This window comes from Pseudarthrobacter sp. TE9888, assembly GCF_056279345.1.
The window spans coordinates 2,476,818-2,592,160 of record NZ_JBWBRD010000002.1 but is presented as its reverse complement, the minus strand read 5'-3'; the positions used below and the strand labels follow the sequence as shown (position 1 = coordinate 2,592,160).

Annotated in this window: 91 protein-coding genes and 1 pseudogene (2 of these 92 cut by a window edge); 47 read left to right on the top strand and 45 right to left on the bottom strand. The window is 63.3% G+C overall.

Annotation, left to right across the window (positions count from 1 at the left end):
* Positions 1 to 1,461: the 5' portion of an NAD(P)-binding domain-containing protein gene (locus ACZ9J7_RS12620; RefSeq protein WP_476209822.1), read on the bottom strand. It extends 330 nt beyond the left edge of the window; only the first 1,461 of its 1,791 coding nucleotides appear in the window; it begins with the start codon at positions 1,459 to 1,461; its stop codon lies off the left edge, out of view.
* 143 nt (positions 1,462 to 1,604) lie between these two features.
* Between ACZ9J7_RS12620 and ACZ9J7_RS12615 the strand changes: the two genes are divergently transcribed.
* Entirely contained in the window at positions 1,605 to 2,909 is a 1,305-nt protein-coding gene (locus ACZ9J7_RS12615; protein WP_476209820.1) for a GAF domain-containing protein, read from the top strand.
* Positions 2,910 to 3,239: 330 nt separating this feature from the next.
* Positions 3,240 to 5,240, top strand: a complete 2,001-nt coding sequence (locus ACZ9J7_RS12610) for an FG-GAP-like repeat-containing protein (protein WP_476209819.1) — start codon at positions 3,240 to 3,242, stop codon at positions 5,238 to 5,240.
* Between the two features lie 16 nt (positions 5,241 to 5,256).
* Here the strand turns inward: ACZ9J7_RS12610 and ACZ9J7_RS12605 are convergent, their stop codons facing one another.
* Positions 5,257 to 6,039 carry an SDR family oxidoreductase gene (locus ACZ9J7_RS12605; protein ID WP_476209817.1) on the bottom strand — a complete coding sequence of 261 codons (783 nt, stop codon included), beginning with the start codon at positions 6,037 to 6,039 and terminating at the stop codon, positions 5,257 to 5,259.
* Between the two features lie 191 nt (positions 6,040 to 6,230).
* Between ACZ9J7_RS12605 and ACZ9J7_RS12600 the strand changes: the two genes are divergently transcribed.
* The gene (locus ACZ9J7_RS12600) at positions 6,231 to 7,820 is read left to right on the top strand and encodes an alkaline phosphatase D family protein (RefSeq protein WP_476209816.1); all 1,590 of its coding nucleotides are present in this window, start codon (positions 6,231 to 6,233) and stop codon (positions 7,818 to 7,820) included.
* Between the two features lie 91 nt (positions 7,821 to 7,911).
* Here ACZ9J7_RS12600 and ACZ9J7_RS12595 read toward each other — a convergent pair whose 3' ends face one another.
* From ACZ9J7_RS12595 to ACZ9J7_RS12585, 3 genes are all read right to left on the bottom strand, one after another.
* On the bottom strand, positions 7,912 to 8,745 hold the full coding sequence (locus ACZ9J7_RS12595) for a glycoside hydrolase family 25 domain-containing protein (RefSeq protein ID WP_476209814.1): 834 nt from the start codon (positions 8,743 to 8,745) through the stop codon (positions 7,912 to 7,914).
* 149 nt (positions 8,746 to 8,894) lie between these two features.
* Positions 8,895 to 9,899, bottom strand: a complete 1,005-nt coding sequence (locus ACZ9J7_RS12590; protein WP_476209813.1) for a metallophosphoesterase family protein — start codon at positions 9,897 to 9,899, stop codon at positions 8,895 to 8,897.
* Between the two features lie 70 nt (positions 9,900 to 9,969).
* Positions 9,970 to 11,238 carry a S8 family serine peptidase gene (locus tag ACZ9J7_RS12585; RefSeq protein ID WP_476209812.1) on the bottom strand — a complete coding sequence of 423 codons (1,269 nt, stop codon included), beginning with the start codon at positions 11,236 to 11,238 and terminating at the stop codon, positions 9,970 to 9,972.
* A gap of 217 nt (positions 11,239 to 11,455) precedes the next feature.
* Here ACZ9J7_RS12585 and ACZ9J7_RS12580 point away from each other — a divergent pair, with 217 nt between their 5' ends.
* Positions 11,456 to 12,673: an MFS transporter gene (locus tag ACZ9J7_RS12580; RefSeq protein WP_476209811.1), complete on the top strand. Its 1,218-nt coding sequence runs from the start codon at positions 11,456 to 11,458 to the stop codon at positions 12,671 to 12,673.
* 88 nt (positions 12,674 to 12,761) lie between these two features.
* On the opposite strand, the gene ACZ9J7_RS12575 is transcribed toward ACZ9J7_RS12580, so the two are convergent.
* Complete coding sequence (locus tag ACZ9J7_RS12575) at positions 12,762 to 13,604, bottom strand: esterase/lipase family protein (RefSeq protein ID WP_476209810.1); 843 nt, start codon at positions 13,602 to 13,604, stop codon at positions 12,762 to 12,764.
* 382 nt (positions 13,605 to 13,986) lie between these two features.
* Complete coding sequence (locus tag ACZ9J7_RS12570; RefSeq protein WP_476209809.1) at positions 13,987 to 15,204, bottom strand: low temperature requirement protein A; 1,218 nt, start codon at positions 15,202 to 15,204, stop codon at positions 13,987 to 13,989.
* 218 nt (positions 15,205 to 15,422) lie between these two features.
* Here ACZ9J7_RS12570 and ACZ9J7_RS12565 point away from each other — a divergent pair, with 218 nt between their 5' ends.
* Positions 15,423 to 15,725, top strand: coding sequence for a YciI-like protein (locus tag ACZ9J7_RS12565; RefSeq protein ID WP_476209807.1), 303 nt, complete (start codon positions 15,423 to 15,425; stop codon positions 15,723 to 15,725).
* 3 nt (positions 15,726 to 15,728) lie between these two features.
* Here ACZ9J7_RS12565 and ACZ9J7_RS12560 read toward each other — a convergent pair whose 3' ends face one another.
* From ACZ9J7_RS12560 to ACZ9J7_RS12545, 4 genes are all read right to left on the bottom strand, one after another.
* A complete protein-coding gene (locus ACZ9J7_RS12560; RefSeq protein WP_476209805.1) occupies positions 15,729 to 16,208 on the bottom strand; it encodes a nucleoside deaminase in 480 nt (159 codons plus the stop codon).
* A gap of 80 nt (positions 16,209 to 16,288) precedes the next feature.
* Positions 16,289 to 16,786, bottom strand: a complete 498-nt coding sequence (locus tag ACZ9J7_RS12555) for an SRPBCC family protein (RefSeq protein WP_476209804.1) — start codon at positions 16,784 to 16,786, stop codon at positions 16,289 to 16,291.
* A gap of 20 nt (positions 16,787 to 16,806) precedes the next feature.
* Positions 16,807 to 17,544 carry a mycothiol-dependent nitroreductase Rv2466c family protein gene (locus ACZ9J7_RS12550; protein ID WP_476209802.1) on the bottom strand — a complete coding sequence of 246 codons (738 nt, stop codon included), beginning with the start codon at positions 17,542 to 17,544 and terminating at the stop codon, positions 16,807 to 16,809.
* Positions 17,545 to 17,648: 104 nt separating this feature from the next.
* The gene (locus tag ACZ9J7_RS12545) at positions 17,649 to 18,497 is read right to left on the bottom strand and encodes an SAM-dependent methyltransferase (protein ID WP_476209800.1); all 849 of its coding nucleotides are present in this window, start codon (positions 18,495 to 18,497) and stop codon (positions 17,649 to 17,651) included.
* A gap of 113 nt (positions 18,498 to 18,610) precedes the next feature.
* Here ACZ9J7_RS12545 and ACZ9J7_RS12540 point away from each other — a divergent pair, with 113 nt between their 5' ends.
* From ACZ9J7_RS12540 to ACZ9J7_RS12525, 4 genes are read left to right on the top strand one after another with little or no spacing between them, the layout of a single operon-like run.
* The gene (locus ACZ9J7_RS12540) at positions 18,611 to 20,053 is read left to right on the top strand and encodes a DUF3375 domain-containing protein (protein ID WP_476209799.1); all 1,443 of its coding nucleotides are present in this window, start codon (positions 18,611 to 18,613) and stop codon (positions 20,051 to 20,053) included.
* Complete coding sequence (locus ACZ9J7_RS12535; RefSeq protein WP_476209798.1) at positions 20,050 to 20,709, top strand: DUF4194 domain-containing protein; 660 nt, start codon at positions 20,050 to 20,052, stop codon at positions 20,707 to 20,709. Before ACZ9J7_RS12540 ends, ACZ9J7_RS12535 begins: the two co-directional genes overlap by 4 nt.
* Positions 20,706 to 24,101 (top strand): ATP-binding protein, encoded by a 3,396-nt coding sequence (locus ACZ9J7_RS12530; protein WP_476209797.1) that lies wholly within the window; start codon positions 20,706 to 20,708, stop codon positions 24,099 to 24,101. The genes ACZ9J7_RS12535 and ACZ9J7_RS12530 overlap by 4 nt, the downstream gene beginning before the upstream one ends.
* Positions 24,091 to 25,329 (top strand): Wadjet anti-phage system protein JetD domain-containing protein, encoded by a 1,239-nt coding sequence (locus ACZ9J7_RS12525; protein ID WP_476209796.1) that lies wholly within the window; start codon positions 24,091 to 24,093, stop codon positions 25,327 to 25,329. Before ACZ9J7_RS12530 ends, ACZ9J7_RS12525 begins: the two co-directional genes overlap by 11 nt.
* 13 nt (positions 25,330 to 25,342) lie before the next feature.
* Here the strand turns inward: ACZ9J7_RS12525 and ACZ9J7_RS12520 are convergent, their stop codons facing one another.
* From ACZ9J7_RS12520 to ACZ9J7_RS12510, 3 genes and pseudogenes are all read right to left on the bottom strand, one after another.
* On the bottom strand, positions 25,343 to 25,669 hold the full coding sequence (locus ACZ9J7_RS12520) for a type II toxin-antitoxin system PemK/MazF family toxin (RefSeq protein WP_476209795.1): 327 nt from the start codon (positions 25,667 to 25,669) through the stop codon (positions 25,343 to 25,345).
* A complete protein-coding gene (locus tag ACZ9J7_RS12515) occupies positions 25,666 to 25,869 on the bottom strand; it encodes an antitoxin MazE-like protein (RefSeq protein WP_476209794.1) in 204 nt (67 codons plus the stop codon). The genes ACZ9J7_RS12520 and ACZ9J7_RS12515 overlap by 4 nt, the downstream gene beginning before the upstream one ends.
* Positions 25,870 to 25,981: 112 nt before the next feature.
* Positions 25,982 to 26,839, bottom strand: a pseudogene (locus ACZ9J7_RS12510) (2,3-butanediol dehydrogenase).
* A gap of 233 nt (positions 26,840 to 27,072) precedes the next feature.
* Between ACZ9J7_RS12510 and ACZ9J7_RS12505 the strand changes: the two are divergent.
* On the top strand, positions 27,073 to 27,990 hold the full coding sequence (locus tag ACZ9J7_RS12505) for a GIY-YIG nuclease family protein (RefSeq protein ID WP_476209793.1): 918 nt from the start codon (positions 27,073 to 27,075) through the stop codon (positions 27,988 to 27,990).
* 529 nt (positions 27,991 to 28,519) lie between these two features.
* Here the strand turns inward: ACZ9J7_RS12505 and ACZ9J7_RS12500 are convergent.
* Positions 28,520 to 29,404, bottom strand: a complete 885-nt coding sequence (locus ACZ9J7_RS12500; protein WP_476209791.1) for an SHOCT domain-containing protein — start codon at positions 29,402 to 29,404, stop codon at positions 28,520 to 28,522.
* A gap of 509 nt (positions 29,405 to 29,913) precedes the next feature.
* Here ACZ9J7_RS12500 and ACZ9J7_RS12495 point away from each other — a divergent pair.
* The 5 genes from ACZ9J7_RS12495 (at position 29,914) to drmB (ending at position 42,888) form a co-directional block, all read left to right on the top strand.
* The gene (locus ACZ9J7_RS12495; RefSeq protein ID WP_476209790.1) at positions 29,914 to 31,023 is read left to right on the top strand and encodes a DNA cytosine methyltransferase; all 1,110 of its coding nucleotides are present in this window, start codon (positions 29,914 to 29,916) and stop codon (positions 31,021 to 31,023) included.
* A 142-nt stretch (positions 31,024 to 31,165) separates the two neighbouring features.
* Complete coding sequence (locus ACZ9J7_RS12490) at positions 31,166 to 35,800, top strand: DEAD/DEAH box helicase (protein ID WP_476209789.1); 4,635 nt, start codon at positions 31,166 to 31,168, stop codon at positions 35,798 to 35,800.
* On the top strand, positions 35,790 to 37,595 hold the full coding sequence (locus tag ACZ9J7_RS12485) for a UvrD-helicase domain-containing protein (RefSeq protein ID WP_476211851.1): 1,806 nt from the start codon (positions 35,790 to 35,792) through the stop codon (positions 37,593 to 37,595). Before ACZ9J7_RS12490 ends, ACZ9J7_RS12485 begins: the two co-directional genes overlap by 11 nt.
* A gap of 9 nt (positions 37,596 to 37,604) precedes the next feature.
* Entirely contained in the window at positions 37,605 to 40,805 is a 3,201-nt protein-coding gene (locus ACZ9J7_RS12480; RefSeq protein ID WP_476209788.1) for a helicase-related protein, read from the top strand.
* A complete protein-coding gene (gene drmB / locus ACZ9J7_RS12475) occupies positions 40,798 to 42,888 on the top strand; it encodes a DrmB family protein (RefSeq protein ID WP_476209787.1) in 2,091 nt (696 codons plus the stop codon). Before ACZ9J7_RS12480 ends, drmB begins: the two co-directional genes overlap by 8 nt.
* Positions 42,889 to 42,944: 56 nt before the next feature.
* Here the strand turns inward: drmB and ACZ9J7_RS12470 are convergent, their stop codons facing one another.
* The 9 genes from ACZ9J7_RS12470 to hisC all read right to left on the bottom strand — a co-directional run bounded on the left by ACZ9J7_RS12470 (position 42,945) and on the right by hisC (position 67,042).
* On the bottom strand, positions 42,945 to 43,874 hold the full coding sequence (locus ACZ9J7_RS12470) for a protein NO VEIN domain-containing protein (protein ID WP_476209785.1): 930 nt from the start codon (positions 43,872 to 43,874) through the stop codon (positions 42,945 to 42,947).
* A 97-nt stretch (positions 43,875 to 43,971) separates the two neighbouring features.
* Positions 43,972 to 46,233: a 3'-5' exonuclease gene (locus ACZ9J7_RS12465; RefSeq protein WP_476209784.1), complete on the bottom strand. Its 2,262-nt coding sequence runs from the start codon at positions 46,231 to 46,233 to the stop codon at positions 43,972 to 43,974.
* Between the two features lies 1 nt (position 46,234).
* Positions 46,235 to 52,600, bottom strand: coding sequence for a DEAD/DEAH box helicase (locus ACZ9J7_RS12460; protein ID WP_476209783.1), 6,366 nt, complete (start codon positions 52,598 to 52,600; stop codon positions 46,235 to 46,237).
* Complete coding sequence (locus tag ACZ9J7_RS12455; protein WP_476209781.1) at positions 52,600 to 57,222, bottom strand: Eco57I restriction-modification methylase domain-containing protein; 4,623 nt, start codon at positions 57,220 to 57,222, stop codon at positions 52,600 to 52,602. Before ACZ9J7_RS12455 ends, ACZ9J7_RS12460 begins: the two co-directional genes overlap by 1 nt.
* Entirely contained in the window at positions 57,222 to 60,083 is a 2,862-nt protein-coding gene (locus ACZ9J7_RS12450) for a helicase-related protein (protein WP_476209779.1), read from the bottom strand. The genes ACZ9J7_RS12455 and ACZ9J7_RS12450 overlap by 1 nt, the downstream gene beginning before the upstream one ends.
* A gap of 446 nt (positions 60,084 to 60,529) precedes the next feature.
* Positions 60,530 to 61,945, bottom strand: a complete 1,416-nt coding sequence (locus tag ACZ9J7_RS12445; RefSeq protein WP_476209778.1) for a GTP pyrophosphokinase — start codon at positions 61,943 to 61,945, stop codon at positions 60,530 to 60,532.
* 121 nt (positions 61,946 to 62,066) lie between these two features.
* Positions 62,067 to 63,731, bottom strand: a complete 1,665-nt coding sequence (locus ACZ9J7_RS12440; protein ID WP_476209777.1) for an AIPR family protein — start codon at positions 63,729 to 63,731, stop codon at positions 62,067 to 62,069.
* Between the two features lie 751 nt (positions 63,732 to 64,482).
* Positions 64,483 to 65,895, bottom strand: coding sequence for an amino acid permease (locus ACZ9J7_RS12435; RefSeq protein ID WP_476209776.1), 1,413 nt, complete (start codon positions 65,893 to 65,895; stop codon positions 64,483 to 64,485).
* Between the two features lie 43 nt (positions 65,896 to 65,938).
* Positions 65,939 to 67,042 (bottom strand): histidinol-phosphate transaminase, encoded by a 1,104-nt coding sequence (hisC, locus tag ACZ9J7_RS12430; protein ID WP_476209774.1) that lies wholly within the window; start codon positions 67,040 to 67,042, stop codon positions 65,939 to 65,941.
* Between the two features lie 93 nt (positions 67,043 to 67,135).
* Here hisC and ACZ9J7_RS12425 point away from each other — a divergent pair, with 93 nt between their 5' ends.
* The 5 genes from ACZ9J7_RS12425 (at position 67,136) to ACZ9J7_RS12405 (ending at position 72,907) form a co-directional block, all read left to right on the top strand.
* Positions 67,136 to 67,639 (top strand): Lrp/AsnC family transcriptional regulator, encoded by a 504-nt coding sequence (locus ACZ9J7_RS12425; protein ID WP_476209772.1) that lies wholly within the window; start codon positions 67,136 to 67,138, stop codon positions 67,637 to 67,639.
* Positions 67,640 to 67,727: 88 nt separating this feature from the next.
* A complete protein-coding gene (locus ACZ9J7_RS12420) occupies positions 67,728 to 68,831 on the top strand; it encodes an HNH endonuclease (RefSeq protein WP_476209770.1) in 1,104 nt (367 codons plus the stop codon).
* Positions 68,832 to 68,932: 101 nt separating this feature from the next.
* A complete protein-coding gene (locus ACZ9J7_RS12415) occupies positions 68,933 to 69,403 on the top strand; it encodes an Lrp/AsnC family transcriptional regulator (protein ID WP_476211850.1) in 471 nt (156 codons plus the stop codon).
* 118 nt (positions 69,404 to 69,521) lie between these two features.
* The gene (locus ACZ9J7_RS12410) at positions 69,522 to 71,180 is read left to right on the top strand and encodes a thiamine pyrophosphate-binding protein (RefSeq protein WP_476209768.1); all 1,659 of its coding nucleotides are present in this window, start codon (positions 69,522 to 69,524) and stop codon (positions 71,178 to 71,180) included.
* Positions 71,181 to 71,347: 167 nt separating this feature from the next.
* Complete coding sequence (locus tag ACZ9J7_RS12405) at positions 71,348 to 72,907, top strand: IS1182 family transposase (RefSeq protein ID WP_476207720.1); 1,560 nt, start codon at positions 71,348 to 71,350, stop codon at positions 72,905 to 72,907.
* A gap of 187 nt (positions 72,908 to 73,094) precedes the next feature.
* On the opposite strand, the gene ACZ9J7_RS12400 is transcribed toward ACZ9J7_RS12405, so the two are convergent.
* Entirely contained in the window at positions 73,095 to 74,405 is a 1,311-nt protein-coding gene (locus ACZ9J7_RS12400; RefSeq protein WP_476209766.1) for a hypothetical protein, read from the bottom strand.
* 577 nt (positions 74,406 to 74,982) lie between these two features.
* Here ACZ9J7_RS12400 and ACZ9J7_RS12395 point away from each other — a divergent pair.
* Entirely contained in the window at positions 74,983 to 76,059 is a 1,077-nt protein-coding gene (locus ACZ9J7_RS12395) for an endonuclease NucS domain-containing protein (RefSeq protein WP_476209765.1), read from the top strand.
* A 58-nt stretch (positions 76,060 to 76,117) separates the two neighbouring features.
* Entirely contained in the window at positions 76,118 to 76,555 is a 438-nt protein-coding gene (locus ACZ9J7_RS12390; protein WP_476209763.1) for a GIY-YIG nuclease family protein, read from the top strand.
* A 36-nt stretch (positions 76,556 to 76,591) separates the two neighbouring features.
* Here the strand turns inward: ACZ9J7_RS12390 and ACZ9J7_RS12385 are convergent, their stop codons facing one another.
* The 3 genes from ACZ9J7_RS12385 to ACZ9J7_RS12375 all read right to left on the bottom strand — a co-directional run bounded on the left by ACZ9J7_RS12385 (position 76,592) and on the right by ACZ9J7_RS12375 (position 78,947).
* On the bottom strand, positions 76,592 to 77,335 hold the full coding sequence (locus ACZ9J7_RS12385) for a hypothetical protein (protein ID WP_476209761.1): 744 nt from the start codon (positions 77,333 to 77,335) through the stop codon (positions 76,592 to 76,594).
* 74 nt (positions 77,336 to 77,409) lie between these two features.
* Positions 77,410 to 78,168, bottom strand: a complete 759-nt coding sequence (locus tag ACZ9J7_RS12380) for a DUF6994 family protein (protein ID WP_476209760.1) — start codon at positions 78,166 to 78,168, stop codon at positions 77,410 to 77,412.
* Positions 78,169 to 78,179: 11 nt separating this feature from the next.
* Positions 78,180 to 78,947, bottom strand: coding sequence for a VWA domain-containing protein (locus ACZ9J7_RS12375; protein WP_476209758.1), 768 nt, complete (start codon positions 78,945 to 78,947; stop codon positions 78,180 to 78,182).
* A gap of 416 nt (positions 78,948 to 79,363) precedes the next feature.
* Between ACZ9J7_RS12375 and ACZ9J7_RS12370 the strand changes: the two genes are divergently transcribed.
* From ACZ9J7_RS12370 to ACZ9J7_RS12340, 7 genes are all read left to right on the top strand, one after another.
* Positions 79,364 to 80,461: a DUF475 domain-containing protein gene (locus ACZ9J7_RS12370; RefSeq protein ID WP_476209756.1), complete on the top strand. Its 1,098-nt coding sequence runs from the start codon at positions 79,364 to 79,366 to the stop codon at positions 80,459 to 80,461.
* 23 nt (positions 80,462 to 80,484) lie between these two features.
* A complete protein-coding gene (locus tag ACZ9J7_RS12365) occupies positions 80,485 to 81,075 on the top strand; it encodes a TerD family protein (RefSeq protein ID WP_476209754.1) in 591 nt (196 codons plus the stop codon).
* A 27-nt stretch (positions 81,076 to 81,102) separates the two neighbouring features.
* A complete protein-coding gene (locus ACZ9J7_RS12360; RefSeq protein WP_255174704.1) occupies positions 81,103 to 81,684 on the top strand; it encodes a TerD family protein in 582 nt (193 codons plus the stop codon).
* Between the two features lie 102 nt (positions 81,685 to 81,786).
* The gene (locus tag ACZ9J7_RS12355; protein ID WP_476209751.1) at positions 81,787 to 82,980 is read left to right on the top strand and encodes a toxic anion resistance protein; all 1,194 of its coding nucleotides are present in this window, start codon (positions 81,787 to 81,789) and stop codon (positions 82,978 to 82,980) included.
* 96 nt (positions 82,981 to 83,076) lie between these two features.
* Positions 83,077 to 83,520, top strand: coding sequence for a hypothetical protein (locus ACZ9J7_RS12350; RefSeq protein ID WP_476209749.1), 444 nt, complete (start codon positions 83,077 to 83,079; stop codon positions 83,518 to 83,520).
* Positions 83,521 to 84,072: a TerD family protein gene (locus ACZ9J7_RS12345; protein WP_476209747.1), complete on the top strand. Its 552-nt coding sequence runs from the start codon at positions 83,521 to 83,523 to the stop codon at positions 84,070 to 84,072.
* Positions 84,073 to 84,973: 901 nt separating this feature from the next.
* The gene (locus ACZ9J7_RS12340; RefSeq protein WP_476209745.1) at positions 84,974 to 85,723 is read left to right on the top strand and encodes an SDR family oxidoreductase; all 750 of its coding nucleotides are present in this window, start codon (positions 84,974 to 84,976) and stop codon (positions 85,721 to 85,723) included.
* 19 nt (positions 85,724 to 85,742) lie between these two features.
* On the opposite strand, the gene ACZ9J7_RS12335 is transcribed toward ACZ9J7_RS12340, so the two are convergent.
* The 7 genes from ACZ9J7_RS12335 to ACZ9J7_RS12305 are packed head-to-tail and all read right to left on the bottom strand — an operon-like array spanning position 85,743 to position 92,091.
* The gene (locus ACZ9J7_RS12335; protein WP_159632689.1) at positions 85,743 to 86,843 is read right to left on the bottom strand and encodes an oxidoreductase; all 1,101 of its coding nucleotides are present in this window, start codon (positions 86,841 to 86,843) and stop codon (positions 85,743 to 85,745) included.
* Entirely contained in the window at positions 86,836 to 87,174 is a 339-nt protein-coding gene (locus tag ACZ9J7_RS12330) for a hypothetical protein (protein WP_476209743.1), read from the bottom strand. The genes ACZ9J7_RS12335 and ACZ9J7_RS12330 overlap by 8 nt, the downstream gene beginning before the upstream one ends.
* 41 nt (positions 87,175 to 87,215) lie before the next feature.
* On the bottom strand, positions 87,216 to 87,956 hold the full coding sequence (locus ACZ9J7_RS12325) for an SDR family NAD(P)-dependent oxidoreductase (RefSeq protein WP_476209741.1): 741 nt from the start codon (positions 87,954 to 87,956) through the stop codon (positions 87,216 to 87,218).
* A gap of 38 nt (positions 87,957 to 87,994) precedes the next feature.
* The gene (locus ACZ9J7_RS12320; protein ID WP_476209739.1) at positions 87,995 to 88,762 is read right to left on the bottom strand and encodes an SDR family NAD(P)-dependent oxidoreductase; all 768 of its coding nucleotides are present in this window, start codon (positions 88,760 to 88,762) and stop codon (positions 87,995 to 87,997) included.
* Complete coding sequence (locus ACZ9J7_RS12315; protein ID WP_476209737.1) at positions 88,749 to 90,140, bottom strand: MFS transporter; 1,392 nt, start codon at positions 90,138 to 90,140, stop codon at positions 88,749 to 88,751. Before ACZ9J7_RS12315 ends, ACZ9J7_RS12320 begins: the two co-directional genes overlap by 14 nt.
* Positions 90,137 to 91,027 (bottom strand): polysaccharide deacetylase family protein, encoded by an 891-nt coding sequence (locus ACZ9J7_RS12310; RefSeq protein ID WP_224025290.1) that lies wholly within the window; start codon positions 91,025 to 91,027, stop codon positions 90,137 to 90,139. The genes ACZ9J7_RS12315 and ACZ9J7_RS12310 overlap by 4 nt, the downstream gene beginning before the upstream one ends.
* A gap of 44 nt (positions 91,028 to 91,071) precedes the next feature.
* On the bottom strand, positions 91,072 to 92,091 hold the full coding sequence (locus ACZ9J7_RS12305) for an asparaginase (RefSeq protein WP_476209735.1): 1,020 nt from the start codon (positions 92,089 to 92,091) through the stop codon (positions 91,072 to 91,074).
* A 267-nt stretch (positions 92,092 to 92,358) separates the two neighbouring features.
* Between ACZ9J7_RS12305 and ACZ9J7_RS12300 the strand changes: the two genes are divergently transcribed.
* Entirely contained in the window at positions 92,359 to 93,414 is a 1,056-nt protein-coding gene (locus tag ACZ9J7_RS12300; protein ID WP_476209734.1) for a LacI family DNA-binding transcriptional regulator, read from the top strand.
* On the opposite strand, the gene ACZ9J7_RS12295 is transcribed toward ACZ9J7_RS12300, so the two are convergent.
* Positions 93,411 to 94,856, bottom strand: coding sequence for a PucR family transcriptional regulator (locus ACZ9J7_RS12295; RefSeq protein WP_476209732.1), 1,446 nt, complete (start codon positions 94,854 to 94,856; stop codon positions 93,411 to 93,413). The two genes, ACZ9J7_RS12300 and ACZ9J7_RS12295, sit on opposite strands and share 4 nt — an antisense overlap.
* Positions 94,857 to 94,956: 100 nt before the next feature.
* On the opposite strand from ACZ9J7_RS12295, the gene pxpA reads away from it, so the two are divergent.
* The 5 genes from pxpA to ACZ9J7_RS12270 are packed head-to-tail and all read left to right on the top strand — an operon-like array spanning position 94,957 to position 99,211.
* On the top strand, positions 94,957 to 95,721 hold the full coding sequence (gene pxpA / locus ACZ9J7_RS12290; protein ID WP_476209730.1) for a 5-oxoprolinase subunit PxpA: 765 nt from the start codon (positions 94,957 to 94,959) through the stop codon (positions 95,719 to 95,721).
* Positions 95,722 to 95,734: 13 nt separating this feature from the next.
* A complete protein-coding gene (locus ACZ9J7_RS12285) occupies positions 95,735 to 95,974 on the top strand; it encodes an acetyl-CoA carboxylase (RefSeq protein WP_018770516.1) in 240 nt (79 codons plus the stop codon).
* 9 nt (positions 95,975 to 95,983) lie between these two features.
* Entirely contained in the window at positions 95,984 to 97,333 is a 1,350-nt protein-coding gene (locus ACZ9J7_RS12280) for an acetyl-CoA carboxylase biotin carboxylase subunit (RefSeq protein WP_476209727.1), read from the top strand.
* Entirely contained in the window at positions 97,330 to 98,235 is a 906-nt protein-coding gene (locus ACZ9J7_RS12275; protein WP_476209725.1) for a 5-oxoprolinase subunit B family protein, read from the top strand. Before ACZ9J7_RS12280 ends, ACZ9J7_RS12275 begins: the two co-directional genes overlap by 4 nt.
* Positions 98,225 to 99,211 (top strand): 5-oxoprolinase subunit C family protein, encoded by a 987-nt coding sequence (locus ACZ9J7_RS12270; RefSeq protein WP_476209722.1) that lies wholly within the window; start codon positions 98,225 to 98,227, stop codon positions 99,209 to 99,211. Before ACZ9J7_RS12275 ends, ACZ9J7_RS12270 begins: the two co-directional genes overlap by 11 nt.
* A 94-nt stretch (positions 99,212 to 99,305) precedes the next feature.
* On the opposite strand, the gene ACZ9J7_RS12265 is transcribed toward ACZ9J7_RS12270, so the two are convergent.
* Entirely contained in the window at positions 99,306 to 99,713 is a 408-nt protein-coding gene (locus tag ACZ9J7_RS12265; protein ID WP_476209720.1) for a nuclear transport factor 2 family protein, read from the bottom strand.
* Between the two features lie 319 nt (positions 99,714 to 100,032).
* Between ACZ9J7_RS12265 and ACZ9J7_RS12260 the strand changes: the two genes are divergently transcribed.
* Together ACZ9J7_RS12260 and ACZ9J7_RS12255 are read left to right on the top strand one after the other, a co-directional pair.
* Positions 100,033 to 101,319: a hypothetical protein gene (locus tag ACZ9J7_RS12260; RefSeq protein WP_476209719.1), complete on the top strand. Its 1,287-nt coding sequence runs from the start codon at positions 100,033 to 100,035 to the stop codon at positions 101,317 to 101,319.
* A 397-nt stretch (positions 101,320 to 101,716) separates the two neighbouring features.
* Positions 101,717 to 102,217, top strand: a complete 501-nt coding sequence (locus ACZ9J7_RS12255; protein WP_476209718.1) for a hypothetical protein — start codon at positions 101,717 to 101,719, stop codon at positions 102,215 to 102,217.
* 423 nt (positions 102,218 to 102,640) lie between these two features.
* Here ACZ9J7_RS12255 and ACZ9J7_RS12250 read toward each other — a convergent pair whose 3' ends face one another.
* Both ACZ9J7_RS12250 and ACZ9J7_RS12245 read right to left on the bottom strand, forming a co-directional pair.
* Complete coding sequence (locus ACZ9J7_RS12250) at positions 102,641 to 103,054, bottom strand: hypothetical protein (RefSeq protein ID WP_476209716.1); 414 nt, start codon at positions 103,052 to 103,054, stop codon at positions 102,641 to 102,643.
* A gap of 88 nt (positions 103,055 to 103,142) precedes the next feature.
* Positions 103,143 to 103,910, bottom strand: a complete 768-nt coding sequence (locus tag ACZ9J7_RS12245; protein WP_476209714.1) for a DUF6994 family protein — start codon at positions 103,908 to 103,910, stop codon at positions 103,143 to 103,145.
* Between the two features lie 91 nt (positions 103,911 to 104,001).
* Between ACZ9J7_RS12245 and ACZ9J7_RS12240 the strand changes: the two genes are divergently transcribed.
* Positions 104,002 to 104,268 (top strand): zinc-binding dehydrogenase, encoded by a 267-nt coding sequence (locus ACZ9J7_RS12240; RefSeq protein ID WP_476211849.1) that lies wholly within the window; start codon positions 104,002 to 104,004, stop codon positions 104,266 to 104,268.
* Between the two features lie 117 nt (positions 104,269 to 104,385).
* Entirely contained in the window at positions 104,386 to 104,541 is a 156-nt protein-coding gene (locus ACZ9J7_RS12235; RefSeq protein ID WP_476209712.1) for a hypothetical protein, read from the top strand.
* 56 nt (positions 104,542 to 104,597) lie between these two features.
* On the opposite strand, the gene ACZ9J7_RS12230 is transcribed toward ACZ9J7_RS12235, so the two are convergent.
* Complete coding sequence (locus ACZ9J7_RS12230) at positions 104,598 to 105,239, bottom strand: DNA alkylation repair protein (protein ID WP_476211848.1); 642 nt, start codon at positions 105,237 to 105,239, stop codon at positions 104,598 to 104,600.
* Between the two features lie 267 nt (positions 105,240 to 105,506).
* On the opposite strand from ACZ9J7_RS12230, the gene ACZ9J7_RS12225 reads away from it, so the two are divergent.
* Positions 105,507 to 105,824: a hypothetical protein gene (locus tag ACZ9J7_RS12225; RefSeq protein ID WP_476209711.1), complete on the top strand. Its 318-nt coding sequence runs from the start codon at positions 105,507 to 105,509 to the stop codon at positions 105,822 to 105,824.
* A 123-nt stretch (positions 105,825 to 105,947) separates the two neighbouring features.
* Positions 105,948 to 106,157 (top strand): hypothetical protein, encoded by a 210-nt coding sequence (locus ACZ9J7_RS12220; RefSeq protein ID WP_476209709.1) that lies wholly within the window; start codon positions 105,948 to 105,950, stop codon positions 106,155 to 106,157.
* A gap of 68 nt (positions 106,158 to 106,225) precedes the next feature.
* Here the strand turns inward: ACZ9J7_RS12220 and ACZ9J7_RS12215 are convergent, their stop codons facing one another.
* Positions 106,226 to 106,546, bottom strand: coding sequence for a GYD domain-containing protein (locus tag ACZ9J7_RS12215; protein WP_476209708.1), 321 nt, complete (start codon positions 106,544 to 106,546; stop codon positions 106,226 to 106,228).
* 292 nt (positions 106,547 to 106,838) lie between these two features.
* Here ACZ9J7_RS12215 and ACZ9J7_RS12210 point away from each other — a divergent pair, with 292 nt between their 5' ends.
* Together ACZ9J7_RS12210 and ACZ9J7_RS12205 are read left to right on the top strand one after the other, a co-directional pair.
* Entirely contained in the window at positions 106,839 to 107,525 is a 687-nt protein-coding gene (locus ACZ9J7_RS12210) for a DUF998 domain-containing protein (protein ID WP_476209706.1), read from the top strand.
* The gene (locus ACZ9J7_RS12205; RefSeq protein ID WP_476209704.1) at positions 107,522 to 110,155 is read left to right on the top strand and encodes a PEP/pyruvate-binding domain-containing protein; all 2,634 of its coding nucleotides are present in this window, start codon (positions 107,522 to 107,524) and stop codon (positions 110,153 to 110,155) included. The genes ACZ9J7_RS12210 and ACZ9J7_RS12205 overlap by 4 nt, the downstream gene beginning before the upstream one ends.
* 56 nt (positions 110,156 to 110,211) lie before the next feature.
* On the opposite strand, the gene sigK is transcribed toward ACZ9J7_RS12205, so the two are convergent.
* Entirely contained in the window at positions 110,212 to 110,979 is a 768-nt protein-coding gene (gene sigK, locus ACZ9J7_RS12200; RefSeq protein WP_476209703.1) for an ECF RNA polymerase sigma factor SigK, read from the bottom strand.
* 174 nt (positions 110,980 to 111,153) lie between these two features.
* On the opposite strand from sigK, the gene ACZ9J7_RS12195 reads away from it, so the two are divergent.
* Together ACZ9J7_RS12195 and ACZ9J7_RS12190 are read left to right on the top strand one after the other, a co-directional pair.
* Positions 111,154 to 111,660: a DUF3995 domain-containing protein gene (locus ACZ9J7_RS12195; protein ID WP_476209701.1), complete on the top strand. Its 507-nt coding sequence runs from the start codon at positions 111,154 to 111,156 to the stop codon at positions 111,658 to 111,660.
* Between the two features lie 76 nt (positions 111,661 to 111,736).
* Entirely contained in the window at positions 111,737 to 112,336 is a 600-nt protein-coding gene (locus ACZ9J7_RS12190) for a TMEM175 family protein (protein ID WP_476209699.1), read from the top strand.
* A gap of 106 nt (positions 112,337 to 112,442) precedes the next feature.
* On the opposite strand, the gene ACZ9J7_RS12185 is transcribed toward ACZ9J7_RS12190, so the two are convergent.
* A complete protein-coding gene (locus ACZ9J7_RS12185; protein WP_476209698.1) occupies positions 112,443 to 112,709 on the bottom strand; it encodes a hypothetical protein in 267 nt (88 codons plus the stop codon).
* Between the two features lie 101 nt (positions 112,710 to 112,810).
* Entirely contained in the window at positions 112,811 to 113,308 is a 498-nt protein-coding gene (locus tag ACZ9J7_RS12180; protein WP_476209696.1) for a hypothetical protein, read from the bottom strand.
* Between the two features lie 178 nt (positions 113,309 to 113,486).
* Between ACZ9J7_RS12180 and ACZ9J7_RS12175 the strand changes: the two genes are divergently transcribed.
* Positions 113,487 to 113,951, top strand: a complete 465-nt coding sequence (locus ACZ9J7_RS12175) for a hypothetical protein (protein ID WP_476209694.1) — start codon at positions 113,487 to 113,489, stop codon at positions 113,949 to 113,951.
* Here ACZ9J7_RS12175 and ACZ9J7_RS12170 read toward each other — a convergent pair.
* Complete coding sequence (locus ACZ9J7_RS12170) at positions 113,948 to 114,928, bottom strand: squalene cyclase (protein ID WP_476209692.1); 981 nt, start codon at positions 114,926 to 114,928, stop codon at positions 113,948 to 113,950. The two genes, ACZ9J7_RS12175 and ACZ9J7_RS12170, sit on opposite strands and share 4 nt — an antisense overlap.
* A 234-nt stretch (positions 114,929 to 115,162) precedes the next feature.
* Here ACZ9J7_RS12170 and ACZ9J7_RS12165 point away from each other — a divergent pair, with 234 nt between their 5' ends.
* Positions 115,163 to 115,343: the beginning of a hypothetical protein gene (locus ACZ9J7_RS12165; protein WP_476209690.1), read on the top strand. Its footprint extends 491 nt past the window's final position; only the first 181 of its 672 coding nucleotides appear in the window; the start codon lies at positions 115,163 to 115,165; its stop codon lies off the right edge, out of view.

Below are 115,343 nucleotides of genomic sequence, written 5' to 3'. Positions count from 1 at the left end.
GTCATCCATCACGACGGCGTTGCCGGTGATCTTGGTGACCTGCCCGTTCTTCAGCTTCACCCTGCCGTCGATGATCAGCTGGGAGGCGCCGACGTCGATGTAGTAGCCGGAGCCGCGCCGCAGGTACTTCACGAACAGGCCTGAGCCGTCCACGCCGAAGTCCAGGTCGAACCCGGCGGCCTCCAGCTGGGAGTAGAACTCCGCGTCCCGGGATGCCATCTCCTGGTACACCGGCACCTGGGCCCCGGGCAGGACGCGCATGGGCAGGGAGGCGAACAGCAGATCGGCCTTTTCGGTGGTCACGCCGGCGGCGAGCGCCCGCTCCGAGTACAGCTCACCCAGCGCCAGGTCCATCAGGGACTCGCTGCGCGCGATGTGGGTGGAGGAGCGCTGGACCATGGTGACGTCGGCCCCATGCTCCCAGAGATCGGCGCAGATATCGTGCGCCGAGTTGTTGGAGCCGATCACCACGGCCTTCTTGCCCGTCCAGTCCCCGCCGCCCGGGTGCTGGGAGGAGTGCCGCTGCTCGCCCAGGAAGGACTCGGCGCCGTCGAAGACCGGGATGTTCGGGTAGCCGGAGACTCCCAGGGCGAAGATGAGCTGCCTCGGCCGGAGCGTCACCGGTTCGCCGTTGCGAAGGACGTTGACCTCCCATTCCTGCGTGCCGTCGTCGTACGCCGCCCCCACGCACTCGGTGCCGGACCAGTAGTTCAGCTCCATGATGCGGGTGTAGTGCTCCAGCCAGTCACCGATCTTGTCCTTGGCGGCGAAAACGGGCCAGTCGTCCGGGAACTTCAGGTAGGGCAGGTGGTCGTACCAGACGGGATCGTGCAGGTGCAGGGACTTGTAGCGGTTGCGCCAGGAGTCGCCGGGGTTCTGGTTCTTCTCGACGATGATGGTGGGCACGCCAAGCCGCTTCAGCCGGGCGGCGAGGCCGATCCCGCCCTGGCCGCCGCCGATGATCACGCAGTACGGCTGCTCCTCGTAGCCGAGCCGCGCCTCCTGCTCTTCCTTGAGTTCCTTCCAGGACCGGCGGCCGCGGACAATTTCGTGGGCCACGCCCTGCTCCCGCCGCGGACCCTTCTTCTCCTCGAAGCCCTTGAGTTCCTGCATGGTGGTCAGCAGCGTCCAGCATTTGCCGTTCCGCAGCCGGAGGTGGCCGTAGCCGCGGGCGGCACCGGTCTCGAACGTGATCCAGGCTTCCACATTCTCTGCGTCCCCGGTGCCAGCCTCCGAGAGTGCCCAGTTGGCCGGCTGCACGTGGTCCAGGGTGGCCGCCAGCATGCGGCGGATGTCCCCCTTTCCTTCCAGCGTCTTGAGGTTCCAGGTGAATGCCACGAAGTCCCGCCAGTAGCAGTCGTCCTCGAAGAGTTCCAGCGCGGCGTCCAGATCGCGCCGCTGCAGCGCGTCATCCAGCCCGGCAAGCCAGGCCTGGGCGGCAGCCGTGGGTGTTTGGGTCATCTCCACTCCTTTGTGCTGTTTCATGGGCTCCACCCGCCCGATATGCTGGGGCGGGCGTGAGCTGAATCACCAGTTGAACGCGGCGGGGGTAACAGCGGCGTTACACGGATCCGGCAAGGGAGCCGGGCTGCGAGGAGGAAACGGTGGACTACGGCCAGAGGTTTTCGGACCCGGCGCGGTACGCACGGACGCTGCGGCGCGCTCACGAGCTGGTCATCGCCGGTGTCACACGGCCCGAGATCCCCGCCCGCCTGGTCGATTCGTGGCACCGGTCCATGGCCCTGGGCATCAGCCCGGACCAGCACAGCCCGCGGCACCTGCACGAGGTGTCCGAGGTCCTGGAACTGCGGCGGGAACACCGGCTGCAGCAGGTCATGCCCGCGCTTCACGATCTGTTGGCGGATGATTCCCGGTCCGGCCGCCACCTGCTGGTGCTCACCGATGCCAGCGGCGAGATCCTGTGGCGGGTGGGCAGCCCGGATGTGCTCCGGCGTGCCGACACGCTGGAGTTCTCCGAAGGCGCGGACTGGTCCGAGGCGGGCATCGGCACCAACGCCATCAGCGAGGCCCTGGTTACCGGCGGCGCCGTGCAGCTGTTCTCCGCCGAGCACCTGGTACGCACGCACCACGAGTGGGCCTGCACGGCGGCGCCCATTACGGACCCGGCCACGGGACGGGTGCTGGGCGTGCTGGATGTCTCGGGGCCGCTGGACACCATCAGCGCGGACACCCTGAGGATGGTGCGGTGCGCCGTCCGCGTGGCGGAGGCCTTGCTGGGAACGTCCGACGGCGGCACCTCCCCGGGTGCCCCCTCTTCCGTGGCTGCCTCTTCCGTGCGTGCGTCGCGGCGGCCCGCGCCCATCGCCGCCAGGTCCGTGGCGGTGGAGTCGCTGGAACTGCTCGACGACAAGCCCGCGGCAGTGTTCGCTGACGGGAGCCGCGTGCCGCTGACCCTGCGCCGGGCGGAAATCCTGGCGCTGCTGGATTCGCGCTCGCAAGGATGGTCCGCCGAGGAACTGGCGTATGAGCTGCACGGGGACGCGGGGACGCCGCAGGCCATCCGGACGGAGATGTTCCGGGTGCGGTCCATGCTGGGCAGCGCCGTGGAGTCCAACCCCTACCGCCTGGCCGCTGGCCTTGCCGGACATTCCGATTCCGGGAGGGTCCTGCGGTTGCTGCGCGATGGTCTTGTGGCGGAAGCGCTGGAAGCATACCGGGCACCCCTGCTCCGCCGGTCGGTTGCCCTTGCGGTGCAGCTGCTGCGGGACCAGCTGGACCTGGCTGTGGGATCAGCCGTGCGGGCCGGCGGGGACGCATCGCTGCTGGTTCAGTGGCTTTCCACCGACATGGGAGCTGTTGACCCGCTGGCTGTCGAGGCACTGGGCCGGCTGGTGGGCCGCGGCGATCCGCGCTACCTGGCCTTCCGGGCGGCCTGCCCCGCTGGTTGAGCGCGACAAGGGTGTGGCCGCCGCTTCCGTAACCGGGGAGTTGTAAAATGGCCGGGGCCACACCGTCCGGCGCTACGCCTGCGCTGGAGAACAGACCCCGGGCTCAGCCGGGGCTCCTGGACAGGACGGGCAGTGTGGACCAGGGAATGGTTTCCGCTTCCGCCTAAAGCTGGGGAGCACAAGGGATGTCTGGGGCTACCGAATCTACTGCCGGCCGCTGTATCCGCTGCCGGCCGGCAACACCTGCCTCCTTTGCCGTGCCCGGAACGGCCTGCGGAACCGCTCGAGGTCTATTAACCGCAGGATGGATCGGTCACTAGGAGGCCACCCATGTCATTATCCAAGCGATTCCGGGGCTCCGCCGGTGCGGCGCTGGCCGCTGCTGCCGCTGCCGTGATGCTGGCGGCGCCGCCGGCCACGGCGCTCACCCCTGCGGTGGCCCTCGCTCCACCGCCGTCGCCCGCGGTCAGCGGTGACGCGCAGTCGGCCAGCCCCCAGGCCGGTGACGAGGGCCGCTACCTGGTCCGCTTCACCAAGGGCTCGGACGTGGCCACGGAAGCCCAGTCACTGCAGGGCCAGGGCGTGCGCATCGGCCGGACCTTCTCCGCAGCAGTCAGGGGAGCGGCCATCACCGCCACCAAGGCACAAGCGGCTGCCCTGGCCCGTTCGCCACGTGTTGCCCTGATTGAGCCGGACTCCCCCGTGACGGTTGCCGACACCCAGCAGTCACCGTCCTGGGGCCTGGACAGGATCGACCAGCGAGCGCTCCCGCTCTCAGGCACGTTCACGCCCACCGCCAGCGGCGCCGGCGTCAGCACGTACGTCATCGACACCGGGGTCCTGGCGGAAAACACCGACTTTGGCGGCCGAGTGGCGCCGGGCTGGACCGCCATTGCCGACGGCAAGGGCAGCAGCGACTGCAACGGCCATGGCACGCATGTTGCCGGCATCATCGCCGGGAAGACCTTCGGGGTAGCCAAATCAGCCAGCGTGGTCCCGGTGCGGGTGCTCGGCTGCGACGGCTCCGGGTATGACTCCGACGTCATCGCGGGCCTGGACTGGATCGCCTCACAGCATGCCGCCGGCACGCCCGCGGTGGCCAACCTCAGCATTGGCGGTCCCACCAGCACCACGCTGGATGACGCCATCAGGGGAATCATCAACGACGGCGTCACGGCCGTGGTGGCTGCCGGAAACGCCGCGGTGGATGCCTGCACCACGTCCCCGGCACGGGTGGCCGAGGCCTTGACCGTGGCGGCCAGCGATTCCTCGGACCGGCAGGCAGGGTTCTCGAATTACGGGAGCTGCGTTGACCTGTATGCCCCGGGGGTGAACATCCAGTCCGACTGGGACACCTCCACCACCTCGGTAGCGACGCTGAGCGGCACGTCCATGGCGTCTCCGCACGTTGCCGGCGCTGCGGCGCTGTCCCTGTCGCGGAACCCGCAGCAGACGCCGGCTGCGGTGGCAGCGGACCTGACGGCTGCGGCCACCCAGGGCACTGTCACCAACGTGTCAGCGGGAACCCCCAACCGCCTCCTCTTCACCGGCCCGGCTCCGGTACCGGCCCCGGCCCCGGTGGCGAGGGACTTCACCAGTGACGGCAAGGCCGATGTCCTGGCCCGGGACAGCGGCGGCAGCCTGTGGACGTACCCCGGCCAGGGCAACGGGCTGCTCGGCGCGCGCGTCAACGTCGGCGGCGGCTGGAACATCATGACCGCCATCAGCGCAGCAGGGGACCTCACCGGCGACGGCAAACCCGACCTTGTCGCCCGCGACACCGACGGCAGCCTCTGGACCTACCCCGGCCAAGGCAACGGAACCTTCGGCACACGCATCAACATCGGCGGCGGCTGGAACATCATGACCGCCATCAGCGCAGCAGGGGACCTCACCGGCGACGGCAAACCCGACCTCGTCGCCCGCGACACCGACGGCAGCCTCTGGACCTACCCCGGCCAAGGCAACGGAACCTTCGGCACACGCATCAACATCGGCGGCGGCTGGAACATCATGACCGCCATCAGCGCAGCAGGGGACCTCACCGGCGACGGCAAACCCGACCTCGTCGCCCGCGACACCGACGGCAGCCTCTGGACCTACCCCGGCCAAGGCAACGGAACCTTCGGCACACGCATCAACATCGGCGGCGGCTGGAACATCATGACCGCCATCAGCGCAGCAGGGGACCTCACCGGCGACGGCAAACCCGACCTCGTCGCCCGCGACACCGACGGCAGCCTCTGGACCTACCCCGGCCAAGGCAACGGAACCTTCGGCACACGCATCAACATCGGCGGCGGCTGGAACATCATGACCGCCATCAGCTAGGAACGGAGGTGGCCCGTCACCAGACGGAGTCGCCGCGCAGCACAGCGTCGCTGCCGCCGTCCACGTAGACGATCTGCCCGCAGAGGTGGGTGTTTTCGGCGCTGTTGAGCCAGGCCAGGAGGCGGGCGACGACGATGGGTTCGGCGATGCCGTTCAGCGGCATGGGGACCACTTTCAGCAGCGATTCCCGCTCCTGTTCAGTGTCGATCAGGTCGGCGGTCATGGGCGTGGCGATCACGCCGGGCGCCACGGCGTTCAGCGGGATCCCGGCTCCTGCCCACTCGGCATTTGCAGCTTTCCGGCGGACCCACCGGGACAGCGCCAGCTTGGTGGAGGCGTAGATCAGTTGTCCGGTGGTGGCCGGTTCCTTGGCCAAAACCTGGGCCCGGTCCATGGCGGCCGGTTCGTCCCCGTCAGTCAGCACCGCCACGAGCTCATCGTCGCTGGCCATGAGGGCGGCCATGGAGGAAACCACCACGGCGCGCGGTGCCTCCGATCCGGCCAGCAACGGCCGGAGCCCTTCGATCGAGGCGACGGTACCGAAAAAGTTCACGGCCACCGTGGCCGGAGCCGGGATCGCGAGACCGGCCACTGCGTAGATGGCGTCAATCCTGCCGCCGCTGACTTTCCGCACCGCATCCACCAGGGCGCCGCGGCCTTCCGCGGTGGAGAGGTCGGCCACCACTTCGGCGTCGTGGAGATCAACGCCAATCACGCGTTCGCCCCGCTGTTCGAGCAGTTCCTTGGTTGCCTTTCCGATCCCTGAGGCGGCACCGGTGATGACGGAAGTGCGGGGCATGGTGTCTTCTTTCGCTGGCTGGGCGGGGTATGTGCCAACGATGCCCGGCGGCGCCCGCTGGAACCAGAGTCCAAAGGCCCGTGCGGCGGTGAAGACAGGAACAAGGGATCTAACAAGCCTTGTCACGCCGTTAACCGCGCATTCACATCCTCCTCTAAACCTGTACAGAACCTGGAAATACGTTGGGAGCCATGGACAACATCTCCCGCAGAACCCTCATTTCCGCCGGCCTCGGGGCCGGCCTGGTGGCCGCTTTGCCGAGTGCCGCCGTCGCGGTTTCCACCGCTGACGACGCCGGCCTCCGCACCAATCCCTTCATGCTCGGCATCGCCTCCGGCGAGCCGTGGCCGGACGGCTTCGTGCTCTGGACGCGCCTGGCGCTCAACCCCGTGGCAGAGGACGGGCTGGGCGGCATGCCGTCCCGCCCGGTGGCCGTGCAGTGGGAAGTGGCGGAGGACCAGGGCATGCGCAGCGTGGTGGCCCGCGGCGTCGAGCAGGCCCGGATCGAAACCGCGCACTCGGTGCACGTGGAACTGCGGGGCCTGAAGGCGGGCCGCGAGTACTTCTACCGGTTCCGCGCCGGCAAGCACCTGAGCCCGGTGGGGCGGACCCTGACCAGCCCGGCGCTGCATGAGACGCCGGCCGCGCTGGCCATGGCGTTCGCCAGCTGCGCCCAGTACGAGCACGGCTACTTCACCGCCTACCGCCGCCTGGCCGAGGACCACCCGGACCTGGTGCTGCACCTGGGTGATTACCTTTACGAATACAAGAAGGGCAGCTACGTGATCGGCGGCGGGAACCCGCGCGACCACGAGGGCCCGGAGACGGTCACCCTGGAGACCTACCGGCAGCGGCACGCGCAGTACAAGGCCGACGCCGACCTGCAGGCAGCGCACGCCGTCGCACCGTGGGCAGTGGTCTGGGATGACCACGAGGTGGACAACAACTGGGCGGACGACGTGCCGGAGAACAGCGACGCCGGCCAGCTGAACGACAGCGTGGAGCACTTCCGGCAACGCCGTGCCGCAGCATTCCAGGCGTACTACGAGAACATGCCGCTGCGGCCGTCGTCGCTTCCGGCGGGTCCGGACATGAAGATCTACCGGAGGCTCCAGTGGGGCCAGCTGGCCAACTTCCACATGATGGATACCCGGCAGTACCGCGACGACCAGCTTGCCGGCGACGGCTGGAAGAAGAACGTCGCCGGGCGGCTGGCGGAGGACCGGACCATCACCGGCGCCGAGCAGGAGAGGTGGCTGCTGGACGGGTTCCGGCATTCCACGCAGCGCTGGGACATCCTGGGCCAGCAGGTCTTCTTCGCCGAGCGGGACCGGAACAAGGCGCCGGAGATCGACGACGTGTCCATGGACGGGTGGGATGGGTATGTTTCCTCCCGCCGCCGCATCACCCAGGGCTGGGTGGACGCGAACGTCCGGAACGCCGTCGTGCTCACCGGCGACGTGCACCGCAACTGGGCCAACGACGTCAAGGTGGACTACAAGGACCCGGCTTCCCCCGTGGTGGGTTCCGAGCTGGTGTGCACCTCCATCACCTCAACGGGCGACGGCAACGGCTCCACCGCCGACCCCGTCATGGCCTGGAACCCGCACCTAAAGTTCTACAACGACAACCGCGGCTACGTGAACACGCGCATCACCAGCGAGTCCATGACCGCGGACTTCAGGACGCTGGACCACGTCACGACGCCGGGTGCACCGGTGGCCACCAAGGCTTCCTTCGAGATCCGCGACGGCGTGCCGGGGCTCCAGGCGCGGGACTGACCTGCCGCGGGGCTGAACGCGGCCAGGCCTACTTCACGGCGTTGGCCGCGTTCACCCGCCCGTGCGCCGGGGTATCGAGACAGCGGAGCTCCTATTTACAGGAGTAGTCGTAATCGAGTCCGGCGGATACGTATTGGGTGACTGTCACCTTGCCGCCTGGGGTCAACGGAGAGAGGGAACAATTCGACTGCGCGCCCCGCAGGGTCTTTGCCCCCGCAAGCCAACTTGGCAGCCCGGCCAGTGAACTGCTGGACGGTACGGTACCGGCAATGCTTCGCCACTGACTTCCTGTTGAGTAGATTCCGACACCGGGGCCGTTCTTTCCGTCAGTGTTGCTCCGGAAGTAGTCGGCCATCCCTTCGAGTGTGGCCCGGTTCAGGGCCGTGGAGTTCGTTGCCCCCGTTTGCCAGCTATTGCCTGTCTCCACATCCAGCCACCACAAATACGTACCGGGACTCGCCACGCCCCGCTTGTTCGCATCGTCGTAGGCCTTCGCGTAGCCGTACATGTATGAGCAGGCGACGTCGACCGGACCTGCGGCTTCACCATTGGGATTGCATTTTCCGTAGGGGCCGCTGGTGATCTCGATGCCAGAGCCCTCGGGGTAGATGTTGGACGAGGGCCACCAAGAACCCGTGCGCCCCGGGTTCGCCGTGTTTACGTACAAAGCAACCAAGGGCTGAGTGGTTCCCCCTGTGGAGGACTTGGCCCAATCGAGTTGCTTAATGAGGCACGGGTTCGTGTTGTTGGCCAGTCCTCCGTTGACACCCACGATCGCGAACGCCTGCCCGGCCGGAAGCGCCTTGTCGCATTGGGGCCAGGAAATGTCGTTGCCCACCAGGTCCGTGTTTCCGGATGGTGCTGCTGACACCAGGGCAATGCCTGTGAACAGCAGCCCAAGACAGACCAGCAATGTGCCTGCCATCTTCATCCCATAACGAGCCATGCCCGGTGCTCCCGCAACGTCGTTGGTACTTCGAGGTGGGTAAGACTATACGCGCCGACGAAGATGGGCCGGTAGGCGGTGAGTCCCCTATTTTCGGTAGTGATGTATGGGAGTCATGGACCTCGCGATTACGGTGCCGCGCGGCTCCCCGAGTCCGTGCCGGACCCGGTGGTTGCCGTGAAGTTCCAGTCGAAGGATCCGTCGGAGTGCAGCGTGAGCTGGAGGAAGCCACGGCTGTCGCTGAAGCGTTTTGCGATGTAGGCCGGGCGGCGGCCGGTGAAGGGGCGCGTATCGATGCCGCCCGTGGAAACCTGGAAGGCCGTCATTCCATCGTCGACGCATTTGTCGGCATTGTTCACCGGGCATGACCGCTCGTAGTTGTGCTGCGAGGCCGAGAGGGTGAGGCGGACGCGGTATTTCCACATCACGTCGATCCACGGCTTGTTCTCTTCGGTCCGGCCGTGTTCGCTGGTGTCCGACGTGAAGTACGGCTCGTGGTAGACCACTGCCAGGTGCTGGCCGGCGGCCTGCGCGGCCGAGAGATCCTGGTCCAGCCAGTCCGTCGCGGCCTTGGCATCCGGGGTGTCGTACCGCCACAACGCTGAGGACAGGAAGGCGAAATGCCACTTCCCAAAGTCCTTCGAATAGGGCTGGCCGTTCGGGACGAACCCGCGCTCCTGGTTGATCGCGGCCTTGTCCGTGGAGCCCGGGCACTGGCCGTTCATGAAGTTGTCCAGGTCTTCGTTGCGGCCTGGTTCCCAGTCGTGGTTGGGGGCGGACACCCAGTACAGCTTGGGCAGCGTGCCGCCCCAGAGCGGTTTCCAGTAGTTCACGTAGTCCGCGCAGCGCGCGGTGCTGTACTGGAAGTCGCCCAGGCCCAGGAACGCGTCGATTTCGTTGTTCGCCGCCAGCCGGGCAATCGCTGCGCCGTTACGGCCGGACGGGCTGTCCGGGTCGGTATTTCCCTCGGGGTTCATGTCACCGACGGCGGCGATGTGCACGTCGGGCAGGGGTGATGGCGGGTCCGGCGGTTTCGGGCCGCCGGTGCACCCTGCGGCGGCGAGCGCCAGGAAAGCCGCGGCCGTTGCCGCTACACGCCGGAAGCGTCTGGAACGAGGGAGCGCTGGCTGCATCCCATGACCTCCTTCGGGGAGCAGGACCGGACGGTGGGAGGACGACGGCGGACCGGCCCGCCTGCCGCGCTCAGCATACCGGGACGCCCACTGCCTTGCAGGCGTTCACCCGGCCGTGCGCCCAGTACGACCCGGTGCCGGAGATCGGATCGGCCGTGGATTCAACCTTGGCGCGGACGGCAGAGTTGGAGGTGCCGGACGGGGTGCTCCAGACCAGTGCGGCTGTGGCGGCGGCGATGGGGGACGCCATCGATGTGCCGCTGAGGATGTCGTAGCCCGGGGACAGGGAGTTCTGCGTGCCCAGGACCGTGGCGTAGTCCGGGAGGGTTGAGTAGACCCCGACGCCCGGGGCGGCAACGTCCACCCACTTCCCAAACGTTGAAAATGATGCCTTCGCGTCCTTGTTGTCCGTGGCGGCCACGGCGATGACGTTCGGGTAGGCGCCCGGGTAGACCTGGGCCTGCGTACCTGCGTTGCCGGCTGCGGCGACGATCACCACCCCCTGGTTCCAGGCGTTGTTGACGGCGGCCTCGAGGGTCCGTGATGAGACCCGCTGTCCGAGGCTCATGTTGATGACCTTGGCGCCCTTTCCCACGGCCCAGTCGATGCCGTTGGCGATGCCGGAGGAGGACCCGGACCCGTTGCTGTTGAGGACCTTCGCGTCCAGGATGGAGCAGCCCGGGCACACACCGGCAACCCCCAGGGAGTTGTCCGCCGTGGCAGCCACGAGGCCGGCCACGTGGGTGCCGTGGCCGTACTTGTCGTAATCCTCCGGCGCCAGGATCTGGGTGTCGCTGAAGTTTGCCCGGTCAACCACCTTGGAAGAGATGTCGGCGTGGTTGATGGCAACACCGGAATCGACGATCGCCACCCTGACACCGGTTCCCCTGGTGACGTTCCACGCCTCGACGGCATCCACATCGGCATCCTTGGTGCCTTCCGGGACCGTGACCGTTCCGGCGGTGTTGGTGAAGGACTGCCCCACGTTCTGGAGGGCGTACTGGCGGTCAAAGTACGGGTCGGCGGTAGCGGCAGTCACCAGCTGGTCCGGTTCGGCGTACTCAACTGCGGGGCTCCGGCCCAGGGCGGCCACAAGCTGCAGTTCCCTGCCTGCCGGCACCTTGATGAGGTGGGCGCCGGTACTGCCCACTGCCGGGCCGTCGCTGAGTCCGTGCATGCCGAGGACGGCGGTGGCAGTGCTGCCGTCCCGGAATTTGACCAGGATTTGCCCCGGCACCGGTGGGGACGGCGGCGCGGCGGCAAGGCCCGGGGTGGCTGCTGTTATGGCACCCAGGACCAGGACCGTCGCAGACAGGCCGGCGGTAAGCATCTTTTTCATGGCTTATCTTGCGCCCCACAGGCCACACCTGAACAGGGCTTGCCATGCGCAACTTTGGATAAAGGACGCGCCAGCCTGGTGTTCGTTAGTCGAACATTTGTACGTTTGATGAACTACTTGGTAGCCTCCCATCAGTAGGCATGCCGTGGATCACTCCCCCTGGTGACAGGGCTCTCAGCCCGCATGCACCCCCGCTTCCCTGATCAATGAGGATTTCATGACCACTTCCCCCTCCACCCGCGCGTCCCGGTGGCCGGTCTGGCTTTGCTGGCTGGCCATGGTCCTGGACGGCTTTGACCTGGTGGTGCTTGGCACCGTCATCCCCACGCTCATCAAGACCGGCGAGCTAGGCTTCGACGCGGTCGGTGCCACCCTGGCCGCAACCATCTCCCTGGTGGGCGTGGGTCTCGGCGCCCTCTTCATCGCCCCGTTGTCGGACCGGTTCGGGCACCGCAAGCTGCTGGTTGCCTGCGTCCTGTGGTTCTCCATCTTCACCATCGCGGTGATTTGGGCGCCCAACGTGGCAGTGTTCAGCACTTTCCGGCTGCTGGCCGGCCTGGGGCTTGGCGCCTGCCTTCCGGTAGCCCTGGCCTACATGAACGATTACGCACCCGCCGGTTCCGCGGGCAAGTCGACCACCCGGACCATGACCGGCTACCACGCAGGCGCGGTGGCCACGGCCTTCCTGGCGCTGATGGTCATCCCGGACTGGCGCACCATGTTCGTGGTGGGCGGCATCGCGGGCCTGGCCCTGGTGCCCCTCCTCTGGTTCAAGCTCCCCGAAACCCTGCCGGCGGAACGGGAGGCCAAGAAGCAGGAGCAGGGCAGTGTCCGCGACCTCGCGCAGAAGCCATACCCCCTGGTGGCCCTCGCCATTGCTGCGGCCTCGTTCATGGGGCTCCTGCTGGTGTACGGCCTGAACACCTGGCTGCCGCAGCTTATGGCGTCCGCCGGCTATCCCGTCAGCGCAGGCATTTCGCTGCTCCTGGTGCTGAACCTTGGCGCCGTTGCCGGCCTGATCATCGCCGGCATCCTGGCGGACAAGCACGGAACGAAGCGGATCGTGCTGCTCTGGTTTGGCCTGTCCGCCGTCTGCCTGGCCCTCCTCAGCGTCAAGGTTGACAACGCCATCCTGCTCAACGCCCTGGTCTTCGTCACGGGAGTGTTCGTCTTCAGCTCCCAGGTCCTCGTGTACGCCTGGGTCAGCCAGCTGTTCCCGGCGCGGCTGCGCGCCACCGCCCTCGGTTTCGCCGCGGGCGTGGGCCGCGTAGGTGCCATCGCAGGGCCCGCCGTGACCGGCGGACTGGTGGCCGCCGGCATCGCGTACCCGTGGGGCTTCTACGCTTTCGCCGCCGCCGGCGCCCTGGCCGTCGTGGCGCTCGTGACGGTACCGCACACCATTGCCGCCACGCAGCCGGTGAACCACGCCGGCTAACCAAAAGCAGCCGGGCGCTTCAGACACCAACGACGGCGGGAGGCCGGCTCTGGAAGCCGGCCTCCCGCCGTCGTACTGCTTTGACGTCCTAAATGCAGGCGGGCTGGTAGGCGGAATCCGCCGGACCCGACGCCTGGGCCAGGGCGTTGGCCACCAGCTGGTGCACCACGGGATCGTTGGGCGTCTGGTCGTGTTCAATGACGTCGGCCGGGCACTTGTCCTGGATGGTGATGTTGGTGACCTGGCGGGCGCTGCCGCTCAGGAACTGGCTGTTGTACGGGATCACCACCTCATCATGGGTGGTGGAAATGACCGTGTAGGCGGGGCCGGCGACGGTATCGCCGATCGAGTTCAGCTCCTGCATGAACGGCGAACCGGCCTGCTGGTCTGCGCACGCGGCGCATCCGGCGGCGGTGTAGTCGGGCGTGGGCACCAGGTCCGGCGGCGGAAGGATCACGCCTTCGGTGCCGTGATTGGACGGTGCAATGCCGACAAGCTGGTGGACGTACTTGGCGCCACCCAGGAAGCCCATGTAGTAGCGGGGCATCATGCCGCCCTGGCTGTGGCCCACCAGGTCCACCTGCTTGGCGCCGGTAGCGGAACGGACAGCGTCCACGAACGGTGCGAGTTCATTCGCCGAATCCTTCACCGGGGCCGTGGCGTAAACGCCGTTGGTGGCACCGTAGTTGAGGGCGAAGACGCAGTAGCCCTGGCTCTTGAGGTCCGGCGAGAGCGTGGACCAGTTCTTCTCCATGCTCTCGAACGTTCCGGGAACCAACACCACCGGATACGGGTGCTCGGCTGAAGGTTTGCAGGACCAGTCGTTGGCCCCGGGCGGGGAGATGTCGACGGCCTGGGCGGGAGCGGCCATCAATGAGGAGGCGAGGATCGCGGCGGCGGCAACGGACAGGGCTCGGCTAAGCAATGACATGGAAACCTCTTTGTTTGTCTGTCTTGGGAGGGGGCCGGAGCTGATGGTCTTGGGGGGGTGCCCATCAGTTCCGGCCGTGGTTTTCCATGCTGGCAGCGCTCTGGTTCATCCGCAGCGGAAGTGCACGGATGTGCGGCCAAAATCCGGGTTCAGCGGCACTCCCCCTCGGGTTGACTGTGACCGGCGACACATGCATTGTTACTGGTGAGTAGCACTTTTGGTGCGGCTAGACAGTGGACCGCCCGCCCAGCGACGCTTGCACGAATGTGCAGTTTCGGTCCCTGGCGCCGAAGACGCCGGAACGGTTCGGGCTCGCCGGAACGTTCCGGCGTCCCGGCACCGATCCGGCGATCTCGGGGCGCGGGGTCGACGTCCTGGGCCATCACGGCGAGTCTGGGACTGCGGAAGCATGGGACAGGCGGATCCGCCGCTGGATCTCGCTGTAGGCGGTGACCAGGAACACAAGGACGACGGCGAGGAGCAGGCTGACGGCGGCCGGGACCACGGCGCTTAGCGGTATCAGCCCCAGTGCGGCCACCACGGCTGGCGCGGCCCAGGGGAGGACGGTGCCAGGGCGCCGGCCATAGCGGAGCGAAACGATGGCATCGCAGCCATAGAAGAGGGCGAGACCGGCGCCGAGTGAAATTCCTGCGCCTGGCGGCAGCGGTTCGAAAGCCGCGGGAATGGCGGTGGCGATCCCCGCCGCGATCGCCGTCATGCCCGCCACCAAAAGGAACGGATAGAACAGGGTGGTCAGCAGGATTCCGGTGAAATCGGACCTGTCCTGCAGCCATTCGAGGCCTTCATTGATGGCGCCGGTGCCGTACTGGAAGAAGGCCCACCCCAGGAAAGCGACCACGAGGAAGCCCAACAGGCCGGCCACACCCGCTTCCGGGCTCCATTCACCGGACACTTCAGTGACGATCGCGGACACGGACTCCCCCAAGACAATGACGACGAAAAGCCCCAGGCGCTCGGAGGCATGCTCAATGTCGATGCCGCCCACGCCACGGTCGGCCCACAGCCGCCCGCTCAGTGCCACCATGCCAATCTCGATGACGATCGACGTTGCCCACAGAACCACAGCGAGGTGGAGGGGCAGGAACGCCGCGACGAACCAGAGGACCGCCGTGCCGCCGTTGTAGATCCAGATCCGCCAGGGCGATTCGCTCGACCCCCTTTGGTAGTGGTGGTACAGCCACAGCGCCAGAAGGACTACGCGCATTGCCCCGTTGGACAGGGAAAAAGCCCAGGCCCGTTCTCCGAAGGCGCCGGGTGCCGCAATGGCCATTAGGCCCGCCGCGGCCATGGCCGCGAGCATTGCCACGCCCAAGGCTCGCGACGACAACCTGGGCAGCAGGTTGATCACGGAAACAATGTTGACCCACGCCCACCAGGCTGGAAAGAACAGCAGCACGAATGTACCGAACTCGGCCCACCCCGGGTTCCCGTGGATTCCGTGGGCAAGCTGTTGCACAAACGCGACGAACACAAGATCGAAAAACAGTTCCATCCAGTGCACGCGCCGGGGAGCCTGGGAAGCCCTTCCGGTCCGGTCACGGGAAGCCACCGAGTCCGGTCCGACGGGCCTGCGTTTCATGACGACTCCTTTGCGCGCCTTACCTGAGGTTAGGCGACCCAAACGGGGCAGTCCATGGCGGGATGCGGGCGGTCGAAGTAGACGTTCAGGAAACGTGATGGGGCGTTACGTGGACCATGCAGGACCGGGAGGCGCCGGGTAATTTCGCGAGCTTCCGGCTCCACCGGCGGGTACGCTACTTTTGCAAGCGGATCCCTACAAGGAACGGACGGTCACGCATGCACGCCGTACTCGAATACACCTACGCGGACGACTACCTGGAAAGCCGCGGGCAGTATCGCGCAGACCACCTCAGGGCGGGGTGGGAAGCAGTCGAACGCGGCGAGCTCCTGCTCGGCGGTGCAATCGGCGAAGGTCCCTTCAAAGGCTTGCTGATCTTCACCGGCGAGAACCCGCTTAAGGACGCAAAAGCCTTTGCAGCCGCAGACCCTTACGTCATCAACGGCGTGGTGACATCGTGGACCGCCAGCCCGTGGACAACGGTGCTGGGTAACGAGGCAGCGACACCGGTCCGCCCCTAAACGCTACTCCGCGATGTCCTCCGCCCACAGCTCCGGCTTGTCAGCCTGGAACGCGGCCATCATGTCCACGCAGCGCTGATCATCCAGGACCACCACCTCAACCCCGCGTGACCGCAAAAGCTCCAGTTCGCCGTCGAACGTCCTGGCCTCCCCCACCACCACGCGGGGGATCTTGAACTGGATGATGGTGCCGGTACACATGGCACACGGGGCCAGGGTGGTGTACAGCGTGGTGTCCCGGTAGCTCGTCTGCCGGCCGGCGGCGCGGAGTGCGGACATTTCCCCGTGCGCGATCGGATCCGCGTTCTGGACCCGTTCGTTGTGTCCGCTGGCAATCACCACGCCGCCGCGGGCCATCGAAGCTCCAATCGGGATGCCGCCTTCGGCCAGGCTTTTTTGGGCAGCTTCATATGCGGCTTCGAAGGCGGCAAGGCCGGCGCTGTCCAGTTCCGGCGCAAGGGAATGTGGCTGCTCGTGAGTCATGCGCCATTCTTGCATGGACTGGGCCGCCTACCACGGGGATCCCCACCACCCGGCGAGGGACGGACGACGGCGGCACCCGCCTAAGCGCTCACGTCCCCGTTGGCATCGATGGACTCAGCGATCCGCTTGATCGCGGCGAGGGTTTTCGGGATGCCGTCGAGCGCCTGCTGGGTGCGCTCGGCGATCTGGGCGTCGGCCTCATCGCCGTATTTCTCCCTGAACATGGCGATCCCTTCCGGCAGGAACTCCCACGACTCGGTCAGCGTCGTCCCGTTATCAGCCGGGGTCAGGGTGAAACCCCAACGGACAAAGCGGCCACCCACCACCCAGGCGAACTCGCGGCCGCGCTCGGCAGCCACCACCAGCGACCGGGTCTCCCACGTCCGCCCCGGGATCTCGTTGCGGCCGGTGAACCAAGCGCCGGCCTGACCCGCGCTGGCCTTGTCGTCCCACCAGCACGACGTGCAGACCGGGCTCCACTCGCCGGTGCGGGTGATGTCGGAGACCAGGTCGTAGAGCGCGTCGGCTGGGACCTGGACCGTGACGGATTCCTGGTGTTGGCGGGTGTTTGTCTTCATCGATCCATCCTCTACTGACGTCACTTCTTCTGCCGCCGGCTGCCGCCGTGCCAGTCCTCCGGCTGGCCGACGGTATCGGCATCGACTCCGAATGCGGCAAGCTGGGGCTGCTCGCGCAGGCTCCGCTTGAGTTCGGCAAAACCGGGGAACTTTGCCAGCCCCACTACGTGGTCCCACAGCTCGGCGGCCGAATCGTCGTCCGGCAGCCGGCTGATCACCGGACCGAAGAAGGCCACGCCGGCTGGAGGCTCGAAGTGGATGATGGGCGTGCCCACGTCCTTACCCGTCAATGCGAGCGCCTCGTCCGTTTCCTGGCGAATCTCGCCGTCCCAGGACTCGTCGTCGAGAGCCTCCGCCAGTACCAGGGGCAAGCCAGCGTCGGCGAGGATAGGCTCCACGAACTCACGTGTCCCGCGCCGCTCACGCACTTCGCCCTCGGTGCGCTGTTCGGCCTGGTCCGGGGCAGTGTCGAAGATGTGTTTGCCGAACGCCTCATAAAGCCTGGCTATCGACTCGCGGCCGTGCTCCGCACGGGCCCGGGCCGCCACCCGTAGAAGCCGGAGCCCGGCGGTGTGCCCGGCCTCGTACTCCGGCGGAAAGTGAGCGTCGTAGTCCACGTTGGAGTTGATCAGACGCAAGGAGATGAACCGCCAGTCCACGGTGTAGTCGCGCTGCGCCTGCACCTGCCGCACCCATTTGCTGGTCATCCAGGCGAAGGGGCAAACGGGGTCAAAGTAGAAGTTGATGTCGGCATTCACCCGACCACCCTTGCACCAGTTAGGGACCTGCGTCTAATCAACAAGCCCGGCCCAAGCAGCTGGACGCTCACGCACCGTGGCCGCAGCGTAGGCGTCACGGCGCTTCACCTGGGCGCCCGGTTCTCCCCTGCCTTGGACAGCGTGAAGATTCCGTAGTGCATCGCCCCGGTGCGGTAGGCCAGGATCAGGCGGGGAATGCTCAGGATGGCACCGCGATTGCGTGCGCCCAGGGCGAGTTGGCGGGTTTCGCGGTCAACGAAGAGGGCCTTCAGGAGCCGGCGAGCGCAAATCATCCACGTGCGGGCGACCCGGCGGCTGACATCCTCATAGCCGGTGACCACAAAGCCCGCCGCCTCCGCCATGGCCTCATATTCTTCGGGCGTGCCCATCGAGGGCAGGCGCCCTTCGCGGCAGATCGGCTCGAGCAGGAGGCGGACCTTCCAACCGCTGGCATTGGCCTCGGCGAGCCACACGCAGATGACGAAGCGGCCGCCCGGTGCCAGCACGCGGTGCGCCTCGGCGAAGAACCCGGGCTTGTCCACCATGTGCTCGCTCGACTCGATCGCCCAGGCGGCGTCGGCCGAGGCATCGGCCAGGCCGTTGTCGAGCCAGTCACAGACGTGGATGGCCACGTCCGGTACGGAGTGCGCGGCGGCGTAGTGGGCCTGCTTGGCGGAAAGGGTGAAGCCCTTGACGCGGACCCCGTATGTCGTCGCGAGCCGCCGTGCGGTGGAGCCGTAGCCGCAGCCAATGTCGACGCACACCTGGCCGGGCATGAGGCGCAGTTGCTCACCGACGGTGTCGGCGAGCGCCTCGACAGCCTCGCTAGGAGTCTCCGCGCCCGTAGTCCAGAGCCCGTGATGGACGTGGTCTCCCCACACCCTGCGGTAAATGGGATCGAGGTCGTCGTAGTGCTCCGCCACCGCCGCGGCGTCCTGGGAGGTATCGGGCACGATCACGCCACGACACTACAACGGCGCTCCAGCAGCTAGGAAGGGGAAGGTTTGTCGTGGGTGTCGCCTAGAGTAAAAGCCGACGATGTGACGCACTAAACACCGGGGCACGAATGGACTTTTACGCCATCAACTCCCTGCGGGAAAACCATGCAGGCTGGTCACTTCTCCGCGCCCAAAATGCGCCCCTGGCACTGACGTTTTTCATGGCCGCGTTCACCGGCCCCAACCAGCGCAACCTGGGCCGGCAGGAGCTGATCGACGTCCTGGATGACGTCCTGTTCGGTCTGCGGGACAGCGAAGGCGCAGACAGGTTCCCACGCCCCGCGGGTGAGTACCTGGACGACTGGGCCGCCGACGAGCGCCAATGGTTAAGGAAGTACTACGTCCCCGGCCGGGACGAACCCCACTACGACCTCACGGCGGCGGCCGAGGACGTGGTCCGCTGGGTGGAGAATCTGCGCGGGCGGGACTTCGTGGCCACACAGTCCCGACTCACCAGCATCTTCGCGGTGCTGAAGGAACTGGTGCAGCAGTCCGAGACGGACCCGGAGGTGCGGCTCGCAGAACTGCAGCGTCAACGGGACGGGATCGACGCCGAGATGCAGCGGATCCGGGACGGCAACATCCGCGTCATGACCGGGCCGGAAGCGCTGGACCACCTCCAGCAGCTCACGGCCCTGGCCAGGGACTTACTCTCCGATTTCCGTGAGGTGGAGCAGAACTTCCGCAAGCTCGATCGTCAGGTGCGCGAGCAGATCGCCACCTGGGACGGCACCCAGGGTGAACTGCTGGAATCGATTTTCGACAACCAGCAGGACATCAGCAGCTCCCTCCAGGGCCGCACCTTCCAAGGCTTCTGGGACTATCTGATGTCGCCCCGGCTCCGCACCGACTTGCAGGACCTGCTTCAGCGCGCCACACGGATCGAAGCGCTGGCCACAACGGACAGCCTGCACGCGGTGGCCAACCTCCACCAGGACTGGCTTCCCGCCGTTGAACAGACTCAGGCCACGGTCCGGCAGCTTTCCCAGCAAATGCGGCGGCTGCTGGACGACAAGGTGTTCCTTGAAAACAAGCGCATCATGCAGCTGATCCGCAGTATCGAATCCGGCGCGTTGGGCACGCGGGAGGCACCGCCGTCGGGCGCTTTCATGGAGATTGAGGCGCCGTCCGTGGACGTGGTGCTGCCCTTTGAGCGGCCCCTCTATGAGCCCAGCCGGAAAGTGCTGGTGGATGACGCCGTGGAAACGGCGGACGACGCCGACGTGGACGCCTCGGCCCTGTTCGGCCAGTTCTTCGTGGACAAGGAACGCCTGCGGGCCAACATCGACGCCGTCCTGGCCGGGGCGGAGCAGGCCACCCTCGCCGACGTCACGGACGCGTACCCGCTCTCCCAGGGCCTGGCGGAGGTGGTGGCGTACTACCAGCTGGCCACCGAATCGGACTGGGCCACCATCAACCCGGAGCAGTCCCAGCACCTGACCTGGCGGCTGCCGGACGGCACCATCCGCGAAGCCACCATCGACCAGATCATCTTCGGAAGGCCGGCATGAACCCCGCCACAGCTGACACTGAAACCCGCACGCCGGAGGAGCTTCCCGCCGTCGTCACCCGGCTCTTCAAGGGCGTACTGTACGCGGAGAACGATGAGAAGCTATGGCAGTCGCTGCTCGGACTGACTTCGCACGTGCGCGACTACGTCTCGGTGCTGGGCCTGGAGCTGGTCCTGGACGAATCCGAAGGTTACGCGTTCCTGCGGTCCAAGGATGATCCGGACGGCAGGCTCCCCCGGCTCATCGCCCGCCGCACCCTGACGTTCAACGTCAGCCTCCTGCTGGCCCTGCTCCGCCGGCGCATGATGGAGTTCGACATTAACAGCAGCGAGGTCCGGCTCATCATGACCGAACAGGAGATCGCGGACATGGTCTCGGTGTTCCTGCCCGAGTCCAGCAACGAGGCCCGCGTCCTGGACCGGCTTGGGGCTGACATCAAGAAGGTCGTGGATCTCGGTTTCCTGCGCAAGCTCAAAGGGCAGGCGGATACCTACGAGGTGGCACGGATCCTGAAGGCATACGTGGATGCGCAGTGGCTGGAGGAGTTCGACGCGCGGCTGGCTGACTACCGGGCGACGCTCGCCGGTGAGCCGTCCAGCACGGCGCCGCCTGCTGCGGAGGGGACGGCCGGGCGCGGGAACGGGGAGGACCAATGACGGCGGACCTGCAGGAGAGCCTGTTCAGCCTGGACGACACTGCGGACGACGCCGGCACTCCCCCGGGTTTCCGGCTGCACCGCCTGGAGCTGCTCAACTGGGGCACCTTCCATCAAGGGGTGCGCACGTTCCGACTGGACGGGGCGAACAGCCTGCTCACCGGCGACATCGGTTCGGGGAAGTCCACGGTGGTGGATGCGATCACCACGCTGCTGCTTCCGGCGCACAAAATCGAATACAACAAGGCCGCGGGGGCGCAGAAGAAGGAACGCTCCCTGATGTCGTACGTCCGGGGCTTCCACAAGAGCGCCCGGAGCGCCGGCGGGGAGTACTCCAAGCCGGTGCCTTTGCGTCAGACGGGACAGCTGACCGTGGTGCTGGGCGTCTTCCACAACGCGGTGCTGGGCAAGTGGGTCAGCCTGGGGATTACGCTGTGGGCCACGCAGGAGGCGGGGCAGCCCAACCGCTTCTACTCGCTCGCGGAGGCGGACCAGTCCATCGCTGCGGACTTCAGCAACTTCGGCCAGGACCCCCTGAAGCTGAAGAAGAAGCTCCGCGCCGCCGGGGCCTCGGTCCATGATTCGTTCGAGCCGTACTCGGCCGCGTTCAAGCGCCAGTTCGGGATCAGCGGCAACCAGGCCATGGAACTGTTCCACCGCACGGTGTCCATGAAGCAGGTGGAGAACATCACCTCGTTCGTGCGCGGCAACATGCTGGAGGAGGACGACGTCGCCACCCGGATCACCAACCTGATCCACCACTTCGACGACCTGAAGAAAGCCCACGACGCCGTCCTCCGGGCCAAGGACCAGATCGCCCTGCTGACCCCCATCAAGGAGGGTGCAGCGCTGCATGCCGGGCTGACCGCCGACGACGAACTGGCCCGCCGGCAGCGCGACCAGCTGCACCCCTGGTTCACGGACCGGAAGCTGCAGCTGAGCCTTGAGCACCAGGCCGAACTGGAGCAGACGGGCGTGCGGCTGCAGGAGGACTCTGCCCGGCTGAACGGGGAGGTCAAGCAGCTGCGCCGGGACCTGGCCGGGGTGGAAGAGGACATCCGCACCAACGGCGGCGGACGGCTCGCAGCGATCGACGCCGAGCTGGCCGCTTTGGCCACCAAGTCCGCCGAACAGAAGCAGCGGTTCGAGGCCTACTCGGTGGCCGCGGCGGACCTTGGCCTGCAGGCCCCGGAGGACCGTGTCCTTTTCGACGCGAACCGGGCGGGGCTCGCCGGGGTGGAACAGGGCCTGGCGGCGCGCTCCGAGGCCCTGCATGAAGAGCGCACCACCCTGTCCATCCAACAGGCAGGGCTCAGCACCAGGTCCGGCGAGATCAAAGCCGAGCTCACCAGCCTCCAGGCCCGGCGCAACCTGATCCCGCTCCCCCAGCTGGATATCCGCCGCCGGCTTTGCGAAGGCACCGGGATCACGGAAAGCGACCTGCCGTACGCCGGCGAACTGCTCAAAGTCCGCGACGGCGAGGCCGGCTGGGAGGGTGCTGCCGAACGGACCCTCCACGGGTTCGCGCTCTCGCTCCTGGTGCCCTCAGAGCACTACGCCGCCGTCAGCAGCTGGGTGGACGCGAACAACCTGCGGGGCCGCCTGGTGTACCTGAGGATCGGTGAGTCCCCTGCGCCCAGGGCTGCCGAGCCGGGGACGCTGGCGGCGAAGATCGCCATCAAACAGGGCACCCCGTTCCGGGACTTCCTGCAGGACGAGCTCAGCAGCCGGTTCGATTACTTCTGCTGCGAGAACCTGGCCGACTTCCGCCGTTACCCCAAGGCGCTGACGGCCAACGGCCAGCTCAAGGGCGGCCGGGGCCGGCATGAGAAGGACGACCGCAAGGACCTGGCGGACCGGCGCAACTACGTTCTGGGCTGGGACAACCATGACAAGATCGCCGGTTTCCGCACCGAACAGGATGAGGTGCACGGCAAGCTGAAAGTGGTGGCCGGCCAGCTGGATCGGGTCAATGGTGAGCTGGGGGCACTGGGCCGGCGGAACCGGCAGCTGGGCGTGGTGGGTTCCGTCACGGAATTCGGCGAGATCAGCTGGCAGGCCACGGCCCGCAGCATCGAGGATCTCAAGGCGGAGAAGCGCGCGCTGGAGACCACCAGCGACGTCCTGCAGCAGCTCATGGCCAAGCAACAGCAGGTCACGGCGGAGCTGGAGCGGCTGGAGGAGAAGGCGGGCAAGCTGCGGGAGCGGCTGGGCGCCAATGAAAAGGACGCGCGGGACATTGCCGAGGCAATCGAGGAGTGCCGGGCGGTGCTGGGCGCGACACCGGTGACGGACGACGCCGGGGTGCTGGCCGCCGTCGGACGCCGCGCCGAAACGGCGCTTGGGGACAAGCCGCTCACCTATAAGAACACCGCGACGGTGGAGAGCACCGTCCGGAACGGGCTGACGGACACCATCGACGCGCTGTCCAAGAGGATCGCCCGTGCGGCGGAGAGCACGGTCCGGCAGATGGCGGACTTCCGCAACAGGTACCCGAACGAAACCACCGACGTCGACGCCTCGCTGGAGGCGGCGGCGGACTACAACCGGCTGCTGGAGCAGCTGGTGGGCAACGACCTGCCCCGGTTCGAGAACCAGTTCAAGGACCTGCTGAACCAAAACACCATCCGCGAGGTGGTGGCGTTCAATGCGTTCCTGGACAGCCGGCGGCAGAACATCATTGACCGGATCGGCGAGATCAACCAGTCCCTGTCAGGTATTCCTTACAACACGGGCCGGCACATCCAGCTGGAGCACCAGGCCACATCGGACCAGGACGTACGCGAGTTCGGCAGCGACCTGCGGGCGTGCTCTGAGGGGACCATCGGTGAGACGGACCTGTACTCCGAGCAGAAGTACCTGCAGGTGGAGCGGCTGATTGACAGGTTCCGCGGCCGCGAAGGACTGACCGACCTGGACCGGAAATGGACGGCGAAGGTGACCGACGTGCGGAACTGGTTCACATTCTCGGCGTCGGAGAAGTGGACGGAGACCGGCGAGGAATACGAGCACTTCACGGATTCGGGCGGCAAGTCCGGCGGTCAGAAGGAGAAGCTGGCGTACACCATCCTGGCGGCGGCCCTGGCGTTCCAGTTCGGGCTGGGGTCCGGCAAAGGCGCGGGCAGGAATGCCGGCAGCGGCAGGAGCTTCCGGTTCGTGGTGATTGACGAGGCGTTCGGCCGTGGCTCGGACGAATCCGCCCGGTATGGGTTGGAGCTGTTCCAGCGGATGAAGCTGCAGCTGCTGATCGTCACTCCCCTGCAGAAGATCCACGTCATCGAGCCGTTCGTCTCGCACGTGGGATTCGTGGCGAACATCAACGGTGACGATTCCCAGCTGCGCAACATGACCATCCAGGAGTACCGCGAGGAGAAGGACCGGCGTGGCCACTAAGGCATGGACCACGCTAACAGCGCTGCGTGCGCAGTCGCTGAAGGCGTGGAGCAGCGGTTCGCTCCTACGGGAGTTGCTGGAGCCCACCGGACTGTACCCCCGGCGTCGGCCATTGAAACGGCCGACGGCGGCAGAACTGCTCAGCGATTACGCTGCGGTCCGCGCGTGGGCAGCTGACCTGTTTTCCGGGGAAGGCGCCTACTCATTGGAGACGGTAGAGACCGGGCGCCGGACTGTGGGGGCCAATTCCCTTCCCGCCGCGGCTGTCTTTGCCACTGTTGAGGACGAGATCGGCTTTGTGGGGAAGGCGCGGGAGGCCGGTGTCTTCCGGTCTCTGACCGAGGGCCTGGCCGGGCTGGATCCACGGCTGGTGGACTGGGCAGCGAGGCGGCCGATGAAGCTCCTCGAACTGGGGCCTGACGCCTTGACTGCGGCGCGCGTCGCGTTGTGGCTGCGGGACAACCCGGAGCCGGCTATCTACGTCCGCCAGTTAGGTCTGCCCGGGGTGCACACGAAGTTCATCGAGCGGCACCGGCAGGTTATTGACCAAATGCTGGCTTCCTTGGAGTCTTCCCCCGGCGATCAGGAAGCCTCCGCAGCTGACGGCGAGCTGGAGTCCCCGGATCGTGATGCGGCGCTCGAAGACGCCGCGGGAAGGACACCTGCGGCGAGATTCGCACGACGGCACGGGTTCCTGCACCCTCCGGAGTTAGTGAGGTTTCGTCTGTTGGATCCTGAAATTGACCCGTTCAGTGGGGCGCGGGACATCACATTGACAGCCGAAGCGTTCGGCGGGTTGCGGCTGCCGGTGGATACCGTCATTGCCACGGAAAACCAGGTGAATTTCCTGGCACTTCCTGACCGCCCGGGGACGCTGGCACTTTTTGGGGGCGGGTACGGATTCTCTTCCCTGCGGGACGCCGCCTGGCTCCGTGACTGCCGGGTCCTCTATTGGGGTGACATCGATACCCACGGCTTCCGGATCCTCAACCAGCTCCGGGCAGTCCATCCGCACGTGGAAAGTGTGCTGATGGATGAGCGAACCCTGCTTGCACACAGGGATGCTTGGGGCAAGGAAGCATCCCCCTCGCGGGCGCCGCTCACGAGGCTGACGGCGGCAGAAGCGGCGCTATACGAATTGTTGGGGAACAACACCTATGGCTCGAATATTCGCATGGAGCAGGAACTGATCAACTGGCGCTGGGCGCTCAAACAGCTGGGGAGTTGAGCCTTTGTCCCAGTTACCGCGCCAGGCCGAGAAAGACAGCGAGCGACTGTTCAACAGCCACCATCGTTTCTGAATCAATCCGCCCTATCCTGTGTCCGAGATTGGTTCGGCGTACGGTTGTGAGCTTATCGACCATGATTTGGCTTGTGCGATCCAGACCGTTCAGTTTTCCCGGGTCAATCGTCAGCCTCAGCAGTGGGGCATCCACGAGGTACGACGCCAGGGGTAGGAGAGTGACAGACTCCGACTCGGCAAAGAGGTCGTCCTGGACGATGAGTCCCGGCCGGGGTTTCTGGGCATAGGTCCCGCCGGATACCGTCCACAACTCGCCGCGGTTCACTCCGGCCAGTCCTCTGAAATCTGTTCGACGAAATCCTGGTCGTCTGTAGTGCGGTCAGTGGCTGCGACGGCGCGCGCCTGGCGCTGGGCCTCGCGCTTGAACTCGTCCGTACGCGCATCCGGCACCCACATCTGAATTTGACGAAAGCCTCGCTCGCGCATGGCTACCCGGTGCCGCGCGACACGGTCCCTAACGCTCATGAAAACAACGTTACATGTAACGCGCTTACCTGTCAGCGGCAGTTGCGGTAGGAAGGACGACAACGAAACTTGCCTCCCGCCGTCGTCCTCGCACCGGTGCCCTATCCAGAAGCTACGGGTGCACCAGCACCTTCACCGCCGTGTCCTTGTGGTTGATGAGGGTGTCGAAGCCCTGCTCCACCAGGTCCTCCAGCGATCCGGCCCGTGATGAACGGCTTGAGGTCCACCTTGCCCTCCTGCACCAACTTGATCACGGCGGGATGGTCGCGGACGGAGGCGATGGTGCCGCGCAGGTCGATCTCCTTCAGCACCAGCTTCTGCATGTCCAGAGTGGCCGGCGCGCCCCAGATGGACACGTTGACCACCACGGCGCCGGGCCGGACGGCGTCGAGCATGGTGTCCAGCACCGCGTTCACGCCGGCGCATTCGAACGCGAGGTCGGCCCCGGTCCCGCCGGTGAGCTCCCGCACCCGCTCCGGCACGTTCTCCTGGCTGGGGTCAAGGACATGGTCCGCCACGCCGCTGGAGGTGGCCTTCTCCTTGTGCGCCTGGGTGAGCTCGCTGATGATCGTCGTCACCCCCATACCTTTGAGAACCGCAGCGGTTGGCAGCCCGATGGGCCCGGACCCGCCCACCAGCGCGGTGTCGCCGGTCTTCACGCCGCTGCGGGCAACGAAATAGGGTTCGACGACGACGTTGTCACCCACCGCGAGGCCCGTCACCCCTTCGCCCATTTCAGAGACAGTCCCCGAGAATTCGTGCCCCAGGGTCACCGTGGATTCCTCGTGCGAGAGCGGGTGCGGATGCCCCGGTGCCGGGCAAAAGATGGGCCCTTCCAAGTACTCGTGCAGGTCAGTGCCGCAGATGCCGCACCACGCCGCGTCGATCTTCACCGCCCCGGCGCGGAGTTCCGGCTCCGGATGTCCTCAATGCGGATGTCCTTGCGGGCGTGGAAACGTGCTGCCTTCATTATGGGTTCTTCCTTTAGTGAGACGGGATACAGGGGCCAGCGCAGCGGTGGGTGCAGGCCATACCCGGCGATCGTGCCATTCTGAACGGCACTCGGCCAGAGGCATCCGGCCCTGTACCAGAGCGATGATTACCCCGAGCCACGCGTTGCCGCGGACATGAACCGCCGATGCCCTAGACTCATTTCGGCTCGCGGCTGGATGAGCCTAGGCGCACGTTCAGAGGACGAGACTTATGGCCATTGGTAAGCAGGTTCGCTTGTTCCTAGTCGACGGCACTCCCGGGGGAATGCTGACGGCAGAGATCATGAACTGGACTGGGCACGTCATCGCGGCTAGCCGGTCCGATCTCGCTGAGCTGCTTCGCCGTGAAGAAGTCCAACGCACAGGCATCTACGTCCTGCTCGGCTATGGCGTGGAGGATCCTGATGAAACACTCATTTATATCGGCGAAGGTGACAATGTCGGCGAGCGTTTGAAGATGCACCATAAGCCCGAAGACAAGGGCGGCAAAGATTTCTGGAACCGAGCAATCGTGCTGACCAGCAAGGACGCGAACCTCACAAAAGCCCATGCCAGATACCTGGAAAGTCGCTTTATCAACATCGCCAAGGCTGCGGGCCGCACAATAGTGACCAACGGAACCGCACCCGCTCCACTTCCGCTCCCCGAAGCCGACAGGTCGGATATGGAGTACTTCGTTGATCAGGCCAAGATCATTCTCCCGGTTCTTGGTGTCGACGCTTTACGCAGCTTGCCGACTCCAAGCGAAGCTGCCGGCAGCCCGGCAGGCACAGAAAGCACTTCCCCGGTCTTTGAGATGACGCTAACGAACCTCGGAATCACTGCGTACGCTCAAGAGACCGACGGCGAATTCGCTGTCCTCGAAGGATCGGCAGCTCGGCCCGCATGGGTCGGGACCAATCACGCCTACGACAAGCTTCATCAAAAACTGATCGCCGCAGGCGTTCTCATTGCTGATGGACCCGCAGCCCGTTTCGGGAAGACGCATGTTTTCAAGAGCCCCAGTGCAGCAGGCGCTGTCATAGCGGGACGGACCACCAACGGCCGGACCAGCTGGCGCATCCCTTCCACGGGCATGACTTACGGCCAGTGGCAGGAGCAGGGAATCGCGCTACCAGAAGGAAGATAATTCGAAACTAAGCGAGTGAGCAAAACGGCCCGGTCACACATGGACCAGCAAGGACCGCGCGTTCCGAAGGCGTGGGCGGCCGCAGATTTTCACCTGCCGCCCTCCCTGCACCGGGTCGCGGCTCAATCGGACTTGTCGGACCAGGGAATGACCGTCAACGCGTTCGATGTCTCCTTGAGCTGCTGAACACAAGAGGATCCGCCGAGAAGCTCTCTGTCACTACGCCGGGCATCAACACCTTCAGGACCTGCCCGATTCAGAAGGCATCGCCGTGGATTGCCGAGGCGGCCGACTGGTTAGCCTTTCGCAGTGTTTGTGGGTCCGCTGGCTGAGGCGGCTTTGGAGCAGTTGTGTTTTGACAACCAGGCGTTCCTGGGCGCCGACGTCACCGCCGCGGACGGCATCTGCGAAACCAGGTTGCGGCGGCGGTTGATCGCATCACTTGAGCCTGCGGGAACCTGCCAAGCCAGCGCTCCTCATCGCTTGCCCCCTGCAGCAACAAAGGGTTTGTCTCTGGAAAGCACCGGACTCAGAGCCCGGCGATCAACTTCCCTTTTGCGGCAGCGAACTCGTCGTCGGAGAGGATTCCGTCCCGGTGCAGGTCAGCCAACTCACGGAGTCTATCTGCGAGGCTCGGAACAGTGGCGGCCAGACCTACTATGACAGGTTGAGGCTCTGACGCGGTTTCATGTGCGTCCACATCGACTGCTCCGAGCACCGAGTTACCCGCAGCCTCCAGCACGAGGCCAACCTCGTTGTGACCCTTGGCGCTCTTGTTGAAGACACCATTGCTGATTTGATTGATGAGCGTGTGAATCTGCCTGTCAGTGACAATTGTTAAGAAAGGCTTCCGCGCTTCGTTGGTTGCGAGGTGCGCTATGCCCGCAACCGCAAGACCCGGCGCGCTACCTTTCATGAAGGCTTTTCCGCCCTTCATCAAGCCCGCGAGCGCTGGACCGAGCGCGCTCTCCAAGCCGGAGGCTGCGTCGGAAGCTTGGTCCTGCCCTGGGTGAGTGAACTTAATCGAGCGCAACTTCTCGTACGGCGTATTCTTGGCGATGCTCGCAGGTTGAGTGGCAGTAGAGGCCCCCGTTGCGACACGTACGTAGCCGCCTTGGTAAATCTCGACTGTTGAGGCGCCGAAGATGCCACGGGTTACGAGCGCGCCAGCAGCCTCCGCGTCCACGGCATGCTTCCGCTCGAGTTCTGCTTTCGCATCCAGCCTATCCGCCGCGGCCTTCTTTACCACCGCTCCCAGCTTAGAAAAGGCGCCTTCCTTCTTTGTGCCCATGCTAGGGAGAGAGCTATCATCCGTTCCCGGCCCCTCAACCAGCTCCGACCAGGCCGCACCGTCCCAGTAGCTCATTTTGCCTTCTTGATCCGGGTACCATCCAGCTGGCGACTGTTCACTCATGGCAACATTCTGGCACAGCTAACGGGCTGCCCGAGGACGTTGAATTTGTGCCGCAAGCACTAATCAGCAATTGCGGAGCCAAAGCTCAAAGCGAGCATTTCAACTGTCCGACGATCGAGATTGCAACCTGGGAAGCCCGGGGACTCCCGCCCCGCCTTAAGGAGCCGTCAGCTGACAATCCAAGCGCAAGAACTTCGGGACGGAGACATTCCGGGCCGATGTCTCCATCCGCAAACCGAATATGGATCACTGTTACCGCATGACGCCGCCTACAAGGCAGATCCGTGGACTGACCGGACCTGGGCGAAAGAGCTTCGGCCAGCATTGCTGAGGACCTCAGCTGTCGGCGACGCGGACGGCATCAGACAACCCCACGGTCGTTGGGCTACGAACCAGCAGCACGGAAACCGTCGACCCTCTGAAGTTGCGAATCCTGGGCAAACGTATCGATCGAGACACGAGGCGAAGGCACGAGACTACGTGCCCCAGGCAGATATTCTTAGTGCACCATGAGTAGAGCCGTCGCCGCCCCAGTCGCTCCCTACGAGCGCAAGAAGACCGCAAGGTCCGTTACAGTTTTGGATCTCTTTGCTGGAGCCGGTGGATTAACGCAGGGTTTCTACGCAGCTTCCCCGAGGTTCCTCACTGAACGCGCCGTCGAGTTTGAGTGGTCAGCGGCTGCCTCCTTTGCGGCAACTTTCGGGGACAAGGTTTACGCGGGCCCAATCCAGGATTGGCTGCTGAACGAAAAGGTCCCCGAGGTGGACGTCGTCATAGGTGGGCCGCCGTGCCAGGGGTTTTCCCAGCTGGGAAAGCAGGACCCAGAGGACATCAGAAATACTCTGTGGCAGCCCTACGCAGAAGCCCTTGTACGGGCACAACCGAAGTACTTCATAGTCGAAAACGTACCTGCTTTTAGCAAGTCACAGCAGCTCCAAAACTTCCGGGAAGCTACCGGCGCGAAAGGGCTCATCAAGGACTACGACTTCCAGTGGCACGTCCTTAACGCGGCCGACTACGGAGCTCCTCAGGCCCGCAAGCGCGCCATACTTATAGGCCATCACAAGGACCTACCATTCCCTGGATTCCCGATGCCAACTCATATTGGACGTCACCGGACGGTGCGGCAAGCTCTGGAAGGAATTGACACCCGTGTCCGAGAAACGTTGCTGCCGACGCGCACAACGGAGTATGCGGGACGTATCTTCGCTGGCGCTTTCCGCACTTCTGAGCTGCATCTAAGCCGTGACTATGCCACGGAATCGCTCGAACGTTTCGGGTGGATCCCCGAGGGCGGAAACCGGTTCAATCTTCCTGACAGACTCAAAGCTCCTTGCTGGTTGAATCACAACTCGGGTTCCGGTGACGTGATGGGACGACTCCATTGGGACAAGCCTTCCGTTACGGTCCGAACCGAGTTCTTCAAGCCAGAAAAAGGGCGCTACCTCCACCCCACGGAGCACCGCGCAATCACTCATCTTGAGGCTGCAAAGCTTCAGGGCTTCCCGGACGACCGACTATGGGTTGGATCAAAAACTGCCATAGCCAAGCAGATCGGCAATGCGGTCCCCACAGCCCTGGGCAGGGCCATAGCCCGCCAACTCGTGCAGCACCTCTAAGACGCCTCGCCTTACCAGGAGTCTGCGGGCAAAAGTCGCATCTTGGTGGTAAATATTATCGAGAAGACTTCGGCGGTGGCCGATAGCACTGATCTCGATGTGGGGGACAGAACCAATGATGGTTCGGGATTCATGGGCCGGCGTGACTTCGCCGCTCAGCAAGTTTGTTGCGGCTGAAACACAGAGCGCACTCAATGCTTACAGGGCCCGTCCTGACCTTGTCCGCGAGCACAGCAACATTGAAGCTGCTATCTCCCAAGGCGGCTACGGCCGGAAGCAGCTAAACGAACTCATACAGAATGCGGCCGACGCCATCAAGGATGCGGGTGGTCGCATCAAAGTGGTCTTGACGGAGGATGCGCTTTATTGCGCCAACGAGGGCCAGGCCTTTTCCGAGGCGGGCTTTCGGACTCTAATGCTCTCCCACTCATCTGAAAAGCGTGACGATGAGATTGGGCGCTTTGGACTAGGTTTCAAGTCCGTTATCCAGGTAACTGCCGATCCAAAGATTTACAGCCGCAGCGGTTCTGTATCGTGGAGCCAGACTAGAAGCCGGCAACTGCTTCAGGATCTGTATCCCAACCTCGAAACGTACCCTGTTCTTCGACTAGCCACACCCGTGGACCCGGACATAGCAGCGGCCGACGACGGTGTTCTCGCCGAATTGTTTCCTTGGGCCTCCACCGTTGTGAAGCTGCCGCTCACAGGTAATGTCTCGTGGCTGTCCGAAGAGATCAAAAAATTCCCCGGCGAGTTTCTTCTTTTCTCCGAAAAAATTGGAACTCTGGAGTTCGAGGATCGGATCGACGGATCCGCCCTCATTTGGTCAGCCGCTAGGGAGGGTAACCGAGTAAGCCTCAGTGACGGAACCACAACAAACGAATGGCGCATCTTTCGGGACAAACATTTCGTCAGTACTCAGGCAACCGTCGAAGCTGGGAGCATTGTCGCCCGCAAGCAGGTGGATGTAACCTGGGCGGTCCCACTCACGGATAATCAGCGCCGAAAGATGGGCCGTTTCTGGAACTACTTCCCCACCCAGCACGAGACCTCGCTTCGCGGAATCGTTAATGCTGCTTTCAAGATGAACGAAGACCGCCACAGCATGCTTGAGACTCTCTATAACCGGGAAATCCTCACCCGGACACTTCCGCGAATGGTGGCAAGCGCGCTGAACGACCTCAGAACCCCAGGAGATCCTGCGCTGTTTTTGGATATTCTGCCCTCGCGTGATAAAGAGTCAAGCTCTTGGGCAGACTCCGTGATCAACAAACCGATCTTCGAGATTTTGCCTTTTGCGCCATGCCTGCCGGACAGATCAGGCGTCCTCAGGCTCCCGAATGAAATTAAGGTGCAGCCTGCACTAGAAGAAGCCACCCGCCTTATCGCTTTGTGGGAGTCCTGGGTCCCTGCAGACCGGCTGTGGTTACACGCGTCTGCTTTAAGACGAGAATTCCAGGTCATGCGAATTTTGAAGGAAGCGAACTTCAAGCGCGCGTCTCTTGAGGAATGGCTGGAGGAGGTTGTTGCGGGAGGCGAGCTGCAGGACTACGAAAATGCGCTGCAACTGGCCGCCATGATCGACAAGTCCTATGCGGATTACCGACCAGCCATGCGTCGAAGCCGTATCGTTCTTATGTCCGACGGCAGCGTTCAAGCCCCGATCACGTCAAGAGTGTTCCTTCCCATGAGCGCCGACGACGAATCCGCAAACGTTGTCTCCTATGACTTGATGCACCACGGCAACGCAAACAGCTACCTCCGTGCCCTTGACCTCCAAGCGCAAGACGGCCGGGGTATCGTCAACCGAGTCGCGAGCGAAGTGGCCCAGGACTACTCCGACGCCGAGCTCGCGCAGTCTCTATGGAGGCTTACTCGGTCGCTAGCAGTCCCCGAGAGTCTGGCTGTAATCAACGAGAGAACGGAGCCTGCGAAAGTCTTGGTTCGGTGCCGTGATCATCAGTGGCGTCCCCTTGGCAACGTTTGGCTCCCCGGCGGACTGTTCGCTCAAAACAGTGTTGGTGATGAACATCTTGTAGTGGACGACCAGTTCCACGCTAACGACCTCGCCCTTCTTAAGAACCTCGGCGCGAGGACAGCACTCCCGGACGCAAAGATGGCTCGAGGCGGTGCAACCTACGATCTGTGGAAGCACTCTGAGGCGACCCGAATTGCCAACGCATCTCGTAACGGACCCGCTCCCCTCTCCGAGGCCGGCATACGCTTCAATCAGGCCTTGACCACGGACGGACTACACCTTCTCAACGAGGCGTCAGCAACGACTCGGGCGAAGGTAACACGGACGATTCTGGGAAGGCCGCAGTATCCGTCAAAGGTCGAATTCAGCAGCGGTTTTCGACCGGCAGAAACGGTAGATGCTCCGGATCTATGGTGGGTAAAAAACTATGGGGCTTTCGAGACCCCCATCGGATTGGTGGACACCAAGCGGTGTGTCGGCAAAGTTGATGGCATACCAACCGATTACCTGCCCTTCCCAGGCGAAGAAGAGGCTGCCGCATTACGGTTGCCAACTGATCCTCGCCACATCCACTGGGGTTTCGTACTTTCTCTGGCCGAACAGGGTCTTCCGATGCTGCAGCTGCACGAACTCTATGGGGCATTAGCTGCACTCGATGTGCGTCCGCCGAAGGAGCTTCTTACTCCCCTTACCGGGGGCCGAAATACACGCTATCTAGCATCAGATGTACTCCTGGCAGTCGATCTTAAATCTCGGGACTACCTCGTTGAAACAGCCAACATCCCGGTCCTGTACACAGGTCATTCAGATCTGGATGAGGCCCTGACAGAGAACTGGGGAATCAAACCCGTCACAGTCGAATTCTTTACCTCGGCTCGAGGCATCCCGGTTGAAGGAGAAGAGCCGAAAAGTATCAAATCGCAATTCCCCTACCTCAAACGGGCGGCCAGCGAAGTTGCCGTTCAGACCTTGTGTGTTCCATGCGTCTCCGTGGAGGAGGTTCAGACGAACAGCTACGACTCGGGATCAGTTGCCACCCCAAGAGCCTCCTACCTACAAGATGGCATGCTCTACTACCGTGCTCCTCAAGGCGACCAGGCGTTGCTCACTACCATTCTCGGTGCATTTGGGAGCAAACGTTCCTCGGCTCAGGTCGTGCAGGCGATGCGACAGCTGAAGAGAGACGATGAGGCTCAGGCTCGAATTGGACGTGTGAACAAACAAAAGACCGATGCCGGCAAAGTGGCCGAGCTCGTGGGGAGGGAAACCCTCCGCGAATTGATCCCTGAAAGTGTCATGAAAATGCTGGCAGCGCGGGATCTGGAACTAACCGATGAACGCATGTTCGATATCGTCAGTAATCTCCATGGCAGCAGCTTGCTCAAGGTTCTCAAACCTGCGCTTGAAGAGGCTGGAATCGAAACGCCTGACCAGTTCCGTGGAGGTCGAACGGCTCGGGAATTTGTCAAGGAACTCGGCTTCTCCCCGGCACTTGCCGGCGAATCCATCAAGAGAAAACCGGAACGCGAAGAATTTGTCGGACCCGTGGGCCTTAAGCCGCTACACGCCTACCAAGAATCCACAAGCCGGAAGATTTGCGATCTTCTGGCTCAGCGAACTCCACATCGGCGTGGCTTAGTGCAGCTTCCGACGGGGGCTGGCAAGACCCGGGTTGCCGTCGAATCGGTGATCAGGGATATTGCCTCGACTTCCAAGGACCAACGTCGTCTGGTCCTGTGGATTGCGCAGTCTGACGAGCTATGTGAGCAAGCCATCGAAACCTGGACATACGTTTGGCAAGCTGCAGGTTCTCCTGGCGAACGGATGGCGGTGAGCAGGCTATGGGGCGGAAACAAAGCCGTCCGTGAGGAGACCAAACTTCACCTGGTCGTCGCGACAATTCAGACACTTTTCAGCATTTACCAAAACCGGCGCCAGATGTACGACTGGATGTCCGATCCGGACCTGGTCATTATTGATGAGGCCCACGGAGCAACTACTACGCAGTACATACAGGTATTAACCTGGTTGGGCCGTTCTTACACTGAGAAGTCGCGATCACTGCTGGGGCTGTCCGCCACGCCGTATCGGGGATCCAACGAGAAAGAGACAGAACGGCTTGTTGCACGCTTTGGCAGGAATCTCATTGAACCAGATGAGTTCGATGCGGAAAATGCGCACGAGTACCTGCAGAGCATCGAAGTCCTGGCCAGAGTCAACCACGAGGAACTGAAGGGCATCGAACTAAGGCTGAAGGACATGCCTTCCGCTACGGATCAAGAGTCACAAAGCTCGATGCTCGAGGCAAGGATCGACCTCCAGCAAGTTGCGGACAGCACGCAGCGTAACGAAGCTATTTTGGATCACATCAAGGCGTCGAAGACGAGTGGGCCCACGCTCGTCTTCGCCGCGTCGGTGGAGCATGCTGAGGCACTTGCGGCTGTCCTGTCGGTGGAGGGCATTCCTGCCGCCGCCATCTCAGGAAAGACCGACCTCGGCCACCGACGCTCAATTATCGAGGACTTCCGGAATGAAAAGATCCGGGTGCTCACAAACTTCGATGTGCTCACCCAAGGATTTGACGCGCCTAGGGTAGATGCTGTCTACGTATGCCGTCCAACCTTCTCACCGAACAAATACATACAGATGATCGGTCGCGGCCTTCGCGGTCCGCGTAACGGCGGTAGCGAAGAAGTCTTGATCGTGAACGTCAAGGACAATCTGGACCAGTATGGACACAAATTGGCGTTCACACAGTTCGACTATCTCTGGAGGAACGAGGCAATTGGTGCTCGCTGAAATTGAGCTGGACGAGAGCCAGCGGGCCGTAGCAGATGCGGAACCAGAGGACAGGCTGTTTGTCACCGCCGCGGCGGGGCAAGGCAAGACCGAAGTGCTTCTTGCCCGAGTGAAAACACTCGTAGAAGACGGTCTAAACCCGGCAGACGAGATTCTAGTGCTGAGTTTCTCACGAGCCGCCGTAGAAGCAGTGCGTAAACGTGCTCGTGTGCATGACCTGGATGGCCTGCAGATCAGGACATTTGACTCCTTTGCCGCACAAATACTGATCGACATGGACGAAGACATTCTTGGTAACAGCTTCGACGCGCGGATCCGGAAAGCGACGCAATACATTGCTGGCGACGAGACGCCCGACCGAATCCTGAACCTAAAGCACATTCTCGTTGATGAAGCCCAGGACCTCGTGGGCGATCGTGCTGAGCTTGTTCTGGCCTTGCTATCCGCCCTTGGAGACGACCTTGGCTTTACCGTTCTTGGTGATCCCCTTCAGGGCATCTACGATTTCCAGCTGGATGAATCGAAGTCGAAACTAACGTCGGCAGAACTTATCGAAAGACTCGTGAGCGATTTCGGCGCCGAGCACTTCGCGCTGGAGAAACACTACCGGGCGGTCACTGACCGTACCCGGGAGCTCATTTCTGTGGGTGACGAAATACGGAGCCTTGGTGAGCTCGATGATTCAGGTTCAGAGACAGCACACGGCCTTCTTGACGACTTCCGAAGGCAAGTGTCCAGCACCTCGGTGTTAAATGAGTCCGGGGCGCTAAGCCCGAACGACGGCGAGACGACGGCCCTCCTCTGTTCAACAAACTACGAGGTGCTTATCGCGAGCGAACTTCTGTGGCAAAACGGCTATCCGCATCTAGTTCGCCGGAAAGCTCAGGACATGAGTGTGGCGCCTTGGGTGCACCAGGTCTTCAAAGACCTCGAAGATCGAACGTACGATGCGGACGACATCAAGTCACGCCTTACCGCTCTCTTTGGCGACTCAGCAGCTGACCTGTGGCTTGCGCTAAAGACGGCTGAAGGGAATTTCACGGCTTACAATTCCTTGAATGTTCCCCAGCTGAGTCAGCGACTCCGCAGCCGTTCAATCCCGTTAACTCTGACAGTGGCAGATACTGCCAGCCTTATAGCCTCCACCGTTCACCGAGCCAAGGGGCTTGAGTTCACCAACGTCCTCTATCTGCAGCCTGAATTTGGATCGCCGGCCGCTGAGCAGAACGAGGCAACGCTCAAGCAAAAATACGTTGCGCTGACCCGCGCACGGGAAGAGATCATTTCCACGAAGTTGCCGAAGAAGCTGCTTCAGCGCGCCGACGGATCAACTGGACGCTGGTTGGAAAAGGCCTACGGAAAGTATGGCGCGTACAACGCCCGGATGGAGTTCCTCAACTCGGACATCGATGACGTCTCCCCTTACTACCCCGAAGACGGCGACGCCCAGGCAATACAGGACAACCTCGTATTGGAGGACCTCTTGGGCCAGGTAGTGTCTGGCTCCCTGCAATCCGAGCCGGAGCCCGGCGAAGTGCCCCGCTATGTATTGACGACCAGTGAAGGCAAGGTTATCGGGCGAACCAGCCCATCCTTCGCGTACGCACTGAAGAAGAACTTTGCATTCAAGACCCACCGCAGGGACGAATGGCCTGCAGGATTCACGGGCGCGCGCGTCACGTCCATCGAATGCGCTACCGGCCACCCGGAAGAGACGAAATTAACTGGGTTAGGCTCCTCGGGCATGTGGTTGGTCCCCCGGCTGACTGGTTTGATCACGCGGACGAAGAACTAGGAGCAATAAGTGTCAAAACTCGATGCCAAGTACGCCTTCCGCCGTGAGATGGTGGACCGCCTTGAAACAGATCTTTATGGACCGGGCTCTACCGATGAACTCATCACGGAACGTCCGCTGGAGCGCTATGTGACGGGCGTTCTTTGGCCCGCAGCTGACGACACCTACGTCGAAGCCCCTGACGAGCCAGAATCGGTTGCTGCAGCTTCAGGAGAGGCCTCCGTCGACAGCTCCGTCGCGAACGCCCGCCTGACCTATCCCAGCAGTGTAGGCCTTACCGTCTCCGTGGATACAAACCGTTCCACGTCCCTGGCTGTCACCCCAACGGCAGCGCGCTATACGCCAATAGCTACCGTCAGGGAGAGTGGCAGCAAACGGCGTGACACTTATGATTGGCAGCGAACTGCCGCTGATTTGCCCGAGATCGAGGTAGATCTTGCTGCATCTGGACCTCAGCGTCACCTGCTTGAGGGCGGCGCCCTGGAGCTGTATGCATTGGTGCGTGCCCCGGAAGATGCTGTTATTACCGTCACCGTTGTTCTCCGAAACACGCAACCCAAGCCGGACCCAGCCTCCGACAAGGATGTGGCGTGCTGGTTCCAGGCCGGCGTTTCAGTCCACACGCCAGTCCCGGCGCTGGTAGACCGTTCCAAGCTCCGCACCAGCGTCCCGTCAGACCCCGACTTAGCGTCCTCGGAGCTTCTCTACCGCAACCACATGGTCTTCGGGGCAGGCCACGGGTGCGCAATCGAAGTAAAAGAGGCCGACGTCGACGGGCGGCTTTGTCAACGAGTCTCGTCAACGTTTGTCCCCCGGCAAGACGTCCACAGATCCATGGCGGGAGGCAGTGCCGCGAATCTGTCGCTGCCTTTCATGGCAACAGCCTCTCGCGACGAAGTCGTTGCCGAACTCAACCGCCTCGCAGAGGACTACTCGTCCTGGATCGCAGCATCCACTGCATCTGCAACACAGGACGGGCCGGCGTACGTGCCACCCCATCTGCGCGGAGTCGCGGAGGAACACATGAAACAGGCGGGGATCGCCCACAGTCGCATCAAGGCTGGAATCAGATTGCTCGCCGAGGATACAAAAGCCTTCGGGGCGTTTCAGCTGGCGAACAAAGCGATGCACATGCAGCGTTCCCGCCAGGACTGGGTACGAAAAGGAGCCAAGGGCGATTTCAATCTTGGCGAGCAGAGCTGGCGCCCCTTCCAGATCGCTTTCATCCTCATCAATCTGCCGTCTCTAACGGACGACCAACACGAGGAAAGGGACATAGCCGATCTCCTCTGGTTTCCCACCGGTGGTGGAAAAACTGAAGCTTATCTCGGGCTTATCGCTTACCTTCTACTACTTCGTCGGCTTCGGGACAGCAACGTTCGCGGCGTTGCCGTGATCATGCGCTACACACTGCGACTTCTGACCATCCAACAGTTCGAGCGCGCCGCCATGCTCATCTGCTCCCTGGAATCCCTGCGGCTGGACAACGAGAACCGTCTGGGAGACACACCGTTCAGCATCGGGCTCTGGGTCGGCGGAGGCGCCACCCCGAACGACATTGCCACTGCGAGGACGAACCTCGGGAAGCTCAGGAGCAACCAGGAAGTCATCGAGGGCAACCCAAAACAGATAGAAGCATGCCCCTGGTGTGGCACCCGACTCACCGTTGACGACTACCGGATTACCAAGGTACCCACAGATCGAATGACTGTGACATGTTCCAATCGTTCATGCGACTTCACTGACGGCCTTCCCGTTCATATAGTCGACACGGATGTCTATAGGGAGCGTCCGGAGCTCGTGATCGGCACTGTCGACAAGTTCGCAGGGATGTCCTGGCGCGGCGAGATTGCAACGCTTTTTGGACGCCTCTCCCCTGCTGATCTGGGCCCGGACCTGATTATCCAGGATGAGCTTCACCTTATTTCCGGCCCCCTCGGTTCTACAGTTGGATTGTTCGAAACGGCTGTCGACCTGGCCGCCAGTGGCATCGGGCGTGAAGGGGGTTCAGAAGCCAGAAAACCAAAGATCGTTGCCTCCACGGCTACGATTCGAAGGGCTGAAGACCAGATTCGGTCCGTCTTTAGCCGTCAGTCCAGCCTGTTCCCGCCCCCGGGACTTGATCCTGACGACTCCTTCTTTGCCCAGAAGGCCCCCTCTAACCAATTCGGGACACGCCAATACGTTGGAGTGCTCGCGTCCGGCACCAGTCATGCGACGCTCATGGTCCGCACCTACGCCTCGTTGTTGCACTCGGCCAACCTTATTGAGGCGGCAACGGCCGAAGACCGTGACCCTTACTGGACGCTCATGGGGTACTTCAACAGTCTCCGGGTTCTTGGCTCCGCTTACCTTCAGGTATACGACGACGTCCGGGCCCGGCTTAATCTGCTGGCGAAACGCGACGGCAGGCTTGAGGGGCGTGGAATTCAATTGAGTGAGCTGACAAGCCGCGTTGAAAACCACAAAATTCCAGAGGCGCTCAAGTCCTTGGAGAAGAGCTTGATGAGTGGCCAGGTACCTGAGGACGTTGTATTGGCCACGAACATGATTTCAGTTGGCCTGGACGTCGACCGTCTGGGTCTTATGGCAGTCATGGGACAGCCCCAATCCAGCGCAGAGTACATTCAAGCAACGAGCCGCGTCGGGCGACAGCACCCGGGCCTGGTAGTGACCATCTTCAACGCAGCGCGCACACGGGACCGCTCACACTACGAATCCTTCAATGACTTCCATGGAGCGCTTTACCGGGCAGTTGAAGCAACCAGTGCCACGCCCTTCGCCGCACGATCTCGAGACCGCGGACTTCACGCGACGCTAGTCTCAGCGTTGAGGATGCTTGTCCCTGAGCTGCGCGGCACTGCAGGGCACGTCCGAGATGAATCCCCAGCAGTTGACGAAGTTATGTCCTGGATAGCCAACCGAGTCGCATCCGTCGATCCGGAGGAGTCATCCGCCACGCGCGAAGAGCTAGAGCGGCTTCTCAACATTTGGCGGAAAGCTGCCCTTGCTGACTCTGATCTCCCCTATGAGGGCAAGCGGAATTCGCCCCGATCGCTCCTCATCGATTCGAGTAAAGCTTTAGAAGACCCGGACTTCGTCTACAGCACCAGCACCATTCCGTGGCCCACGCCCCGCAGCATGCGCGACGTTGACGCAGAAACCGCGCTTCGGCCGGCCCCTATGAGGAAGGACGCCTCCCTTGGCTAGAAAGACTTACGCCGCCCGCCGCAGCCAGTTGATTTCCACTTTCGGAGTCGGCAGCCTGTTCCCTGCGGAAAATAACAGCTTCATGATCACAAGCATTGACCAATGGGATAAGAAACACCTAAAGGCAGTTAGTGAGCCGCGCCTGGCTCGCAGTCTGGGGGTGTCCGAGCTCCTACTGCCCCCGGCCGGGACTCGCGGGAAGATTCCGGTCGTCCGTTTTCCTCAGTTGCTCGTCTGCCCTAACTGCAAACGCCTCGGGAAGATCCAGCAGTTACAAGCTTCCTACGAGGATCCCAAGTGTGGCCTATGTAAGTCGCTGGCACCACTTACTCCATCGCGTTTCGTCGTCGCGTGCGAGGACGGGCACATCGACGACTTTCCCTATTCCTATTGGGTTCATGGCTTCACCCCGACAGAGGATGCCAACCACTTGCTTTCGCTTGCCTCGGAAGGCCGCACATCTTCCCTGGCCGACATGGTGGTCCGGTGTTCCTGCGGAAAATCCCGGACGATGGCGGACGCCTTCAACTCCATCGCCTTGAAGGAGATGAAGTGCCAGGGAAACCGCCCGTGGCTCGGCTGGGGATACCGGGAGCGTGAATGCGGGAAGCCTCCAAAGACGGTGCAGCGTGGTGCGTCTAACGTCTGGTTTCCGGTAGTCAGATCTGCAATCTCGATTCCGCCCTACTCGGAGTTTCTTGCCAAGGTCGTGACGTCGAAGGCTTCTCAGCTCAGCCAGCCTCAGGCCCTTGAACCGGCATCGGCTTGGGTTTTGGAGGGCGTTGTCCAGGAGTTTGATGGACGCTTCTCTGTGGACGAGCTGCGGGCCGAAATCCGACGCCAATTCCACGGCAGCGAAGAGACTGAGCTCTCCGAAGACCAGCTTCGTGAGCAAGAGTTCCTTGCGCTGATGAACGGCCGGAAGGACAGCCCTGACACAGATTTCGTGGCTGAGAAAGTAGCCGTTCCAACTGCCCACCAGCACTGGATCAAGGCGGCAAGAAAAATCACTCGGCTCAGGGAAGTGCGGGCACTTTACGGGTTCAGCCGCCTGCAACCGAGAGGCGAGGACAAGCCCGACGCAAAGCTGTCACCGCTCTCCCCTGACGACAACCGTCAGAACTGGCTGCCCGCAATCGAGACGCTCGGCGAGGGACTCTTCGTAGCCCTGGATAGGTCACAGGTTGAAGCGTGGGCAAAATCTGACTTCGCCGCAGGCAGGGAAAATACCTTGTGGATCAACGCCAAGCGTGCAGCGAAGCAGCGGGGATTGGACCCTTCCCCGGTGAGCATTTTGGAGACCCTGGTCCACACACTGTCCCACATCATCATCGACCAGCTTTCTCTCGACGCAGGCTACCCGGCATCTTCAATCCGGGAACGTCTCTATGTGGGTCAGGATCAGCTCGGAGTGCTTCTTTATACGGCTTCATCGGACTCGGCTGGCAGCCTGGGTGGCATCGCAGCGCAAGCGAGCCCCAAGCGTTTTGGTCCTGCACTGGATGAAGGCTTGTTCCGTACGTCGTGGTGCTCGGCCGACCCTGTGTGCATCGAATCCCGAGGCTCCGGTACGGATGCCCGTAACCTCGCTGCGTGCCATTGTTGCGTCCTCGTGCCGGAGACCAGCTGCGAACTGTTCAATTCAAATCTGGACCGAGGCTCTCTATTCGGAGTGCACGGGCAGATCGGTCTGGGGTTTCTGGAGTGGGCCAAGTTGAATCCGCTGGGAGAGCCTGGTGGCGCGGATGTGGAACAATCCGCAAAGCCTGAGCATGTGGACATCCCCGAGAGCATCAGGCAGAGCGCCTGGCTGACCGTCTTTGCGGAATCCGGTCCCGATTTGAAGGAATTGATTCCCGAACTTGTAGAAGTTGAGGTGGAGCTCGGAGACTGGGGGGCCGACATTGGCCCAGACAACCAGTGGCAGGTAGATCTATTGTGGCCTTCCTCCCGAGTGGCAGTACTCGTGGACCGCGACGACGAACGGGACGACTGGCTTGCGGAGCAGGGGTGGACCACGTATCACACGAAGGACTTTTCGCCTTCTGATCTCGCGGACAAGCTGGCCGACAAAGTCTACTGATGCCTTGTGCGGCGAGGGGGTCGGGAGTCCGACCCCCTCGCCGCATCATGGGATCCTTAATCCAGGAAGTACTCATAACTCAAGGGCACGAGGTTTTCGGGCGACGGCTTCCAGTCGGGATACACGTTCATTAGGCCGTCCTCGGTGGTGATGGTGCCATCCAGATGTCGCTCCCACTGAATCTCAGCCACGACCACCAGGTCCGTCCGGTCGAATTCGTTAGCATTGCTCACCTCGTTTCGGGTGAGGATGACCTTCTCAACATGACCTTGAGAACCCTTCACTTCGACGCGGCGAACTTGGTCGCCGCGCACTGCTTCCAGGTCGTAGGACCGGTATGCTCCGACGTCCTCCACCGTGAACCCCGAAGACTCGTAATGCCTTATCGCCTGACGCACGGCCTGCATTTCAATTTCCCTTTTCAGGACGGGATCCGCGCAGAAGCCAGCATAGCGCTGCCGCACACCGTTTTGCCCGCTCAACGGCGGCGCAACCAGGGGGCGGTCGAAGCCGCCCCAATCGCTGTCCGGTAGCAGGTCCGGAGCCGCATCGATGACCTCCGCGGGGAGCTTGAACAGATATCCCTGGTTTGGTTTCAGCCCGCTCGTTGGGTGCTCCTGAAACGGAAAATAGATGGTGAATTTGCCGCGACCGGAGTAATCACGTTCAAGTTCGCTCTTAATGCCGAGGATGTCGGACTGATGATCTGCACGGAGATCGGTCAGGAGATACGGACGAGGCAGCGGGGTGTAATTCGTCAAGGGAATCGTGTTTGCAGGCTTCCCATCCCAGTCACCCGCACGGGGTTGAAGGTCCCCCGCTACGATCGACGCGCCATACATGCCGGATTTGAAGCGCATTGGGTTGTTCTTGCCAACCCAATGGAGAACAACATCACCAACGCGCACGTCCCGCATCAAGTCATAACGTGGTGTATCGGGTGCAATGAGTTCACTCCCCCACGTGTCCACATTGACCAGTTCCATCCAGTACCGCTGCTTGGCGTCCCCGTCCCACCATCGGGACTTCTTCGCCGTCGATCCTGCCACCATTTCTCCCCCAATCACCGTTGATGTATCGAAACTACTTTGTACCAAGCAGCTCTGACGGTTTGCCGCTCCATGACACAACAAGCCCGTCCCGCGCCCTGGTAGCCGCGACGTAGAGGAGCGAACGCTCGCGCAGAAGCGCATCCGCTTGTTCGGCCGGAGCCAGATTCTGCAACTGGTAGGCGGCTGGCATCGACTGATCCGACATACCGAACAGAACAACTCGGGTGAACTCCATGCCCTTTGACCGGTGCATGGTCATCACAGACGGCACGCCGGAAACAACAGTGGAACCGGCAATCCGCGCCTCTAGTCCCCGTTCGTTGAGTCCGCTGATTACCTTGCCAATCTGGAAGTTCGCGCGAACCAGGATACCGACTGTTTCAAGCGGCACGCCTTCCTCCTGCCATGTCCGCAGCGTCTGGGCGAGGTTGTCCAGCTCCTCCACATAGGACGTTGCCGCGTGTTCCTGCGGCTTCGGTCCCACACGGGAAGACGTATAGCCGTTGACGGATTCATCAGTGCCCTCGATGTCCGTGACCGGAACACCCTTCAGCAGTCCGACGGCGTACGCCAGGTTTTGCTGTGTGGTGCGGTAGTTGAGGGTCAGCCGCCGAGACCTGCCGACAATTCCGATGCCAAAACGGGACAGCGGCACTTTCTGTCCGTAGATGCGTTGGTGCGAGTCCTCAGCAATAAACAGGTCGTCAGGACCCTGCTGCACCAGTTCCCGCAGGAAGAGCCAGTGACCTGCGTGCAGGTCCTGGGCCTCATCGATGAGCACGTGGTCCGCCATCCGCGTCACGCCATTCTCACTACGTTGCCGGAGCACCAACGCTGCGAGGTGGGCCATCTCAACAAAGGAGGCATGCATGTCGATCCGGTTGTAGTACCTGTAGCCCTCGATGACCTTCCACACGGCCAGCCTCTTGGCGCGGTTGAGTGCGGTACCGCGCCCCGCGCGGGGGACCTTGAGATACTCGTCTTTACCCGTAATAGAGTTTGGCAGCACAACGGTCTCATATTCCTGCTGCAGGAACGTGGGGTTGGCGAGCTCGGGCTCCAGCTCGTGCTCCACGTCGCTAAGCGCGGATTCCCACTGTTGGCGCGCTCGATCGGCCTCCAGTATCTTGCCCGGAGCTGCAGCCTCAAGGCCAAACAGATCCTTCATTGACTGCCGCTGTTCCAGTTCGGAAGCGGCACGGAAGACCTTGCTGACGAGCGAATCCACACCAGCAACATGAATACCCCGGTCACCAGGCTTGGATGCCCGAGGAAGACCTGCGTCGAGCTTTGCCAGTCCGCTCTCAAGCGACTCAGCAAGCGTGGTGGTGTACGTAGTCAGCACTATGCGAGAAGAAGGCTCCGCGAGAGCAAGCGCCCTTGCCCGGTGAAGCAGCACAACAGTTTTGCCCGTGCCGGCACCTCCCGAGAGCCTGAAGGATCCGCTGTAGCGGCGTTCAGCATAAATGCGCTGCTCGGGGTGGAGGAACGTACGCCAGGAGTCGAAGTCGCCGCCTTCGATGACTTTCTTCAGTTCTTCGGAGTTGTCCCCCACGAACGTGAACTGCATCTTTGTTGCCGGGTGCTCCAGCGCCCGCTTGATCTTGTCCTCTTCGGACTCTTCTGGATCGTCGACATAGCGGCTCAGGGCCAGCTTTTCCTGCACTTCCCCGACGGATGTCCCTGCGGCAAGCTCCAGCAGCGCTGTGGCCTGCCACTCCGGGGCATCACTCAGTACATCCAGAAGCTCCTCATCTGATGAAGCAGCGAAGGCTCGGCTCACTAGATCGGCAGCGAGACCAAGGTTTCCAACCAGCTCACCCTGATCCATCCCGCACGATGCGAGCGGGTTCGTCCAGAGCTGTGGTGATTCAGGCTCTACCTTCTTCTCGGGAGCCTCCGGCTCAACCACCTCAACTGGCTCCTCGACGACGGCCTCGGGCGACGGCCCACCGGCCGCTGGCGTTGATGCCCGCACCACCTCGAGGACACCGTTGACAGAGTTCACCTGCAGCACGCTGGATCGGGCGATGTCGATTGCCTGGTCGTGAGGCCACGCACCGTAGTAGAAGTAGTGCGGGATGTTCTCGAAAGCAACTTTGAACAGCACTGCGCGGTAGTTCAAGTCGATACGGCCGGTGCGGACACGAGGGTCGGCAGGCATATGCATCGGTTCGATGTGGAGGCCCGGTGCAGTGTCATCCTTCTGCAACTTCTCGAAAAATGAGTAGACCTTGGCCTTCATTGCGCCGTCGATCTTGTCCTTCTGCTTGATCCAAGTCACGAGTGCCACGTCAAGCCCCCTTTGCCTTCAGCAGTTCGCGTATTTCATCAACGTCAATTCCCACGGTGGTCCATCCCGAGGCTTCCAGCCCCTCACGTTCGTCACCGTCGAACACCACGGCAAGGTGATGGTCCGGCCAGGCGATTGAAACTGGCACGCCGTCCACCTCGTATCCGAGCTCCGGCAGAATATCCAGACCGGTAGTGGCAAGCTGCAACAGCAGTGTTTTTTCGAATTCAGTTGCCTGATCCAACAGTGGCTTCCACGCGGGTCCGACCTCATCCGCCATTTCCTGGCGCGCGACTTCTGCAGCAACCGAGCCGCCGGCGCTCACGTCGGAAGCTACGGATCCGATGGTCAAACCTATGGGTTTGAATGCCAGGAGGTTCGAGAGCTGCAGCCAAAGACGCCAAGAGGCTTCGTGCGAAGAAGAAGCCAGTGCATCCTGCCGATCATCAAGGCAAAGGCCGACGGCGATCGTGGACAGGCTGTTAGGCGAGCCCGCGGCAGCAAAGCCGACGCTGCCGGATCTGCACGTCCAGGCGGTCACACTGCCGGTGGGCAGCGGTGGCTCTTCTCCACGGGCCAAAGCCACAGCATGCCCGTAAACAGCGTCCGCGTCCGAAGGCTGTGGCTTCTCCTGCATGAGCATCAGCGGCACCAGTTCCGAGAACTTGGTCCAGGCTTCAGGATCCGGCTTGTTGACCCACTGCCAGAGCATGCTCATGGCATCCCGCCCCAGCACACCCATGATGGACGCGTCCACAGGGAACTTAGCCATGAGCTGGGCGTTGAGCTTGGCATTGGCCCAGGAAGGCAGCGCAACCGGAGCGTCGCGGCCGGCTTCGAACGCTTCCACGTCCTGCCACGTCACGGCCCACGGCACTGCGGCACCGGCCAGCTCTGAGCTGTGCCGGAGCTTGTCGCGCTTGGTAGCGTCATCCGCAATTCTGTTGTGTTCCGGGGACGCGTGGAAGGTGAAGCCGTCCGTGTAGATCGCCAGCACGGGGAAGTTCGGGTCCGGCGGTCCCTTGAGCAGGAAGTCGGGGCGGGTTCCGGCGACATCCACCTGCGGGATGAGCTGCCACTGGAACTGCTGACCGGGGATCCGGAAGGTGATGGTGTCCGCCAGCGCACCGGGGGTCACCTTTGTGTGTGCGCCCACCGCCTTCAGCCGGTCCATCCAGGCTTTTCGGAACCGCTTTTCCAGTAGCGACTCGATCGAGGTCTCGGCGTCGGGCGCCTCTTCGGTCACGGTCCAGTCGGAGAACGACGGCGGGAGGCCGCCGTCCGTGGCGGCCTCGCCGGAGCGCAGCAGCAGACCGAGCAGGCGTTCAGCACTGGCCCGAGCCACCTTATCCACCGTCCACGGATCGGCGAAGGGAAGCAGGCAGTGGTGGCACGCCAGCCGCTCCTCGATGCGGCAGCTGCAGTCGCGCATTGTTTGCCACGCAGCATGCAGCAGCTCCCAGACCCGTTCGGGGTTGGCGAACTCGGCCAGGTAGCCGGTGCCGCCGGGGACCTTGTCGTGCAGCATCAGGGCAATCCGGCTCCCGCCGTGTGCGGGATCGTTGATCCGCAGCACCCCAAGGTGGTCCGGAGCCCCGCCCAGAACTTTCTGAAGGCCCAGCAGCATGGCTGCCTGGAGACTCGGGACCGAGAAGTCGTCGCCGTAGGTCACGTCGAGGGGCAGATGAAGCACCACGCCCTGGGTGTTCAGTTCGCGGGCCAGCACCACTTCCTTGACGCTCTCCTGGGCTGCCTTGCGGTACTTGCACCAGAACCGGTGATCGGTGGGCAGATTCTCCTTGGCGGACTGGTCCAGCTGGCCACAGTAGGAACAGAGCCGGAACATCGGCGTCCGGACGTCGTCACCGGCGATGGTCCGCACTCCGCCGTTGGACGCCGTGCGTCCGGTGTTTAGCCAGCGGATGTCCACCCGGTTGAAGTATTCGGCGCCGAAGTCGTAGCCCTCCACAAACCAGCGCTTCTGCAGGTGCTGCGGGTCGATGTCCGCCGCGGCAACAATCGTGAAGCGTTCCCGCACGCGGTTGTCCCGGCGGTCGTTGATCGCGGCCTCGTCCCGCCGCACCTCGGCGGAGACCTTTTTCATGACCACGACGTCGAGAACCTGGCCCATGTCAGCGATCTCGGAACTGCCGCAGCGCAGACAGTTCTGCACGGCCGCCGCGGCGCCGAGGTCGGTTTTGATCCAGCCGCATTGCGGGCAGACCTGCCATTTTTGGATGTGGCTTTGCTGGGGGCCCAGGTCCACGGCGTCGATCAGGATTTCCATGCCCTGCGCGTAAAACGTGGCACCCGGCGCGAATTCGCTCAGCGCCACAGAGGCGCCACGGTTGTACGACACCGTGTCCGTGACGAATTCCTGCGTGTCCGCATCTTTCCAGGAGAGCCCCACATCCAGGCTGACCGAGTCGTCCAGGAGCGTGTAGTTGGGCAGCACACCGTAGGCCTCCAGGACCGAAATCCAGTACTGGCCTCGGAGCTGTTTGAGTTGGTCCCGGATCATTTTGAGGGTGGCTTTGGCGGTCCGAAGGGCCTGATGCGCATCGGAGGTTTTGTCGTCCAGCCGCTCCGCCAGGGCGGCCGCGGCCTCCAGCTCGGGCAGGGCGTTGCCGATTTCCTTGCGGCGGGTGTCCAGTTCGTCGACGTCGGCCTTCCACTCCCCTGCCGCCCGGATCAGGTGACGGGCGAGGCCGCTGGGCTCGCCAACGTCGTGGCGCGAGGCCCACGCTGTCAGGCGGGCGGCGCTGTCCGCGGAAATCCGTTCGCCGAACTGGTCCAGGAACTCGGCGAGATACGCAGGGGCGTCCGCGGTGGCGTCCTCGATCAGGTCCCCGATGAACGATCCCGGCGCGACGCTCCCGAGGGCTTGGATGGCGTCGACCGGGTGCGGCCGGCCCACGCCCCGGGCGAAGCGGTCCGCGACGTGGGCCACGTACTGGCGTCCCAGGATTTCTTCGGCATCCAGATACGTGGCGGGCGGCCGGACCTCCCCGTTGATGACGGAAAGGGGCTCGTGGAGTTTGGGCAGGTGCTCGCCGCGGCCACGCACGAAGGCGAGGACGAGCGAGTTGCCGGTCAGGCGGCCGGCGCGGCCGACGCGTTGCAGATAGGAAGCGACGGACGTCGGCAACGAGGCCAGCATGACGCAGGAGAGGTCCCCGATGTCGATGCCCATCTCCAGCGTGGGGGTGGCGACCAGGACGTTGGGGGCCTGCGGGTTGTCGGCGCCGGACTTGAACTGCGTTTCGTAGAGGATCCTCGTCGCGTCGTCGAGCAGCGAGGTGTGTTCCCGGGCCACCACCCGCTTACTCTCGCGTGAGGAGTAGAGGTCGCGGTAGAAGTTGCGGGCGTCTGCGGCGTGCCGCTGCAGGGTCCCGCTGCACCGGACCAGCGTGCAGGGGCCGCCAACCAGCTGGTCGATGACCGTCAGGCTCCCGGGGGTGATGGCCTGGCAGACCTTGCACTGGACGGTGTGGCGTCCTGCGGCCAGATCCTCGGCATCCGGGACGGAGAGCACGATTTTCTCCGGGTCCAGCCAGTAGACATCGGCGCCGGAATTCGTCTTGGAGCTGCCGAGGGTTCCGTCGTCGGCGAGTGCGGTGATGAGTGCCTTGGCAAGGTAACCGCTGTCGGCGGGGGCGACGCCGAGACAGCGGGCTGTCCAGCGTGCGTACCAGGATGCCGCGGAAGTGACGCCGTCCAGGTTGTCGGTGGCTGCAGCGGCGGGTCCGATCCGGGGGAAGGCCGGGGCCGGCCGGCCGGAGGGGAACGCGGGCATGCCTTCGCCCTTGGGCCGCCCGCCCCAGATCTGCCAGCGTTTGCCGTCGGTCGCGATGTAGCCTTTGAGCCATTCGTGGTGGACGCCGCCCTGGAGACGGACCCTTTCCACGGTGCCCCGGATCCAGTGCAGGAGCTGCTGTTGCGTCGGTGCGGCGTCGCCGACCATGGTTTGGTGGAGGGCCGAGTCGTAGGCTTTGCGGGCTACGGAGAGCATGCGCGTGGGGTTGCCGGCGTCGGTTTCGACGGCCAGGGACCCGGTGAGTTCCAGGGTCCGGCCGGTTCGGGACTGGAGGCCGAGCTCCAGAAGGGCGTCGAACTGCAGGCGGCGTTTGGCGAAACGCCGGGCCCGGACACGTTCCGCCGGGGAAGCCTTCGGGTCCCAAAAAGGGCGGAAGCTTTGCCGGTCCACGAATTCGGGCGCGATCAGCTGGTATCGGGCCCCCGGTGTGTCCGCGCGGGCAATTGCGGCGTCCACGAGTTCCGAAAGCGTGGCCGGCTGCTCGCCGAGGGCGCGGCGCAGGGCGGTACGGAGCGTCATGGTGTGGGAGCGAGACTGGACGTATCCGGCCCGGTGCGCGGCGTCCTGGACGCTGTCGGTGAAGACGAGGGCTTTCTTTTCCTCGTCGTTCAGGCCCTCGGCGCCGAACAGGTTGGAGATACTCACGGAGAGCATGGTGGCGATGGCGCTGCCCATGAAGGCGATGCCGTCCTTGGCCAGGCAGGACGGGCAGACGTCCTTCTTGGACTGGTCGTCCGCGTCCTGGCCGGTGAGCATCAGGACGGGAATAATCCGCCCTTCAGCGAGGTCGGCGCTGTCCGCTTTCGGTGGCACGGTGGAGAGGCCACGGTTGACGGTGTGGAGCCAGTGCAGGCCCTGCACCTGCTCCGAGCCGTCCTGGTGGAATTCAATGATGTCCGCCTCGGCCGCGGCCGAGATGAGGGTCCGGAAGCGCGGGTTGTTGGTCACGCGTGCTTCACGGATCTTGGAGTCGTCCAGCTCCAGTTCCAGGCCGGTGGGAGCCAGGACGGCGCCCCAGCCCGAGCGGCCACAGTGCCGGCAGTAGAGTGCCGGCAGGAACATGTCGTGGGACTGGTCCACGCCGTCGTCGGACCAGCGGAAGCGCGGCGTTGTGTCGACTGCGGCGTCCACGCGGGACATCTCGCGGATCCACAGGTGCGTCTCCACGGTCAGGGCGGCCCTGCCGTGGCGGGCGCGGATGTGACTGAGGAGTGCGATGACGTGGGAGAGGAACTCTTCCGCGGCCTGCGGTCGCACCCTCTCCGGTAGCGAATGGTCCGGCAAGATCGCTTTTGACAGGTCCGAGAGCGCGACGGCGGTACTCGCATGCGTCAGGAGGGCAGCGGTGAGCGGGTGCGTGCGCATCGCGTCCAGAAGGTCCACGGGGCGATGTTCGCCGAACAGCGCCTTCAGGACGGGCTCGACGACGGCTTCAGGGCCTTTGCCGCCCTCGCGCAGTTCCGCGACGGCGTTGTTGGTGGTGGTGATGTCGAGGGCGACGGCGTGCAGCTCCCGGCCCTGTACGGTTCCGTTTCCGAGCTGGGTCCAAGCTTCCTGGCTGAGCCGGGATTCGGTAATGACAGCCTCGGCCGGGAAGACTTCGCCGAAGACAGTCTCCGCGAAGCGGAGCATCGCGTCCGGGTCGCCTTTGCTGCCCAGCGTCGCGGATGTGGCAACCGGAGTGGCCCGGCCCAGGGGGCGGTCCCGGTCTTCCTCGCTCAGCCCGTGGGGATGGTTCGTCAGGTCGTCCGGCCAGTAGCTCTTGAGCGTCAGTCCGAGTCGGCGCAACAGCATGGCGACGTCGGTTCCCTGGGCACCGTCGTAGGTGTGGAATTCGTCCAGGACCACGTATTGCAGGCTGGCCGCGGATTTCTGCCACAGCGGCGCGTCGGCGTGGCGGAGCAGGAGCATGTCCAGCATTTTGTAGTTGGTCAGCAGGATGTCCGGAGGGTCCTGGTGGAAGACGTCGCGGTCATTGATCAGACCGTCCCGGGCTACTTTGGTGCTGTTGGAGTCTTTTTGGCCGGTGTAGATGCCGGCGGTGACGCCTGAGAGTTCCGGATGCGTGGTCAGTAGCTCGGCCAGACGTTTGGCTTGGTCGTTGGCAAGGGCGTTCATGGGGTAGAGGATGAGCGCCTTAATGCCGGTGATGCCCTCGCGTTTGGCTCGCAGAACATGGTCCAGGATCGGGTAGAGAAACGCCTCCGTCTTACCAGAGCCGGTGCCGGTGGTGACCAATGTGGGTTCCGGACGGCGGGGTGCACCAGCCGAGCCCTTGCTACTGAGCCGCTGGAACGCCTTGGCCTGGTGGCCGTACGGCTCGAAACCCTCGCACCAGTCGAGGCAGTCGCGCCAGCCAGGCTCGGCAGTTTCGAAGGGAAGCCGCAGCCGGACGTAGGCGCCCTTGAAGAGTCCCTGCTCCGGATCCGCAAGGAAGTCCTTGATTGCTGACTGAGCGTTCCCGTCCGTCAGCGCGAACGTGGTGGCGAGGTAGTCAGAGAGCCCCCGGCGCAGATCCCCGGCCTGGGTGGTGGGCAGAAGCTCTGACATCAGGACTTCTCCTCCAGCATGTTCGAGAAGTGCGCGTAGGCCTTCCGCATGTCTTCCTCGCGGTCGAAGCTTTGGAACGGGAACTCGAAAACGTACTCAACACCACTCTGCGGGTGCGTCCAAGTGCGCTCTTCCAAGGTCAGATTCTCGCCGGTCTTGCGGTAGAGCCGGTTCATGTCACCCGGAACCTTGCGGCCGTTGGTATCGTATAAGTCGCTTCGCTCGTATCCAAAAAGCACAGGAAATTGGGTGCGGTATATGGTACATAGCTCGTCTACGGATAAGTTCCAGCCAATGGCTACCAAAACGTCGATTTCGAGCTCCATCTGCCTGCGTAATGAGGCCCGTCGAATTGGCGAGTTGGGGCTCCATGTTTCGCCCATAATGGTGTCCCATAAGGGTGCATATGCGTCAGTAAGGCAGGTGAGCCTGGCCATCCGCTGGACGACCTCGCTGGCTATGTTGTCTCGATTCCTAGATAGGACGGGAAATCCTTGTACTAGTGCTCCACGCAAATCTCCCGCACCAGAGACTTTCAGGAGAAAGTCAGCAGGGATCGACGCGAACGTCCCAGCGATCCTTAGAATGGCCGCTGCGTCGAGCCTTGGATGTCCTGCTGCGTGAACACCGTCGACATGCGCCGTTCCAGGAGGAATGACCGATACATACAACGATCGTTTCCCAGTGGGGGCTATCATTTTGCGCCATGCAATGCGGAAATATAGAAGTGGACTAACCAGCGCGTCGTCAACCAACCAAGGTGTGAAGGCAGCCTTGTACTCCTGGGCTGCTTTGGCCACCTGGTAGCTCGTGCGTGGAACAAAATCGAAGGCCAGAGCCTCGATGTCGATTTCGGTCCAATCAAGATTGTGCTTCATGGTCGGGTTCGGCTGTTTGGAGAAGGGGTTAGCCACCGTGAAATGTGGGCCCTGGAGTATCACCTCGTCCCAGTGCTCATTCACAGCAGATCCGACCTCGAAATAGCCATTCTTGCGATCTAGAGATTCGTCCCAGCCACGTGAGTATTGAAGGCGAAGGTCCCGAATGCGTGGGGCTTTGCTCAGCTTCTCTAGGACTCGAACACTCGTTGCATTAAGCGGATATACCATGCGCGCTTGGAGTGGCGCGGTACCTGGCTCATCAAGGATGCCGGCCCACACGGCCAGCACCGATTCATCAACGATAATGATCCGTTCCGAATGACCACGAGTTTCCCAGTTTCCTTCGGAGTCTTTTAGTCCAGGAACGTCGCCAGATCCGTCATGCGCCTCAGATCGAGCGACGGTGTCCGGATGAAACAGAGATGCAGCCATTCGAAATTGCGGGTTTTCTCGGCGAGACCCATACACGTGGACGCCGTATGTTATACGGTGGTGAATTTCAAAAAGAGATAACTCGTTGACAAACTGCCAATGTCGCCTTAGTCGTCGGTACGTTTCGGCTCTAAGATGCGCCGCTTTCTTCTCCGTAAAGTGGGACTCGGGATGAATTAGCCCAATCACCCCTGTCTCAGCAGATGAACGCCAAGTGCGCACCATGAACGCGCGATAAAGATCCGGCTGAAGTCCGCGCAGAGCAGAGTAGTCTCCAGTTGAGCCGAGGAACTCCGAGAGAACGCCTGTCGGAACAGCGTTCCCAACGAAGTATTCGCGCATACCGCGCCGGGCCAGAGTCTCATCGCGTTTTGCCTTGACCTGCGCTTGAGTCGGCCTATCGACAAGCTGCCACCAAGGATCGCCCTCGGCCAGAAGAGCGGCTTCATCCGAGCGCGGCCGAACCCACGGCGGATTACCAACTTGAAGGTCGAAGCCACCCCGTCCGAAAACCGAGGCGAAGTCGAGCTCCCAGTGGAAGAACCCCTGGTCGGCGGCGATTTTTTCGCACACCTGCATCCAGGGATGTTGCTTCTTGACGATCTCGATGTCCGTTGCCAGGGCAAACTCAAGGTCAGCCCGTTCGGCGTCATTCAGTTCTTCCCAGGTCGACGCGGCCCCAAAGGTCTGTTGCCCCACCATTTTCGATTCTTTGCCATGCAGGCCAAGAATCGCTTCCAGCCCTGCAAGCCATTCCTCCAAGGTCGGTGGTGTCGACCCCCCGGTCGCCCGCTCTGTCAGAGGCCAGAACCACAGCGCGTTCCAGGCATCCATCACCCGGCGAAGGCGCTGATAGGCGCCGTTCGGGTCGTTGAGCCTTTCCTCGATCTGCTCGCGGGTGACGGCTTGGGCCCGTGTGCCTGCATCGTCCATCTCGACAGTTGAGGGCTGTTTGCCGAAGTAGTCGATGTCCCGGCGGGCCTCAGTCTCGGCGACTTGAAACCGGCGCAACGTCAGCTTCCACAGCGATTCCACCCGGCGGCCGAGGTTCACCATGCGGTCGATCTGCGTTTTGCCGGGTTTGGACCTGACCTTGTTGCGCCAGGCCTTGAGCTCCTGCTGTGCCTCCCCTGCCAGGTCCTTGACTTCTTTGGCATCGGCGGCCGCGCCCCAGCCTTCGGCAGGGAGCAGGAAATGATGGATGCGGCCCACCACATTGGGATCGTCGGTCTCGGCAGTCACGGCCGCGACGAGCCCGGTCAGGACAGCGTCCTGCGGAGCGCTCTTGAGCCATGACTTGTCGTTGACTGACTGCCGTGAGTACATGGCCCGGCGGGCGCCGATCAGCGAGTTGCCTGGGCGCAGACGAAGCCCGAACCACGGCGCCTGCAGGTCCTTCACCATGGTGTCCAGCCAGAGGGAGACTTCGGCGAGTTCAACCGCCGTCGAGTTCAGGTCCACGCCGTGGACCTGGTGCAAGGCGATCTGGGCCTTGACCTTCTGAAGCTCCTGTGGGTATTCGTCCGCCGGGATACGGACATCCAGCTCCTCCTGTTTGCGCTTCAGGTACTCGTCGGCGAGCTGGCGGACAGCTTCCAGGGCGAACGCGCCGGAGCCCAGGGCCGGCTCGCAGACGGTCAGGTTCAGGATGTCGTCGGCGGCCGTCTTCTGGTCGTTCTGGTCCAGCAGTTCTTCGAGCGCTTGGGACACAACGAATTTGGTCAGTACCTCGGGGGTGTAATAGGAGGCGGACTGTTGGCGTTCGCGGCCGGCGAGTCGGAAGACGAACGAGCCTACAGGGTGCAGCACCGGGCGGCGCTCCCCCGTCCGTTCGTCCTGTTCCACTACGAAGTGCTTGGCGTCTATAGACTCGGAACGGTCCACCGGGACCACCCAGGAACCTTTTTCCGGGTTTCCGTCTTTGGCCACTTCGTGCAAGGGCTCGGGGGCGATGAAACCCGTGTATGACATCAGGCCCTCGTAGACGGCCCCGAGCTGGTTGATGCCCAGCTCTGCGTAGGAAATGAAGCCGCGGTCCTTGCCCTTTGCTTCCTTGCTCAGCAACAGGTGCTGGAGGACGCGCTGCAGCTCAGCGTTGCTGAGCTTGGTGTCATTGATGAGCGACGTTGCGGCGTCGTGGAAGAGATCAGCCTTGAGCGGCTGGAAGACCAGACCTTCGTTCTCGCCGGAGGCATCCTCGGAGGGGTCTGCTCCTGCCGGAGAATGGCCGTTGTCCACCAGGTGAAAGAGCTGCGCGAGGGATTCGTAGATGTGGGTGCCGCGACGGGACTCCGGGGACTGGATGTTGACCAGGGTCAGTTCGCGCAACCGGTCCAGTCCGTAGCCCTCGTTATATTCGCCGGCTCCGACTGGAAGGACGCCCATCTCCGGGGAGGCCTCCGCGTAGAGCAGGAAGAGAATCCGATACAGGAACCGCAGGGATTGGCGGGCCAGGAGCTTGCCGTCTACGTCCTCACCGCCAAGGCCGGCTACACGGCGGCGGTCCAGGACATCGTTGGCGATGATCTCGATAGAGCGCCGGATGCCTTCGCGCAGATCCTGGGAAACGCCGACGGTGTGTTTGACGGAGGCCTCGAGGACGGCGTCCCACCAGATGGAGCCGTCCGGCGTCGGCATAAGTGTGTCGCGGCCAAAGATCGCCAGGAACCGGTCCGTCTCGGCGTTCTTCTTGGTGTCGTTGCGGTCCGCGACCAGGAGCGCGTCCGCGGCGAGATAGCGGCCCTCGGCCCAGCGCTCCTGTTCGGTTAGCACCAGCCACCGACCGGCCATTATGACAACGAATTTGGGGGCCTTGTCCGAGAGGTAGGCCTCGGACACGGCTTTCGCCACCGTCAGCGCCGGGGACGGCTCTTTGTCGTCCACCAGAATCCGCCCGAGCGGAAGCACCGTGGACAGCACGTCTTCCAGCGCGTCCGCCGGGGCGGCCTCGATGAACAGGACCTCGGAGTTCTCCGTGGCCCACACACCGGGCACGAGCGTTTCGGTGCCGCTGCGCTCGAAGGTGACGGTCGCCGTCGGGCCCTTAAAGCCGAGGGCGCCACGCACGAGTGCGTAGGCCTCAGACGCACCCGCCGGGTCTTCCGACAGCCCGGCTAGCAGGATCTGGAGGCGTCCCCGGACCTCAGCGAAGCGGGTCAGGGTGGTGGAGTGGCCTTCCTTCGCTGCCTCGTCCCAGGTCTTGCGGAGTTTGACGACCTCGGCCTGGAACGATTCCTTGGTGGAGTCCGTGGTGAAGAAGTGTTCGCTAATCCAGTCTTCGCCTACAACGATTGAATCAAAGGACGGCATTACTGGTCAGCACCTTCCGGGACGGCGACAGGGGTTGCGCGGGGAACGACGATCAGGAGGGGACGGACCAGGCGTTGGGCCGGGGCGAGCGACTCCGCGATGCTCTGCTCCTCGCTGACACGCTCGCGTTGCTTTTTCACTTCCGCCCGCTGTGCGAAATCGAAGGACAGTTGGGTCCAGTCCGTGGCCCGGTCCTTCCAGGCCTGCAGCCGCTGGTTGGCAGAGTTGGCAGCCGCTTCAAAGGTCAGCTGCATGGTCTGGCGGGCGCTCTCCACCGCCTGCGGCAGCAGGGCCTGCAGCCCGTTCACGGTGACCGGTCCGGGGTTGGTCGCCTTGGCGTTGACGCCGATGCTGCTTAGGTGTTCGCCCAGATCCTCGAGGGGTTCGGAGAGACAGAACGTCGGGTTGGCGGGGTCGGGGAAGTCCACCGCGATGAAGGCTTTGGAGACCACCTGCCCCCGGCGGTTCATCAGCGTTCCCATGAGCAGGATCTGGGCGGCGTCGACGTCGCCGCGGACAACGAGGACTTCGCTGCGGGACATCGAGGACAGGGCCCGGTCGCTGGCCCAGTCCAGGACGGGGTGGAGCGGGCCGAGGTAGTGTGCCTCGGGCCAGCTCATGTCATCAGACTCGCGGGCGCGGTTCAGTTCCCGGGTGCCGGCGTCGACTGTCGTGGCGAGTTTGAGTCGCTCGGTGACGCGCCGCTCGGACAGGTAGTCCTGCGGAAGGTAGCCCAGGCGGTGCTGGAGGTCAACGGGCGGGTTGAGTTCGGCGAGGCCGTGGCCTGCGTGGACGGTCCAGCCGAGGACCTTGTGCGGATCACCGAAAGCCTCGTTCAGGGCTTCGTCGAGGAAGTCCAGGTCCGTGGAGTAGAGACCGAGCGGTTTCTCCACCGGGACAGTCTCGGTTTTCCCGTCGTCCTTCAGAGCCTCGAAGTCGAGGAAGTCCCAGAGGTCGCCTGAATCCTGGTCGGCGTCGGGCTCCCCGACAACATCCTCGAAGTCCTTCTTGCCGAGCAGGACGTCGCGGATGGCGTCTTCCTCCTGCTTGACGCTGTACTGCCCCATCAGGGAGGCGACATCGTTGAGGACCGTGTGTGCCTCATACTCGCGTTCCATCAGGCGCGTCAGGACCTTGATGTCGCCGGAGAAGCGGGTGTTGTGCGGGTTCAGGAGCAATGTGGTGATCTGCGGCTTCTGGCGCTGACCGAACCGATCGATGCGGCCGTTCCGCTGCTCGATCCGGATGAGGCTCCACGGGATGTCGAAGTGGATCAGATGATGGCATTCGGCGTGCAGGTTGACGCCTTCAGAAGCGACGTCGCCGGTGACCAGGATCCGCAGCGGGCTGTTGCCGCGCTTGAACTGGTCCACAATGCTTTGCTGCTCGACGTCGCTGAGGCCACCGTGCAGGAGTCCGACATTTTCCGGCTTGAGGCCGAGGGCCTTGGGCAGTGTCTCCTGCAGCCACTTGAGCGTGGCGACGCGCTCGGCGAAGACCACAGCCCGCACTGGGGAGCCCTTGCCGACGCCGATCTTCTTCAGATAGCTGACGAGCTCGGTGTACTTGGCGGATTCTTGGTTGTTGGCGGCTTGAGCGAGCTCGCTGAGGCGTTTGAGGGCATCAGCCTCCTTGGCCCCCGTCGGTAAATCGGCGTCGATCTTTCTCAGACGTTCGGTGACCGTTTCGGCCAGCGCGGCGGGGCTGGAGAGGAAAGCTTTCGCAAGGATCCAGGAGAAGAGAGCGCCGTTCTGGCCCGAATAAGGGGCGGGCTTGCCTTCGGGGTAGAGCCAGATGTCGGAGAGCTCCTCCGCGATGGCGTTCTCTGCCGCGGAGGCGGACACGAGCCGGTTGTCCGGTTCTTCCCGCTCGGCCCAGTCCGCGCCGACTTCCTGGGCGACCTCTGGGCTGTGCCGGTGCCGGCGGATGATGAGGTTCTCCACCTGTTTGGGGTCGAAAGTTCCGTCCGGGCGGACCGCGGTGGGGTCGAGCAGTCGCAGGATTTCCGCGAACGACTCGTTGCGTCCGTTGTGCGGGGTCGCGGACGCCAGGATCAAGGCTTCGGTGTTCGGCGCGAGCACTCGGGCGAGCTCGTTGTTCATGGCCTGGGTGTTGGTGACGTTGTGGGCCTCGTCGATGACCACCGCGTCCCAGTGCAGTTTCCCGAGCTGGGCCCGATACCGGGGGCTCTTGAGCGTATCCATGGAGATGATGGCGCGTTTGTAATACGTGAAGGGGTTGCGTGTGGCGGGTAGCTTCTGTCGGATTTTCTGGATGCCGGCGGAGTCGAGGCGGACGAATGGCAGAGCGAAGCGGCACCAAAGCTCGTGCTGCATCTGCTCGAGCACGTGGCGCGGGGTGACGATGAGGATTCGTTCGCCGCGGCCGCGTTTGACCAGCTCGCTGAGGATCATGCCGATCTCGAGGGTCTTACCGAGGCCCACGGCGTCTGCGATCAGGATTCGCGGACGGATGTTCTTGGTGTCCAGGGCCTTCGCGACCGCGATCTGCTGGTATTTGAGGTTCCGCGACAGCATCCGGGTGGAGACAGTCAGGCATTCAGCCGACTGCGGCGTCGGCGTCTTGCGGAGCGTGGTTTCCAGGAAGAGGCGTGCCCGGCGGTAGTTCGGGGTGTCGTCGGCGACGACCTTGGACTTGGCCGGGTCCACAACTTCGATGGTGTCCAATGCCGAGTAGAAGGCCGCCGTGGTGTCTCGAACGAGCTCGCTGAGGCCCTGGACCCTTATGAGGGTGCCGTCTACAGACTTCTCGACGCTGGTGACGAGCCAGTCCTCATCCCGGACGCGGACCACCGAACCGGGTGCGACGTTGAGTTCCCGGTGTGTGGCTGTAACTGTCAAGACCTGCTCCTGTACTTCGTGGTTCCCCAATACCATCAGCAGCGCTTTGCCAGACCTCTCGGCCGGAAGCTGGTGGTCAACCAAACATACTAGAGGCAACAGTCATGGCTTGACCGTCGCCAAGAGGGACGTGGGACGGCGACGGAGCCCAAATTACCCCTGCATTCAGGCCTCACCGTGGCGGTCCTGGGAGTCAGACCTGGCGGGGGCAGTTTCCGTCCGTCCGATGGTTCTTGGCGATTCACTTTATTCACCGCCGGAGCGAACGGTGGCCGCCACGTTGCTGAGTATCGATAGTTCCCAGCCGGACAAAATAAGGCCCGATACTGGACTTATCCAGCGCTATAAGGCGGCGAAAGGGGAGGGTCCGTCGTGCACGCGATGCCAGGCCAAGTGTCTAACGTCGATGAGCGTCCAGTCGTCCGGAAAACTTACGGCTCAGCGAATCAGCCGACCGAGGACGAATCAGCCGTCGGCACCTTTGTCGGCGCCTCTAAAATTACGTCGCCAGCCCGCAACACTCTGAGACCGCTTCCGGGCACCTTTGTCAGCAACTCAGCGCAATAGTCTTCCGCGCTCGTGCGCTTCAGGTTTGTACTCACCCAAAGGTCGCCCACGCTCGTATCGATCCGCACGGCACGAGTGGAAGGATCCAGGTCATTCGCCTGCGAAACAGCGCCGTCAAGGAGAGCGGCTTCGACCCCAGCCCTGTGGGCAACGATCTTTACCATCTCCCTGAATGTTCGCGCTGCCGAGAAGTACCGTTCTTCCAGGCCTTGCTCTCCCTCAATCTTGTAGATCAAGGTCTTGCCCTGCACCCGTCTAAGTCGCATTCTGAGGAGCCGTGCGCGGTCCTCGAGCTCAAGGGGGGTAGCACTTATGTATTTTTCACCCCTCGCCGCCAACAATTCGTCATCTAGTCGACGGCCCTGAGAAGGCGGAACCTGGTAGTCCATGAGAGAGAAGACATGATCAGCGTCAACGCTCGACAACGCCACTTCCAGACCGCCAACCGTCGAGAGACCTGCCCGATGTAACTGCGTGACAAGTTGCGTGGCTTCTTCGCTGGAGACGGGCTCGGAGTCACGGAACCGAACCTTCATAAACTCAACAAGCAGTTCTGCAGTGAGGGCATCACTTGAGCCATCGCTGGCTTCGATCTCGTTTGACTCGTCTGCCTCGGGTGTCACAGCATCTTCCTGGCTGAGCACCGCATCTATCGCGTTGAATGTCTGATCAAGATATTTCCTGAGACCGCCCGCCTCTACGAAAAGCTGATCTACTTCCGCTCGCATGGAAATAGGCAGGTCGCTGTAGCCAGAAGGCTTGTACCGGACGTCGTGCTCATACTCCGCCCATGCATGGGAAGCGACTGTTCTAACCTGGACCTCAAAGCCCGGACGAGTATTGAGGTACCAGGACATTTCTTTTAGCCGCGCTTCTACAGCCGGGTCTCGAACGCTGTCGATTATGAAATGCTGACTGTCATAACCATTTCGCTTTTCGTCCCCAGGGTTCTTGTCTTCTGCGGTTCCACACGAGCGCCGGATCTGCTCGCTGGCTCGTTCGCGAGCAACATTCGTGAACACTATGATTCGCGCGGCGACGCAGTCGGCGATACTCGCAGCGGGGTCAGGGTACTTCGCCTTACCATTGTCCAGCTGTTTGACAGCTTTCTGCGCATACGATTCTAGAGATTTCGCGCGGCACTCAATGTTGTAGACAGGGATACTGCCTTCATTCATGAGTTCGCGCAAATATGCCTTTATCTGGTCCGCTGCATCCCGAAGACGGTCGTGTTGCTGGGCGAAGTCCCATAAATGCTTCGGCACTACCTGTTCACTGTTAGCTTCGTCGATCACAATTCCCCAATACGTTAATCAAACTCACGGTCATCTGCACCACCGGACGTGGTCGCCACGCTAAAGCTCGACTCCACCATCCAGCCACGCGGACATGGACGGGAGCTGTGAAGGCCTATCATCAACGCAACCCCGCGTCGGCGAGGATTTCTATGCAGCGCGCTCTGTTCTTGAACACATTGCCCGGGTATGCATTGCCGGGGAACGCTCCCACAATTGCGTTCACCGTCGCCGGTATTTTGGCTATTTCCGCCGAGACACCCTGTTTGAAGTCGTAACTGGGATCCTTCAGCTGCACAGCTCCTATGTTCTGCAGCGCGAGGTGAGCTATCACGAGTCGTCCATGCACGACGACTCCCAGTTCGACGCCGCTGGCACTAGTGCGCATGATGTCGAGCTTCTTATCGATGCTGCGGATGGCTGACACTGAACGGCTGAGAGAAAGAGGGTCCGTGGCCGCGTTGAATAGGCGCTGATACTCCCCGCCCTGAACAAACAAACGAGAAACCTCGCGTTTCGCGATGACTGCCAAGCCTATCTCGGGTGAGGAACAGGCCAGGGCTACGGCTGCATCTCGCACATGAATGACCATATCCGGGTCCTTAAGCGAGGGCTTTTCAGACTGGCGGATAATGTAGTCGACATTGATCACACGAAGTTCGCGAGCCAGCCGATGCTGCTCCTCATGCAGGAAAGCAAAATCCTGGCTCGAGACCTCATTTTGGGTATTTGCATAGCGAGTGATCCCTCTGGCCAGGTCATCATCGGCTGCGGGTACCTCTATACAGCGAGTCATTACGAATGTTTCGCTTAGCTTAGATTCCGCAACTGTGTCCAGCACTGCACCAAGTGTCGATACCGTTTGCGCCCCATTTACGATGGATGCCTTTGTAAGCTTCATTCGCCCGACGGCTTTATTGAGAAGACTTCCCGGGGAAGTAGTGATCTGCTCGGCCAAGATTGTGATGCCATTATTGAAATACAAGAAATGTTCTGGCTCATCCTTTACGGTAGTAAGCATGCCAGCATTAATCTCAGACCTAGGAATAACGACCCTAATGTTCTCAGCGAACAGTGCGTCCCCATGATCCTTGTACCAGTGGGCTATGTCCGCCGCCGAAACCCGGCCATAGAAGACCCTAAGTGGATCTGTTGTGCCGCCCCAGTCCAAAAGGCTAAGGTCCAGGTCAACGGCCGAATTCGTCTCGACGGCTAGCGAGTTGAACAGCTCCGCCTGACCAAAATGCACGTGCGTAACAATGGGTTCCACGCCTTCCAAGTCATTCATCTCTGACAGGAAGGAAAGGATGGGTTGCTCAACTTCGGTAGAGAGAGGCTGCGAGCCCGTCGTTGTTGTCACAAGCCGGATCCGCGTGGATGGAGTCGTCAACAAGTCCTGCACAGCCTCCCTCAACTCGGGGGAGGCATGGGCAGGCTCTCCAGTGTTTTCCATCCCGACTAGCGCCCGTACGCCATCGATAAACCGCAGTGACTCCTCTACTCCGAGGCCTCCCTGACCGTTCTGCCGCCACTTGGCTTGTGTGAACACGATGATCTTTGCATTGGTGTCGATCGCGACTGCGTCGATTCCTCGATCCTTCGATCCGTCCGTAACTTCCACGGTCCGCTGGGTGGCGTTCGCCGCATCATCCAGCACAAGGTCGGAGGAGTAGAGGGCAAGGTAGCGGCTAAGATTGTTTACCTCGTCGAGATCGGGACGCTCGTCCTCAGACGCCCAGTCCTGCACGACCCTGGCTTTGATTTGATCGACATGAAACTTTGACATGCAACTGCCCCCCCTGCGGCCGGACTCGGTATCTCCACCGAGTAGCATAACTGCTGTAGGCACTTCTCACGGCCTTCTGGGTACCGCCAGCTATGTCTTCTCCGACTTACACAATTGCCGGGCACTGTCAGCGAGAAGCCCCACCTGACACGCGCCTCCAGCAGTAACTGGACATCCACCCCGCTTAGGCAACGCAACCCGATCCCCCCGTCCCCCTTACTGTTGATCATGCACGCAACGAAACCGTTTACGTAAACTGTCTGCGCAACGCACTAAACAGCAGGCAAGCCAGCACCCGCAGGCACCCTCAGCGAGGAGGAACAGTGGTCACCATCCGCGATGTCGCTGAGCCCGAGAGGACAACGGACTGGTGGGCTACTCGGACGAAACCTGTGGACGGGTCGAGACCGCGGTCCAGAGCCTGTCCTACGAAAGGGACTACCGCGCCCGCGGCCTCAAAACCCAGCAAACCTACGTAACGTGATCGGGCTCCTCGCCCCCATGGTGTCCGACGCCCTCGCCTCCCACGCCGTGCAGGGCGCCGAGGAGCCACCCGCGCCCAGTCCGAATGCTAGCTCCGCACCCTGCGGACCTACAGGACGCTGGCGTCGTCCTCATTTCGGCGGTGATCACGCCGGAGACCCGTTAGCTGCTGGGATCCAACATTTGAGCATGACGGAGGGCGCGCCCTGTTAGACCGGACGCGCCCTCCGCGTGAGCCGGATCCGCAAGTCGAGTCAGCTCCCCTGACTCAGTCGATCAGCGCCGGTTCCTTGGCACGGTCTGCGGATTCCCCAACGGGCGCAGCCTTCCGGTTCCGGTGATTCATCCAGTTCGCCACCGCCAGCAGCGCCACGAGTGCGAACGTGCTCAGGAGCTGGGGACGGGAATCCTCGCCGATGAAGCCCACCGTGAAGATCGCCGCGAGGATCACCAGACCAAACACCGTGAGCCACGGGAAGCCGGGCATCCGCAGGGGAAGCTCCGCGCCTTCCCGGTCGGCGCGGAGGCGCAGCGCGAGTTGGGCGAGGAGCGCGGACGTCCACACCAGCAGGCACGTCGAACCCACGATGTTCAGCAGGACCGGAAGGACCTTCTCGGGGAAGGCCAGCTCCAGCACCACCGTGACAACGCCGAAGGCCACGCTCGCCAGGACCGCAACCACCGGCACCCGCGCTTTCGAAACAGATGCAAGCCAACGCGGTGCCTCGCCCCGCTCGGCCAGGGAGAACGCCATCCGGGAAGCGCCGTACAGGTTGGCGTTCAGTGCCGACAGCAGTGCTGCGACGGCCACCAGGGTGATGGCGGTGGCTGCACCGGGCAGGCCGGCTGCGTCCAGCACTGCGGCGAACGGGCTCTTGAGCCCGGCCGAGCCCACGGGAACCACCGCAGCAATCACGAAGATGGCGCCGATGTAGAACACCAGGATGCGCCACAGCACCGTCCGGACGGCCTTCTTCACGCTGCACGCCGGTTCCGCGGTTTCGGCTGCCGCCACGGAGACGATCTCGGTGCCACCGAACGCAAACGCCACCACAAACAGAGCGGTCGCAATCCCGGCAAATCCGCTGGGTGCGAAACCGGCACCAGTGAAGTTGGAAAGGCCCGGCGACTGCACGCCCGGAACCAACCCGAAGAGCAGCGCGAAGCCCACCAGCAGGAACCCGACAATCGCCGCCACCTTGAGCAGGGCGAACCAGAACTCGAACTCCCCGAAGTTCTTCACGCTGGTAAGGTTCACCGCGGTGAGCACCACGATGAACACGAAGGCCATCAGCCACACCGGCAGCGCCGGGAAGATGGTGGCCAGCAGGCCGGCGGCGCCTAAAGCTTCCGCTGCGATGACCACCACGAGCTGAATCCACCAGAGCCAGCCGACCGTGGCGCCGGCCACCGGCCCGTAGGCCTTGGCGGTGTAGACGGAGAAGGCACCGCTGTCCGGGTTGGCGGCAGCCATCTCGCCGAGCGCCCACATCACCAGGATGATGAGGGTTCCGGCCACGAGATAGGAGATCAGCACCGCCGGGCCCGCGGCCTGGATGCCGGCGCCGGAGCCGATGAACAGGCCCGCGCCGATGGCACTGCCCAGACCCATCATGGTGAGCTGCCGGGGTTTGAGGGCCGCGCCGAGGGCGCGGGCAGACGTCGTTGTCTGTTGTTCCATGGGGATTCCTCTTACTTGTCGGTGGAACGGAATGGGAAAAGGATCAGGAAATTGCCAAGGCCGCGTGGGCTGCGAGGAGCCGGAGCACACGGTCGTTGGAGGCGGGATCGGCCACGGTGATCCGCACGCCGTCGCCCTGGTAGGCGCGGACCATGATGCCGGCGGCATCGAACGCATCCAAAAGCAAGGCCAGAAGCGGGGCGTCGGCGCGGATCCACAGGAAGTTGCCCTGGCTGGGCTGCAGCGTCCAGCCCTGCGCGGCAAGCTCGGCAACCATCCGGGAACGTTCCTGCTTCACCAGGGAAACCCGGGCTGCCATCTCCTCCCCCGCGTCCAGCGACGCGACGGCCGCCTTCTGCGCCAGCGCGCTCACGGCGAACGGCAGGGCGGTGCGGCGCAGACCTTCGGCGATTGCCGCCGTCGTAATGGCATACCCAACGCGCAGGCCAGCGAGCCCGTAGGCCTTGGAGAAGGTGCGCAGGATGCAGACGTTCGGGTACCGGCGGTAGAGCGCCAGGGAGTCGGGGCCGCTGCCGGCGTCGGCGTACTCCACGTAGGCCTCGTCAATCACCACCAGGATGTCGGACCGGACGGACTGCAGGAAGACCTCGAGGCGGCGGTGGCTGATCGGCACGCCGGTGGGGTTGTTGGGGGTGCAGAGCAGGATCACCCTGGTGCGGCCGGTGACGGCGGCGGCCATGGCGTCCAGGTCGTGGCCCTCGGCACGGTCCAGCGGGACGCGGACCGACCGGGCGCCGGCCAGCTCCACCAGGATGGGGTACGCCTCGAAGGAGCGCCACGCGAACACCACCTCATCCCCGGCGTCGCACAGTCCGGTGATGATCTGCTGCAGGACGCCCACGCTGCCAGGACCCACCGCCACCTCCTCCGCGGTGACGCCCAGGTGCCGGGCGATCCGTTCGCGGAGTTCGACGGCGGCCATGTCCGGGTAGCGGTTCATCCTGCCGGCTGCTTCGGCCACCGCAGCGGTGGCTGCGGGCAGGGGCTCGTAGTGGCTTTCGTTGCTGGCGAGGGCGGCGATGTCCGCACCGAGGCTGCGCCTGCCTGGGACGTAGGCCGGAAGGCCGGTGACCGCGGCGCGGAGGGTGGGAAACGCTGGCGGGGCCAGGAGTTGTTCAGGGCTCATGAGGACCGATCATGGAAGTGACCCGGACCACAATGCAAGATACGCTTTTGTGCTTGGGACTTCTGCTCAACTTCTAGTACCTCTGGTGAAAATATGACCATCACAGCCTCCCGCACCCTCGATTCGCTCGACGGCAGGATCATTCTGGCCCTGGACAAGGACCCCGAAGCGAGCGCCCTGGCACTCTCCCGGACACTCGGCGTCGCCCGCAACACCGTCCACGCCCGGCTGGCCCGGCTGGAGCGCAGCGGCGCGCTCCGCTCCTTCAGCCGCAGGCTGGACCCCGCCGCGCTCGGCTACGAGCTGATGGCCTTCCTCTCCCTGTCGATCAGCCAGACCCGGACGGGCTCGGTGGAGGACGGGCTCGCCGCGATCCCGGAGGTCATCGAGGTGCACGCCACCACCGGCGACGCGGACCTCATGGCCAAGGTGGTGGCCCGCGGCACCGCCGACCTCTACCGCATCACCAACGAGATCCTGGAGATCGACGGGATCGAGCGGACCAGCACGGCCATCTCCATCCTGGAACTCATGCCGCCCCGGTACGACGGGCTGATCAGCCGGCTGAGCGGACAGGAGTCCGCTGCTTCGGACTAAACCCGGGCGGTGCGCCGCAATAACTGCGGCGTACGGTTGTGGCGGTTCTGGATCAGCCGCTGTCAGTGGTCGCGCATAACGTCTATGTATGACCACATCCCAAGAGAAACTCTGCTCAGTTGGAAAAGAAGAATGCGGCCCGCAGACACGACTTTATGGCGGGATGTGCCGGACCCATCGCTTCTATGCAGATGCCCCCTCCTGCATAGAACCAGACTGTGACATTGTCCCCACCGCGACGGCAAACAAATTTGTCGGGGGGAGGTGCCCCCTCCACTACCAGCGCTCCCGCAAAGCCAAGAAGGCCGCTGAAGCCGGAGAACAACGATGCCGGGTAGGAGTCGGCTGCGGAGCACAAAACAAGCTTTACGAGGGCCTATGCCGCAAACATTGGAATCGTCTGGAAAACTACGGCACGCTTGAGGACCCGGTGTGCATGGAGGAGGACTGTGAAGTAACGGCCGATACGGACCCCGGCAACCAATTCAAGTCTGGTCGGTGCAACATGCATTATCTTCGCTTCACCCGAGCCATGGACCGAGCGAGGGAGCTCGGGCTTCGGCTATGCCTGCACTGCGGTTCCGATATGTCCACTGCACGCCGCAACGCCAAGTACTGCAGTGTGAAGTGCACACAAGATGCCAGCACTGCCAAAAATATCGAGAACATCCGGATTCGCAGACGCATCGGCGAAGCGCTGCGCAAAGCTCAGAAGCTTGAGAACCCCGGAAGCGTGCCATTCACGGTCACCGACTGGCTGGAATTAGCTGAACGGCTTGAGTACCGCTGCACCTACTGCGGACGCATCACGGAGCCGGAAGACCTCCACATGGACCATATCGTTCCCCTGCATAAAACCAGCCGAGGACCTCACGCCCTGTACAACATCACCCCGGCTTGCTCCGGCTGCAATATTGCCAAGAAGCACCGGCCCCTACTGATCGCGTGGGCTCCGGCTCTCCTCGGAGGAAAGCCCAGATTGGATAGGTCAGCACCCCGGGGCAGGAAACGAAACCCTTGGGCCCCGTCTGATTGGAGAGGCGCAGACGGCCCGCTCCTCTCCGTCCTGGAAATGGCTAAGCCGTTCCCCGAACTGCTCCGGGCAATTCAGGTGAGCGAAAATTTCTACCGGAACAGGAATCTGTCTCCTGTCGAGCTTCAGGTGCTCGAAGCACTTGCCGGTGCAAGATGACGCTCACGGCTGAACAAGATCCGACGCTTCAGCGCCACCGTCGGGCTCCGGCCGGTCACTCCTGACCATCAGGGGACCACAACGGACCACCACATGTCGGCCTGGACGGCAGAATCATCCTTGCCCTGGACAAGGACCCCGAGGCCAGCGCCTTGGCACTCTCCCGGACACTCGGCGTCGCCCGTAACACCGTCCACGCCCGGCTGGCGCGGCTGGAGCGCAGCGGCGCGCTCCGCTCCTTCAGCCGCAGGCTGGACCCCGCCGCGCTCGGCTACGAGCTGATGGCCTTCCTTTCGCTGGAGATCAGCCAGTCGCGCGCTGGCTCGGTGGAGGGCGGGGTCGCCGCGATCCCGGAAGTCATCGAGGTGCACGCCACCACCGGCGGCGCGGACCTCATGGCCAAGGTGGTGGCCCGCGGCACCGCCGACCTCTACCGCATCACCAACCAGATCCTGGAGATCGACGGGATCCAGCGGACCAGCACGGCCATCTCCATCCTGGAACTCATGCCGCCCCGCTACGACGGGCTCATCAGCCGGCTCTCGGAGCAGGAGTCCCGCGGTTCGGACTAAACGGGGTGAGCTGCATCACCCATGGGCATTTTGTTAGTTACTGCTACTTCTGCTGCCAAAAGTCCCAGCCGAAATCCCGCCTCTTGCTGATCTGAGGTCCAGGTCACAGGATTCCTGCATGACTTCACTTACCGTCTCCGGCCGCGTGGCACAGGTTCTCAGCAGCTATGTCAGCGACGTCTTCGGCGTCATGGGCAACGGCAACGTCTACTTCCTGGACGCCGCGGAGCAGCAGGGCCTGCGCTTCACCCCTGTCCGGCACGAGGGCGCCGCCATCGCCGCGGCCGACGCCTACTACCGCACCTCGGGACGGCTCGCCGCGGGCACCACCACCTACGGCCCCGGCTACACCAACGCGCTCACCGCGCTGGCCGAGGCCGTCCAGGCGCAGATCCCGGTCGTGCTGGTCACCGGTGACGCCCCCACCAGCGGCGCCCGGCCGTGGGACGTGGACCAGGCGGCCATCGCCGCCGGCCTCGGCGCGGCAACCTTCACCGTCACCCGCGACGCCGCGGGCGCCGTCACCCGGCAGGCGGTGGAGTACGCACTCACCCGGCGCACCGCCGTCGTACTTGCCATCCCCTACGACCTCGCGGCACTCGAGGCTGAAGACGAAGACCTTCCGGTGCCGGCGGCACCCGAGGTGACGTACGACGGCGGCACGGACCTTGCGCGGGTGGCCCGCCTTTTGGTCGGGGCCAGGCGGCCGCTGATCCTCGCCGGCCGGGGTGCGCACCTCGCCGGTGCCGGCCCGGAGCTCCGCGAACTCGCCGACCGGCTCGGCGCACTGACCGCCGGAACCGCCCTGGCGCTCAACCTCCTCAATGGCGAGGGGCACCTGGGCGTTGCGGGCGGTTTCGGCACCGACACCGCTGCCGGGCTCATGGGCGAGGCCGACGTGGTCCTGGTGGCCGGGGCGAGCCTGAGCCCGTTCACCATGCGCTTCGGGCACCTGCTCGGCCCGGACGCCACCGTCATCCAGATCGACACCGCGGTTGAGCCAACAAATCCGCGGGTGGATGTGTTTGTTCAGGCAGATGTGAAGGCTGCCGCTTCGGGGATTTTGTCCCTGCTGGATGGGAACAAGGTTGGCGGAGCGTGGCGGGCCGAAGCTTCGAAGCGTCTGGGTGCGGGTCCGGGTCACTCCCCCGCGTCCGAGGAGACGGTGGACGGCCGGTTGGACCCGCGCGCCCTCGCCACGACGCTGGATGCCATGCTGCCGGAGCGCCGCACGGTGGTCCAGGATGGCGGGCACTTCATCGGGTGGGCGCCCATGTACTGGAACATCCCGCGGCCGCAGGACCTGGTGATGGTGGGGACCGCGTTCCAGTCGATCGGGCTTGGGCTTGCGAGTGCAGTCGGGGCTGCCCGGGCGGTGGAGGACGGCCACACGCTGGTGCTGGCCTCGGGCGACGGCGGGTTCCTGATGGGCCTGTCGGACCTCGAATCGCTGATCGGTGCAGCCCGCAGCGCCATCGTGGTGATCTACAACGACGCCGCGTACGGGGCCGAGATCCACCAGTACGGATCGCTGGGCCTGACCGAGAAGCCGATGCTGATCCCGGAGGTGGACTTCAGCGGCGTTGCACGGGCTCTCGGTGCTGAGTCTGCTGTGATCCGCTCACTCGATGACCTGTCAGCGCTGCAGGACTGGATCGACGGGGGCGCCAAGGGAACCTTCGTGGCCGACTGCCGGATCACGTCCAGCGTTCGGGCGCCCTGGCTGAGCGAGTGGATGAACGCAACGCGGGCGGCGAAGGCTGCGGTCGCCGGTTAATCACCGAAGACCAATCTGGTCACAAATCACTGGACTAGATGTCGTACCACAGAGCTCCACTGCTATCCGCGCATCCGATATTGACACGCCTAGGAGACTGCTGAACTAATCGGCGGATGTGGGGCGCGTCGACTGGACTGGTGGGTCTGGTGGTTAAGACTTGTCATATGCAGGGACGCGAGGACGCGCAACGAGGGTATTTGGATGTGGAGGCACTGGCCGGGGAGTTGTTGGCTCCGGGCAGTGTTTTCGCTTTTCTGGCCAAACATCGGGGGCGGTTGTTTCCGGATTCGATGATGGAGGATTTGTTTCCGTCGCGGCGGGGCAGGCCGTCGGTTCCGGCGCCGGTCATCGGGTCGGTGCTGGTGCTGCAGGCATTGCAGGGCCTCTCTGACCGGGAAACCGCCGAGGCGTTGACTTTTGATCTGAGGTGGAAGGCCGCTTGCGGCTACGGGCTGACCGATACCGCGTTCCATCCGAGCACGCTGACGTACTGGCGAAAGCGGCTGGCCGCCTCGTCGGATCCGCACCGGATCATGGAAGCCATCGCCAAAGTCGTCGCGGAAACCGGGGCTTTGACGGGCAAGCGCCGCAGAGCGGTGGATTCAACGGTCCTTAACGACGCGGTCGCCAGGCAGGACACGATCACGCAGCTGATCGCCGCGGTCCGCCGCTTCGGCCGGGACATCCCGGGCGGACAAGAACTCGTGACCGCCCACGCCACGGGCTATGACTACATCCGCACCGGTAAGCCGGACATCGCCTGGGATGACCAGGACGCCAAAGACGGGCTGATCTCCGCGCTGGTCACCGACGCCCTGGCGTTGCTGGCCGCGGTCGACCCCGAAACGCTGGACGGAAAGGCTGCTGATGCCTACGCTCTGCTGGCCCTGGTCGCCGGGCAGGACGTGGAACCGGCCGAGGACTCCGACGGGACCGACGGGCGATGGCGGATCGCCCGGAAGGTCGCCCCGGACCGGATGATCTCCACCGTTGACCCCGACACCCGGCATGCGCACAAGACCCAGTCCAGGCAGCAGGACGGATACAAGGCCCACATCGTGATCGAACCCGACACCGGGCTGATCACCGCCGCGGAACTGACCAAGGCCTCCGGCCCGGAAAACAGCGACGGGGCCGTCGGTGCCCGGCTGATCGGCATGGATTCCACGATCGCCGGCACCAGCCTGGACGTCCTGGCCGACTCGGCCTACGGCACGGGGGACATGCTCGCCGCCCTCACCCGTGCCGGCCACACCCCGGTGATCAAACCATGGCCCCTCCGCCCAGCAGTCGAAGGCGGATTCACCCTCGATGACTTCACCGTCGACGAAGCAGCCGGCACCATGACCTGCCCGCACGGACTCACCCGCAACATCACCACCAAACGACGGGTCACGTTCGGCGCCGCCTGCACAGGCTGCCCCCTCCGGCACCGATGCACCACCTCACCGCGAGGACGCAAAATCGTTCTCCACGAACATGACGCGCTGCAACGGCAACACCGCCAACGCGCCAAGAACCCGGCCTTCCAGGACGACTACCGCACCCACCGGCCCATGGTCGAGCGGTCCATCGCATGGCTCACCCGCGGCAACCGACGCGTTCCCCATCGCGGCATCAACCGGAACAACGCCTGGCTCCAGCTACGGATCGCGGGACTGAACCTCCGCCGCCTCCTGAAGCTCGGACTCACCGCGGAACAGGGATCCTGGGCCATCGCTTGAACCCGGAAACCAGGACCAGGCCTCTCACAGCCAGCCAAAACAACACCCACTACCCGGCCACAGGCACCAAAAGCCCGGAACCACCCAAAATACTTCAACCCCAGAAACCCCAACCCACAAAAGGAAGGGCTGGCCCGACAGCGAACGCCACGGACCAGCCCTACAAAGCACTTAGTTCAGCAGTCTCCTAGGCAGCCACTGCGGGAAATACCACGAGGGATCCGTCCCCGCTTCGTTCGATGTCGATTGCTACGTCAGAATGATTAGAGGGCATATTCAGCCCTTCGCCAAAAGCGCGAAGGCGATATACGGCCCTTAGTAAGTCATCGACCTCGCCCTGCATAAAGACCGGGCTGCGGAAACCCCCTTGCCGCTTCAGCTCCAAGGTCGACAGCCGATGCAGGACTGCACTGATACCCGACTCCAGCTCGTCGATGCTCCGTTCGTCGTCACGCAAGGTACCAATAAAGCTCCTAAAAGTGTTGTTAGTATCCTGCTGTGCGTGGTCCACGGCCTGAAGCACGATCACCCTGCGTTTGAGTGCAATGGCCAGGCGCGCGAGCTCCAAGTGGGCACGGAAAGTGCCGCCATCCTCGCTGATTCCGGGGAAGGCCTTGGTCAATGCCCCAAGTTCGACCTGGCCGTCGGGCAGCGAAGCTAGAGCTTCTTTCCATTTATCGAGCCGACGCTGCGTTCGAGCTATGGCAGTGCTGATCGCGTACGAGGAAGAATCCAAGCCGAGTGACAGACCGATTCTGCCCTGATCCAAGAGAACCGATGTCGCCTTGTTAATAGCGTCCCGGCAACCGTCCAGCTCGCTGCGTTCGGCCTCAAGGTTGTCTTCGTGAAGCTGCTCAAGCAGCTCAGTGATCCGTTCGATCGCCTCCTGCCTCTGGTGGTCGGCATAGGCGCTAACACCCACAGCTACAGCCATCAGCACGAGTGGCGCAGCAACAGTCAGCGCTCCCGCCGATGCGACGGCCACGCCTGCAGTGGCAGCTGAGCCAGTCGCAGCGCCTGCAACTGCGGCCTGCCCAGCAACGGGTACGAACGTTGCTTGGGCGGCGATGCCGCTCGAATTGACCAAGGCGCCATAGATTCCTCCCGTAGCGCCTTTGGCCGCCATGGGCTTTACCAACCCTTTGCCGACCTCTGCGGCCACCTTGGCGGGCACCACCATTCTGTACAGAACCTCACCGGAGGCGGAGACATCTACTTTTGAGGAAGCTGACTTGGCCGTATCAGCTACAAGCTGCGACAACTGGCGGGCGAGGGGGCTAGCCGCATGAAGAGCAATTCCTCCTTCACGATCGCGCTTGGGTGATAGAGGATGTGCTTCGAGCGTGGCGATGGGCGCACCCGCGAGCGTAGCCAGGACTGTCCGGATTTCCGCAAGCCGCTCGGGTGTCATGCCCTCGTCAGCGAAAATTGCAGGCACACTTACGGGCTCTGTGGCAAGTGTCCACACTGGCACGACTGCCTGGGTATCAGCGGTCACGTTTTATCCCTCCACCAACTGAACGTCGAAATTTAGGCGCAGCAGCGGCGACACCCGGAACGAGCCATGATCCTCCCGAATCGTCGCGCTAGTTGGTTATCGTCCCATAGCTGACTCGACTTGTTTGTCTACGCCACCCACGGGAAGGCCTCTTGAGGAGCCCCAGCCCGGGGTCTCATTCTCGTGGAGTCTCTTTTGCCCAGTGCTAACCTCGCATGGACACATCTAGACGGAGGACATTCCCATGGCGGGCAACGGGGACAAGGCTTATAAACTCCTTAGGAACAGCGGGACCAAGGTGAAGGCCAGCGGAACAAAGCTTTATGCGCTGGCCAAAGACCCTGCCGTCCAAGCTAAAGCGAAACAGCTAGCTCAAGACGGCCAGAAGCTATATCGGCTTGCGACCAGCCCAGAGGCAAAGCGCGCTTACAGGCAAGCAGCCGACGTTCTCAAAAAGGCGCGAAGGAAGTAGCGGATGTGTGTCTGACAGCGGGAGTCGTCGTGGAGCGGTAGGCTCCAAAAGTACTGTTACTTTCACCGAAGGACACCATTGCCTCTAGAAATAGGCCTCTGGCGCGTGACCGACAAAGCTGTCGCATTGTCGCCGGCAAAGATGCCTCTAGAATCACGTCTCGAACAGCTCATCTTGGACGACCCTGCCATCCTTGAAACTGAGCTTCTGGTTATAGGCCACCAAGTTCTAACCGCTCATGGGAAATTCATCGACATCCTGGGAATCGACGTTGATGGAGTCGTCCACATCGTAGAGCTCAAGAGGGACAGAACTCCCCGCGATATCGTGGCACAGGCACTGGATTACGCCTCTTGGGTGCAGACACTTTCCAATGATGATGTGCGGGACATCTTCAGCAAGCACAATCCGGGCACTGATTTTGATATCGCTTTTGCCGAACGATTCGGTGGAACTCCCACTCCGGACGACATAAACGAGAGCCATTCGATCACAGTCGTAGCTAGCGACCTCGACGACAGCACCGAGCGTATCGTCCAATACCTCAGCGCCGCGTACTCGGTTCCCATCAACGTGATGCTGTTCCGCTACTTCTCCGATCAGGGCAATGATTACCTCGCACGTACATGGCTGATACCCGCGGGGCAGCAAACGACATCTTTAACGGGAGGAGTGAACCAGCGGTCCACCAAGGCAGCCTGGAACGGTTTGGACTGGTATGTCTCGTTTGGAATGGAAGATGCGACGCGCAGTTGGGACGACGCACGTAGGTATGGCTTCGTCTCGGCCGGCGGCGGGGAGTGGTACTCCCGATCTTTGCGTAAGCTTCCCGTCGGTGCCCGAATCTTCGTCTACGTTCCCGGCCACGGCTACGTTGGCGTCGGAACAGTGACCGGTACTGCGCAGCCAGCGTTCGAGGCTGTACTTACTGAGAACGGCGAAGCGCGTTCTTTCAGTCAACTGGACCTAACTGGCCACTACGGCCTGGGTCAGGCTGCCGTTGCGCAGGACGGAGCTGATATGAACGAATACATCATTCCGGTTTCATGGCAGCGCACAACGGACCTTCCGGCCGCATTTTGGCTCAAGGGACTTTTCGCCAACCAAAACAGCGCCTGCAAGCTCCGTCATGAACTCACAATTTCGGAAGTGTCAAAAGCGTTTAATTTGACGACGGAGTAGAGGCCGGAGGGAAAGATCAGACCGTTCCCGTGTACATGGGCAATGAAAGGAAGCCAGCATGCCAAACAGGAAGGACCCCGGAAAGATTTGGCACGATAGCCTACTAAAAGTAGATGCACGCAAGTTGCCGATTCCATCCCGCGAGGTGCCTGCTGAGCCCGGAGTGTACGTCTGGTTCCGGGAGGGTCAGCCTCTTTATGTAGGCAAAGCGTTAGGCACCAATGGGCTGCGAGGCCGACTGAGGTCCCATTTCGATCAGGGCACCGACTTCAGCCGCAGCACTCTCAGGGCAAGCATTGCTGCCGCTGAATTGGGTATTCCCCGATCTGTCGTGCGCCAGCGCCCGAGTGTGATGACCCCGGAGCAAACTGCCGTAGCCAACGAGTGGCTTGCGGGATGCGAAGTGGGATGGCTCGTCTGCGGTAGCGCCAGAGAAGCTCATGATTTAGAGGATGCGCTGCGCGCTGAATGGTTGCCACCGCTAAATCTCATCTGACAATGTTTGTTGGTTGGGCACTCCGCACGGCAGGGCTCAAGCATGCCAAGCGATCGCGTTCCGTATGAATGAAGCAACGCGCTGTACGGAAGCGTGGGCAGAATAGTGCCCCGCGTCGTACTTGACTGCCGCTTCGCGAACGCGTTCATCCAGGTCCGGCCAGGATATCCAGCAAAAGACCTCCTGAATCCGCTCCATAAGTTCCGATTCGGAAGGAAGCGCTGGGTCACCAAGGCGCTCTAGGACGGGGCCAAGGAACCGACCAACAGCTTCCGCAATTCCGAGTTGGCCATTCCCCTTGACACGGATGGGCGGTGCGACACCCAAAAGCAGGAGCAGTGGGACAGCACCTTCGGCTCGAGACATGAGAGTGATGTACTCGCGGGCCAGTTGTTCGGGCTGAAAACTGCCATATCGAATCCGTTTGGCTTCAACCAAGGTGTATGTGCTCGGAGTCTTGAAGATGGCGTCGGGCTGAACCGCCAGCTTTGGCTTACCGCCGCTTGCACTGGGGCTGAAGTCACCCGGCAGGAAGTGCATTTGCAGTTCCTCCACCTCTGCGGCAAGTTTGCTGCGCGCGGCGTCGGCCCCGGACGCCGCGCCGACAACGGCAGCGAGGAATTCGGTTCTGGGCAAGAAATCCAGTCCGATCAGCACTTCCGCGGTGAGGACATTTTCGCGACCTTGCCCGCCGGCGCGATAGTCTTTGGCTTTCTCCCAAGATATTTCTTCGAGAAGCTTTCCCACGATTGAACTGGACGCGGTGGATGAAGTTTCCAAGAGTTCTCCTTCGAGGCCAAAGTGATGTTTCCGGAGACACGAAATCGGCCAGTCGCAGTAGCCGGACGGGAACGCTATTCGCAGACCTCAATTTGAGGGCAGTTTTCGGTGACCCATTTGGCCATCCGGCGTCCGCGCCCTGCGATGAAATTCAGCGAGGCCTCCCGGTACGTGACATATTCCGCCGTTGTCGCCGGAGTTCCTGGTCGCCTGAAGTTGTCGAACGGAAGGAAGAACTCGACCTCGTCGAAGCCAGGAGTAACCAGGTCCTGGAAATGGAAGAACTCCACAAACTCCTGAAACCCGTCGAAAAGTTCGAAAAAATCAGCGTAGGCAGCGATGACATCTGCGAGCGGGCTGTCCGACTCCCCCGCGTAGTGACGCCGAATGCATTCAAGGGTGAGGTCGATGCGGTCAGCGATGCGCGGGCGCAACCCCCGTGCCGTGTTCATCGTGGGAAGGTCCCTCGACCTGACAGGCCAAATCATCGCACTGCCGATGCTGTACTCCGGGTGCAGATAACGAGACTTCTGTTCCGAGTCCAGACCGGCGACAGCGCTAACCAGAGCCTTCGGACGTAGCCAGGTGCTGTAGGAGTTCGTGATGGCGTCGCTGCCGTACCAGTGGCTGACCCCGGAAGGATCGGTAAAGATTAGGTAGCCGTTCCGACGCACGGACGGTGCTATCGGGGCGAACAGGATGCCGGAGTTCAACTTCTTCGTCCACAGCAGCTGATGATGCATCCGGAGGCTAGGGCTATCCCTGTCGGCGTCCGGCTTGGTCTTCGCTGGCTTGTCGGATTTGTAGTCGAAGGAAGTGTCAAAGTGACCCATACTGGGAGTCCTCATCTAAGCAGCCGCTTGGCACGTGCTTCATCGAGCCACTCCGGGAACTCTTGCAACATCTTCTTGAACAGCAGGCTGTCGCTGATTGCATCAACGTCTCCGATGGGCTCGTAGTTGGCGTTATCCACGAAGCGTTGCTTCATGTCATCCAGTTTTTCGAGGAATGCGATCGACCTCCTGCCAATTGACAGGAACTTCCAAAAGATCGGTGCCGTGGAAACTTCCGTCAGGGCCTGGATGGCAGCATCCTTGCTGTCTGGGGCACCATCTGTCAGGAACAGCGCGAAGACAGGGATGTCGGAAGGTGAAGCTGTTGGGTTTCCTACCGCGGCCGGTCCTTTGAGCAGACCGAACAAACCCCTTTTCGGAAGGGGCTGGGGCGCGAAACCAAAATGCTCCCTGACAGTGAGGAACGCATGCGCGTAGTTGGTACTACCCATGCTCCGACCGCGGGTGAGGCGGTCAACCGAACCAGGAAAATCACCGATGCTGATCTCACCCAAGTAGGAGGCCTTGGTGTCGAAAACGAAGAAATCGATGGCCCCGTCGTCGTCGAACTGTGTGGCCAAGGCCAGCACTTTTTCTACCAGGCGTTGCATGGCACCGGACCTGTAAACCGCTGCCATTGAGCCCGAGAAGTCGAGAACTACCGCAACCTTTGCTTTCTGCCCGTTGAGACCGGAGGTATCGACAGCTTCATACGCTGTCTTAGCCAGAGAAAGAAGACCGGGCGCCTCGGTGCTGATTTTTTCGAGGGAAAGGGCCATGACAAATCCTTTTTTTGATTCGGAAACACCGCTGCGGTCATTCCCGGCATGATCAAAGCTTTATGAGTGGATGCAACCGGAATCTATCTCATCCGTGCAAGTAGCCAACTCAAGATGCACGTTCGTTCCTAGCAGCACGATTTGACATTACACGCTAAATATTCTCGTGGTCGCCCCAAACACAAATTTTTTTCGGCAACAGCGAGACTTAGTAAGTAGCCTGATATTGATCCTCAAGTTTCCATCAAGGACCACCAAAGATTGTCCCAGTTCTAACAAAGGAAGCGGAAATCAGCATGACTGGGAAGCGAACCGTTGGCTACGATCGTGATTCAAGTCGGGGGGACTTACTCACTCCCGTAAGTCCGTGGTCATTTCGCTAACGAATAGACCCACAAATGGGGAGTTAGACAACCTTGCTGGTACGTACTTTTGGATGGTCATTTGGGGTGACCGCAACCGCCTTGGTTGTAGCCTTCGTTTATGGAGGTCCCCACGCTCTTGTTCTCTGCCTGATCCTCGGCATTCTGGAAATCAGCCTTAGCTTCGACAACGCCGTCGTAAATGCACGGATTCTTGAGCGGATGAATCCTTTTTGGCAGCGGATGTTCCTGACCGTAGGTATCGTGATTGCAGTCTTCGGTATGCGGGTGCTTTTCCCTCTTCTGATTGTCGGTGTCACAGCGCACCTGAATCCCGTTGAAGCCGTAAACCTCGCCCTCCAGAAGGGTGATCCGCAGACGCCCGGCACTTACGGGTACCTGCTGCATGAGGCACACCCTCAAATCGCGGCTTTCGGAGGCCTGTTCCTGCTGATGATCTTCCTTGATTTCATTTTCGAGGAGCGGGACCTGAAATGGATCAAGGTGCTGGAAGTCCCCCTGGCGCGGTTCGGCAAGCTGGAGGGGGCATCGATGGTCACAGCACTGGCCGTCCTCACCATCGCCGGCTTCCTTGCTGGAGACAAACAAGGAATCGTGCTGCTGGCGGGACTTCTCGGCATCATCACCTACATGCTCGTGAACGGGCTTGGCAATCTCTTCGACGTCGACGAGGACGAAGCTGAGGATGCGTCAGCAGCGGCCCGGCCGCGTGGCGTCGCGGGACGGGTCGCCGGCAAGGCAGCGCTGATGCTCTTCCTATACCTCGAGGTCATCGACGCTTCCTTCTCCTTCGATGGCGTTATCGGTGCTTTTGCCATAACGGCCGACCCCGTAATCATTGCCCTCGGGCTGGGGCTCATCGGAGCAATGTTCGTGCGCTCGCTGACTGTGTACCTGGTCCGGGAAGGAACCTTGGACGAGTTTGAATTCCTGGATCATGGTGCGCACTGGGCAATCGGCGCCTTGGCCATCATTCTGATGGTTACCATTACCGCCCCGGTCAATGAAGTGATCACAGGTCTAATTGGGGTCGTCTTTATCGGAGCGGCTTTTGCCGGCTCGGTCCTTCGGAATCGAAAGGTCCCGACATCCGATTCCGCACCCGAAACACTTTCATCCACATCTGTTTAGAAGGAAATGACAGGAGTACAACAATGGGGTTGAGCTTGCAAAAGGGGCAGACACTGTCGCTCATCAAGCAAAATGGCGAGTCCCTAACTCATATCCGCCTTGGGCTTGGATGGGACGCGGCAGCACCTGCCAAACGCGGCTTTTTCGGTCGATCTAAAACCACGGAAATCGATTTGGACGCTTCAGCAATCCTTTACGACGCCGACAGGAAACCACTGGACGTGGTCTACTTCCAGCAACTCAAGAGCAAAGATGGCTCCATACAGCACACTGGGGACAACCTGACGGGTGAAGGCGAAGGAGACGACGAATCCATTCTCGTGAATCTTCCCGCGGTATCTCCGACTGTCCAACACATCGTGTTCGTCATTACCAGCTACAGTCAGCAGACCTTCGACATGATCCAGAATGCCTTCTGCAGGGTCATCGACGATTCGGTTGCCGGCAGCCCGGAAGTGGCTCACTACCGGCTCAACGAGTCTGGCCACTTCACCGCCATGGTCATGGCTAAAGTTTCCCGCTCCCAGGGCGCATGGGTTTTTCAGGCCATCGGTAGCCCAGCCAATGGCAAGACAGCATTCGACGTCGTTCGGCCCGCAGCCGCAACGCTTTAGTATCCGGAACAGATTAAGGAGACAAAATTGGCAACTCTGACCCTGAGTAAAGGAAGCAACCTCTCGCTAACCAAGGCCGACCCGCAGCTTCGCCGCGCAATGATCGGCCTCGGGTGGGACCCACGGACCACTGCTGGGGAGCAATTCGACCTGGACGCGTCGGCATTGCTGGTCACCGCGAGCGGGAAAGTCCGCTCAAACGATGACTTCATCTTCTACAACCAGCTGTCCTCAAAGGACGGCTCCGTTGTCCATCAAGGCGATAACCGCACCGGCGAGGGAGAAGGCGACGACGAGCAGATACTGATCGACCTGAGCCTGGTACCAGCCGAGATCGAAAAGATTGTCATCGTTGTGTCGATTGACCAAGCGGACGTTCGCCGCCAGAACTTTGGCCAGGTCCGGGACGCATTCTGCCGTGTGGTCAACGAGGACACGAATAGCGAGATCGTCCGCTACGACCTGACCGAGGATGCCGCAGCCGAGACGTGCATGATTTTTGCCGAGCTGTACCGCAACAGCGGCGATTGGAAGTTCAGGGCCGTGGGCCAGGGCTACGCCACAGGCCTTCGTGGAATCGCAACAGATTTCGGCATCGGTCTGGACTGAGTTTCTTGGGTTCCCCGGCAGCCGCTGTGGCTGTCGGGGAGCCACAGCACGTCATCTTTCATAGGCCTCTCCTTCGGCTTCTTCAACTCACAAAGGATCATCATGAGTATTCAACTCACCCCGCCGGACGCCGCAGACGATGCCCTTCTTCTGAAGGCTCCGAAGGAACCGGAAATAGTCAGGGAAGACGCCGCCGCGGCCATGATCCCGGTCGCACCCGAGCGGCAGGCTGAGATCAACATTCAGGCGAAGGCATTCATCGCCGAAGTTGCTGCGCTAAATCCAGCCAGCCCCGAATACACCAGCAAGATCGACGGAATCGACCGCCTTGGCGGACAGCAATTGGTCGCTTCCGCCAACACGTCCAATCGGCTTTTGGAACGTTCATCAACGTCTGTGGCGGGTGCCAAGAAGACAGGCAACAGCGCCCAACTGTATGTGGCGACCACATTGGGTGAGTTGCGGAGCACCGTAGAGGATCTGACGCCGAACCGAGCTGACCTCAGCACAGGTCGCAAGATCCTTGGAATCCTCCCCGGCGGAAACAAGTTGGTTAAGTACTTTCAGAGGTACCAATCCTCCCAGCAGCAGATCAACAACATCACAAAGGCCCTGCTGGCCGGGCAAGATGAACTTCGAAAGGACAACGCAAGCCTCGCCCAGGAGAAAACCCTTCTGTGGGAGACGATGCAAGGCCTCAGTGAATATGCTGTGTTCGCAAAAGCGTTGGACGACGCAACAGTGGCGAAGCTAGAAACCATGAGGAACAACGGCCAGGTCGAGGACTCCGTCAAACTGGAGTCCGACGTACTCTTCCCGATTCGTCAGCGTCACCAGGACATCCTGACCCAGCTGGCAGTTTCCGTTCAGGCCTACCTGGCGATCGACATGATCCGCAAGAACAACGCAGAACTCATCAAGGGCGTCGAACGAGCCCGGACTACTACTCTGTCCGCACTTCGCACTGCCGTTATCGTTGCGGAGGCGCTGGCGAATCAAAAGCTCGTACTGGACCAAATTGATGCCCTGAATACAACGACTAACAATATGATCCTGAGAACCAGCGAGATGCTAAAGGAACAGACCGGCCGGATTCACCAGCAGGCCGCCAGCTCCGGAGTCAGCGTCGAGACCCTTCAGCGGGCTTTTGACAATGTCTTCCAGACGATCGACGCAATCGACACCTTCCGCTCGGAGGCAAACAAGAGCATGGAAGGAACCGTACGCGCTCTTGAGTCCGGCATCGAACGGGCCAAGCCTTACCTCGAACGCGTAAGGCAGCAAGAGGGGAACTGATGCTCCAGTCCAGCAATACCTATCTCCAAAATGGCTAGCAGGCTCTTCGGTTCACTGTTCGGCTTTGGCTCCGCACAGGACCCGAGGCCGGAACACTTGCTCATCAGCGACGAGAAAGAGGACGAGTTGAGTGCCGCCGAGGAGTCGCTCAACTCGTTGGCCACCGAGCTGCGGAGAAGCGGTGCTGAGTTACCAACTGTGGCTTACTCGCAATTTGCCCAGATCACAGATCTACTGCGTGCACTCGTCGAGCATGCCGGGAAGATCGGATCCACAGTTGAACAGCGAGTCCTCTTGGCCGCGATGTTGACTGATTACTTGCCCACCTCCATGCGAACGTATCTAACCCTTCCGACTTTCAGCCGGGCTCTGGATTCCTCCGAAACCGGACTGCTGCTTGAACAATTGGCAACGTTGCATGCGGCAGCCTCCACTCTTGAAAGTGAGATACGCAGCGGTTCCTCTACCGAATTAGCAATTCATGGCCGGTTCCTGCAAGATAAATTCGATATAGGCAGTCTGCTCCTGGAGGGTGATTAGATGGCCTCCATGGCTCCCGGCAGTAACGCAGCACTGACTGCAGAAAATCCAAACGTTCAAAAGGCGCTGGTCGGATTCGGGTGGTCGTTGGTCCCGAGCCGCGGCCCGCAGCCGGAACTCGTCCCACTTGCGATAATGTGCGGCCCCGACGGACGAGCCATTTCGGACGAACACCTTGTGTTTTTCAACCAGCTGTCGACGCCGGACGACGGCCTCCACTTCGTCGGTTCTGATGACGTTGAACAAATCGACGTTGACCTCCAAAAGGTACCCGAGCCGGTGAGAAAGATTGTCTTCATCGTCTACGTCGATCCAGAGGTTAGAGGGCTCGGGACATTTGCCGCCGTGAAGAGCGCGTATATTCGAGTCGCGGACCAGGAAAGCCGAGAACTCGTACGCTTTGATATTCCTTTGGCTGACCAATCACAGGTCCGGGCGATGTTGTTCGGTGAGCTCTATCGGCATGGAGGCGGCTGGAAATTTCGTGCCGTTGGGCAGGGCTACCTGAATGGGCTGTCGGGCCTCGCGACGGACTTCAAAGTGACTCTTTAGCATGGCACCTCCGTCGAGGGCTCCTCGCCCGGACATCACCTACATCACTCGGCGCAAGCGGCGCATGCCGTCTGTACCGGCTGCAGGGACGAACCAAACTACTGCGGCAAGACCTGACAACAATATGGTTAGTCGCTCCTCACTTCATTTGGAGAGGGAACCGCAGGGTGAACCGACAACCGAAGCCTCAAAGCATGCCAGCCAACCTCCCAAAACCCTGGCTTCTCGGCTGTTTTCTGCACCTGCCATCGAGGAAGTCGGCCATCTCTCGGCGAAAAACCCGGTGGTGCGGCTCAATTCACGCCAGTCCGGCATCGGAACGCTTCAGGTAGCTGGTGCAGGTGCCGTGGCCTGGGAAGACAATGACCTGATAACTGGCGCTGAGACTCTCCGCGGAGCTATTGTCGGGAGCCGTCTCGAAACAGCAGGAAACCGGCCCTTGGCTGGGTTCCATGGGGGCTCCGTAGCCATCGCCCTACGCCACGTTAGGCATCTCAGGCGTATCCTCGTCATACCTGCGGAGGGGCCCCTGGTTGTCACGACATTTGGAGGGTCCGGCATCGCAGTCCATCCCCTCAGCTCGACCGGACAACGAGGCCTCTTGTACATCTCGCAGATAGACGGCCTGCTTGAGCTACGCGCGGAGTACACGGCACACGAGAACCACGACGACATTTGGGCGGAGTTCGGTTTCCAGATGACGCTGCCAGTGTCCGCACCTGCAGGTGCCGGAGGCTACCCGCCAGGGCGCGGTACCTATTAGGGCGCATGGACGCCGACCTGCGCAGGTTATCTGCATGCACCCATCCAAGCATCCTGCGCCGAGCTCTCCCCGCGAAGCCAAACGGGCCGCTTCCTAATCCCCGATCTTTTGTCGTAGGTCCGGCTTAGGATTTCTTCCATGAGGATTGCCGTTGCAGGGGGAACCGGTACAGTGGGCCGCCACGTTGTGGCCATCGCCAGGGAGCGTGGGCACCACGTGGTCAGCCTCAGCCGCGCGGAGGGCGTGGACCTGGTCAACGGGCGCGGCCTGGATCAGGCACTCCAAAATGTCGAGACCGTCATCGATGTCTCCGGCATCCAGGCCATGTCCACCAAGAAAGCCGTGGATTACTTCACCAACGCCACCCAGAACCTGCTGGCGGCCGGGAAGAAAGCTGGCGTAACGCACCATGTGGCGCTGTCCATTGTGGGCATCGACAAAGCCAATTCAGGACTGTACGCCGGGAAGCTGGTGCAGGAGGACGAAGTCAGGCACGGCGGCATTCCCTGGACCCTCCTCCGGTCCACCCAGTTCCACGAGTTCGTACCGATGTCCATCAAGACCGCATCAGTGGGCCCGCTGGTCTTCGTTCCCACGATGATTACACAGCCGGTGGCGGCAAAGGAGGTGGCCGCGGCCCTGGTGGACGCTGCCGAGGCCGGCCCGCAGGGACGCCTTCCGGACCTCGGCGGCCCGCGGACCGAACAGCTGAAAAGCCTGGTCGCGGCCTACCTCGCCAAGACGCAGCAGAAGAAACGAATCGTTCCGCTGCCCCTTCCCGGCCCCATGGGCAAGGCCATGCGCAACGGCTCCCTGATCCCGGCGCCGGGATCCGCCGTCGGACGCCAAACGTTTCTGGAGTGGCTCGACGCCATCGACGGCGCCTAAGAGCCGGCGCTCCCCCGGCCTACCCGTCCTCCAACTCCCAGTCCTTGACGTCCGCCAAAGGAGCGAAGACGGCGGGGTCGAGCTCCCCGAATTCCAGGTTGTTGCGGACAAGGTGCGGCCAGTTCCGGTTGGCCAAGGCCCCCTTGCCCAACGCCACAACGTCCGCTGAACCGTCCGCCAGCATGGACACCGCGGTATCCGGATCGTCGAGCTTGCCATTGGCGATCACCGGCACCCCGGAGTACCGCTTGGCCAGCCCAGCCAGGGTCTCCTCCGCATCCGCGAACGCCGGCTCGGCGGCCCGGTACTCAGTGGTGTGGACAAAATCGATCCCCGTGGCGCCCAGGGTGCCGAAAATGACCTCCGCTTCCGCCACTCCCCCGCTCCACTTGTGCTCGGTGTCGCTGACCTTGGACTGGGAGACGCGGATCCCCACCGTCATGCCCGGGCCAACCGCCTCGCGGACGTCGTGGCAGATTTCAGCGGCAAGCCGCACCCTGTTTTCCGCTGACCCGCCGTAGCGGTCGTCGCGCTGGTTCAGGTAGTCCGTGAGGAACTGGTCCAGCAGGTAACCGTTGGCACCGTGGATCTCCACGCCGTCGAACCCGGCCTGCTGCGCCCGCAGCGCCGCCGTGACGAACCCGTCCCGGACCTCTTTCATCTGGGACAATGTGATCGCGGAAGGAACAGGATACGGACCTTCGCCGCGGTAAAACCCCAGCTGCTCCCCCTTCGGTGCCACCGCCGATGGCCCCACCGAGGAAGTCACATACCGGTTCCCCTGGCTCTGCGCCCCCGCATGCATCAGCTGCGCGAAGATCTTCGAGCCCGCCGCGTGCACGCCGTCCACCACGTCCGCCCAGGACCGGGCCTGCTCCTCCGTGGCGATGCCCGGCTGGAAGTGGTAGCCCTGGCTGTGGGCGGTGTCCGGGTAGATGCCTTCCGTGATCAGCAGCCCGAAACCCCCGCGGGCGAACGTCCGGTAGTAGGACGCCATCCTCTCCGTGGCATGCCCGTCCTCGGTGGCGCTGATCCGCGTCATGGGAGCCAACGCCACCCGGTTCTCAAGCTCGGTGGTACCGATCCGGATGGGTGACCAGAGCGGGGTGTATTCAGTCATGCAGAATCTCCTTGTGTTTGGGGTACGGCAGCAGCCCGGCCGCCCGGGCGGGCAGGCCCGCGTTGGCCGGGTCCGCCGCGTACGCCTGCCGGCGCCTTCGCAGCCGGTCCAGAACGGACGCGTCGGTGAAACAGCCGAGCACGGCGCTCCACAGTTCTTCGACGGTCTGGCACTGTTTGGAGGCCCCGGCGGGGCCGGTCATCAGCCAGCCGTCCTTAAGTGCGGTGACTTTCGGGGCGCCCGGGAGGCCGGTGCAGACGGCGTTGACCGTGGCTGCCACGATCAGGTGTTGCCGCATGGTCCGCACCGGTCCCAGGGCAGGGTCCGCCACGGTGGTCCTTCCGCAGGCACCGCACATGTTGTTCCCTTTCCTTACGGCATCACGTCGCCGGAGTTAGGCCCCAGCGTCTGTCCGACGAACAGGTTTCCGCCGGGGTCGCTGGCGAGCAGGACGGCGGCGGGGGCGACTTCCGCCGGCGTCCCGAAGCGGCCCAGCGGAAGCTCGGCGCGCTTTGCGGCTTTCCAGCTTTCCGAGATGCCCTCCACCAGCGGCGTCTCGATGGGGCCCGGGGCGATGCAATTGACCAGCACGTTGTCCGCCGCCGTTTCCAGGGCAAGTGCTTTGGAAAGGCCCACGACGCCGGCTTTGGCCGCACTGTAATGCGTCAGCCCAACACCGCCCTTGATGGCCAGCTGGGAGGCGATGTTGATGATGCGGCCCCACTTGCGCTGCCGCATCTCCCCCACCACCTCCCGGCAGCACAGGAACACGCCGGTCAGGTCCACCGTGAGGGTCTCGTTCCACATGGCCAGGGACATGTCCTCCAGCGGCGACTCCGTCAGCAGGCCCGCACTGTTGACCAGGACGTCGATGCCGCCCAGCGTCTCGCGGGCCTCGGAGAAGGCCGCCCGCACGCTGGCTTCATCAGCCACGTCCACGCGGATGGCACCGTCCCCGCCGGCGCGGTCCAGCACCGCCACCCGGTCCCCGTTGGCCAGGAAGGCCTCGGCGATGGCTTTCCCGATCCCGCTGGAACCGCCGGTGACCACCACCCGGCGGCCGTTTCCGGCCTGGGCGTTTCCGGAAGCTTGGTCAGCAGTCGATGTGTTCATGGTGTCCTTTCGTTGTGAGGCGGGCTGTCAGGGCGCCGTCAGGCGCGCATCTTCACGGTGAGGCCGCCGTCAACCACCAGCGCCTGCCCGCTGATGTAGCGGGAGTCGTCGGAGGTGAGGAACCCGATCACGCTGGCCACCTCCTCCGGCTTGCCCACCCGGCCCCAGGGGATGTCATTCCCGGCCCGCTGCAGCCCCTCGGGTCCCAGCGAATTCACCGGGTCCAGGGACTGCGGGGTCTCAATAAGGCCGGGAATCACGGCGTTCGCCCTGATCTGCCGCGGGCCCAGTTCCACGGCCACGCTGCGGACCAGGCCCAGCACCCCTGCCTTGGCCGCGGCATAGTGGGCGTGTTCCTCCCACCCGTACACCCCGCCGGCGATGGACGAGACCGCAACCAGCGCGCCGCCGTCGGTCATTCTCTCCGCCCCTGCACGCAGCGTGCGCAGCACGCCGGTGAGGTCCACGTTGAGCATGTCGTGCCAGCGCTCATCGGTCATCTCCCCCAGCGGGGAATTCCGGAGGATGCCGGCGTTGGCGATGGCGTAGTCCAGCCGGCCGTACTCGTCCACGGCCCGCTGAGCCAAGGCATCCACGGACGCGGTGGTACGGACATCCACCTCGTGGATCACCGCCTCACCGTTCGCCTCCTTGACCAGCCGGAGGGTTTCCTCCGGATCGTGGGGATCGCCCGGGAAGGTGCCGATGACGGACACCACCCCCTGGCGGGCGTAGTGGACGGCGAGGGCTCGGCCGATGCCGCTGGCGGCACCAGTGATGATGGCGACTCTGTTAGGCGACGTCATGGGGGTGGTCCTCCATCAGGGCTTCAGCAGGGGGCTTGGCGGCGATCATCAGGAGCCCGGAGACCAGGGTGCCCAGGGCGCCGACCCACAGGGCTGCGCTGCCGGTGCCGCTCCCCGCGGCGATGGCGGTGAAGATGGCGCCGCCGATGATGGTTCCGGGCTGGCTCATGGCACCGATGAACGCGGTTCCGGTAGCCCGGCAGCTCACCGGGTAGCACTCGGCCATGAAGTACTGGATGGCCGCGTACGGGCCCACCAGGAAGAACAGGCCGGCGCCGTAGGTCAGGATGATGGTGAACGGGTCGCTGGCCAGCGGGCTGAGCATGATGGCGAAGGAAATGCCGGAGAGGATCCAGCCGCCGATGATGGTCCGCTTGCGGCCGATCTTGTCACCCAGCCAGCCGTGGAAGACGTAGCCGAAGTAGGCCAGCAGGTTGATGACGATCAGCATCCAGAACGCGTCGGAGAGTTCCACGCCCTTGGCGTTCTTGAGCACGGAGCTGCCCAGGACGCTGAAGATGGTGATACCGAAGAAGTTCACAATCCAGGCGATGGAGAACACGGTGGTGTTCCGGCGCAGGTGCGGCTCCCAGATGCGCTTGAGCGGCGCTGCCGAGGAGTGCTCGACGCCGTACGCGTGGGCCAGGGAGTGCGCGTCTTCGGTCTTTCCGTGCTTCTCGAGCTCGGTCAGCTTGTGGTGCAGTTCGAACTGGGGCGTTTCCTTGAGCTTCCGGGCGATGACCCAGACGATCACGGCGGCCGGGACGGTGGCCATCAGGTAGAGGGCGCGCCAGCCGAGGGAGGGCAGGAAGGCCAGGGCCAGTGCGCTGGCCAGCAGGAAGCCGAGCGGCCAGCCGCCCTGGATGAAGGAGTAGTGGAAACCGGGGCGCTTGCGCTTGTCCGCGACTTCGGTGACCTGGTAGACCTCGTTCATGTAGGTGGCGTTCACGGCCTGCTCGGAGAATCCGAGGCCGCCGAACGAACGGACCACCACCAGCATGGCGTTGCTGAAGAACGGGATCCCCGTGGGGATCAGTGCCGTGAGGCCGGAGACGACGGCGGTCCCGCCAATGGTGGTCATCATGCCTTTGCGGCGGCCCAGGCGGTCAATGACCGGCCCGATGCCGAAGCAGACGATGGCGGTGCCGACAGCAATCCAGGTGTTGATGGCGTACGCCTCAGGGGCAGACCAGCCGAATTCCTGCTGCATGGCCGGCAGCAGGGTGCCGAACAGGCCGTAGTCGAAGACGGCCACGGTCCAGGCCAGCAGGGCAAGCACGGTGGCGGTGGTGGTGTGGCGCTTGGAAAAGACCGGGAAGCGGCGCTTCTCGTCCGGGCGGGGCTGCGACAGGTCGACAACCGGTTCTTGGATGCTCATGACTTGTTGTCCTTACGGGGGCTGCGTGCTAGGAAGGAATCGGCGATCTGGTCAAAGGTGCACCAGGTGACGCCCTCATGGGAGTTGATGTGTTCGATGAGCCGCTCGAGCATGAGGAGCACCTGCGGGCGGCCGGAGACGTCCGGGTGGATGGTCATGGTGAAGACGGCCTGGTCCATTTCGCGGTAGACCCAGTCGAACTGGTCCCGCCACATCTCTTCGATGTCGCGGGGGTTGACGAACCCGTGCGAGTTCGGGGATGCCTTGATGAACATCATGGGAGGCAGGTCATCGAGGTACCAGTTGGCCGGGATTTCCACCAGGTCGGTTTCCTGCCCGCGCTTCAACGGCTCCATCCAGGTCTGGGCGTCCTTGGTGTAGTCGATCTTCTTCCAGGAGTCCCCTACCCGGACGTAGTACGGCTCGAAGTCCCGGTGCATCAGGGAGTGGTCATACTTGATGCCGCGCTCCAGGAGGATCTCGTTGGTGACGGGCGAGAATTCCCACCACGGCGCAACGTAGCCGGTGGGCCGGCGGCCGGACACCTTTTCGATCAGTTCGATCGCACGGTCCAGGATGGCGGTCTCCTGCTCCCGGGTCATGGCGATGGGGTTCTCGTGGGAATATCCGTGCACCCCGATCTCGTGCCCGGCATCCACGATCATCTGGGTCAGTTCCGGGAAGGTTTCGATGGAGTGGCCCGGCACGAACCAGGTGGCCGGGAGGTTGTATTTCTGGAACAACCGGATCAGCCGGGGTCCGCCGACTTCACCGCTGAACAGGCCGCGGCTGATGTCGCACGGGGAGTCCTCTCCTCCGTAGGAGCCGAGCATGCCTGCCACTGCGTCTACGTCCACGCCGAAGGCGACTTGAATGTCCTTAGCCATGAGATTTTCCTTTCAATTCGTTCAAAACCGGGGTGTTCTGGGTGTCAGGCGGAAGGTTCAGGGGGCCTCCCTCGTTGGGCAAAAATTTCGGTGATCCGGTCCCGGTCAGGATTGATCCTGAGCAGGAGGCTGAGCAGGATCAGCGACTGTGACGGCCGGAGGTGGCCGGAGCTGATGGCACCGGCAACGCGCAGGTCTTCGCCACCGCCGCCGGCCCCGTAGATGGGCACCACCGGTCCCGCGTCCACGCGGGTGCTGGTGACCACCACGGCGCCGGACGCGACGGCGGCGGCGACCTCTGCGCAGAGGCTGGCATTTGCGTTGCCGCTTCCGGTTCCTTGCAGGACGATGCCTTCCGCTCCTGCTTCAAGGGCGGCATGCATCAGGGTGGAGTCGGCGCCGGGGTAGGCGGCAACGAGGTCCACCCGCGGAGAGCCGCCGCCCGGCTGGGGCAGGGGCAGGGCTTCGAGCCTGGTGCCGCTGCCGGCCAGGGCGACTTCTCCCTGGGCTGATACCTGGCCAAGTACCCCAAAATCTGGGTTTGCAAAGGCATCGAGCCGAAGAGTTTGGCTCTTCCGGACGCCGGCGGCGCGGAAGATCGTGCCCGCAAATTGCACCATCACGCCCTTGCCCCGCCCGTCCTTCGAACCGGCGACGGCGATGGCCCGGGCCAGGTTGTCCGGCCCGTCGGGAGCGTCGGAGTCAGCTGCCCGCTGCGAGCCGGTGAACACCACCGGCCGCTCGTCCGTGTGCGTCAGGTCCGCGAGGTAGGCGGTCTCCTCCATGGTGTCCGTGCCGTGGGTGACTACCACCCCCAGGACGTTGGGGTCCTTGAGGACTTCCTGGATGGTGGCGCAGATCCTCAGCATGTCGTCGAACGTCAGGAGGTAGGACCCCTTCTGGAATACGTCGAGCACCCGGACGGGGTGGGACACCCGCGGGCCGAGGGCTTTGAACACCTGCTCGCCGGTATCGGAGGCGACCGCGCCGCCGGCCTGGGAAGAACGCGACGAGATGGTGCCTCCGGTAGCCAGCAGCACGACGTGGGAGTCGGTAACAGTCATTTCAGCTCCGGTGGTTTGCTGCGCAATCCGCAACCCAATCGATTGGGTAACTTTCCGCAGAACGGGCATTTGCGATGGACACGAGGGGCGGCGCCGGGGGTGGGGGTGCCGGGGAAGGTTCGGGATGCGCAACTACCCAAACGTTTGGGTAGCGCTGATGAACGACTATAGGATGTGAAGCGGATCACGTCAAGGGTTGCCTTGGTGCCCTTCCGGGCACCGCGGGCGGACCTGGGCTACAGTGGCCCCGGTGGGCAGGAGAAGGACATGAAAGAAAAGGCCGACGGCGGCGGAACAGTCACGCTGAAGGATTTGGCCCGGGAGCTGGGCGTCCATCCGTCCACCGTCTCCAGGGTCCTGCACTCCGGTTCCGACGTGGCCAAGGGAGCGGCCTCTGCCGCCACCGCCGAACGCGTCCGTGAACTGGCCCGCAAGCTCGGCTACTCCCCCGATCCCCAGGCCGCCAGCCTCCGCACCCGCCGCACCAAACTGCTCGGCGTCATCGTCCCCCGCCTTTCGGACCTGGTCCTGGCCATCATGTACGAGGGCATCGACGAAGCCTCAGCCGAGGTGGGGTACTCCGCGTTCGTAATGAACTCCCGCGATGACCCCGACGAACAGCGGCGGAAGATCGACCTCATGCTGGCCCGGCGGGTGGACGGCCTGATCATTGGCGACGCCCACCTTGAGGGCAGCCTCTTGCAGGAACTGACCGACCGGAAGGTCCCGTTCGTGCTAATGAACCGCCGGGTGCCCGGCTACCCATCCGCCACCTGCGACGACGTCGTGGGCGGCGAACTTGTGGCCACCCACCTGTGGGAGATGGGCCACCGGCAGGTCGCGGTGATTGCCGGCGAACCCTACGCAAGCACCGCCGTCGACCGCACCGCCGGGTTCCTGGACCGCTGGCGGTCGCTGGGCGGCACCATCTCCGACGATGATGTGGTGTGGTCCAGGTTCGACACCGCCGGCGGCCGGGAGGCCGGGGAAGCGATCCTCGCCAGCGGCAGGCCGCGCCCCACCGCCATCTTCGCGGTCAACGATTTCGCCGCCATTGGAGCGATGGGGGCCTTGCGCTCCCACGGCCTCACGGTGGGTGGGGACGTGGCCGTGGTGGGCTACAACGACACCTCCCTGGCTGCCGAACTTCCCATTCCGCTGACCTCCGTCCACTCCCCGATGGCGGATATTGGACGGACGGCGGTGCAGCTGATCCAGGCCGTGCTCAGGGGTGAAAAACCCGAGCCCGAACAGTTGAAGCCCACGCTGTGCGTCCGGGAAAGCAGCGCCGCCAGGGCGGCGGCGGGAGTTGCCGCAAACTAGGTTCCAGCACCCACAACCTTCAACGCCAGCAGGCAGGTGGCGCGGACTTCGCCGTCGTTCAGGTCAACGTGCAGGAGCTCCTCGATCCTGCGCAGCCTGTACGTCAGGGTGTTGCGGTGGATGAAGAGCTCCGTGCAGGTTACGCGGGTATTCCCGCTGTGCCGCAGATACGTCTCAAGCGTTTCGCGCAGGGCCGTGCCGCCGTCGGACATCAACGGGGCCAGCAGGCGCCGGGACATTCCCGCCAGTCCCGGCCCGGGCAGGCCCTCCACCACGCCGGCAAGGTCCGCGACCGGCGCCTGGTGGAGCCCCGGCTCCCCTACCCGCCGCCGGGCCAGCTGCAGCACCAGCGGCAGTTCGTCCAGGTTTGCGCACCCGGAGACGACGGCGGACAGTTCCGGCGGGTCCTGGAAATACTTCCGGACGGCATCCATCAGCTCCGCCCCGGCTTCCGTGCGCTGCACCAGCAAGGTGGTCAGGCCGGCCTCCTCCATGAACCGCACCGTGCTGTACTCGGCCTGCAGGCCCACGCGCACCCGCCAGGCGATGGTCCTCAGCTTGGCCGGTGCAACCTCCCCTGCGCCGCCGATCAGCACGGCGCCCCACTCGCCGTCCGGCTCGAATCCGGCCTCCACGGCGTAGCGCTGCAGGGCCGTCGTCGGCGTTCCCTTGGCGTCGTAGAGCGCCTCCATGAACCTCGCGGCTTCCCGCGAATGCAGCGGTGAGCGGGAGCCAAGGGTGTAGCTCAGCTGCATGGCAATCACGGCAGCCACCGGCCCCAACAGTGGCTGCAGCACCACGTTGCTCTTGATCCCCTCGATGGCCAGCCTGAAGCGGAGGACTCCGCCGCTGGGCAGGCTGAGGGTGGTCCGGGCCGTTCCGCCGCCGGCTGTTCCTGCGGACATCAGTTCAAAGCCGTTGCGGTCGAGAACGGCCACCCGCGCCTGGACCGCGGTGGCCACCCGCTCCAGTACCTGCGCCAGTGAATGGCCACCCGCAGCCAGCCGCGTACACTCGTCCGCCAACTCCCACCCGGCGCGCAGCTCGGCATACCGTTCGGCCGCGATCAGCTGGTCCACATGCCGCATCACCAGGACGAACGGCACCTCCGGAGGCAGCTCAAGCAACGGAAGGCCGTGGGCTTCGCAGGCTTTCACCAGACCGGCCGGCAGTTCGCGGTGCGCCGCCCCCAGTCCGAAAACCAGCCCCGACACGGGCACGGACATCAGGCGCTCAACGTAGGCATCCCAGATGCGGTAGTCCCTGACGTTGAGGCCCATCCCGTTGGTCAGCAGCAGCGCGTTGACGCTAAGGAAAGGCGTGGGGTCCATGTGCTCGGTGGGCGCGCACCAGGCGATGGGCCGGGTCAGGCGTCCGGGACTTCCCGGCACGGCAAGGCGGATGTTCAGCGCGGGATCCGCGGCGAGATCGGCAACACGCATGGCAAGCCCTCCTGGTTAGTGCAAAAAGCATAATCCGCGTGGCCATATTCGGCGATCCGCCCAATTCCGGCCCGGTCCCCGCCTCTGTACCGTTGCCTGCATGCAAAAAAACGTGACGGAAACCACGCCTGCCCAGGTGCTCCTGAATTCGGACATGGGTGAAGGCTTCGGCCTGCACGAGTTCGGCAACGACGCCGCACTCATGGAAATCATCGACGTCGCCAACGTCGCCTGCGGCTACCACGCAGGGGACCCGGACGTCATGAACCGGACGGTGGCCCTCGCCGCCGAACATGGTGTGGCCGTGGGCGCCCACCCCGGGCTCCCCGATCCCATGGGGTTCGGCCGCCGCCGCATGGTGCTCACCCCCGAGGAGGTCGAGTCCATCATCCTCTACCAAACCGGGGCGCTGACTGCCTTCCTGGCGAAGAACGGGCTGTCCCTGAACCACATCAAACCCCACGGCGCGCTCTACGGCATGCTCGCCGGCGACGAAGACCTCATGCAGGCGGCGGCCGGAACCGCCAAACAGTTCGGTGTTCCGTTCTACGGCCTGGCCGGGACCGCCCATGAATCCGTGTGCCGCGCCATGGGCGTGGACTTCGTTGCGGAGCTCTACGTGGACCTCAACTACGGCCCCGGCGGCGAGCTCCTCATCCAGCGACGCCCCGCACCCACCGACCCGGACGCCGCCGCGGAACGCGTCAGCCGGGCTGTGGCAGGCGGGCCCGTGCCCGCCGTCGACGGCACTCCCCTGAACATCGCCTTCCAGAGCATCTGCGTCCACTCGGATGCACCCAACGCCGTCGCCGTCGCCTCCGCCGTCCGCAAGGCACTCGACTCATCCCGATCCACCCACTCCTGAAAGCGAGCAGCACATGGCCACGATCGTTTCACCCCTTCCCGGAGTCTTCTACCGCAAGCCCGGGCCGGGCAAACCCCCGTTCGCCAACGAAGGCGACACCATCGAAGTCGGCCAGACCATCGGCATCGTGGAAATCATGAAGCAGTTCACCGAGATCCAGTCCGACGTCGCCGGGACCCTGGAATCCTTTGAAGTCAACGAAGGCGACATGGTCAACCCGGGCGACTCCATCGTCGTCATCCGGGAAGGATAAAGGCAGCCCATGAAACTGTTCATCGCAAACCGCGGCGAGATCGCCGTGCGGATCGCCCGGACCGCCCGCGAGATGGGCATCGAAACCGTCTTGGGGGTCAGCGAGCCCGACGCGGAATCACTGGCCGCCCGGACAGCCGACCACTACGTGGTGGTGGGCCCGGCCCAGGCGGCCGCCAGCTACCTGAACCAGGACGCCCTGGTCGCCGCGGCAATCGAGCAGGGGTGCGACGCCGTGCACCCGGGCTACGGTTTCCTCTCGGAGAACGCCGGCTTCGCCGGGAAGGTGGCAGAGGCCGGCCTCACCTGGGTGGGCCCGAACGCGGACACCATCGCCATGATGGGCAACAAATCCCTGGCCCGGGAAGCGGCAGCCAAGGCCGGCGTCCCCGTGCTCAAGGGGTCTGACGGCCCTCTTGATCCGGAGGCCGACGCCGTCGACATCGCTCGTGCCATCGGATACCCGCTGGTGGTGAAGGCTTCCGCCGGCGGCGGCGGCCGGGGCATCCGGTTCGTGCACGACGAAAGCGAGCTCCTGGAAACCATCGAGATGGCCAGGGGCGAGGCCGCCGCCGTCTTCGGCGACCCCACCGTCTACCTGGAACGGTTCGTGGAGCATGCCCGCCACGTGGAGGTGCAGGTCCTGGGCGACGGGACCAACTTCATGCACCTCGGAGACCGCGACTGTTCCATGCAGCGCCGATCCCAGAAAGTACTCGAGGAAGCCCCCGCCCCCAACCTCCCGGACTCCGTCCGTGCCACCATCCGGGAATCCTCCGTGGCCCTTGCCCGTCAGTGCGGCTACCACGGAGCGGGCACCGTGGAGTTCCTGTACGACCCCGTCAACCACGAAGCCGCATTCATTGAAATGAACACGCGCATCCAGGTGGAACACCCCATCACCGAGCAGATCACCGGCGTGGACCTGGTCCGCGAGCAGCTCCTCATTGCCTCCACCGGAGCCATGACCATTTCCCAGGATGACGTGCACTTCAACGGCCACGCCATCGAATGCCGCATCAACGCGGAAGACCCCAACCACCACTTCTTCCCCAGCCCGGGAACCATCCGGTCCCTGGACTGGCCATCGGGCGACGGCATCCGGGTGGACACCGGGGTGGAAGAAGGCTCGGTGGTGAGCCCCTACTACGACTCCCTCCTCGCCAAACTGGCAGTCCACGCCCCGGACCGGGATGCCGCCATCGCGGCCACCCTGGCGGCTTTGGAGGCAACACACATCGAAGGGGTCAAGACCACCGTCCCCGTCCACCTGGCCTTGCTGGCGCGGCCTGAATTCGCCGAGGTCAGCCACCACTCCAAGTTCATTGAAACCGCAGCCGACCTCATGGGGGCGAAATGACCACCGAAGCCGCCGTCCTCCCGGGTGCGCGCTACACCTGGGGCGGGGACGAATTCCTGTTCGTGGAAGTCTCCGAAGCGATGAGCCTGCCCGCGAACTTCAAGGTCATGTCCATCGCCGGCAGGCTCTCCGACGCCGGGCTCCCGGGAATCGTGGACATCTGCCCGGCCAACGCATCCCTGCTGGTGCGCTTCGATCCGGACGTCCTGCCTCCTGAGCAGTTGGAAACTGCCGTGCGCGACATCGAGCGGGACCTGACGTCCCACCAGGAACGGGCACTGGAGACCCGGATCGTTGAAGTCCCCGTCTGGTACGAGGACCCGTTCACCGCGGAAGTGGCACAGCGGTTCCGCGAAGGGTTCCACCAGGAGCCCGAAGGCAGCGACATCGACTACGCGGCCAAGGTCAACCACCTCAAGGACGCCGCGGAGTTCATCCAGCGGCACCACGAACAGCCGTGGCTGGTGTCCATGGTCGGTTTCGTGGCCGGGCTGCCGTTCCTGTTCCAGCTGGTGGACCGCGAGAAGCAGCTGGAGGTCCCGAAGTACCTGAGCCCGCGGACTGACACCCCCAAGCTGACCGTGGGGCACGGCGGATGCTTCGGCTGCATCTATTCCGTCCGGGGTGCCGGCGGGTACCAGATGTTCGGCGTGGCCGCTGCGCCCATCTTCGACCCCGACCAGGCCCTGGCGGACTTCAAGGACTTCATGGTGTTCTTCCGCCCCGGGGACATCGTGAAGTTCAAACCGGTCACGGAGGCGGAATACAACGCCATCCAGGCGGAGATCTCCGCCGGCACCTTCCGCTACCGGCAGGCGCCGGTGACCTTCGAGCTGTCCAGGGCGCTGGCCGACCCGGAAGGCTACAACCGTGAACTCATGGAGGCCCTCAATGGCATTTGAAATTGGAAACCCGGGCCTGGCCACCACGGTCCAGGACCAGGGGCGAACGGGCCACTACAACGTGGGCATCCCGCAAAGCGGTTCCATGGACCAGTACTCGGCCGAGCTGGGAAACGCGTTGGTGGGAAACACGGCACGGGAAGCGGTCCTGGAGTGCACCTACCTGGGCCCGGTGCTGACCACGGACAGCGACGCCGTCATCGCCGTCACCGGCGCCCCTGTTGAGGTCAAGGTCAACGGGGAGCCGCGGCCCCAGTGGAGCCGCCTGCTGCTGAAGGCCGGGGACCAGCTTTCCTTCGGCGTGATCCAGGGCGGCACCCGCTACTACATCGCGGTCCAGGGCGGCATCGACGTCCCGGAGGTGCTCGGCAGCCGGTCCACATACAGCCTGGGCGCCATCGGCGGGTTCAAAGGCCGCAAGCTCGAGGCGGGCGACGTTGTCCCCGTGGGCGCTCCCCTCAATGGCGGAAAACTCCCCCAAGCGGAAAGCGTCCCGGATGAATTCCGGCCTGTTTTCGCCAAGGAGCAGGAAGTCCGGATCGTGCTGGGGTTGTACGACCACCGCCTCACCGACGAAGGCCTGGGCAATCTCCTCAACGAGGAGTGGAAAGTGACTCCCGTGGCCGACCGGATGGGTCTTCGCTACTCCGGACCGGGGGTGAAATGGAAGGAGCGCGAACAGCCGTTCGGTGCCGGCTCGGACCCTTCCAACATCGTGGATGCGGGGTATGCCGTGGGATCCATCCAGATTCCCGGTGGCACCCAGCCGATCATCCTGCACCGCGATGCCGTCTCCGGCGGCGGCTACGCGATGGTGGGCACCGTGATCAGCGCCGATATGGACCTGGTGGCCCGGGCGGCGCCTGGAACGGCGACCCGGTTTGCCGCTGTCAGCCTGGCTGATGCCCTGGCGGCCCGCAGGGACCTTGCCGAACGCCGGAACAAGGCTTGGGCGGCACTGGGCGCCAACCGCTGACGGGCAGCGGCGGGTCCTCTGCAAGGGGGCCCGCCGCTCCTGGCTATTAGGAGCTGGGCCGCCCCCCGAACTGAGCACCCCTGGCGTCAGGCAGCTAAGGGGCAGGAGGCGGCGGGTCTGCAGGCTGGTCAGCGCGCCAGGGTGTCCGCCACTCCGCAGCATCCCAGCCGTCCATGATGTAGATGCGCTCATGCGCGACCCGGTTGTCCCGGAATTCCAGAAGGTTGACGGTGTACATCCAAGGAGCACCGTCGTAGCTGATCAGGTTTTCGACAACCACCAGGTCATCGCGATGGGTGATTCGTCGGGTATGGAACTTGAGTTTGGCCGGATACTGAGGCCGCCATTCGCGGAAATTCTGCACCCCTTCGAACCGTTCTCCGGACTGCGGAAATTCAAGCACCGCGTCGTCGTGATAGATCTCGTGGGCCACATCCTCATCGATACCGGAGTGGTCCCAGTGACGCCGCAGCGCGTCCATAAGGTCTGCATCGTCGAGCATCTGCACCTCCCGGGCCGGAATCAGATGCTAACTCCGGACGCCGGGCATGACAATGGACCATTGGTCCCGGCGCCGGGATCCGTCGGTCGGATGCCAGACATTCCAGGAGTGGCTCGAAACCATCGACGCCCCGTAAAGCTGATGCTCGCCACCCGGGTAGGGGTTTCTTTGCATCCGCCATCGACTACCTAAGGCTCTCCCCTGGTGGCTCCCCTTTTTGGCAACCCTGCAATCCGGGCCCCCAGCGGACGTATGGTGATCCCGCCGGCAGGTGATGAAACGGCCCCGGTGCCACTGACGTACGTCAAAGGGGACTGTTATGCGCCCGCTCCGCCTCTTCATCGCCCTCCTCCTCGCGGCCGCCGGCGCAGTGGCGCTCCCCGTCGCCGCCCAGGCGGCCGACGTCGGAATTCCTGGTCCCTCATTCGCCGCTGACGGCGTCCGGACCCCGACGGCGGACAAGGCCCAGAGCAAGCTCTGGTTCCAGGATGGGAGCTGGTGGGGGCTGCTCTGGAGCGAGACCGCACATGCAACAACCATCCACCGGCTCGACGTCGCGACGCAGACATGGCAGGAGGCCGCGACGGTCGTCGATGCGCGGCAGACGGCACGCGGTGACGCCCTCTGGGACGCAACGGAAGGCAAGCTCTACGTCGTATCGAGCACGACGGTTCGCTCGGAATGGAACTCGGCACCGTCCCAGCAGGCGGTGACGTCCGGGTCCGCGGAGCTGCACCGGTTCAGCTGTGACGCGTTGGCCAAGACCTATACGCAGGATGCAGGATTCCCCGTCACCCTGCACGCCGGCAGCACAGAATCGATAACCGTAGCCAAGGACTCCCTCGGCAAGCTGTGGGTCACCTACACCACGGTGTCGGCCGACAACAGCAACCGCGTCTACGTCAACCACTCAACCACCAGCGACACGGCGTGGGGCACCCCGTTCGTCCTGCCGACCACCAACGCCCAGGTGAACTACGACGACATCTCCGCCGTCACGTCATTCCAGGGCGACAAGATCGGCATCATGTGGAGCAACCAGCGGCCGGGGCAAAAGAAGTTCTATTTCGCCATCCACCAGGACGGCCAGCCAGAGGACTCGTGGCAGACGGAGGTGGCCTACGGCGGGGGCAAGAACTGCACCGGCGGCTGCGCCAACGATCACCTCAACCTCAGGCAACTGGCCAGCGACGGCAGCGGCCGCCTCTTCGCAGCGATCAAAACCGCCAACAGGAAGGTAGGCCAAACGCTGGTGGCGGTGCTGGTGCGCGATGCCCGGGGCAACTGGAGCAGCGCCGAGTTTGGTGCCGTGGAGGACCTCCACACCAAGCCGATGGTCATGATCGATGAAGAGCACAGCGAAATCTGGATGTTTGCGGTGGCCCCCGAAGAGGGTGGAACCATCTATTACAAGGAGTCGCCGATCGACAACGTTTCCTTCGCACCCGGTGCCGGCACCCCCATCATCAGCAGCGGTACCGACACGGACATCAACGACCCGACGTCAACGAAACAAAACGTCAGCAGCCAGACGGGCCTGGTGGTGCTGGCCTCCTCGAGGCAGAACGCCAGGAATTGGCACGCCTACGTCGATCTTGCGCAGTAGCCCCGATCCCGGCATTTAGGTAGCCAGGTTCTCCAGAGAAGGGTGTCGCGTTTCATCCTTTAGGTAGAGCGGTCGCAATCCGTTGGCAGTACCCTCTTCTCAAGGCGACGACAGTCATAGGCGGGCATCAGAAAAGCCCGGATCGCCTGCCGCGAAGGGTGCGGGTTCTGGGCTGCACCACCGTAGTGCGACCCAGCTCGTAACTACCGAAACGGGCCGTCATCAACCGACAACCCGACGTCCCGTGCACCAAAAATGTGGGTATTCCGGTGGTGCGGATCTTGACCCCGGGTGGTCGGCTCGCCCATGTGGGCACCTATCGGACAAGCGCAGCCAGGCCGCGCCTCTCCTGTAGCCATTTGCAGCCCGAAGAGGCTGCCGCACCCCGGAGATTTTGATGAAAGTCTTGTCACGTATTGCCGCACTCGCAGTTGCCTTGATCGCTGGTTCTTCGTCAGCCGTTGCCGCTCCTCCACCGGTTCGTTCAGACCTCCTTCCGACCGTGATCAAGGCCGGGGAGGGCTGCGACTTCAAGTTAAGGGTTGAAGGAACTGACGCCAATGCGCGCGTCAAGACCTTCAAGAACGGCAGACAGATCACTTCCGGCAAGGGTTACCTTGTGACTTATACAAACGTGAAGTCAGGCGAGTCCCTAACTTTCGAAACGAACGGATCAGCCGAGATCATATCGGCCCCGGACGCGAACAATGTTGTAACCGTTACTGCCACCGGGAGTTACGGCCTGATCTTGTTCCCCAGTGACCTCCCCCAGGAGCTGACTCCCTCCGCGATCCAGTACACGGGTCGGATTGTCTACACGGTCGACCTTGATACCGGCGTCTTTACCTTGATCAGCTCGTCCGGCCAGCAACAGGACATCTGCGCCGGGTTGTCGTAAGGCCGGGTCTAATCCTGGAAAAGTTGAGTTTGTGGTGCCACGGTGACGTCAGTCCAAGCACGGTACCGAACTGGGCTTGGCTACACACCGAAAAGCTCAGGCGTGCCAGGCAATAGCGTTCCTTACGAAAGCGGCCATCCGCTGAACAGATGCATCCCCGGAAGAATCCGAAGCGGGGTAGGTGGCTACGGCGTCGCGGACACTATCGTCCAGCTCGGGCCAGGAAATCCAGCAAAAGATCTCCGGATGCGCTCCATGAGCTCGGGCTTCGAAGGAAGAAGTGGGTCAGCGACACGGTCCAGCACCGGACCCAGGAACCTGCCCACAGCTTCCTCGATCTCAAGTAGCCCCGTGCCTTTGAATCGGACGGGCGGGGCCAACCCAGAAGCAATAGCAGGGGCACAGCTGGGCCTGTCCTCGACATCAGGGGATGTATTCACGCGCCAGCTGTTCGGGCTGGAAACTGCCATACCTGATGCGTTTGGCCTCGACCAGGGTGTATGTGTTGGGAGTCTCGAATATGGCGTCGGGTTGGACTACCAGCCGGGATTTCACATCAACTCCACCGGAGCTGAAATCGCCGGGAAGAAATTGCATCTGCAACTCCTCAACTTTGCGTGCGAGCCTGCCACGGGCTTCGTTGGCACCGTGCGCCGCCCTTAGCACGCGTCCGAGGAAGGCCTCCCTGGGCAGGAAATCCAGGCCTATCAGCACCTCTGCCGTCAAAACATTTTCACGCCCCTGGCCTCCAGCCCGGTAGTCACGTGCTTTCTCCCAGGAGATCTCTTCCAGAAGCTTTCCCACGATGGAACTGGCAGCGGCGGTTGAGATGTCCAAAGGTTCTCCTTCGAGTTGCAGGACAATGTGGTGGCGACGGTAACTTGTTGGGCGCCTCCCGGCCGATTTTCGTGCGAGGGGACAGGACCTACTGCCGGACCTCTATTTCGGGGTGGCTGTCTGTAACCCACTTGGCCATGCGATGGCTTCGCCTCTCGACGAACTCCAGGGTCGCTTCACGGTATGTCACGTACTCCCCCGTTGTGGCCGGAACACCGGAACCTGTGAAGCCGGTGAAGGGCAGATGGAAGAGCACCTCGTCATAGGCGGGCGTGACGAGATCCTGAAGATGGAAGAAGTCCACAAACTCCACAAAACCGTCAAAGAGCGCGAAGAAGTCCGCGTAAGCGTTGATGACTCCGGAGAGGGGGCTTTCGAGTTCTCCTCCATAGTGGCGCCGGATGCACTCAAGGGTCAGGTCCATTCGGTCGCCGATCAGCCACCCTGAAGGGCCAAACCCTCGGGCGGTGTTCATGGTGGGCATGTCTTTCGTCCTGACGGGCCAAATCATTGAACTCCCGATGGTGTACGGCGGGTTGAGGTAGCGGGATTTCTGCTCGTCGGTCAGCCCTGAAATGGCCTGGACCAGAGTCATCGGACGGGACCAGCGCGTATAGGAGTTGGTGATGGCATCGCTGCCGTACCAGTGCCTGCTCCCGGTGGCGTCAGTGAAGATGAGGTAACCGGTGCGCCGGGCAGGCGGCGCGGTTGGAGCGAAAAGGACGCCCGACCCAAGGGTCTTGGTCCACAGCAATTCATGGTCTAAGCGAAGCCGTCGACTGTCCCTGTCCGCGTCGGGCCTGGTCTTTGCAGGCTTGTCGGACTGGTAGTCGTAGGTGGTGTCAAAGACGCGCATGGTGGGAGTGTATGTGCGGGTCGATGCCGAAATCCCCAACGTTGCCACAGGATTCAAGAAATTCCGGCGCAGCTAAGCCAGCAGCGGAAACCTGCAGGCCACGCTGGCGGCCCTGGCCGAAAACGGCCGCCACGCCTCCATCGCCGACAGCGACGTGGAAGAGCACGGCGGCCAGTGGATGTGGGTCACCCCGGTCGGTTCCGATTTGCAGGCGCTCGCTGACCTGGCGGACAGCGGAAAGCTCCGCGTGGAAGTTGCTGAGGTCTTCCCGCTGGACAAGGCCGCCGATGCTTTCCGGTCCAACATGGACGGCCACACCCGCGGCAAAATCGTGGTGGCCGTAAACCAGGATTCCTGATTCGATAACGGTTTGACGAAGGCTCCGCCCTGTGGGGACGGAGCCTTCGGCGTCGGAACAGCATTCGTGAGAGGCTGGGAAAAACTCACATTGGGGGAAATTGTGAATGTTGGATGGATGCTGCTTAACGCAGCTGTGCTGATCGTGCCTATCGCCTTGGGCGCCACGCTGCTGTACTGGATCATCCGGCTGGGCGTAAAGCACGGCATGCGCTCGTACTACGCGGACCGAAACGGGGAAACGGCCGTCGATATGCCCAGCGGCGTGGGATAGCCCGCACCCGCACCTGGCCAGAGGCACCTGCGCACGCGCCGTCGTCGCAAAACCTGCTACTCCCCTTTCCGCCGCACCATCTCGCCGATCCATGCAGGGGCGAACGGCGACGTACACCCCGGGGGCGTCGGGTAATCCTTCAGCACTTCAAGCCGCTCACCGATCGCGGTGGCACGCTTCCGGTAGGCGGAGTGCTCGATCCCGATCTGCGCCAGGCACGTGTTCATTGCCCACTGCAGCCTGTCCGGGGCGTCCCTCATCTCCGCTTCGATGGTGTCCAGCAGCGCCGGCAGGTCCAGGCCCCCGGGTTTCTTGACCACGCGGTCCGAGGTCAATGCCCATCCGGCGGCAGCCACCACGGGGTCGGTGTCAGCAAGCCACGCGGTGCGCAATTCCTCGCAGTGCGGGCTCTTCTTGACCACATAGTTCACCAGCCAGTCCTGCAGCTTGGGGGCGCGGGCGTCGCGCAGCATCGCATCCAGCTCATCCCGCCGGAACGCCTTTGGGCGGCAAACCAGCAGCGCCAAAAGCCGGGCTGCCGTATCGCCGGTCTCCCACAACCGGACCGACAGGTCCTGCTGGGTTTTCAGCCGCTTCGCGAGCGCGCGCAGCTGGCTGAGGTTCACCCCGTGGTCATCCCCGCGCTTTTCGTTCGCCTCGCGCACCTTTGCATCCTCGAGCTCAGCCAGTTGGGCCATCGCTTCGTCAACGGTCGTGTGCGCCGCAGTGTCCGCCACAACTTCCTCCCCTTGTTGCCTCTTGATTCAGGGTACGACGACGGCACGGCCTTCCATGGAAAAGGTTCAATCCAGCGCCTTGAAACAGGGCGCCGGCGCCGAACGGAGACCGGTGGCCGGGAGCCGCCCCGTGGACACCGGCAAACTAGGGCACTTCTCCCCTGTGCGCAGGCCGCCGACGGGTTTACCGTCATGCGCATCAGCATCCATCACCGCCGAGGAGTCATCATGGCCGGATTTGTGCAGATCATCGAATTCACGTCCTCCCGCATCAAGGAGATCGAGGAACTGGGCCGCCCCTCCCGGACCGAGGGAACCACCCGGCCCACCTTCCGCCGCATCATGGCCACGGCGGACAGGGACCACCCGAACCACTACTTCACCATTGTGGACTTCGATTCCTTCGAGTCGGCCATGGAAAATTCAGGCCGGCCGGAAACGTCCGAGTTCGCGGCCCGGATGGCCGAGCTGTGCGACGGGCCGGTGACCTTCCACAACCTGGATGTCTTGTGGCAGGACACCGGAGAAGGCGCGGACAACGCCTAGATAACGGGACCGGGGTCGTCTTGGCTCAAGATTCCGGCAATTATTCTCCCTGATGGACAAAACCCCTTCCGTACGCCGGCGCGGCTTTCTACAGTGTCCACACACGCCGGACCGGGGGACATCATGAAAAGCCAGGACGCATCACCAGCCCGCACCAATGAACGGACGACGCCGGAGCCTCCGGGCGCCGCGCACCGGCCCGTTCCCGCGCCCCCACCAACACGCCGCGCGCCTTCCCAGGCGCCGGTCCCCCGGGCCACCGGCCGCGAGCGCGAAGTCCAGCAACTGATCTACGATCTCGCCCTCCTCGCAGCCAGGCAGTGTCCGCAGTAAAGCACGCAAGCCGGCGCCCGCCGTCGTAATTTCCGACGGCGGGTACCCGGCCAACGCCCGCAGCTCCTCTACTGTCCCGGTGCCCGGTAGGACGGGGTCTTCTTCACGGCTTCGTCCAGGTCCGCCACCGTCAGGAGCGGCTTCAGCCGGACGTTGACGGTTCCTGACGAGTTGATCAGCAGCGACAAGGCGGCGGCACTGGCGTCGTCCGGCGCGTCAAAGACGCCCAGGACGTCGTAGTAACCGAAGGCGTAGTAGAAGCTTTCCAGCGTCGCGCCCACCGACTTCAAGGCCTCCGTCAGCGCATCGCGCCGCGCGGTGCCGCCTTCCTGCATGAGCCCCTTGATGCCCTGGCCCACATACGTTGCTTCGAACAGATACTTTGGCATGGTCTTCCTCCTGGCCTGTCTAAGGCGGCGCCCCGCTCCCGGGATTGCGGGTCCTGGCACCGTTAAGGCGGAAGCTATGCCCCGGCAAAACGGCAGTCAATATCCCGGGATACCCAATGCCGGAAGTGGGGGGACAGCACGCTGTCCCCCCACCCCTGCCCCCAAGGCCGTTCGGGCCCTTGCGGCACCAGGGCGGCCGGGATCAGGCTGGAACAGGTAGGCGCGAGGGCCAACGCCCGCGGGTCCTGCGCCGCGCCCCTTGCTGGACCGCGGGCTCTGAGGACAACCGGACATGTCAGTTGCAGGAGGGCGGCTCCCCGAACACGGGCGCGCCCTGCCGTTCGAAGGGCGGCACACCGGCGCCCTGCGCACCACCCTGCTCGCCGCCGGGCCGTTGTCGTCACTTCTCTATGTCGTGTTCACCGACGGGATCGCGGCCTCCCAATGGGCCGGCTACCGCCGCACCGAACAGATGGTCAGCGAACTGTTCGCCGTGGGCTCCCCCGGCTACCAGGTCCTGGTCCCGTTCACGTGGCTCTACACGGTGCTGTTCACCGCGTTTGGGGTGGGCGCCTGGATCTCTGTCCGCGGGAACCGGGCCCTGCGCATCGGCGCCGGGCTGCTCACCGCCTACGGGCTTTGGAACATCATCGGCGCACTCTTCCCGCTGCGCCTGGGCGACGACTCCTCCATCCCCGCGCATATCGTGGCCACCAACGTGCAACTGGCCCTCATGGTCGCAGCAATGTGCTTCGTCGCGGCAGGATTCCACGGCCGGATGCGCGCCTACTCGATCGTCTCGCTCGCCCTGTCAGCCCTCATGGGTATGGTCGCGTTCATGGCAGCACCGGGACCGAACCTCGTCTTGGGCGTCGGCGAGCGCATCAGCATCGGGGCGTTCCTGCTCTGGGTTGCGGTCCTGGCGGCAGTGCTTTGGAAACGGCCGACGGCGGCGGACAGTATGGGGGCATCGTCATGACCTACGTCATGGACCTGGGCGACGTGGACCGGAGCGACATCGCAGGGGCGGGTGGCAAGGCCGTGGGCCTGGCCGGCCTCATCCGGGCCGGGCTGCCGGTCCCGCCGGGGGTGGTCCTCACCACCGCCGCATACGCGGACTTCGTCACCGAAAACAACCTTGGGGCAGCCATCCAGGAGTTGGCTGCGCTCCCACCCGAAGCGGCGGAGGACGACTATGAGCACGCCTCCGCGCTCATCAGGACCCTGTTCCGCAAGGGCTCCATGCCTGCCGCCATCCAAGCCGAACTTGAGTCAGCGTATGAACGCCTCAGCGGCGGGGACACCGCCGTGTCGGTCCGCTCCTCCGCCACCGCCGAGGACCTCGCGTCCGCCAGCTTCGCCGGGCAGCAGGAAAGCTACCTCAACGTCCGTGGCCTGGACGCCCTGGCCACGGCCGTCATCAACTGCTGGGCCTCCCTCTGGACGGCGCGTGCCATGGCGTACCGTGCCCGCGAAGGCGTGCTGCCCGGCCAGGTGCGTCTCGCCGTCGTGATCCAGCAGATGGTGGAGGCCGAGGCAGCCGGGGTGATGTTCACCGCCAACCCTTCGAACGGCCGCCGCGACCAGACGGTGATCAGCGCTGCGTGGGGCCTGGGCGAGTCCGTGGTCAGCGGGCAGGTGACCACCGACGACCTGACCGTGGACACCCGCACGGGCAAGATCCTCGCGCGGCAGACCGCCGACAAGGAGGTCATGACAGTCTTGGCGGAGGACGGCACGGCTGAGGAAAAGGTGGCGGAAGCCCGCCGTCGTGCGCCGGTCCTGGACGATGCCGCGGCGGCTGAGCTCGCCGCCCACGGCCAGCGGATCACCGAGCATTTCGGATCCCCGCAGGACATCGAGTGGGCGCGGGCAGACGCCAGGTTCTTCCTGCTCCAGTCCCGGCCCATCACCGCGCTGCCCGAACCCGCGGCGGACGTCCCCAAGGAATGGCCCGTCCCCTACCCCAAGGGCCTCTACTTCCGGGCGAGCATCGTGGAGCAGATGCCCGAGCCGCTCTCCCCGCTCTTCGCCGACCTCATCGACGGCTCAGTGTCCCGCTCGCTGTCCGCCCTGATGAACCAGGCGCTGGGGCCGGGCTCCCTCCGCGAGGGCGACGTCCGCTTCCCCACCGTCAACGGCTACGCGTATTACTACTACCGCACCTGGCCCATGCTGCGGATGACGGGCAGGACGGTGCCGGCCATGGGCGCACTGTTCGGCGGCAAGGCGCACATGGGCATCGCCGGATGGCGCGACTACTCGCATCCGCGCTACGAACGCATCATCAAGGACTGGTCCGCGAAGCCCCCGGCCGGGCTTTCGGGAGCGGAGCTGCTGGCCGGCGTGCAGGCGCTCCTGGATGCCGGAACCGTGTATTACACCGCTGTGCAGTCCATCATCCCGCTGGCCGACATGAGCGAACTCTCCTTCCGGGCCTGCTACAAGGCCGTTCGGCGCGACGCCGATCCACCGGCCCAGGAGTTCCTGCTGGGCTTCGACAGCGAACCCATCCGGGCCGAAAAGTCGCTGTGCGACCTCGCAGGCTGGGCGCGCAGCGACCCTTCGCTGGTGAAGGCATTGCTGGAACGGCCGACGCCGGAACTCGCCGAGTGCCTGCGGACAGGTTCCGCACCGGAGGGCGTGGAGGACGTCTTGTGGCAGGAATGGCGGTTCACCTTCCAGGAGCATCTGGACCTCTACGGGCACGCGGTCTACAACCTGGACTTCGCCACCCCGGTGCCGGCGGACAACCCGTCCGCGCAGCTGGAAACGGTGAAGTTCTACCTGCGCGGGCAGGGCACCGACCCGCATGAACGGCAGCGGCTGCTGACCGAGCGCCGGGAGGCACTGACCCGGGAGGTGGCGTCGCGCCTGGGCCCGCGGCGCCGGGCACTCTTTCTCCGGGTGCTGAAGTGGGCGCAGGAGACGGCCCCGGTGCGCGAGGACGCGCTGGCCGACGTCGGACTCGCCTGGCCCCTGCTGCGGCGGATACTGCGGGAACTCGGCCGGCGCCTGGTGCGGTCGGGTGTCATCGCCGTACCCGACGACGTGTTCTGGCTGCGCTTCCAGGAACTTCAGGGCGCGGTGGAGTTCGGGCTGGCGGACGGGGAGCCGGGCGTGGCACTGGCCGGAGTGTCCCGGCCGGTCCGGGCGGCCGCCGTCGAGGAGCGAAAAATGTTGTGGCGCGGCCAGGCCAAGGCTGCTGCGCCGCAGATGCTTCCGCGAAAGGCATGGATGGAGAAGGCGTTCGGCTCGATGATGCCGGGCGGCCCGCAGCAGCAGGCCGGCGGCGTGATCAAGGGCACCGGCGCAAGCTCCGGCCGCGTGACGGCGTCCGCCCGCGTCCTCCGGGGCCCCGAGGACTTCGGCCTGATGCAGCCCGGCGAGGTGCTGGTTGCCCGCATGACCACTCCCGCCTGGACGCCGCTGTTCGCCATGGCGTCCGCGGTGGTGACCGATGTGGGCGGCCCGCTGAGCCACAGCTCCATCGTGGCCCGCGAGTACGGCATCCCGGCCGTCCTGGGCACCGGGGTGGCGACCCAGCGGCTGGCCGGCAGGCAGAAAGTGCGCGTGGACGGCGACGCGGGCACGGTGACCATCATTTAGCGCACGGTCCTCTGCTAACGCCCGGTCCCCTGCGGCACCCGGCGCGCGTGCCGCCTTCAGGCGGGGTCGAGTTGTCCTCGGAGTTGTTTTAGGCCATCCCGGATCCGCGACTTTATGGTGGGCAGCGGTTTTGAAAGTCTTTCGGCGACCTCCCGGTAGGTGAGCGAGCCGAAGTATGCGAGGAGAATCGCTTCGCGTTGCAACGGTGACAGTGCTGCCAGTGAGTCCCTCAGGTGCAGGGCATCCATCCGATCCAGGGCGGAAGTTGTGACCTCGTCGTAGGGACGGGACCAGGAGGCACTTGCCCATCGCGCGTCACGGTTGGTACTGCTTTGGTGTGAGCGGACCTTGTCCACTGCCTTGCGGTGGGCGATTGTCAACAGCCAGGTGGTCGGGCTACCCAGTGCAGGATCGTAGGTGCCGGCGTCTCGCCAAACCACAATAAAGACTTCCTGGGTCACCTCCTCGCTGAGCCCGGGATCCACGACCACACGGCGCACCATCCCGAACACCCTGCGTGAAGTACGCCGGTAGAATTCCTCAAAAGCCTGGTGACTTCCCTGACCGGTTTCCCGGAGTAACCCGGCCAGGCCACCGGAATCAGCGGCTGCAAAAATGGAACTCCCCGCCTCCGTGCCCATGGCCGGCGTTACGGGCTGCATGGAAGTTCCGCTGTGGGCCGCCCATCCGCCCAGCGGCGCTGTGGTGCCGTCCAGGGTGGGTGGGGTGAGGCCTGCGTTGCCCTCCAAAAGATCGGTGCGCTGGCTCGGGATGACGGCGTCCAGGCGGGGATCAGGCGCTGACACTTCGGCGAAAGTAACCAAGAACTCACGACTCCATTAGGAAGCAACATAAGAAACATTCGTAAGCCTACATATAACTAGACAGTCTAGCTAGCCTGTCTAGTGAAATCTATTTTGTGAATTTTCGGACAGCTGCCTCGAAAACCACCACGATCAGCAAAGTTTGCACTTCAGCCGTTGGCTAGAGTGAGCCAGGTGACGCCCGAGAAGAAGCTGTCCTTCAGCCGATCGTTGGTATGGCTGGCCTGCATGGCCGGTACCGCCCATGCCGGGTTCAGCTTGTACTGGGCCCTGGGCGGGAAATGGCTCCTGGCCACGGTGGGCCAATGGGCAGTCCAGCTATCAGTCGAGGCTCCCCTCGAGGCAGGACTCGTGCTTGGCATGGTTGCGGCAGGAAAGTTGCTGGCAGCGACAATCCCGGTCGTCCTCACGTATGAACGAATGCCTCGGCAGAGGTTCTGGCGTACGGTGAGCTGGGCCGGAGGCCTGCTCCTTGTCATCTATGGGGGCGTGAACACGCTAGTCAGCGGCGCCGTTCTTGGCGGAGTAATTCGTCCTGAAGGTGGGTATGAACTCGACGCGATGATCGGCCACGCATTGCTATGGGATCCGCTGTTCTTCCTTTGGGGTACAGCCCTTGTGTTATCGCTCTGGTGCTCTCGCAGGAACTCAACGGTCGCCGCGCAATCTCTCTCTCGGTGAGTCTCTGCAAGCGTTGAGGGACGTCTTCAAAGCCCCGTGGACGCCGGCTCCGCGGCTTTCGGTGCATGATATTCGGGTGAACAAGAACCGGCTTGAAGCCTTCAGTGACGGCGTCCTGGCCATCATCATCACCATCATGGTGCTGGAACTGCATACCCCGGAGGAACCAACGTGGGCAGGCGTCGCCGCCATCCTGCCCACCCTCTTTACCTACCTCCTGAGCTTTGTGTACGTGGGGATCTACTGGAACAACCACCACCACATGATCCAACTCGCCAGCCGGGTGAACGGCACCATCCTCTGGGCCAACCTCCACCTGTTGTTCTGGCTGTCCCTGTTTCCGTTCACCACGCGGTGGATGGACGAGTCCGGCTTCCTGCAGGTCCCCGTGCTGCTGTACGGCATCAACCTGCTGTGCGCCGCGATCGCCTACTTCATCCTGGAGCGGCGGCTGATCGCGGTGCAGGGGAAGGATGGTGCCCTGGCGCAGGCTGTGGGGAGGGACTGGAAGGGCAAGGCCTCCCCGCTCATCTACCTCACCGGCATCGCCCTCACCTTGGTCCAGCCGCTGCTGGGAGTCGCCGTCTTCACCATCGTCGCGCTGATCTGGCTGGTTCCGGACCGGCGGGTGGAACAGTTCGTCGTCAGGGCCCACCAGGACAGCGGCCAGAGTTAGTTACAGGCTGCCTTTCCGTCCTTGCCGGACCCCCGGCGCGCCATCTGGTCGCAGGTTGAGCCGGTCAGCATCGTCGGAGCCTTCCGCAACGCTTACGGATTTGCGGCTACTCCCCCATGCCCGGATGCACGGGAACAAAATCCACCTTGTTGCCGGAGTTGGTCCGCCCGGCCGGGGCCCGGTTGAACCCCCGGGCGTCGAGGCCGTTCTTGGCGCGGAACTCGGCGACCGCAGCGTCGTAGGCGTTGTTGAGGGTGCGGCCGGCGAAGTCGCCGGTGCTGCCGTCGTTGAAGGCAATCCGGATACGGACACTGGCCGGGTAGTGCCGGTTCATGCGGACGAAGCCGTCAGCGTCCTGCTGGAGGGTGATCACGGAATCCTGCTTTCGTTCGTAAGGGCACTCCCAAGTCTGCCGCAGAAACCCGGACCGGCGGCACCCACCCCGGGCGCCGCCGTCGTAATTCCGCTTTGGGGTCAGCAGTGAACCGGGCTGTAGAACGCAGCGCCCCAACTGGATTTGTCGGTCGAGTTCGGGCCGAAACTGGCGTCCAGCGTGATGCACTGGCCACCGGCAGTCTGCGTGTCGGTATAGACCGGGCCGGCGTAATAGGAGTAGTAATCGCTTGAAACGTCGTCCGGGCCGTACGACGGGTAGTTGCCGATCATGTTCTGGCGGTACATCTTGATCCCGTACGTGGGTCCATAGGCGTAGGCCACGGAGCAGTTCTTGCGGGCCGTGGAGTTCCAGTACACGTCGATGGAGCCGGTTTTGGTGCCCGGCTTTCCGTAGCGGTAGTCCTTGCTGTAGGTCGGCACGGTGATGGGATGCGAACCAATGTACGTGTATCCGGTACCGCACGGGCCCGCCGCGGTGGCGGGGACCGCCGCCACCAGGGACGCGCCGGCCGCGACCCCGGCAGCGACCAGCAGCGAGATACCTTTTGATTTCAGTGTGCCCTGCGAGGACTTCATGATGACTCCAACGTGATGGGTGGCTGGTGCAGCGAAGGTGCTGCAGCGCAGGCCCATGTAAGCACACCGATTGGACTAAAAGACAGGGCGCGGCATGGGGAGACCTCCCCACCGCCTCAAAATTGCCGCAAGGACCTTGATACGGCCGTGCCCGGCATCGCCATACTGGGCAATGGGGATGACTCGGCGCGGAACATGGCTGCGGTTTGGACTGGTCTCGGTGCTCTTGATCGGGATTCATTTGGGCAGCCTGTGGTTCTATTCCGACGGCGTCTACCAGGGCCGCGCAAACGTCCCGCTCCTAAAATTTCCGGCAGAGGTGGACGTCGTCTTCCTCCTGGCCTTCACGCCGACCTTCATCGGGCTCAAGTATCTGGCCTACGACTCGGCGGTGCGCGCCGTCACCAGGAATTACCGGCCGCCGGTGCTCATCGCCTGTTTCATCGCCAGCTACCTGGTGACCCTGGCCATGGACATCGCGTGCCTCATCGCCGCTTCGAAACCGATGGTAGATTCGGGGCTCGCGATTCTGGGCCCGGTGGTCCAGACGCCTGTGGTACTCCTCGTGTCCGGCGCGCTCATCGCCGGAGGCGCCCTGCAGAAAGGCACTCCGCCCATAGCCGGACCGGGCACGCCAAATTAGAACGAATGCCCGTTGTCCCACCAGTCCAGCACCCTGGTTGCATGGAACGTCACCCACTTGGACGGCTCTCCCGCCGGAACGTCCACTTCGAACCAGACCCGGCCCGGATGGCGGCGCTCCTGGACCCAGGTGCCGTCCTCTTGCCGGGCTGACCGCAGCCGTTCGATGGCGTCGGCCAACCGGGAATCGGGCGAAGCGCCGTCGTGCAGGGCTGCCGCCCGGAAATAGTCCAGCGCATTCAGCGCACTGTAGAACCACCGGAACGGGTAGGCCTGCCGGGCCACCCACGGCGCCACCGGCTCCCCCGTGGACTTCCGGTAGAGCAGCCGCCGCTCCAGCAGGTACTCGCCGCCGCGGTGCCGCACGCTACGGAGCTCCTCCGATCCACCCGTGGCGGCCTCGTAGTACAGGAGGCCCTTCAGCGAGTTGATGGTGGAGTGGACCGAGGACCGGGTGGATCCGTCCACCCATTCGCAGTTCCAGCCGCCGTCGGGCAGTTGGCGCTCAACAAACCATTGCGCGATGCCCGCCACGTCCGCCCCGAGCCATGCGCCGTTGGCCAGGGTGAACGCATTGATGCAGCAATCCACCTCGCCGCCCCAGTACGGGAGGTCCCGGTACTCCCACCTGCTGCTGGCTGCGAGCTTTTCGGCGGTGCCGGCCAGGGCGGCCGCGTCCAGGCCCCATTCCCGCAGCGCATTCAGGGACCAGGTGGTGGCGGTCCAGGGCTGCCCGGCGTCCTCCGCAGCCTCGGGTCCGTGGAAGTCGAAGTCGGCGGGAAAGTAGGGGCCGCCGGCCCACTGCCCGTCGGGATCCTGGCGCGCCAGCAGCCCGGCACCGAACCCCTCCGTCCGGACCCGTGCGCGGGTTCGCTCCCACTGCTCGGGTGGCGCGCCGGCCAGGTCACGCTCCACCTGCCATTTCAGGGCGGGGTCGGAGTCGAGCAGCCAGTTGAGCAGTGCAGGGTCCACGGCCATAGCGGGGAGACTACCACCGGGTCCCTGTTGCAGGACAGCGCCGGTTCAACGGCTGGTTCGTGTGAAATGTTGGTGCGTCAGCCCCCATGATCGCTGGCGCCACGGAAGAGCCTAGCGGCTGCAAACCGCCCAGGTTGCCGGTTCCGCCCGTGGTGTGACAATCCTTCCGGACTCCTGCGCCAAACCTGTGGCCGCAGCGGTTTCCGGTGCAACACGTCCCGCGATAATTGGCCGGTGGTCACAATATACAAAGTCCTTCACAACACTCTTTTCTTTGCTGGTTATCTGTCCATAGTGGTGATCTCCGCCGTTATCAGCCATTTCGGCCGTTCAGACCTTGGATTTGGAATCTTTGCGGTTGCCACGTCAATGCTTTTGCTGCTGCTCATCATTTCCGTTGTGATCAACCGCAACA

Bases quoted from the DNA above. Each gene is read 5' to 3' on its own strand.
- ACZ9J7_RS12610 (WP_476209819.1), top strand. From the start codon at position 3,240: ATGTCATTATCCAAGCGATTCCGGGGCTCCGCCGGTGCGGCGCTGGCC.
- ACZ9J7_RS12605 (WP_476209817.1), bottom strand. From the start codon at position 6,039: ATGCCCCGCACTTCCGTCATCACCGGTGCCGCCTCAGGGATCGGAAAG.
- ACZ9J7_RS12600 (WP_476209816.1), top strand. From the start codon at position 6,231: ATGGACAACATCTCCCGCAGAACCCTCATTTCCGCCGGCCTCGGGGCC.
- ACZ9J7_RS12595 (WP_476209814.1), bottom strand. From the start codon at position 8,745: ATGGCAGGCACATTGCTGGTCTGTCTTGGGCTGCTGTTCACAGGCATT.
- ACZ9J7_RS12590 (WP_476209813.1), bottom strand. From the start codon at position 9,899: ATGCAGCCAGCGCTCCCTCGTTCCAGACGCTTCCGGCGTGTAGCGGCA.
- ACZ9J7_RS12585 (WP_476209812.1), bottom strand. From the start codon at position 11,238: ATGAAAAAGATGCTTACCGCCGGCCTGTCTGCGACGGTCCTGGTCCTG.
- ACZ9J7_RS12580 (WP_476209811.1), top strand. From the start codon at position 11,456: ATGACCACTTCCCCCTCCACCCGCGCGTCCCGGTGGCCGGTCTGGCTT.
- ACZ9J7_RS12575 (WP_476209810.1), bottom strand. From the start codon at position 13,604: ATGTCATTGCTTAGCCGAGCCCTGTCCGTTGCCGCCGCCGCGATCCTC.
- ACZ9J7_RS12570 (WP_476209809.1), bottom strand. From the start codon at position 15,204: ATGAAACGCAGGCCCGTCGGACCGGACTCGGTGGCTTCCCGTGACCGG.
- ACZ9J7_RS12565 (WP_476209807.1), top strand. From the start codon at position 15,423: ATGCACGCCGTACTCGAATACACCTACGCGGACGACTACCTGGAAAGC.
- ACZ9J7_RS12560 (WP_476209805.1), bottom strand. From the start codon at position 16,208: ATGACTCACGAGCAGCCACATTCCCTTGCGCCGGAACTGGACAGCGCC.
- ACZ9J7_RS12555 (WP_476209804.1), bottom strand. From the start codon at position 16,786: ATGAAGACAAACACCCGCCAACACCAGGAATCCGTCACGGTCCAGGTC.
- ACZ9J7_RS12540 (WP_476209799.1), top strand. From the start codon at position 18,611: ATGGACTTTTACGCCATCAACTCCCTGCGGGAAAACCATGCAGGCTGG.
- ACZ9J7_RS12535 (WP_476209798.1), top strand. From the start codon at position 20,050: ATGAACCCCGCCACAGCTGACACTGAAACCCGCACGCCGGAGGAGCTT.
- ACZ9J7_RS12530 (WP_476209797.1), top strand. From the start codon at position 20,706: ATGACGGCGGACCTGCAGGAGAGCCTGTTCAGCCTGGACGACACTGCG.
- ACZ9J7_RS12515 (WP_476209794.1), bottom strand. From the start codon at position 25,869: ATGAGCGTTAGGGACCGTGTCGCGCGGCACCGGGTAGCCATGCGCGAG.
- ACZ9J7_RS12505 (WP_476209793.1), top strand. From the start codon at position 27,073: ATGGCCATTGGTAAGCAGGTTCGCTTGTTCCTAGTCGACGGCACTCCC.
- ACZ9J7_RS12500 (WP_476209791.1), bottom strand. From the start codon at position 29,404: ATGAGTGAACAGTCGCCAGCTGGATGGTACCCGGATCAAGAAGGCAAA.
- ACZ9J7_RS12495 (WP_476209790.1), top strand. From the start codon at position 29,914: ATGAGTAGAGCCGTCGCCGCCCCAGTCGCTCCCTACGAGCGCAAGAAG.
- ACZ9J7_RS12470 (WP_476209785.1), bottom strand. From the start codon at position 43,874: ATGGAACTGGTCAATGTGGACACGTGGGGGAGTGAACTCATTGCACCC.
- ACZ9J7_RS12460 (WP_476209783.1), bottom strand. From the start codon at position 52,600: ATGTCAGAGCTTCTGCCCACCACCCAGGCCGGGGATCTGCGCCGGGGG.
- ACZ9J7_RS12455 (WP_476209781.1), bottom strand. From the start codon at position 57,222: ATGCCGTCCTTTGATTCAATCGTTGTAGGCGAAGACTGGATTAGCGAA.
- ACZ9J7_RS12440 (WP_476209777.1), bottom strand. From the start codon at position 63,731: ATGTCAAAGTTTCATGTCGATCAAATCAAAGCCAGGGTCGTGCAGGAC.
- ACZ9J7_RS12435 (WP_476209776.1), bottom strand. From the start codon at position 65,895: ATGGAACAACAGACAACGACGTCTGCCCGCGCCCTCGGCGCGGCCCTC.
- hisC (WP_476209774.1), bottom strand. From the start codon at position 67,042: ATGAGCCCTGAACAACTCCTGGCCCCGCCAGCGTTTCCCACCCTCCGC.
- ACZ9J7_RS12425 (WP_476209772.1), top strand. From the start codon at position 67,136: ATGACCATCACAGCCTCCCGCACCCTCGATTCGCTCGACGGCAGGATC.
- ACZ9J7_RS12420 (WP_476209770.1), top strand. From the start codon at position 67,728: ATGACCACATCCCAAGAGAAACTCTGCTCAGTTGGAAAAGAAGAATGC.
- ACZ9J7_RS12410 (WP_476209768.1), top strand. From the start codon at position 69,522: ATGACTTCACTTACCGTCTCCGGCCGCGTGGCACAGGTTCTCAGCAGC.
- ACZ9J7_RS12405 (WP_476207720.1), top strand. From the start codon at position 71,348: ATGCAGGGACGCGAGGACGCGCAACGAGGGTATTTGGATGTGGAGGCA.
- ACZ9J7_RS12390 (WP_476209763.1), top strand. From the start codon at position 76,118: ATGCCAAACAGGAAGGACCCCGGAAAGATTTGGCACGATAGCCTACTA.
- ACZ9J7_RS12380 (WP_476209760.1), bottom strand. From the start codon at position 78,168: ATGGGTCACTTTGACACTTCCTTCGACTACAAATCCGACAAGCCAGCG.
- ACZ9J7_RS12375 (WP_476209758.1), bottom strand. From the start codon at position 78,947: ATGGCCCTTTCCCTCGAAAAAATCAGCACCGAGGCGCCCGGTCTTCTT.
- ACZ9J7_RS12365 (WP_476209754.1), top strand. From the start codon at position 80,485: ATGGGGTTGAGCTTGCAAAAGGGGCAGACACTGTCGCTCATCAAGCAA.
- ACZ9J7_RS12355 (WP_476209751.1), top strand. From the start codon at position 81,787: ATGAGTATTCAACTCACCCCGCCGGACGCCGCAGACGATGCCCTTCTT.
- ACZ9J7_RS12345 (WP_476209747.1), top strand. From the start codon at position 83,521: ATGGCCTCCATGGCTCCCGGCAGTAACGCAGCACTGACTGCAGAAAAT.
- ACZ9J7_RS12340 (WP_476209745.1), top strand. From the start codon at position 84,974: ATGAGGATTGCCGTTGCAGGGGGAACCGGTACAGTGGGCCGCCACGTT.
- ACZ9J7_RS12335 (WP_159632689.1), bottom strand. From the start codon at position 86,843: ATGACTGAATACACCCCGCTCTGGTCACCCATCCGGATCGGTACCACC.
- ACZ9J7_RS12325 (WP_476209741.1), bottom strand. From the start codon at position 87,956: ATGAACACATCGACTGCTGACCAAGCTTCCGGAAACGCCCAGGCCGGA.
- ACZ9J7_RS12320 (WP_476209739.1), bottom strand. From the start codon at position 88,762: ATGACGTCGCCTAACAGAGTCGCCATCATCACTGGTGCCGCCAGCGGC.
- ACZ9J7_RS12315 (WP_476209737.1), bottom strand. From the start codon at position 90,140: ATGAGCATCCAAGAACCGGTTGTCGACCTGTCGCAGCCCCGCCCGGAC.
- ACZ9J7_RS12310 (WP_224025290.1), bottom strand. From the start codon at position 91,027: ATGGCTAAGGACATTCAAGTCGCCTTCGGCGTGGACGTAGACGCAGTG.
- ACZ9J7_RS12305 (WP_476209735.1), bottom strand. From the start codon at position 92,091: ATGACTGTTACCGACTCCCACGTCGTGCTGCTGGCTACCGGAGGCACC.
- ACZ9J7_RS12300 (WP_476209734.1), top strand. From the start codon at position 92,359: ATGAAAGAAAAGGCCGACGGCGGCGGAACAGTCACGCTGAAGGATTTG.
- ACZ9J7_RS12295 (WP_476209732.1), bottom strand. From the start codon at position 94,856: ATGCGTGTTGCCGATCTCGCCGCGGATCCCGCGCTGAACATCCGCCTT.
- pxpA (WP_476209730.1), top strand. From the start codon at position 94,957: ATGCAAAAAAACGTGACGGAAACCACGCCTGCCCAGGTGCTCCTGAAT.
- ACZ9J7_RS12285 (WP_018770516.1), top strand. From the start codon at position 95,735: ATGGCCACGATCGTTTCACCCCTTCCCGGAGTCTTCTACCGCAAGCCC.
- ACZ9J7_RS12280 (WP_476209727.1), top strand. From the start codon at position 95,984: ATGAAACTGTTCATCGCAAACCGCGGCGAGATCGCCGTGCGGATCGCC.
- ACZ9J7_RS12275 (WP_476209725.1), top strand. From the start codon at position 97,330: ATGACCACCGAAGCCGCCGTCCTCCCGGGTGCGCGCTACACCTGGGGC.
- ACZ9J7_RS12270 (WP_476209722.1), top strand. From the start codon at position 98,225: ATGGCATTTGAAATTGGAAACCCGGGCCTGGCCACCACGGTCCAGGAC.
- ACZ9J7_RS12265 (WP_476209720.1), bottom strand. From the start codon at position 99,713: ATGCTCGACGATGCAGACCTTATGGACGCGCTGCGGCGTCACTGGGAC.
- ACZ9J7_RS12260 (WP_476209719.1), top strand. From the start codon at position 100,033: ATGCGCCCGCTCCGCCTCTTCATCGCCCTCCTCCTCGCGGCCGCCGGC.
- ACZ9J7_RS12255 (WP_476209718.1), top strand. From the start codon at position 101,717: ATGAAAGTCTTGTCACGTATTGCCGCACTCGCAGTTGCCTTGATCGCT.
- ACZ9J7_RS12245 (WP_476209714.1), bottom strand. From the start codon at position 103,910: ATGCGCGTCTTTGACACCACCTACGACTACCAGTCCGACAAGCCTGCA.
- ACZ9J7_RS12235 (WP_476209712.1), top strand. From the start codon at position 104,386: ATGCTGCTTAACGCAGCTGTGCTGATCGTGCCTATCGCCTTGGGCGCC.
- ACZ9J7_RS12230 (WP_476211848.1), bottom strand. From the start codon at position 105,239: ATGGCCCAACTGGCTGAGCTCGAGGATGCAAAGGTGCGCGAGGCGAAC.
- ACZ9J7_RS12225 (WP_476209711.1), top strand. From the start codon at position 105,507: ATGGCCGGATTTGTGCAGATCATCGAATTCACGTCCTCCCGCATCAAG.
- ACZ9J7_RS12220 (WP_476209709.1), top strand. From the start codon at position 105,948: ATGAAAAGCCAGGACGCATCACCAGCCCGCACCAATGAACGGACGACG.
- ACZ9J7_RS12215 (WP_476209708.1), bottom strand. From the start codon at position 106,546: ATGCCAAAGTATCTGTTCGAAGCAACGTATGTGGGCCAGGGCATCAAG.
- ACZ9J7_RS12210 (WP_476209706.1), top strand. From the start codon at position 106,839: ATGTCAGTTGCAGGAGGGCGGCTCCCCGAACACGGGCGCGCCCTGCCG.
- ACZ9J7_RS12205 (WP_476209704.1), top strand. From the start codon at position 107,522: ATGACCTACGTCATGGACCTGGGCGACGTGGACCGGAGCGACATCGCA.
- ACZ9J7_RS12180 (WP_476209696.1), bottom strand. From the start codon at position 113,308: ATGAAGTCCTCGCAGGGCACACTGAAATCAAAAGGTATCTCGCTGCTG.
- ACZ9J7_RS12175 (WP_476209694.1), top strand. From the start codon at position 113,487: ATGACTCGGCGCGGAACATGGCTGCGGTTTGGACTGGTCTCGGTGCTC.
- ACZ9J7_RS12170 (WP_476209692.1), bottom strand. From the start codon at position 114,928: ATGGCCGTGGACCCTGCACTGCTCAACTGGCTGCTCGACTCCGACCCC.